Source organism: Arthrobacter sp. B2a2-09, assembly GCF_027587375.1.
Classification (GTDB): Bacteria; Actinomycetota; Actinomycetes; order Actinomycetales; family Micrococcaceae; genus Arthrobacter.
The window spans coordinates 60,909-143,189 of sequence record NZ_JAMXIC010000012.1; the positions used below are offsets into that span (position 1 = coordinate 60,909).

General features: G+C 64.4%; 81 protein-coding genes, 1 tRNA gene, 1 pseudogene and 2 riboswitches (1 of these 85 cut by a window edge). Of the genes and pseudogenes, 43 read left to right on the forward strand and 40 right to left on the reverse strand.

The window, feature by feature from the left end; translation table 11 throughout:
• On the reverse strand, positions 1-938 hold the 5' portion of the coding sequence (locus NFJ07_RS14110) for an NCS1 family nucleobase:cation symporter-1 (RefSeq protein WP_269995237.1). It extends 643 nt beyond the left edge of the window; the window shows 938 of its 1,581 coding nt (coding positions 1-938); the start codon lies at positions 936-938; its stop codon lies off the left edge, out of view.
• Between the two features lie 137 nt (positions 939-1,075).
• Between NFJ07_RS14110 and NFJ07_RS14115 the strand changes: the two genes are divergently transcribed.
• The 3 genes from NFJ07_RS14115 (at position 1,076) to NFJ07_RS14125 (ending at position 2,492) form a co-directional block, all read left to right on the forward strand.
• Positions 1,076-1,540, forward strand: a complete 465-nt coding sequence (locus NFJ07_RS14115) for a phage tail protein (RefSeq protein WP_269995238.1) — start codon at positions 1,076-1,078, stop codon at positions 1,538-1,540.
• Positions 1,541-1,766: 226 nt separating this feature from the next.
• On the forward strand, positions 1,767-2,117 hold the full coding sequence (locus NFJ07_RS14120; RefSeq protein ID WP_269995239.1) for a hypothetical protein: 351 nt from the start codon (positions 1,767-1,769) through the stop codon (positions 2,115-2,117).
• A 75-nt stretch (positions 2,118-2,192) separates the two neighbouring features.
• A complete protein-coding gene (locus NFJ07_RS14125; RefSeq protein ID WP_269995240.1) occupies positions 2,193-2,492 on the forward strand; it encodes a hypothetical protein in 300 nt (99 codons plus the stop codon).
• 33 nt (positions 2,493-2,525) lie between these two features.
• Here the strand turns inward: NFJ07_RS14125 and NFJ07_RS14130 are convergent, their stop codons facing one another.
• Together NFJ07_RS14130 and NFJ07_RS14135 are read right to left on the reverse strand one after the other, a co-directional pair.
• Positions 2,526-3,521: an alpha/beta hydrolase family protein gene (locus NFJ07_RS14130; protein ID WP_269995241.1), complete on the reverse strand. Its 996-nt coding sequence runs from the start codon at positions 3,519-3,521 to the stop codon at positions 2,526-2,528.
• A gap of 69 nt (positions 3,522-3,590) precedes the next feature.
• Positions 3,591-4,688: an FAD-dependent oxidoreductase gene (locus NFJ07_RS14135; RefSeq protein WP_269995242.1), complete on the reverse strand. Its 1,098-nt coding sequence runs from the start codon at positions 4,686-4,688 to the stop codon at positions 3,591-3,593.
• Positions 4,689-4,800: 112 nt separating this feature from the next.
• Here NFJ07_RS14135 and NFJ07_RS14140 point away from each other — a divergent pair, with 112 nt between their 5' ends.
• Complete coding sequence (locus tag NFJ07_RS14140) at positions 4,801-5,250, forward strand: MarR family winged helix-turn-helix transcriptional regulator (RefSeq protein WP_269995243.1); 450 nt, start codon at positions 4,801-4,803, stop codon at positions 5,248-5,250.
• 3 nt (positions 5,251-5,253) lie between these two features.
• On the opposite strand, the gene cls is transcribed toward NFJ07_RS14140, so the two are convergent.
• The gene (gene cls / locus NFJ07_RS14145) at positions 5,254-6,726 is read right to left on the reverse strand and encodes a cardiolipin synthase (protein ID WP_269995244.1); all 1,473 of its coding nucleotides are present in this window, start codon (positions 6,724-6,726) and stop codon (positions 5,254-5,256) included.
• Positions 6,727-6,835: 109 nt separating this feature from the next.
• Between cls and NFJ07_RS14150 the strand changes: the two genes are divergently transcribed.
• On the forward strand, positions 6,836-7,777 hold the full coding sequence (locus NFJ07_RS14150) for an aminodeoxychorismate lyase (RefSeq protein WP_269995245.1): 942 nt from the start codon (positions 6,836-6,838) through the stop codon (positions 7,775-7,777).
• Between the two features lie 86 nt (positions 7,778-7,863).
• Here the strand turns inward: NFJ07_RS14150 and NFJ07_RS14155 are convergent, their stop codons facing one another.
• Positions 7,864-8,373 (reverse strand): DinB family protein, encoded by a 510-nt coding sequence (locus tag NFJ07_RS14155; protein WP_269995246.1) that lies wholly within the window; start codon positions 8,371-8,373, stop codon positions 7,864-7,866.
• A 123-nt stretch (positions 8,374-8,496) separates the two neighbouring features.
• On the opposite strand from NFJ07_RS14155, the gene NFJ07_RS14160 reads away from it, so the two are divergent.
• Both NFJ07_RS14160 and NFJ07_RS14165 read left to right on the forward strand, forming a co-directional pair.
• On the forward strand, positions 8,497-9,693 hold the full coding sequence (locus tag NFJ07_RS14160; protein WP_269995247.1) for an SLC13 family permease: 1,197 nt from the start codon (positions 8,497-8,499) through the stop codon (positions 9,691-9,693).
• 111 nt (positions 9,694-9,804) lie between these two features.
• Positions 9,805-10,401: a hypothetical protein gene (locus NFJ07_RS14165; protein WP_269995249.1), complete on the forward strand. Its 597-nt coding sequence runs from the start codon at positions 9,805-9,807 to the stop codon at positions 10,399-10,401.
• Positions 10,402-10,425: 24 nt separating this feature from the next.
• Here the strand turns inward: NFJ07_RS14165 and NFJ07_RS14170 are convergent, their stop codons facing one another.
• Positions 10,426-10,986, reverse strand: coding sequence for a hypothetical protein (locus tag NFJ07_RS14170; RefSeq protein WP_269995250.1), 561 nt, complete (start codon positions 10,984-10,986; stop codon positions 10,426-10,428).
• Between the two features lie 177 nt (positions 10,987-11,163).
• Between NFJ07_RS14170 and NFJ07_RS14175 the strand changes: the two genes are divergently transcribed.
• The 3 genes from NFJ07_RS14175 to NFJ07_RS14185 are packed head-to-tail and all read left to right on the forward strand — an operon-like array spanning position 11,164 to position 13,849.
• A complete protein-coding gene (locus tag NFJ07_RS14175; protein WP_269995251.1) occupies positions 11,164-12,912 on the forward strand; it encodes a GMC oxidoreductase in 1,749 nt (582 codons plus the stop codon).
• Positions 12,909-13,310, forward strand: coding sequence for a PAS domain-containing protein (locus NFJ07_RS14180; RefSeq protein WP_269995253.1), 402 nt, complete (start codon positions 12,909-12,911; stop codon positions 13,308-13,310). Before NFJ07_RS14175 ends, NFJ07_RS14180 begins: the two co-directional genes overlap by 4 nt.
• Positions 13,307-13,849, forward strand: a complete 543-nt coding sequence (locus NFJ07_RS14185) for a cupin domain-containing protein (RefSeq protein WP_269995255.1) — start codon at positions 13,307-13,309, stop codon at positions 13,847-13,849. The genes NFJ07_RS14180 and NFJ07_RS14185 overlap by 4 nt, the downstream gene beginning before the upstream one ends.
• Before the next feature lie 143 nt (positions 13,850-13,992).
• Here the strand turns inward: NFJ07_RS14185 and NFJ07_RS14190 are convergent, their stop codons facing one another.
• Positions 13,993-15,024: an ornithine cyclodeaminase gene (locus NFJ07_RS14190; protein ID WP_269995257.1), complete on the reverse strand. Its 1,032-nt coding sequence runs from the start codon at positions 15,022-15,024 to the stop codon at positions 13,993-13,995.
• 159 nt (positions 15,025-15,183) lie between these two features.
• Positions 15,184-15,615, reverse strand: coding sequence for an Lrp/AsnC family transcriptional regulator (locus NFJ07_RS14195; RefSeq protein WP_059389854.1), 432 nt, complete (start codon positions 15,613-15,615; stop codon positions 15,184-15,186).
• 55 nt (positions 15,616-15,670) lie between these two features.
• On the opposite strand from NFJ07_RS14195, the gene NFJ07_RS14200 reads away from it, so the two are divergent.
• From NFJ07_RS14200 to NFJ07_RS14215, 4 genes are all read left to right on the forward strand, one after another.
• A complete protein-coding gene (locus NFJ07_RS14200; protein ID WP_269995260.1) occupies positions 15,671-16,030 on the forward strand; it encodes a hypothetical protein in 360 nt (119 codons plus the stop codon).
• A 92-nt stretch (positions 16,031-16,122) separates the two neighbouring features.
• Positions 16,123-16,235: riboswitch (SAM riboswitch) on the forward strand.
• 10 nt (positions 16,236-16,245) lie between these two features.
• Positions 16,246-16,503: a DUF1737 domain-containing protein gene (locus tag NFJ07_RS14205; protein WP_269995262.1), complete on the forward strand. Its 258-nt coding sequence runs from the start codon at positions 16,246-16,248 to the stop codon at positions 16,501-16,503.
• Entirely contained in the window at positions 16,500-16,910 is a 411-nt protein-coding gene (locus tag NFJ07_RS14210; RefSeq protein WP_269995263.1) for a rhodanese-like domain-containing protein, read from the forward strand. The genes NFJ07_RS14205 and NFJ07_RS14210 overlap by 4 nt, the downstream gene beginning before the upstream one ends.
• Positions 16,911-18,119 (forward strand): O-succinylhomoserine sulfhydrylase, encoded by a 1,209-nt coding sequence (locus NFJ07_RS14215; RefSeq protein WP_269995265.1) that lies wholly within the window; start codon positions 16,911-16,913, stop codon positions 18,117-18,119.
• 12 nt (positions 18,120-18,131) lie between these two features.
• Here the strand turns inward: NFJ07_RS14215 and NFJ07_RS14220 are convergent, their stop codons facing one another.
• Both NFJ07_RS14220 and NFJ07_RS14225 read right to left on the reverse strand, forming a co-directional pair.
• Positions 18,132-19,400: a glutamate--cysteine ligase 2 gene (locus NFJ07_RS14220; RefSeq protein WP_269995266.1), complete on the reverse strand. Its 1,269-nt coding sequence runs from the start codon at positions 19,398-19,400 to the stop codon at positions 18,132-18,134.
• A gap of 121 nt (positions 19,401-19,521) precedes the next feature.
• Positions 19,522-21,045, reverse strand: a complete 1,524-nt coding sequence (locus NFJ07_RS14225) for a UDP-N-acetylglucosamine 1-carboxyvinyltransferase (protein WP_234750984.1) — start codon at positions 21,043-21,045, stop codon at positions 19,522-19,524.
• A gap of 298 nt (positions 21,046-21,343) precedes the next feature.
• On the opposite strand from NFJ07_RS14225, the gene NFJ07_RS14230 reads away from it, so the two are divergent.
• Positions 21,344-21,844, forward strand: coding sequence for a GNAT family N-acetyltransferase (locus NFJ07_RS14230; protein ID WP_269995269.1), 501 nt, complete (start codon positions 21,344-21,346; stop codon positions 21,842-21,844).
• Positions 21,845-21,892: 48 nt separating this feature from the next.
• On the opposite strand, the gene NFJ07_RS14235 is transcribed toward NFJ07_RS14230, so the two are convergent.
• The 3 genes from NFJ07_RS14235 to NFJ07_RS14245 are packed head-to-tail and all read right to left on the reverse strand — an operon-like array spanning position 21,893 to position 24,950.
• Positions 21,893-22,699: an energy-coupling factor transporter transmembrane component T family protein gene (locus NFJ07_RS14235; RefSeq protein WP_269995270.1), complete on the reverse strand. Its 807-nt coding sequence runs from the start codon at positions 22,697-22,699 to the stop codon at positions 21,893-21,895.
• The gene (locus NFJ07_RS14240) at positions 22,696-24,321 is read right to left on the reverse strand and encodes an ABC transporter ATP-binding protein (RefSeq protein ID WP_269995271.1); all 1,626 of its coding nucleotides are present in this window, start codon (positions 24,319-24,321) and stop codon (positions 22,696-22,698) included. Before NFJ07_RS14240 ends, NFJ07_RS14235 begins: the two co-directional genes overlap by 4 nt.
• Positions 24,321-24,950 (reverse strand): ECF transporter S component, encoded by a 630-nt coding sequence (locus NFJ07_RS14245; RefSeq protein ID WP_269995272.1) that lies wholly within the window; start codon positions 24,948-24,950, stop codon positions 24,321-24,323. The genes NFJ07_RS14240 and NFJ07_RS14245 overlap by 1 nt, the downstream gene beginning before the upstream one ends.
• A 75-nt stretch (positions 24,951-25,025) precedes the next feature.
• Positions 25,026-25,162, reverse strand: a riboswitch (TPP riboswitch).
• A gap of 160 nt (positions 25,163-25,322) precedes the next feature.
• Between NFJ07_RS14245 and NFJ07_RS14250 the strand changes: the two genes are divergently transcribed.
• Both NFJ07_RS14250 and NFJ07_RS14255 read left to right on the forward strand, forming a co-directional pair.
• A complete protein-coding gene (locus tag NFJ07_RS14250; protein WP_269995273.1) occupies positions 25,323-26,120 on the forward strand; it encodes an NUDIX hydrolase in 798 nt (265 codons plus the stop codon).
• Positions 26,121-26,171: 51 nt separating this feature from the next.
• Entirely contained in the window at positions 26,172-26,432 is a 261-nt protein-coding gene (locus tag NFJ07_RS14255; protein ID WP_269995275.1) for a DUF4235 domain-containing protein, read from the forward strand.
• Here NFJ07_RS14255 and mnhG read toward each other — a convergent pair.
• Genes mnhG through NFJ07_RS14285 form a run of 6 tightly spaced genes read right to left on the reverse strand, consistent with a single transcriptional unit; the run spans position 26,429 to position 32,836 of the window.
• On the reverse strand, positions 26,429-26,902 hold the full coding sequence (gene mnhG / locus NFJ07_RS14260; protein WP_269995277.1) for a monovalent cation/H(+) antiporter subunit G: 474 nt from the start codon (positions 26,900-26,902) through the stop codon (positions 26,429-26,431). The genes NFJ07_RS14255 and mnhG overlap by 4 nt on opposite strands.
• The gene (locus NFJ07_RS14265; RefSeq protein ID WP_269995279.1) at positions 26,892-27,170 is read right to left on the reverse strand and encodes a monovalent cation/H+ antiporter complex subunit F; all 279 of its coding nucleotides are present in this window, start codon (positions 27,168-27,170) and stop codon (positions 26,892-26,894) included. Before NFJ07_RS14265 ends, mnhG begins: the two co-directional genes overlap by 11 nt.
• Positions 27,167-27,733, reverse strand: a complete 567-nt coding sequence (locus NFJ07_RS14270; RefSeq protein ID WP_269995281.1) for a Na+/H+ antiporter subunit E — start codon at positions 27,731-27,733, stop codon at positions 27,167-27,169. The genes NFJ07_RS14265 and NFJ07_RS14270 overlap by 4 nt, the downstream gene beginning before the upstream one ends.
• The gene (locus NFJ07_RS14275; protein ID WP_269995283.1) at positions 27,730-29,283 is read right to left on the reverse strand and encodes a Na+/H+ antiporter subunit D; all 1,554 of its coding nucleotides are present in this window, start codon (positions 29,281-29,283) and stop codon (positions 27,730-27,732) included. Before NFJ07_RS14275 ends, NFJ07_RS14270 begins: the two co-directional genes overlap by 4 nt.
• Positions 29,280-29,735 carry a Na(+)/H(+) antiporter subunit C gene (locus NFJ07_RS14280; protein ID WP_269995285.1) on the reverse strand — a complete coding sequence of 152 codons (456 nt, stop codon included), beginning with the start codon at positions 29,733-29,735 and terminating at the stop codon, positions 29,280-29,282. Before NFJ07_RS14280 ends, NFJ07_RS14275 begins: the two co-directional genes overlap by 4 nt.
• Complete coding sequence (locus tag NFJ07_RS14285; RefSeq protein WP_269995286.1) at positions 29,732-32,836, reverse strand: Na+/H+ antiporter subunit A; 3,105 nt, start codon at positions 32,834-32,836, stop codon at positions 29,732-29,734. The genes NFJ07_RS14280 and NFJ07_RS14285 overlap by 4 nt, the downstream gene beginning before the upstream one ends.
• Positions 32,837-33,027: 191 nt before the next feature.
• Here NFJ07_RS14285 and NFJ07_RS14290 point away from each other — a divergent pair, with 191 nt between their 5' ends.
• The 6 genes from NFJ07_RS14290 to NFJ07_RS14315 all read left to right on the forward strand — a co-directional run bounded on the left by NFJ07_RS14290 (position 33,028) and on the right by NFJ07_RS14315 (position 40,173).
• Entirely contained in the window at positions 33,028-34,431 is a 1,404-nt protein-coding gene (locus NFJ07_RS14290; RefSeq protein WP_269995287.1) for an MFS transporter, read from the forward strand.
• A gap of 483 nt (positions 34,432-34,914) precedes the next feature.
• Positions 34,915-35,979, forward strand: coding sequence for an ROK family transcriptional regulator (locus tag NFJ07_RS14295; RefSeq protein WP_269995288.1), 1,065 nt, complete (start codon positions 34,915-34,917; stop codon positions 35,977-35,979).
• A 64-nt stretch (positions 35,980-36,043) separates the two neighbouring features.
• Positions 36,044-37,570, forward strand: coding sequence for a glycoside hydrolase family 3 protein (locus NFJ07_RS14300; RefSeq protein WP_269995290.1), 1,527 nt, complete (start codon positions 36,044-36,046; stop codon positions 37,568-37,570).
• A 46-nt stretch (positions 37,571-37,616) separates the two neighbouring features.
• Complete coding sequence (locus NFJ07_RS14305; protein WP_269995292.1) at positions 37,617-38,402, forward strand: glucosamine-6-phosphate deaminase; 786 nt, start codon at positions 37,617-37,619, stop codon at positions 38,400-38,402.
• A 77-nt stretch (positions 38,403-38,479) separates the two neighbouring features.
• Positions 38,480-38,962 (forward strand): cation:proton antiporter regulatory subunit, encoded by a 483-nt coding sequence (locus tag NFJ07_RS14310; RefSeq protein ID WP_059389838.1) that lies wholly within the window; start codon positions 38,480-38,482, stop codon positions 38,960-38,962.
• Between the two features lie 5 nt (positions 38,963-38,967).
• Positions 38,968-40,173 (forward strand): cation:proton antiporter, encoded by a 1,206-nt coding sequence (locus NFJ07_RS14315; protein WP_269995295.1) that lies wholly within the window; start codon positions 38,968-38,970, stop codon positions 40,171-40,173.
• Positions 40,174-40,325: 152 nt separating this feature from the next.
• On the opposite strand, the gene dcd is transcribed toward NFJ07_RS14315, so the two are convergent.
• Positions 40,326-40,901 carry a dCTP deaminase gene (gene dcd, locus NFJ07_RS14320; protein WP_269995297.1) on the reverse strand — a complete coding sequence of 192 codons (576 nt, stop codon included), beginning with the start codon at positions 40,899-40,901 and terminating at the stop codon, positions 40,326-40,328.
• Positions 40,902-41,049: 148 nt separating this feature from the next.
• Between dcd and NFJ07_RS14325 the strand changes: the two genes are divergently transcribed.
• Entirely contained in the window at positions 41,050-42,831 is a 1,782-nt protein-coding gene (locus NFJ07_RS14325) for a CAP domain-containing protein (RefSeq protein WP_269995298.1), read from the forward strand.
• Positions 42,832-43,009: 178 nt separating this feature from the next.
• Here the strand turns inward: NFJ07_RS14325 and NFJ07_RS14330 are convergent, their stop codons facing one another.
• Positions 43,010-43,456, reverse strand: coding sequence for an SRPBCC family protein (locus NFJ07_RS14330; protein WP_269995299.1), 447 nt, complete (start codon positions 43,454-43,456; stop codon positions 43,010-43,012).
• Between the two features lie 237 nt (positions 43,457-43,693).
• Between NFJ07_RS14330 and NFJ07_RS14335 the strand changes: the two genes are divergently transcribed.
• From NFJ07_RS14335 to NFJ07_RS14345, 3 genes are all read left to right on the forward strand, one after another.
• Positions 43,694-43,767, forward strand: a tRNA-Gly gene (locus NFJ07_RS14335).
• A gap of 132 nt (positions 43,768-43,899) precedes the next feature.
• Positions 43,900-44,034: a hypothetical protein gene (locus tag NFJ07_RS14340; RefSeq protein WP_269995300.1), complete on the forward strand. Its 135-nt coding sequence runs from the start codon at positions 43,900-43,902 to the stop codon at positions 44,032-44,034.
• Between the two features lie 17 nt (positions 44,035-44,051).
• A complete protein-coding gene (locus NFJ07_RS14345) occupies positions 44,052-45,185 on the forward strand; it encodes a N(5)-(carboxyethyl)ornithine synthase (RefSeq protein WP_269995302.1) in 1,134 nt (377 codons plus the stop codon).
• A 70-nt stretch (positions 45,186-45,255) separates the two neighbouring features.
• Here the strand turns inward: NFJ07_RS14345 and NFJ07_RS14350 are convergent, their stop codons facing one another.
• Positions 45,256-46,653: an MFS transporter gene (locus NFJ07_RS14350; RefSeq protein ID WP_269995303.1), complete on the reverse strand. Its 1,398-nt coding sequence runs from the start codon at positions 46,651-46,653 to the stop codon at positions 45,256-45,258.
• Between the two features lie 151 nt (positions 46,654-46,804).
• Here NFJ07_RS14350 and NFJ07_RS14355 point away from each other — a divergent pair, with 151 nt between their 5' ends.
• Complete coding sequence (locus NFJ07_RS14355; protein WP_236813341.1) at positions 46,805-47,659, forward strand: LysR substrate-binding domain-containing protein; 855 nt, start codon at positions 46,805-46,807, stop codon at positions 47,657-47,659.
• Here NFJ07_RS14355 and NFJ07_RS14360 read toward each other — a convergent pair.
• A complete protein-coding gene (locus NFJ07_RS14360; RefSeq protein WP_269995305.1) occupies positions 47,643-48,236 on the reverse strand; it encodes a TetR/AcrR family transcriptional regulator in 594 nt (197 codons plus the stop codon). The genes NFJ07_RS14355 and NFJ07_RS14360 overlap by 17 nt on opposite strands.
• 99 nt (positions 48,237-48,335) lie before the next feature.
• Here NFJ07_RS14360 and NFJ07_RS14365 point away from each other — a divergent pair, with 99 nt between their 5' ends.
• The 3 genes from NFJ07_RS14365 to NFJ07_RS14375 all read left to right on the forward strand — a co-directional run bounded on the left by NFJ07_RS14365 (position 48,336) and on the right by NFJ07_RS14375 (position 50,223).
• Positions 48,336-48,668, forward strand: coding sequence for a hypothetical protein (locus tag NFJ07_RS14365; RefSeq protein ID WP_269995306.1), 333 nt, complete (start codon positions 48,336-48,338; stop codon positions 48,666-48,668).
• A 55-nt stretch (positions 48,669-48,723) separates the two neighbouring features.
• Complete coding sequence (panD, locus tag NFJ07_RS14370) at positions 48,724-49,152, forward strand: aspartate 1-decarboxylase (RefSeq protein ID WP_172465683.1); 429 nt, start codon at positions 48,724-48,726, stop codon at positions 49,150-49,152.
• A gap of 144 nt (positions 49,153-49,296) precedes the next feature.
• Positions 49,297-50,223, forward strand: a complete 927-nt coding sequence (locus NFJ07_RS14375; RefSeq protein ID WP_269995310.1) for an AEC family transporter — start codon at positions 49,297-49,299, stop codon at positions 50,221-50,223.
• A 73-nt stretch (positions 50,224-50,296) separates the two neighbouring features.
• Here the strand turns inward: NFJ07_RS14375 and NFJ07_RS14380 are convergent, their stop codons facing one another.
• The 3 genes from NFJ07_RS14380 to NFJ07_RS14390 all read right to left on the reverse strand — a co-directional run bounded on the left by NFJ07_RS14380 (position 50,297) and on the right by NFJ07_RS14390 (position 54,589).
• Positions 50,297-52,936: a trehalase-like domain-containing protein gene (locus NFJ07_RS14380; protein ID WP_269995312.1), complete on the reverse strand. Its 2,640-nt coding sequence runs from the start codon at positions 52,934-52,936 to the stop codon at positions 50,297-50,299.
• Positions 52,937-53,059: 123 nt separating this feature from the next.
• Positions 53,060-54,049, reverse strand: coding sequence for an LLM class flavin-dependent oxidoreductase (locus NFJ07_RS14385; RefSeq protein ID WP_269995314.1), 990 nt, complete (start codon positions 54,047-54,049; stop codon positions 53,060-53,062).
• 111 nt (positions 54,050-54,160) lie between these two features.
• Positions 54,161-54,589, reverse strand: a complete 429-nt coding sequence (locus NFJ07_RS14390; RefSeq protein WP_269995316.1) for a YybH family protein — start codon at positions 54,587-54,589, stop codon at positions 54,161-54,163.
• A gap of 189 nt (positions 54,590-54,778) precedes the next feature.
• On the opposite strand from NFJ07_RS14390, the gene NFJ07_RS14395 reads away from it, so the two are divergent.
• The 3 genes and pseudogenes from NFJ07_RS14395 to NFJ07_RS14405 all read left to right on the forward strand — a co-directional run bounded on the left by NFJ07_RS14395 (position 54,779) and on the right by NFJ07_RS14405 (position 57,350).
• Positions 54,779-55,759: an ABC transporter substrate-binding protein gene (locus NFJ07_RS14395; RefSeq protein ID WP_269995318.1), complete on the forward strand. Its 981-nt coding sequence runs from the start codon at positions 54,779-54,781 to the stop codon at positions 55,757-55,759.
• Between the two features lie 127 nt (positions 55,760-55,886).
• Positions 55,887-56,836: pseudogene (locus tag NFJ07_RS14400) on the forward strand (D-2-hydroxyacid dehydrogenase family protein).
• A gap of 61 nt (positions 56,837-56,897) precedes the next feature.
• Positions 56,898-57,350: a GNAT family N-acetyltransferase gene (locus tag NFJ07_RS14405; protein ID WP_269995320.1), complete on the forward strand. Its 453-nt coding sequence runs from the start codon at positions 56,898-56,900 to the stop codon at positions 57,348-57,350.
• Positions 57,351-57,359: 9 nt separating this feature from the next.
• Here the strand turns inward: NFJ07_RS14405 and NFJ07_RS14410 are convergent, their stop codons facing one another.
• Both NFJ07_RS14410 and NFJ07_RS14415 read right to left on the reverse strand, forming a co-directional pair.
• Positions 57,360-57,902, reverse strand: coding sequence for a GNAT family N-acetyltransferase (locus NFJ07_RS14410; protein WP_269995321.1), 543 nt, complete (start codon positions 57,900-57,902; stop codon positions 57,360-57,362).
• Positions 57,903-58,015: 113 nt separating this feature from the next.
• Positions 58,016-58,567, reverse strand: coding sequence for an NUDIX hydrolase (locus tag NFJ07_RS14415; RefSeq protein WP_269995322.1), 552 nt, complete (start codon positions 58,565-58,567; stop codon positions 58,016-58,018).
• Between the two features lie 169 nt (positions 58,568-58,736).
• Between NFJ07_RS14415 and NFJ07_RS14420 the strand changes: the two genes are divergently transcribed.
• The 4 genes from NFJ07_RS14420 (at position 58,737) to NFJ07_RS14435 (ending at position 62,302) form a co-directional block, all read left to right on the forward strand.
• The gene (locus NFJ07_RS14420; RefSeq protein ID WP_269995324.1) at positions 58,737-59,246 is read left to right on the forward strand and encodes a hypothetical protein; all 510 of its coding nucleotides are present in this window, start codon (positions 58,737-58,739) and stop codon (positions 59,244-59,246) included.
• A gap of 395 nt (positions 59,247-59,641) precedes the next feature.
• Positions 59,642-59,902 (forward strand): ribbon-helix-helix protein, CopG family, encoded by a 261-nt coding sequence (locus NFJ07_RS14425; RefSeq protein ID WP_269995326.1) that lies wholly within the window; start codon positions 59,642-59,644, stop codon positions 59,900-59,902.
• On the forward strand, positions 59,899-60,138 hold the full coding sequence (locus NFJ07_RS14430) for a hypothetical protein (RefSeq protein ID WP_269995328.1): 240 nt from the start codon (positions 59,899-59,901) through the stop codon (positions 60,136-60,138). Before NFJ07_RS14425 ends, NFJ07_RS14430 begins: the two co-directional genes overlap by 4 nt.
• 553 nt (positions 60,139-60,691) lie before the next feature.
• On the forward strand, positions 60,692-62,302 hold the full coding sequence (locus tag NFJ07_RS14435) for an ABC-F family ATP-binding cassette domain-containing protein (protein WP_269995330.1): 1,611 nt from the start codon (positions 60,692-60,694) through the stop codon (positions 62,300-62,302).
• A gap of 545 nt (positions 62,303-62,847) precedes the next feature.
• Here the strand turns inward: NFJ07_RS14435 and NFJ07_RS14440 are convergent.
• The 8 genes from NFJ07_RS14440 to NFJ07_RS14475 all read right to left on the reverse strand — a co-directional run bounded on the left by NFJ07_RS14440 (position 62,848) and on the right by NFJ07_RS14475 (position 71,012).
• Entirely contained in the window at positions 62,848-63,339 is a 492-nt protein-coding gene (locus tag NFJ07_RS14440) for a hypothetical protein (protein ID WP_269995332.1), read from the reverse strand.
• 156 nt (positions 63,340-63,495) lie between these two features.
• Entirely contained in the window at positions 63,496-64,893 is a 1,398-nt protein-coding gene (locus tag NFJ07_RS14445; protein WP_269995335.1) for an NtaA/DmoA family FMN-dependent monooxygenase, read from the reverse strand.
• 9 nt (positions 64,894-64,902) lie between these two features.
• The gene (locus NFJ07_RS14450; RefSeq protein ID WP_269995337.1) at positions 64,903-66,117 is read right to left on the reverse strand and encodes an LLM class flavin-dependent oxidoreductase; all 1,215 of its coding nucleotides are present in this window, start codon (positions 66,115-66,117) and stop codon (positions 64,903-64,905) included.
• Positions 66,114-66,959 (reverse strand): DUF1684 domain-containing protein, encoded by an 846-nt coding sequence (locus tag NFJ07_RS14455; protein WP_269995339.1) that lies wholly within the window; start codon positions 66,957-66,959, stop codon positions 66,114-66,116. The genes NFJ07_RS14450 and NFJ07_RS14455 overlap by 4 nt, the downstream gene beginning before the upstream one ends.
• Positions 66,943-68,103: an LLM class flavin-dependent oxidoreductase gene (locus tag NFJ07_RS14460; RefSeq protein ID WP_269995341.1), complete on the reverse strand. Its 1,161-nt coding sequence runs from the start codon at positions 68,101-68,103 to the stop codon at positions 66,943-66,945. The genes NFJ07_RS14455 and NFJ07_RS14460 overlap by 17 nt, the downstream gene beginning before the upstream one ends.
• Positions 68,100-69,083 (reverse strand): ABC transporter substrate-binding protein, encoded by a 984-nt coding sequence (locus tag NFJ07_RS14465; RefSeq protein ID WP_269995342.1) that lies wholly within the window; start codon positions 69,081-69,083, stop codon positions 68,100-68,102. Before NFJ07_RS14465 ends, NFJ07_RS14460 begins: the two co-directional genes overlap by 4 nt.
• Positions 69,084-69,096: 13 nt before the next feature.
• Positions 69,097-69,927 (reverse strand): amino acid ABC transporter ATP-binding protein, encoded by an 831-nt coding sequence (locus NFJ07_RS14470; protein WP_269995344.1) that lies wholly within the window; start codon positions 69,925-69,927, stop codon positions 69,097-69,099.
• Complete coding sequence (locus tag NFJ07_RS14475) at positions 69,924-71,012, reverse strand: amino acid ABC transporter permease (protein WP_269995346.1); 1,089 nt, start codon at positions 71,010-71,012, stop codon at positions 69,924-69,926. Before NFJ07_RS14475 ends, NFJ07_RS14470 begins: the two co-directional genes overlap by 4 nt.
• Positions 71,013-71,276: 264 nt before the next feature.
• Here NFJ07_RS14475 and NFJ07_RS14480 point away from each other — a divergent pair, with 264 nt between their 5' ends.
• Together NFJ07_RS14480 and NFJ07_RS14485 are read left to right on the forward strand one after the other, a co-directional pair.
• Positions 71,277-73,265 carry an FAD/NAD(P)-binding protein gene (locus NFJ07_RS14480; protein ID WP_269995347.1) on the forward strand — a complete coding sequence of 663 codons (1,989 nt, stop codon included), beginning with the start codon at positions 71,277-71,279 and terminating at the stop codon, positions 73,263-73,265.
• Positions 73,266-73,321: 56 nt separating this feature from the next.
• Entirely contained in the window at positions 73,322-73,852 is a 531-nt protein-coding gene (locus NFJ07_RS14485) for a GNAT family N-acetyltransferase (protein ID WP_269995348.1), read from the forward strand.
• Positions 73,853-73,905: 53 nt separating this feature from the next.
• On the opposite strand, the gene NFJ07_RS14490 is transcribed toward NFJ07_RS14485, so the two are convergent.
• Positions 73,906-74,496 carry a DinB family protein gene (locus tag NFJ07_RS14490; RefSeq protein WP_269995350.1) on the reverse strand — a complete coding sequence of 197 codons (591 nt, stop codon included), beginning with the start codon at positions 74,494-74,496 and terminating at the stop codon, positions 73,906-73,908.
• Positions 74,497-74,539: 43 nt separating this feature from the next.
• On the opposite strand from NFJ07_RS14490, the gene NFJ07_RS14495 reads away from it, so the two are divergent.
• The 3 genes from NFJ07_RS14495 to NFJ07_RS14505 all read left to right on the forward strand — a co-directional run bounded on the left by NFJ07_RS14495 (position 74,540) and on the right by NFJ07_RS14505 (position 76,848).
• The gene (locus NFJ07_RS14495) at positions 74,540-75,097 is read left to right on the forward strand and encodes a dihydrofolate reductase family protein (protein WP_269995352.1); all 558 of its coding nucleotides are present in this window, start codon (positions 74,540-74,542) and stop codon (positions 75,095-75,097) included.
• Between the two features lie 135 nt (positions 75,098-75,232).
• A complete protein-coding gene (locus tag NFJ07_RS14500; protein WP_269995363.1) occupies positions 75,233-76,225 on the forward strand; it encodes a hypothetical protein in 993 nt (330 codons plus the stop codon).
• 110 nt (positions 76,226-76,335) lie between these two features.
• Positions 76,336-76,848 carry a hypothetical protein gene (locus tag NFJ07_RS14505; protein WP_269995354.1) on the forward strand — a complete coding sequence of 171 codons (513 nt, stop codon included), beginning with the start codon at positions 76,336-76,338 and terminating at the stop codon, positions 76,846-76,848.
• Positions 76,849-76,886: 38 nt separating this feature from the next.
• Here NFJ07_RS14505 and NFJ07_RS14510 read toward each other — a convergent pair whose 3' ends face one another.
• The 3 genes from NFJ07_RS14510 to NFJ07_RS14520 form a co-directional block, all read right to left on the reverse strand.
• Entirely contained in the window at positions 76,887-78,860 is a 1,974-nt protein-coding gene (locus NFJ07_RS14510) for an NHL domain-containing thioredoxin family protein (RefSeq protein ID WP_269995356.1), read from the reverse strand.
• Positions 78,860-81,025, reverse strand: a complete 2,166-nt coding sequence (locus tag NFJ07_RS14515; RefSeq protein ID WP_269995358.1) for a cytochrome c oxidase assembly protein — start codon at positions 81,023-81,025, stop codon at positions 78,860-78,862. The genes NFJ07_RS14510 and NFJ07_RS14515 overlap by 1 nt, the downstream gene beginning before the upstream one ends.
• Before the next feature lie 105 nt (positions 81,026-81,130).
• The gene (locus NFJ07_RS14520) at positions 81,131-81,415 is read right to left on the reverse strand and encodes an HU family DNA-binding protein (protein WP_184739845.1); all 285 of its coding nucleotides are present in this window, start codon (positions 81,413-81,415) and stop codon (positions 81,131-81,133) included.
• Positions 81,416-82,281: the final 866 nt, after the last annotated feature.

Sequence of the window (82,281 nt, forward strand, 5' to 3'; positions counted from 1 at the left end):
TAGGACGCCGCGCCGGCCGTGACCACCACCGTGACCAGGGCGAAGGCGATGAAGTTCACCGGGAGGCCCCAGAAGTTGCCGCGCAGGATGGTCTTGCGGTCCGGTGCGAACCGGGAAAAATCGCAGAAGTTCAGGAGAAGCGCCGCAAAGTAGGTGACTGTCAGGGCGATGGCCGAGAAGAACTGGGTCACGGCTGCTGGGCCGTCCAACGGCGCGACGCCGGGGATCGAGAGGCTGAACTTGTTGCCCGCTTGCGTCAGGATGTAGACCGCGAGCGCGAACATGGCCACCCAAATGGCAGGGCCGGCCCAGTCCTGGAACTTCCGGACCGTCTCCATGCCCCGGCGGATGACCAGCAGCTGGACCGCCCAGAGGACCAGGAAAGCCGCCCAGCCGAGCGGCGTCAGGCCAAGGATACGTGGCACGTCCGGACCGTCAAGCGAAGTCAGCTGGGGCCACACGGAAAACAGCAGCACCAGCACGGCTTCGGAGGCGAGCCAGGTCTGGATGCCGTACCAAGCGATGGCAATGAGTGCCCGGATCAGGGCGGCCAAGTTGGCCCCAAAGAGGCCGAAGGACATCCGCGCCAGAACCGGATACGGTACGCCGGTTTTCTGCCCCGCCGTCCCGGCGAAGTTCATGAGGAAGTAGACCAGGGTAATGCCGAGGACCAGGGCCAGGAAGACTTGCCAGCCCACCAGACCGGTGATGAAGAGGCCGGCCGCGAAAGTGTAACCGGCGATGCTGTGGACGTCGCACATCCACAGGGCGAAGAGGCTGCGAACCTTCCAGTTGCGTTGCCGGGCCGGTGCGAGGTCCGCGTTCCACAGCCTGTCGCTGACCAATCGGCCCTCGGCCAGGATTCGAACTTTCTCAGGGTATTCGTCGCCCGGCTCGGGCGGTGCCTGCACAGCCGGGGACTCGTTTTTCCGCGCCATAATGCCTCCGAACAACGCTTCGAAACATGCTTGGAATTACAGAATCGCCCCATTGCTGCTGGAAGGAAAGCCCCTTCGGGAGTGCTGGCACGTTGTCGCGTTAGCATTGGTCCCACCACGTCTTATCAGGAGGATGCATGCCCTACACCGTTGACTTCCAGAACGTTTCTACTGTCGGCTTGGAATCCTCTCCGGTCGCCGACACCCTCGCCGGTTTGCGCGCCAACGAGGCCCGCTATTACCGGAATAAATACGACCACGCCTTCACCGTGAGCCCTGCGAGCGAGGTTCCGGAGGTGGTCGAGCGGGTAAGCCGCATCCTGAAGGACGAGCGTGACATCGTCATCGACTCAAGCCCGCTGGAAGCGACCGCCTTCGACGTCGACGGTTTGCGGATGGCCTACGTTTTCTACGAATCGGGACTGTCGATCAACGTCATGTACAGCCTCGAAGAGGGCGGGAAGCGAGCGGTCGGATTCAAGCTCGCCGACGGCATGGAAATTCCGGAGGAACTGGCGTCACGCTTCAAATTCGCTCGCCAGAAGTCGAAGCTTGCAGGCGTTATCCGTGGTTCTTTTTTCGTGATCAAGGGCGAGTACTGACCGCGCTCACCGCATCCGGACGACGCCGGGGTTACTCTGGTTGACCGCCAAGGGCGTCCAAGTAGACGACACTCTATTTAGGAAGCCTACTGATTATGTACCGTGGCAACCATCCTATTCATTACTGCTTGGGATCGGTGCGGGGAAAGACCGGCCGGGCGGTTGAGGCAAGGCTGTGCCGGTTACCCCCGGGAAGGTCGTGCCGCCACGAAAATTGGGGTTACAAATGAAAAAAGTGTTCGCACCGCTCGGGATTCTCTTTGCCGCCGTACTGGCGTTGACCGGCTGCGGAGGTCCGGCAAATCCGGGAAGCGCGGCCGCTTCTTCCTCGACGCCTACGCCTACGCCTACGCCAACACCGACGCCAACTCCGAAGACCTACACAAATGAAGAACTCGCTTCGATCATTGCGCAGTTGAAGGACGACCAGGGCAAGCCGTTGACCGTGGTACCCGCTGCGCAGATCGACCAGGGCATGATCGCCGCGAAGCAGATGCTCAAGTCCGCCGTCATCGCACCCCCGGAATGCGCAGCCCTGGCGAGCAATAACGCGCAGGTCCCGGACGGGGCGACCTAAGCGGCGGGGCAGAGCATCTCCGCGGCGGACAAGTCCATCACCGTAATCACCGCCCTGGCGGTGAAGGATCCCACCGTGCTGGCCGGCCAGACGAAGAAATCCACTGATGCGCTGGCTCAGTGTTCGACATTCACGATTGAGGTAGGAGGGCAGAAGGTCACTACCCAGGTCCAGCCGCTGCCGGAAAAGACCAGCGGGGATCAGTCAATGGGTCTGTTGATGACCCAGGTCATGCCCACGGGCCAGAAGGCGACCACACTGACCGTGACCGGCGTGAAAGGCAATCTCGGGGCCACGGCGATCAAGACGGGCGCCACCGTCAACGCTGACTCCGCGGCGGAACTGGTCAAACTCGTCGACGCGGTCCTCGGCTAAGTAGTCAGGCGGCGGAGGACTCATCAAGGCGCGTCAGGCGGGAGACACTGTCATAGTCAGTGTCTCCCTCAGCCAGGCGATGATCGTCTCCAGGCTTTCTTGGTCTAGATGTGTGCCCGGCTCGTTGTATCCGTTCCCAGGAGATGCGGCGACTTCGGCCGGGCTCCGCCGGTCCTCTTTGAACACGTGATTCGCGTTAGCCGGGAAGGCGAACGTCACGTTCGTCATCCCGGCGGCGGTTTCCTGGAGAGGGCTGCCGTCGGCGTGTACGTCGATCTGCACGTCCCTACCGCCGATCAACACCAACGCGGGAATCTGCGCCCTGCCCAGCGAGTCGCACGTGGACTCGGCCCACAGCTCGCGGGCGAAGGGGAGATTCGCCGGAGCCTCGAAGCTCGCAAGGACCATTTTCACACTGTCGGGCAGGCCGGGATCGGGATTCATCGGCTGTCCGGCCGCGTAACGCGCAGCGGCTTCCTCCACCTTCGGCATCCACTCGGCCCCACCAGGGACCTGGGCGGACTGAAGAGCCAACTGGGACAGCAGCACAGCCTGTATCGGACGGCCGGGTGGCGCAGCGAGCACAATCCCGGTGAACGGAAACTCTTGGGTGCTAGTGGCGTAGTGGAGGACGTGGAGGGCACCCTCGCTGTTGCCGAGTCCGGCAATTCTTGAGGAATCAACGAAGTCCAACCCGGCAAGCACCTGAACGGCCGCCACCAACTCGTCCAGATGGGACTGCATACTCCGCTTCCCGATGAGCTTCGTGATGTTCTCCATCACGTGTGGGCCAGACGCCCGTTTGTCATAGCGGAGAGATGCGATACCAGCACGGGCAAACGCCTCGGCGAAGAGCCGACCGCTACCGTTACTGCCGGGAAGCAGCGGCGAACACCAATCCCGGTCCGTCGGGCCGCTGCCGGCCACAAGGACCACAGCCGGAAACGTCCCCTCACCGTCGGGACGGACAACCGTGCCCTCCATCGTGATGTCATCCAGCTGCCAGGAAACCTCGATAGAACTCGCCATCCTCCACAGTCTCACGGCGAACTACGAACGCTACAAACTTGCACTGCAAGCCATGAAGCGCACCAGCCATCAAGCGCCGAGGTTCAACAATTCGACGTAGCGGTCGATCATCATGTGTTGGCCCTTGATCTGGGAGATCAGTTCCGGACTGGCGATCTCGCCGTCGGGCAGTTGTCCCGAACCGCCAGACGGTCCCAACGGAAGGATGATGACGGGCCTCGACGGCAGATAGGCGTCCAGCTCCGCGGAGCCCTCGATCTGGGCTTGGATGTTCTTGGCAACCACCGCGGCCTCGCGTCCCGCGACCCCTGCTTTATTCACGTCGATCGCCGAGATGTCGCCCAAGGCGTAGACGTTCTCGAAGCCCGCGACGCGGAGTTCGGGGGTGACGTCCAGATAGCCCTCGGCGGACCGCGCGGCAAGAAGGTCCCCCGCCACATAGTCCGTCTGCGGGGCTATTCCGTAGCAGCGGAACCAGATGTCCGCCTCGATGGCGGTACCGTCCTTCGTGTTGACCGTGAACGTGGCGAATTCACCCGCAGGAACCGGAGGCAACTGCGCCAACGGACTTCCCAAAATTCGCCGGACGCCGAGTTCATCCAGCTGCCGGTTGACCTCGGTCCGCAGCCGTGGATCGTACGGCCCGGGAAGGATGTCCGGCGCCAGATCCACCATCACAATGTCCTTGTCCGGCCATGCCGCCGCGATCTCGCCCGCAAATTCAAGGCCTACAGCCCCGGCGCCAAGCAGCATCACCCTGTCGGCGCGTTTGAGGTCGTCATGTGCGGCTTGGTAGCGGGCGATGGCGTCTGTGGTGACCATTTGATCGCTTTTGGCCGGGAAGGGGTAGCTGGAACCGCTTGCGAGGACGATGTAGTCCGGCGCCAGGCTGGCGCCCGTTGCCAACTCGACCGTCTGCCCGTCTACTCGGACAGCGCGGTCCCGGAGTACCGTGCCGTGCACCAGCAGGTGGTCATAGGGAAAGAACATCCGCGGCAGGAAATCGGGTTGGACCACAGATCGGAGGGCAGCGATGTTGTGTACGAAAGCGTCCTTGGGCTCCACCAAGGTAACCATCGCGTGTTCGTCTAGTGCCTTGGCCACGGAGATCCCACCGTACCCTCCGCCGATAACCACCACAGTGGGGTGCTGGGCCTGGTCATTCATGGCAACTCCCTATGTAGAACGCTCACGCTGCTCGGCTCGTGCCGCTCAGATCGTTTATGAAGAACAACGATTTCAAATGTTCAATAATTTCCTTAGTGATAAGATTCTCCTGATGAGTTCTTCGGCAGCCGGAAAGCAACTGGGGTTTCTCTTGGCGCGCCACGGGCGCATCATGAATACGCGCCTCCGCCAAGCGCTGGACTCCTCCGGGCTCAGCCCAAGGCATGCTGTGCTGCTGTGCCGGCTTGACGAGTCCGGGCCGCTCAGTCAGCAGGGTCTGATCGATGTCCTCTCGATCGACGCGAGCGGACTGGTGGCGGTCCTGAACGACCTTGAACGCGAAGGGCTGGCCGAACGACGCCGCGATCCCGCGGACCGTCGTCGTCATATCGTTGAAATCACTGCCGAAGGCAAGCGCGCGGTGGCATCGATTGAAGTTGCCGTGGCCGACGTCGAGCAGGAGGCCTTTGCCGGATTCTCCGCCGATGAGCTCCAGCAACTCCATGGGCTGTTGTCGAGGATCCACGGCGAACCCGCTGACGAGGCCTGCGCCGAGGACTGAGCCCTACTGCAGCGTCGCCGTCAGTCGCGCTACGTTGTCCACGTACTTTGCAAGCATCGGCCGGTGCAACCAGCCCTGCAGGGTCAGCTCCCGGCACATTTCCCGGTAGCTCGACTCCACGGAGCGCATGCTGTCCACGGCCTCGGCGCCCAGGAGCATCACGGACACCTCCATGTTGAGCGAGAAGGAGCGCATGTCCATGTTGCTGGAGCCGAGGACCGCCACTTCCTCGTCGATGGTGAAGTGCTTGGCGTGCAGCACGTACGGCGCGCGGTAGAGGTAAATCCGTACCCCGGCTTCCAGCAGCGCCTCATAGTAAGAGCGCTGGGCATGGTGGACCAGGAACTGGTCGCCCTTCTCGGAGACGAAAAGTTCCACGTCAACGCCACGCTGGGCCGCCGTCGTAATGGCGTACAGCAGCGAATCGTCAGGCACGAAGTACGGGCTGCAGATAGAGATGCGGTGCTGGGCCGAGTAAATCAGCGTGTTGAAAAGGCGCAGGTTGTTTTCCGTGACAAACCCCGGGCCGCTGGGAACCACCTGGGCCGTTATTCGGCCTGGTGTTGCTTGGACCGAGGCCTGCAGCTGGTGCTCGAGGGATTCATCGGTTTCGCTGAGCCAGTCGGTAGCGAAGACGACGTTGAGGGTGGCAACGATCGGCCCCTCCATCCGCGCCATGAGTTCCACCCATTTACGCCCGGCGCGTCGGTGTTTGGGGTTGTTGTAGGAGGGCTCGATCAGGTTCTGGGAACCCGTGAAGGCAATTTCGCCGTCGATTACCAGGATTTTCCGGTGGTTCCGCAAATCCGGGCGACGCCACTGGCCGTGGATGGGCAACAACGGCAACATGCGGCGCCACTGGATCTGGCCTCGCTTGAGCCTTCGGACCAGCTTTCGGTAGCCGGGGATCCGCAGCGTGCCGATGTGGTCGAACAGAAGGCGGACGCTGACGCCGCGCGCGGCTGCGTTTTCCAACTCGGTGAGGAGTTCGTCCGTGACGGAGTCACTGCTCATGATGTAGAACTCAGCATTGACGAACTTCTTGGCCTCCCGGACCGCTTCCGCCATGGCCTTGATGGACTCCCCGTATCCGGGGATCAGCTCTACGGAGTTGCCGTCCACCATCGGCAGCGAGCCAAGGCGCCGGTTCAGTTCACCAGCCGACGTCACCCATTCGGGTCCCGAGTATTTGCTGACGACGTCGGCGAGCGCCGAAGTGCCGGCACGCACCCGTTCGTTGACTTCCTCCTGCTGTTCACGACGACGGCGGGACAGCCGGAAATTGCCGAACAGCAGGAACAGGACGAACCCGACGGACGGAACGAGGAAGACGGCCAGGAGCCAGGCCATGGCCGTGGTGGGTCGGCGGTTACCGGGGATGACCCCGAGCAGCACGATGCGCAAGATGATCTCAACGATGGCCCACGCGCTGAGGAGCCAGGTCCACTCCAGCCCGAACTGAAAAGGAAACAGCACCCCACACCCCCACGGTCAAACAACTAGTCAAAGAACTAACAGTCAGCCCAGCCTATCTGGCGCACCGCTCCTAACTGCTCGTTCTGTGGGCCCGCACTAAGCTGGAAGCATGACTTTACCTGCCTCGACGGTCCTCGTTTTCCTGGATCCAGCGTTCGAAAACGGCCGCATCGCCGATTCCAGCCAACCGCAGCTCATGGCAACTGACCTGGGCGCCACCCGAGGTGATGGCGTCTTCGAGTCGCTGCTCGCCGTCGAGGGCCGTGCGCGGAAGGTCCAAGCGCACCTGAACAGGCTCGAGAGCTCAGCCCGCGCACTGGACCTCAACATTCCCGAGCGGGACGTCTGGCGCCGTGCCATCGACACCGCGATCACCGAATTCCGCGACGCCTTCCCCGCGCCAAGCCCAGCCGAGGACGAGGTAGTCGTCAAACTTCTGGTGACGCGCGGAGTGGAAGGCGCCTCGACTCCTACTTGCTGGATCCAGGCTTCGCCGTCCCCCGCGGGCAGTCGCCGGCAGCGCGAGACCGGCATCGACGTCGTACTTCTTGACCGTGGCTTCGACACAGAGGCGGGCGACCGCGCTCCCTGGCTGCTGCTCGGCGCGAAGACGCTGTCCTACGCCGTGAACATGGCTGCGCTGCGCTACGCGCACAAGCAAGGTGCGGACGACGCCATCTTCACCTCAACAGACGGCCGTGTCCTGGAGGGCCCGACGTCGACGGTGTTGCTTGCGCATGTTGAAGCGGTCGACGACGGCGCCGGCTCGGTACACACGGTCAAACGCCTCATCACTCCGCAACTGGACAGCGGCATCCTGCCGGGCACATCCCAGGACGCGCTTTTCACCAAGGCGAAGGCCGCGGGCTGGGAGCTCGGCTACGGCCCGCTGGTCCCGGAAGACCTGTTCGACGCGGACGCGGTGTGGTTGATCTCGAGCATCCGGCTCATCGCGCCCGTCAACCATGTGGACGGCAGGGAGATCGGCACCCCGGCAATGCGCAAACAGCTGACGGCCGAGCTCAACGAGCTGTTCGCGGGGATTGAGTAGGGGGGCTTCGAGCGAGCTGCTACTGGCTGCCCAACTAACTAGCAGTAGATGTCGTTTAGAGCGCTCTAAACGACAACTATTGCGAGTCACTTGGGTGCGGTGATCTGTTCGCGCAGGATGTCTGCGTGCCCGCAGTGTTGTGCAAGCTCCCGGAGCATGTGGAGGTAGACCCAGCGCAGCGGGAGCGGACCGCGTCGGTTGCCGTTGAGCATGTCGTCGAGCCCCAATGACGATGTCGCCTGGCGCGATGCTTCGCATGTCTCGCGGTGTGCTTGCTGGACTTCAGCGATGGTGTCGCCGTCGTCGAGGATAAACGATTCGTCCGGCGTCGCAGGGATGCCGATCTCGGCGCGGGAACGGCACGTGATGGCTTCGTCGAACCAGACCTTCTCGACGAAGGTCGCGTGTTTCACGAGGCCCAGCAAGGTGGTCCGGGACGGGACCAACGACCGCCGGGCCTGTTCCTCCGTCAACCCGTTCAAACAGTCATTGAGCGCACGCCGGTGCTCGTCGATGAATGCCTCGAATTGGATCCGAATTGGCTGGTTCAGGTTGTCCTCGGCAAGCGTCACGGTTGCACCTATGTTTTCCGTCAAGCAGGGATTCAGTCAGTATCGACGTGATCCGAGCTTAGCGGCTGTCCTGAATTCCGCCGGTGATTGACGTGGGATGCGCCGTCTTTGGCCTGACGATCGTGCGCCGGGGAATAGACTCCGTTCATGCGTCTGGCGATCATTGGAGCGGTTCTGCTTACGGCCGGTGCCGTGGCGATCGCCACGGGCGCCCTGCCTTTCACCGATCTGATGGCACTCGTGGATCGGGTGGCTCCGATTCTGCTGTTCGTCGTCGCGATGACGGTTGTGACTGAGCTGTGCAGTGAGGCCGGAGTCTTCCTTTGGACTGCCCGCCGGCTCCGTTATTGGGGCCGCGGATACAGCATTCTCTTGTGGCTGTTCCTGGCGGTCTTCGCGACCCTAAGTACCGTCTTCCTCTCTTTGGACACAACGGCAGTGCTCCTGACCCCGGTGGTTGTCAGCGTGACGCGGCAAGCCGGGCTTCCGGCCCTGCCGTTCGCGCTGACGACGGTGTGGCTGGCCAACACCGCAAGCCTGCTGCTGCCCATTTCCAACCTGACCAACCTTCTGGCCCAGCACAGCCTCGGCGGTATTACTCCGGGCGCATTTGCCGGCCTGATGTGGGCCCCCTCCCTTGTAGCTATTCTGGTGCCGCTGGCCTTTATCGCCATCGTCTTCCGGCGAGATCTGCGCAACCGTTATTCACGGATCCCGGTTCGGCGGATCAGGCCGGATCAATCAGCCGGAGCCGAATCCAGACCTGCGGCGGCGGACCGGGTTCTGCTCGGGTGCAGCGCCGTGGTGCTGGCGCTGCTGCTGCCTGCCTTGGTATCCGGGGTCCCCGTATGGATCCCGGCCCTTGCCGGGGCTGTAGTGCTGGGCGTGGTGTTCGCGTTCCGGCGCTCCCGGGTTCTTAAGGTGTCGCTGATTCCTTGGTCCCTGCTGCTGTTCGCTTCCGGCCTCTTTCTGGTGATGGAAGCAGCCCGGCATCTGGGGGCTCCCGTGTTGCTGGGTCAGCTCGCCGGGCAAGGCCAGGGCTTCCCGGATCTCATTCGGCTCGCTGCGACGGGCGCCGCCGGTTCCAATGTCCTCAACAATTTGCCTGCATACCTGCTAGCGGAACCGCTGGCGGGGACGCCCGTGCGGATGGCGGCGTTGCTGATCGGAGTCAACGCGGGTCCCCTCATCACCCCATGGGCATCCCTGGCCACATTGCTCTGGCACGACCGACTGGTGCGCATGAACGTCCTGATTTCGTGGAGGGGCTACGCACTCTTCGGACTGATTGTTGCGCCGCTGACGGTGTTTGCTGCGGTGGCGGTACTCGCAGCCACCGGGTAGTGAGTGCGTTCGGAAGGTGCCGGAGCCTATCGCCGGGAGCGAAGAATCGGGACAGAATATAGAACAGCTCGGCCGGTACCACCGGAGCCCCACACGTGAAGGATTTGCCTCATGCTCAGTCTGCAGGACATCGATAACATCGTCCTCAACGGAGGGATTGTCGTGGATGCCGCCGGGGAGAAAATCGGCTCTGTGGAGCAGATCTTCACCAGTGGTGATTCCGGGGACCCTGTCTTTGTCACCGTGCGGACTGGATTATTCGGCATGTCCGAGTCCTTCGCCCCGCTTTCCGGAGCCAGCCTTGAGGAATCAGTGATCAGGGTCGCCTTCGCCAAGGACAAGGTGAAGAACGGCCCGCGCATCGAGAGCGACCGCGGCGTGATCACGGAGACGCAGGAACAGGAACTCTACAGCTATTACGGGCTCGTGACCGAGGCATCCAATGATGCCGCCACGGGAACTAGTCCCGAAGATGCGGGGCTCGAGACTGTGGACACCGCCCCCGGGGAGAACGTACCGGAGGAGTCCCCGCAGATCCCCCCGCCGCACGGCGGCCCGCCACATCCGCATCCGCATCCCCCGCACGGCGGCCCGCCGCCCCCGCATCCGCCGCACCTACACAAACATGTACCCCTGCCCCCGCATCCCGGCCCACCCCCACCGCATCGGCCACCCGGGCCCTCGCCGGAACCGGGACACATTCAATAGCCGAGGCCTGCTTGCCGGAGGATTTCAGCCTCCGGCCGTCATTCTCACCGCGGCGACTCCCCCGCCGGTTGAGGCTGCGGCGGAAGCGCCTGAATAAGGCCGCATCACTAGGACCTGGACATTGACCGGCCCGGGTTGCAGCTGAACAACACGGGCATGGGGAGTAGAGCAATCGAACGTCTGGTCTTGCGGGGCAAGCCCGGTCCGTGGATCTTGGGCAATGACAAGGTGGACATCCGAGGCGCCAACACAGGCTGCCGTCACGGTATATGAGCCCGAGTCCTCCACTCTCGCGCTCTTTCCGACCCCACTGACGGCGCCGTCCACCGTGCCGGAATCCTCCAGGATCACCGCTCCGGAGGCTGCCCCGAGAAGTTGCTTGGCCACAACGAGGTTGTGGGCTTCGAGCGCCAGCGTTGCCTGATCCTTGGTGGGCAGAGGGGCCCTCGGCGGGGAACTCCGGGTGGGCCCGGCAGCTGGTTGCGGATCGCCGGCGTCGGTATATTCACAACCCGACATTCCCGCCGCGAGCAGCAGCCCTGTCAGTAATATCCCAACGGTTTTGGTTCCCCCATGGCCCACCATGAGTCCGAGTGTAGCGGGCCGGGTAATTTAGCTTGCCAAACTCTATTGTGCCGCCATGGCGGCAGTAGTTAACTAGTCCCGTGAACTCTGCTGGGGAAGAGTGATCTACCTCTAGGCCCAGCGGGCACCTGGTTTCACGGTGCCGTGGAATCAGCAAAGTTGATGGAGGGCATCATTATGAGTGCAGTTTCTTCGTCCCAGAATTTCAATCACGGTTTTCCCACGCCCGGACCCCAGGATCCCTCGCCCCAGAAGGTCATGGATCATGTTTTCTTCCTCTCCGAGGGGGAATGGAAGAAAGTCCGCGAAGAAGAACAATTCGACCACATCGTCATCGGCAGCGGGTTCTGCGCCTACGCCTTTGCTGAGCGGACACTAAGAGTCAACCCGCACGCACGGATCCTGATCATTGAACGGGGTCCGTTTTTCTTGCCACAGCACTTCCAAAACCTGCCGCTGCCCTACAAGGAGACACTGGGAGGCCTCTCTGAGACCTTCCCCTGGACCTTGGCAGCTGCCACGGCCACCCAGCCGCCGGGCAGGATTTCCTGGCAGCACGGCATGGTCCCTTTCTACGGCGGACGCAGCATCATGTGGAGCGCGTGGTGCCCCCGCCCCGAGGAAGATGAAATGCGAGGCTGGCCGCGGGCAGTGATGGACGCCGCCAAGGCGCACTTCACTTCGGCGGAAGACCTGCTGAACGTAGTTTCGGCGGACCGGATCGACGCCGGACGGTCGGCCGCCGTCGTCGACCTCATCAACGACACCCGGCCCGTCTACGGAATCATGCAGAAAGCCCTCCAGGAACGGCTTGAGGCGGGCCTGCACAAGATCGATTCCGCCACCCGCAGCATGCCGGCCCCACTCGCCGCCGCCACCGGCGCGACGTCGGGCGTGGACTTCGCGAAGTTCTCGACGCCGGCGGTCTTCCTTGAACTGACGGACAAGCAGGCGGCACTTGAGGCCCAAGGCAAGGGCGCCGCTCTCCGCATGGTCACGGACTGCACCGTGTTGAGCGTGCTCCAGCAGGACGGACGGGCCACTGCGTTGAACACCAACCGCGGCGTGGTGAACGTCGGCAACGCCAACCTGGTCCTGGCCATGGGCACGCTTCCGCCGGCAACCCTGGTCCTCAATTCCTTCCCGCAGGTCCAGGGCGCCGGCGGGCATTTCAGCGCCCACTTCATCACCTCGGTGGTGGCCCGGGTACCTCGGAAGGATTTTGATTTCAGCGAGCAACTCGGCGAGCTGGAGTTGGCGGCCATCTATTTGGCGGGTAAGAGCCCCGCCGGTATGCAGTACCACGTGCAGCTTTCGGTCCTCTCGGACCGTTGCCCGGACAAGAACGCCCAGAAGTCCGAAAGATACGCCCCCGACGTCGTCGCCACGGCCTCGCTGGCGCAACTGCGGTCATCGGAGGACTACTTGGTGTTCGTTTGTGCCGTCCTAGGCGAGCTGGACGAAAGCAACCCGGAGAACCACTTGCGGCTTTCAGGCGGGGCGGACCCTACCTGCAACGTCACCTTGCAGGTGTTGGCCAACGCCACCGACGACGACACCTGGGACACCATGGACGAGGGAACCTTCCAGATGCTGGAGCGGGTCTTGTCCCCCGCCGGCGCGGAGCGCGTCGAATACTGGCACGGAGATCCCGACGCCGGAGCCTGGGGTGCCGAGCGTCCCGCCATTCCGGAGCGCCGTGTACCGGGCTTGGTCCACGAAAGCTCGAGCCTGCCAATCGGCGAAGAGGAGGACGCCGTCGTCGGGACCGACTATCGCCTCAACGGCGTGCAGAACGTCTTCGTCACGGGGGGCAGCCTCTGGCCCACCGGCGGTTCCTGGAACCCGACCATGACAATGGTGGCCCTGGCGCAGGACCTCGCCGAAAGACTAGAGGCCGACGGCGGAGCGGCGGCGGCGCCGTGACCGTCGCCCCGGCGCTGGACCCGGCGCTCCTTCCCACGGTTCCGCCTATGGGCGTCGCCGATGTGCTGGATCGGCAGGACGGCGTGTATTGGGTGGTGAAGGACGCGAATTCGGTCTTTCTGTGGGTCAACCAGAACTTCGCGGACCTGGTGGGCATGAGCAAGTCGGAACTGATCGGACACCAGGACTCCCGCGCGGAACACGTTGCGCACGACAAGGAAGTGATGGCGAGCGGAAAACCCCTGCTCAACTTCCACGAAACCATCGCCGTCCCCAGCAAGGAGGGCGGCATGGTGAACGTGGACATCGTGACCCAAAAAGGGTTGTTGCGTGCCCTGGGCAGCAAGGACATCATCGGCATCACGGTCTGCTTCTCACTGAAGGATCCGGTCACATGACCGGATCCGCCGAGGACTGGATCAAACGGCTGGACATGTCCCCCGCTAGCGTGGGCGGCTGGTTCGCGCCCGCGCTCGTGAGCAACGAGGACATAGCCGGTTCGGCGTTGCCTCCCCGCTTCGGCGTCGACCATCCGCTCTACAGCTCCAACTGGTACCTGCTGCAGGCCGGGGAGGTTCTCCAGTTGCACGCCCTGAAGCAGGACGAATTGTGGTTCTTCCACGTGGGGACACCAATCAGTCTGCATGTCTTCTCGCAGGATCCGGACCCTTCGGACCCTGGCTATTCCGTGGCCGGCTATTCCGAAGCCGTGTTCGGGCCGGACCCGGAGGCAGGCGAAACCTTGCAGGGAGTTGCCCCGCACTCCACGTGGTTCGGGGCGGAGTTGGCCGGTCCAGGATTCGCCTTGGTCAGCTGCAGCCTCTCGCCGGGGTACGAGAGATCGGATTCCGAGAAGCCCACTAGGGAGGACATCGAGGCGCTCGTTTCGAGGTTCCCGGAGCATGCAGCGCTGATCCTGCGCCTGGCGGCGGGGTAGCCGGGGTTGGTCGGGTAGGCCGGCTTAAACGTCTGGTGCGCCGGTTCTGGGGCCGGCGCACCAGGCTTCTTGCCCAACTAACTAGCAGTTGTGGTCGTTTTGGGCCTTCAAAACGACACGTACTGCGAGTCAGTTGGGGCTTTTCAGGATCCGATCGGAGAAAGTGCCGCCACCAGGCCGAAGAGGTCCTTGGGGTCATCGGGGTTCGCGACGAGGTCGATCTCCTCGAAGAATTCTGAACCATCAACGGCATCGCGGAGATACCGCAAGGCGGAAAAGTCCTCGATCGCGAAGCCTACGGAATCAAATATCGTGATCTGCTCGTTGGAGGTCCGGCCCGGCGCGTGCCCGCCCAAGACCTGCCAGAATTCGGTGACGGAAAAATCGGCGGACATTTGCTGGATCTCGCCTTCAATCCGCGTCTGGGGATCGTATTCCACAAAGACGTCGCCGAGGCCCAGGATGGCAGCGTCGAGTTCGGTCTTCCCCGGGCAGTCCCCGCCGATCGCATTGATGTGAACACCGGGCGAAACCTGGTCTGCCGTCAGGATGGTGGCGTTGGCCTTGTCCGCAGTGCAGGTGGTGATGACGTCGGCGCCCTCCACCGCGTGGGCCGCCGAGTCCGCGACGGTGATGCCGAAGCCGAGGGGAGCCATGTTCCGGACGAACTTCTCCAACGCAGCCGGATCCGTGTCCCAGATCCTGACAGTGTTGATACCCAAGGCAGCTCGGAAAGCCAAAGCCTGAAACTCCGATTGGGTTCCGGTTCCGATCATCGCCATGATCTTGGCATCGGGGCGCGCGAGTTTCTTCGCGACCATCCCTGACGTGGCCGCCGTTCGCAGCGCTGTCAGCACCGTCATCTCTGCAAGGAACGTCGGGTAACCGTTATGGACGTCGGACAGGACGCCGAAAGCTGTCACAGTCTGGAAGCCACGCGCTGGATTCGAAGGGTGTCCATTTACATACTTGAAGCCGTATGTTTCGTGGTCGCTGGTGGGCATCAGCTCGATGACACCAAATGGCGTGTGACTCGCCACCCGCGGAGTCTTGTCAAAGGATTCCCACCGCTTGAAGTCGTCTTCCAAGTACTGAATCATCTCCGAGATGATGGTCTCCGGGCCTCGCCCGGCCGTCCAGCGAACCATATTGCGGACATCGACAAAGCGCGTCATGTGCGCTCCTTTCCCTCATAAGCATTGTTGCTACGAGGCTACGGAGCGGCGATATGCATCCACAATTGTCAAAGTACGTACTTTTCATTGAAGACCTGTACAAAATGACGATCCAACTTTTACATAATGCTCACAGACCCGCGAGCGTCATGCCAGCGACTACCGCAGGACGGAGCTGAGCAACAGGCTCGTCTCGCTATTGACGATCCCCTCGATGCCACGAATCCTGCCCAGCACCTGGTCAAAGTCGCTGAGGCTTTCCGTGCGCAGCTCGGCCACGAGGTCCCATCCGCCATTCGTGGTGTGTAGTGCCCAAATCTCGGGAAGTCCCCTGAGCTGGCGAATGACCTTGTCGGCCGACCTTCCCTCCACGGCGATGAGCGCAATAGCCCGAATCGCAAGTGGATCGACCTCGTCGCGCACCCTCGCGGTGAAACCAACGATGGTTCCGGAGGAGACAAGACGCTCGAGCCGGCTATTCACAGTGGCCCTGGCGACGCCCAGCTTGCGCGCAAGGCTGGCCACGGACGCCCTGCCGTCCTCCCTCAGGGCAGAGAGGAGCTGGCGGTCAAGGTCGGTGAGTGCTGCCATAAAGATAAACGTATCGCCCATTCCCCAAGCGGGCCTGAGTCCGTAGGGTATCGACATGAGCATCTACATCAGCCCCGACTCTGCTGCATGGTCGCTGACGGCCATGGCGACTGGTGCGTCAGCGGGATCAATCGATGATGCGAATGGCATGTCCAACCTGGTAAGGGAAATCTACGAGACAGAAGGTTTCGAAGCCCTGTCAGGTGTGGTTTTTGCCTTGGCTCATCACAACAGCCTCTCGCTGCATGCACTCGCCACGGCCACCGGGATATCCGTGCACGAGTTGCTGGAGATCCGGAAGCATCAAGGCTCCACTTTTCACCACTCCCCCACAGGAGTAGCGTCACGCCTTGACGCCCTTCCACCCAGGATCCAGGCAAGCCTGGAACCGCTGCCTAATGAAACCGAGGCCTAGGGCCCACCTCGTCAGTGCGGCTGCCGTCCGGTTACGGAACATGACGACGCCCGGTGATGCAGGCCGCCGTTGTGGATGTTATTTTCTTCTTGAGTAATGAGCACCAGCGCGAAGCCCTGACTTGCTGGTCGGCAACCCTCTCTCCGGCGGGGTGCCTCAGGTGACTACTCGGCGTATCGACACTTTCGAACTGCAAGCGTGACTGAGGAGCACCAATGCCTGAACCCACCGAAGAAAAACTCTCCTACCGTCTCGTCACGGGCCCTGACACCAAGGAATTCTGCGAGCGGATCTCCACCGCCCTCGCGGAGGGATACGTGTTGCACGGCAGCCCGGCCGCGACATTCAACGGCACGGACGTGATTGTGGCGCAGGCCGTCGTCCTTCCCGCGGCGATCGCGAGCGCGGATGCCGCAGTCGCCAATGCGGTAGACCAGCTTGATGAAGAGTTCGACGGCGAGGGCCACGCATGAGCTATGCAGGCGACCTCAGCCCGCACGACGCTTGGGCCAAGCTGGAACAAGGCGCCATCCTGGTGGACGTCCGCACCGAAGGCGAGTGGGCACACATCGGGATCCCGGACACCAAAGCCACCGAAAACGATCCCCTGTTCATCCAGTGGAACCTTGCCGGCGGTATCCCCAATGCCCGTTTCATGGAAGAGCTAACGCAACAGGCTCCGGAGGCGGATGGGACCGAGCTGGTCTTCCTCTGCCGCTCCGGCCAGCGTTCCATCGCCGCCGCGATCGCCGCAACCCAGGCCGGCTACACCGCCTTCAACGTCCTGGAGGGCTTCGAGGGCGAACCGGACCGCTACGGCGAGCGAACCGTGAACGGCTGGAAAAACCGTGGACTTCCGACGAACCTGGGGAACATCTAAGTGACTTTCAATCCTGACGCCGCCGGCTGGAGCCCTGACACCCAGGCAGTCCGCGGCGGTCTTGACCGCACCAACTTCCAAGAAACGTCCGAGGCCGTCTTCCTGAATTCCGGCTTCGTCTACGAGTCCGCCGCAGCCGCAGAGCGCGCATTTACCGGCGAAGACGAACGCTTCGTCTACTCCCGTTACGGCAACCCCTCCGTAGCCACCTTCCAGGAGCGCCTCCGCCTGCTCGAAGGCACCGAAGCGTGCTTCGCGACGGCGTCGGGCATGTCCGCTGTCTTCACCGCCCTCGGTGCGTTGCTGGCTGCCGGTGACCGCGTGGTTGCCGCCCGCTCGCTCTTCGGTTCCTGTTTCGTCATCCTGAACGAGATCCTGCCGCGCTGGGGTGTCGAGACCGTCTTCGTCGACGGGCCGGACCTGGACCAGTGGCGTGCCGCCCTGTCCGAGCCGACAACGGCAGTGTTCTTCGAGTCGCCGTCGAACCCCATGCAGGAAATCGTGGACATCGCCGCCGTGAGCGAGCTGGCCCACGCGGCGGGAGCCACCGTCGTCGTCGACAACGTCTTCGCCACTCCCCTGCTGCAGCGCTGCGGCGATCTCGGCGCAGACGTGATTGTCTACTCGGGCACCAAGCACATCGATGGCCAAGGCCGGGTCCTGGGCGGAGCGATCCTGGGCACCAAGGAGTTCATCGACGGTCCCGTCAAGCAGCTCATGCGGCACACCGGGCCGTCGCTTTCCGCGTTCAACGCCTGGGTCCTGACCAAAGGCCTGGAGACGATGGCGCTGCGCGTCAATCACTCCTCGGCGTCTGCGTTGCGGATCGCTGAATGGCTTGAGGAACAGCCGGCGATTAGCTGGGTCAAGTACCCGCTGCTGAAGTCGCACCCGCAGTACGAGCTCGCCGCGAAGCAAATGAAGGCCGGCGGAACCGTGCTCACCTTCGAGCTTCTCCCCTCTGCGGGGCGTTCGGCGAAAGAGGCCGCCTTCGCGCTGCTGGACGGGCTCGCCGTCATCGACATCTCGAACAACCTGGGCGACTCCAAGTCCCTCATCACCCATCCCGCCACCACCACGCACCGCGCCATGGGTCCGGAAGGCCGCGCGGCCATCGGCCTGAGCGACGGCGTCGTGCGGCTTTCGGTGGGGCTGGAGGATGTGGACGACCTCATCCGGGACCTGGAGCGGGCCCTCAAGCAGGTCTAGCTTTGCGTCGGGTTAGCCCGGCGCTTCGCGCCAGTCCTGGCGCACCCAGGTGAGGACGGGCTGCGGCTTGGTGTCGCTCTCGTCCCTCTCTGAGCGCATTGTGATCTGAACGGCGTGCTCGACGACGGCGGCCAGCCCGGCGGCGTCGGGCGCGCTTCCGTTGCTCTCGCTCCACCGCTCGGCAACACCACGCTGTTCGATAGCGCCGTTGCCACGGCTCAGGATGGCAGCCACGCCGGTTTGAACCAAGTCGAATTCACCCTGCTCGGCGAGCACAGGTTCCAGATACTCCACCAACGACCAGACGACGTCCGCGGCGGGCTCCGGGCGAAAGGTTCCAAAGTCCAGCAGTTCGGTGCGGAGTCCAAAGTTGCTTGCCTGCCAGGACGCCATCCGCAAAAGCGCCGTGGGCACGGCCGCCGGTTCTATTCCGGCATGGTATTCACGAACAGAGGTCTCAACCAAGGCCCTGACGAGCACAGCAATGAGCGCCGCATCTTCGGCCCGGAGGCAGACATCGGCTACCCGGACCTCCACCGTGGGAACGTGCCGGGACAGCCTGGCGTCGAAGTAAACCATCCCCTCGTCCAGCAACACTCCCGTTTCGATGAGCCTCCTAACAACCCGCCGGTACGAAGCCAAGGAACCGAAGATGGCTGACGGTCCCGACGAAGGCCAGCGGTTCCACGCCTGCGTCCGGTAGCTCTCAAAACCCGTAACCAGGCCCCGCCAATAGGGTGAATTGGCGCTGATTGCGGTGAAGACGGCGAGCTTGTCCCGGATGCGGTCGAGGACCATCACGCCTTCCTCAGGAGACTCAATCGAGGTGTGTACGTGGAATCCGCAAGTGAGCTGTTCGTGAGCGGTGATGCCGAAGCGTTCGAGCATGATGGCGTACCGGGGATCCGGAGTGGTGTGCAACGCGGCGTCCACGGGTGATGTGGCCAACGCTGCGATCCTTGCGCCGTGGCGCCGTGCGGCGTGGCTCGCGAGGCCCCGCCCCCTGCGGATCTGGTGCAAGAGCTCCGCGTAGCTTCGGCATGGCCGGGTCTGGGTTTCGATCTGCTCAAGCTTGAGCTCGTGGCTTAGGCCGGTATCGGGGCCGTCGATCTCCTCAAATGTAGCTCCGATTTCGGGGCCGTCCTGGGCATCGTGGACCGGGCCTTCGTGGGTGGGGCCATCGTGAGCCGGGCCCGAGAGGAGCGCGTCGGCAAGGGCGAGCGGCTCGCCGGTCACGGGATCGACGATCAGCAATTCCTCTTCCACACCAAAAGTGCGCACGGATCAATTGTGCGCCATGGCAGCCCTGCGGAGACAGGGCGGGTCCGGGGCCGGGCGGGATCTTGCATGCTCCCGACAGTGCTGGCGACCCCAGCGATGATCCAGCAGAATGTTGCGTTGGTCAGTCCTGGAAGTACTCGATCTTGGCGCCGATGGTGTTGAGTCGCTCCGCCAGGTCCTCGTATCCGCGCTCAATCACGTAGATGTTCCGCAACTCGGACGTGCCGCGGGCTGCAAGCATGGCCAACAGCAGGCAAGCTGCGGGACGGAGGGCCGGGGGGCATCCGACTTCCGCGCCACGCCATTTGGTGGGGCCATTGACGTAGATGCGGTGCGGATCGAGAAGTTGGACCTGGGCACCGAGCTTGTTGAGCTCGGTCAAGTAGATCGCCCGGTTCTCGTAGACCCAGTCGTGGATCATGGTTTGGCCCTCGGCATTGCCGGCGATGACCGCGAAGAACGGCAAGTTGTCGATGTTCAGCCCGGGGAACGGCATCGGGTGGATCTTGTCCTCCGGCGCGCGCAATCGTGATGGCTTGGTGGTGACATCCACCAGGCGTGTCCGTCCGTTGCGTGCAAAGTACTCCCCGGAGATGTCGAGCTGCTGGCCCATCTGCTCAAGCGTGGCCAGTTCAATCTCCATGAACTCGATGGGGACCCGGCAGATGGTGACTTCCGAGTTGGTCACGATGCCTGCGGTGATCAGGCTCATGGCCTCGATCGGGTCTTCGGATGGGAAGTACTCAATGTCGACGTCGATCGCCGGGCGGCCCGTGATCTTCAGGGTGGTTGTCCCGATGCCGTCGATCACCACGCCGAGCCCCTGCAGGTAGAAACAGAGGTCCTGCACCATGTAATTGGGGCTGGCATTGCGGATCACGGTGGTGCCGCTGCGGTGCGCGGCGGCCATGATGGCGTTCTCGGTTACGGTGTCGCCGCGCTCCGTGAGGACGAAGGTGCGGTGGTCGCCGTCGGCCGGTGGGGCCTGCACGGAATAGAAGCCGGACTTGGCCTCCACGGAGAGCCCGAACTGCCGCAGCGCCTGCATGTGCGGTTCCACCGTTCGAGTCCCGAGATCACAACCGCCGGCGTAGGGCAATTGATACGAGGCCGCCTCATCGAGGAGCGGACCCAGCAGCATGATGACGCTTCGGGTGCGGCGTGCGGCCTCCACGTCCATGGAGGCGAGGTCCAGGGTCTCCGGGCGGCGGATGCGCAGATCGTTGCCGTTCAGCCAGGTGCATTCGACACCGATGGAGGTCAAAACCTCGACGATCCGGTTGACTTCTTCGATCCGGGCAAGCCGGCGCAAGGTGGTGGTGCCGCGGTTGATGAGGCTCGCGCAAAGCAGTGCGACGCCGGCATTCTTGCTGCTGTTGACGTCCACCGAGCCGGAGAGCGTGCGTCCGCCCTCAACTCGCAGGTGGGTCATCTGCCGTTTGCCGACTTTGACGATGGTGCGCCCGAAGATCGACTCAAGCCGCTCGATCATGCGGAGGCTGAGGTTCTGCTTGCCCTGTTCCATCCGGGCAATGGCGCTTTGGCTGGTGCCCAGTTCCGAAGCGAGCTGTCCCTGCGTCCAACCCTTTTCGCCGCGGGCGTCGCGAAGGAGGAGACCTACATGTTCGGCAGTCGGTTGCGTCATGACCAATAAATATCACAGATGGTCTACGGACCGGAGGTTTTGTGACGCAACACGCCAATTCTGCCGAATAATAGTCGTCTGGTGCGATATGCGCGTTCCGAAGCCTTCGCAACTCTCGCGCGGCTACCGGAAGCCAGCCACTCGTGGGGTACAACGAACCGCGGGGTCAACAAAATTCCCGGCCCAGGTTTCAGGGCAACGGCCACGCCAGGGATTGACAGGCTCACACCCGCTGCGAGAGGCTCTCTCGAATGAGCGCCCCAGTGATGCGTCAGACCCCGCCTCGAGTTTCGTGAGCATGGGACTCAAGGCTGAAGTCCGCCCGGCCAAAGGCAGCGACATCGCCCACATCCTCGACGTCGAGGCCCAAGCGGGCCGTTTCCTTCCGGACCCCGCAAGGCTGGCGGCAGCCATCGACGACGACGCCCGCCTCGTGCTGGTCGCTTGCACCCGCGGAACATCCGACGTCGGGGGCTTTCTTGGCTGGGGGAAGACCCATTTCTGGGGCCATGACGACGGTGCCGCCCTAAAGGGGCACTACCTGGGCGGCGTCACCGTGCGGCTGGATTGTCGACGCAGCGGCATCGGGACTGCCCTCACCCAAGCCCGGCTGGATTGGATATGGCGCCGCGCGTCGGAAGCCTGGTACATCGTCAACGCGTCCAACCTCGCGTCAATCGAACTGCATCGTCGGTGGGGGTTCGTGGAAGTCGCCAGGGCGTCGAGATTCCACACCACAACGTTCGACGGCGGTGCAGGCATCCTGATGCGGGCGGCCCGCCCGACAACACCCAAGTGACTGACAGTTGTTGTCGTTATGAGGCCTCAAAACGACAACAACTGCGAGCTAGTTGGGCTGCTTCAGCCAGACAAAGTGCCACGTCCCGGCCCATTGGGCCGCGAGCACGGCCGCCGCTGCGATGACCAACCCGCCAACCAGGACCCAGACGTCCAAGCGACTGTAGGTGGATTCCCGCGCCCAGGTCCGCCGTCCACCGCCGAAGCCTCGCGCCTCCATGGTCACAGCCAAGCGGGACGCCCGACGGATCGCCTGGACCAGCAGCCCGAAGCTTTGCCCGAGCATGGCCTTGAACCGTTGCAGCGGGCTCCCATGAGATCCGACACCCCGCGCGCGCCGTGCCATGCCGATGGTCTGCCACTCCTCTGCCATGAGCCCCACTAGCCGCAGCGCTGCCAAGGTACCCAGGACAAAACGGTGCGGCAGTTTCGCCTTCTGGGCCAGGGCATCGGCAAGATCGGTGGGGTCGGTGCAACTCATCAGGAGGATGGCCGGCAACGCGATCGCCAAGCCGCGCAGCATGAAGCCGACTCCCAGCTGAAGCGAGCCTTCGCTGATAGACCAGATCCCGACGTCGAGCAGTATCCTGCCGCTGTCAGCCGACAGGATCGCGGTGCTCCAGCCGCCCAGCACCGCCGCGATGATCAGGGGCCAGCCGCGCTGCCAGAGCAAGCGCACGGTGAGCCCCGCGAGGGGGAACAACGCCAGTTCGCCGACGAGCGCCGTCGAGGCGGACACCAGGTCAATGGACAGCGCCAACACCAAGGTGATGAGGAAGACCGACACGAACTTGGCCAGCGGATTCGCTCGTGTCAGGAGGGCATTGTTGCCGCGCAGGGTCAGGGCTTCCCTCATGCCGCACCCGCTTCCTGCCGGGCCCCGCCTTGGAACGCAGGCTCGAGCCGCATCTCGGTGCCGCCCAGGACGGAGCTGAATTCCTGGTCGTGGGTCACGGACACCACGGAGGTGCCGGCGTCGAGCAGTTCGGACAGGAACGACGCAAGCTCGGCCCAAGTGTTCGCGTCCTGGCCAAAGGTGGGTTCGTCCAGCACCAGGACGCGGGGGTGCGCGGCAAGCACAGTGGCCACGGATAGCCGCCGCTTTTCGCCCCCGGAGAGCGTGTACGGATTAGCGTCCACGAGATGCCCCAGGCGCAGCCGCTCCAGCAATTCGTCCACTCGCTCCTCGCCATGGCCAAGGTGCTTAGGGCCGAACATGAGCTCGTCGAGCACGCGGCCGGTGACGAACTGGTGCTCGGGTTCCTGGAACACGGTCCCGATACGGGAGATCAGCTGCTGGGCCTTCCACTTGAACGGGTCCGTGCCGGCGCCGTCGCTGAGCCCGACGGCGGCAGTCACCGTGCCGGACACCGGCGCCAACAGGCCCGCAAGGGTCAAAGCGAAGGTCGATTTTCCGGCGCCGTTGGGGCCCGTGATGGTCAGCGCCTGCCCTGCGAGCACTTCGGCGTGGAGTCCGGCCTGCACAGGAAGGGGCGGGATGGTTTTGAACCCCCGGCGCCGTGACCGTTCACGGGACACCGCAAGCTCCTGGGTGGCGAGCAGCAGCTCGCCCCCATTCCGGGAGCTCCCCGCCCCGGAGCCGACTGCGGCCCCGGAGCCGGAGCCTGTTCCCGAACGCGGCCGGGTGGCCGGCACATACCCGGGCACCCAGACGCCTGCAGCAGTGAGCATGTCCCTTGCTTGCGCCAGAACGGTGTCCGGATCACCGTCCAGGAGCACAGCCGGCGTCGAGCCGCCCGCGGAGGAAGAGCTGCCCGGCTGGAGCACCACGATCCGGTCCACGAGGTCTTTCCAGACCGAGACCCTATGCTCCACCACCACCAAGGTGGCGCCGGTCTTGTCCAGGCAACGTCCGACAGCATCACGCACCTCGAGCACACCCGCGGGGTCCAGATTTGCGGTCGGCTCGTCCAGGAGGATCAAGCCCGGCCGCATCGCCAGGATGCCGGCCAACGCCAGACGCTGTTTCTGGCCGCCCGAGAGGGCCGACGTCGGGTGGTCGAGCGCAAAGTTGCCGCTGGCACTATTCCGCAGCCCGACGTCGTCGAGCGCTTCGTGAACCCGTTTCCAAATCTCTTCCCGTGGGACGCAAAGGTTCTCGGCGCCAAACGCGACATCGTCGCCCAGCCGGGAAAGCACTACTTGGGTTTCGGGGTCCTGCTGCATGAGTCCGGCACGGCCCCGCTGGGCCTTCGGCGAAACGCCGTCCACCAGCAACGAGCCCGTCTCGTCGGCGTCGTCGCCTTCCTCGCCCAGCACGCCCGCCAGGGCATGCAGGAGGGTCGACTTGCCTGCGCCCGAGGGGCCAAGCAGAAGCACACGCTCGCCTGAACGGATGTCCAGGTCCAAGGCGTGGACGGCCTGCGTGGTGCGGCCGGCGTGCCGCCAGCCCCAGCCTTGCGCGGAAATGGCGGCGGGTCGCACCACAGCAGGGGTGCCGGAATCAGGACTGGGCATCAGGAAAAGACGGGCTCCGAGGCGGCCTTGCGGGACGCGAACGCGCTCAGGACACCGGTCTTGGCCAAGCCGCGGGTCGCGATCCAGGCCAGCGCACCGGCAATGACGGCACCGGAGATCGTGCAGAACACGATGTACGCGAGCTTGTCGCCGGCCTCGTAGGCGATGTTCCAGCCCCACGGCAGGAAGGAATCGTTGAGCCCGCAGAACAGGCCCGCACCGGCACCGGCCAGCAGGGACACCGGCAGGTTGAACTTCTTGTACATGAAGGCCAGGAAGATGAGTTCCGCACCGAGGCCCTGGAGCAGGCCCGAGATCAGCACCGTGGTGCCGTACTGGGAACCCATGATGAGCTCACTGGTGGCGGCAACGGTTTCGCAGAAAATCGCCGCACCGGGCTTCCGGACAATGAGCATGCCCAACACAGCCGGAATCATCCACCCGCCGGCGATCAGGCCGCTCAGGGGCGGGTAGCCGGCGGTCACTGGGGTGGAAACCAGGGCCATCTGGTCCCATGCCCAGAAGATCACGCCACCGGCGATGGAGATCAGTGCCGCCACGACGATGTCCACGACGCGCCAGTTGTAACCAGGCTTGGTGATGCCCGGCCTTGCAGAAATACCAGTCATTTTGTCCTCCTGAGGAACAGGAGGGGAAAGTGTTTCCGGTTGCCTGCGAGCGGCCTCCGCCGCGCCGGTTCCGGACACTATGAGAACTCGACTCCCTTGCGCCGGTACTAGCCGGATCAGGTTCGAGGGTCTGCGGCTGTCCGCACTCTCAGCGCCCGTCCTCCGTGCCGCATTGCTGCGAGCCCGACGGCGGCGCTCCCCTGTCGTTATCAATCCACCCTTTTGGGCGTGGTTCAGTTTACACCTTGGCGGGGTTGCGGGCGCGGTGTTCACGCACCCGAAACGGTCACAAACGATGGATTCTGCTGGATCATCCGCCGGATGAGCGCAGGGCGGCCCGGAATGGCGCGGGTCGCCGCAGAAACTGGGAGAATGATCCAGCAGAATGTGACGCGCGCGGGCAAAGGAGCGGACTTGGCAGGCATTGGCGAAGCGAACAGCACCACGGTGGCCGAACCGAGGCTTGCCGCGAGCGTGATCCTGGTCCGCGACGCCCCGACTCCTTCGGGATCTGAAGATGCGGCAGCCTCTGAAGTTACTGCCGACGCTGGGACTGTCCTGGAAGTGTTCGTCCAGCACCGAGTGTCCACGATGGATTTTGCCGCGGGCATGGTCGTCTTCCCTGGCGGACGAGTGGACCAGGCGGACAGCTCCGGTTGGGACTTCGCGGACGACGTCGTCGAGCGGCACGCCGCCGCATGGAACCGGAGCAGCATCGCCGCTGAGCCCTCCTCCGCCCGGTTCAACGCCGGGCGGGTGCTGGCCGCCGCGCAGCGCGAGGTGTTCGAAGAAGCCGGGCTGAAGCTCGACGCCGCCACCCTCCGCCCGTGGGCCAACTGGGTCACCCCGGCAGACCAGCCCAAGCGCTTCGACACGTACTTCTACCTTGCCTGCCCGGTTTCCGGTGCCGAGCCAAAGCACCAAACCACGGAAGCGTCATCGTCCCTGTGGATGCCGGTCCGCGCAATCCTGGATGCCGAAGCCGCGGGAACCCTCAAGCTCATGCCGCCCACGCTGGTGCTGCTGGATGAGCTCCTCACCCTCGGCACGGTGGATGCGGTGCTGGCCGAGGACCGTGACATCGTGCCCGTGCGTCCAAAGCCGGGCGCCTTGCAGGAGTTCTTCCGGCTGAGGCGCCAACCGCCATCCGTTGCTCCGGAACTGCCCTGAAGTGGGGTTAGGCTGGGGTCGGTCCTGTTTCCTCCCGCAAGGAGTCCCGGAATGAACCTCCTCATCAAACTGCTCGGCACCGGCGTGAGCATCGGCGCAGGCTTTGTCGGCACCAAGCTCGTCAATGCCTTGTGGGAAAAAACCACGGGCAACAAGCCGCCCAAGGGCAATGACGACATGGAGGCGAGCCTCCGCTCAGCGTTGACCTTCGCCCTGATTTCGGCCACTGTCAGCGCCATCATCCAGGTTGTCGCCGGCCGCAGCACCCAGCGCGCCATCTCGCGCTTCTCGAAGACGCAGGACATCGTCTAGGCTGACGGCCCGCCGTCAGCGCCTGCGTTCCTCCCGTTGCGGCCGCCGTTCCCGTTCCGGGGCATTGCCGAGTCCGCTTCCTGAGCTTTCTCCGCCGCCCTTTCACCGGCAGCCCGCAGCACCACGGCCTCGAGCTCGTCGGCGCTGAGCAGTTCGGGGTGGCGGTGTTTAGTCCGGTAGCCCGCCCGGCCCACCATGTGTGCGGACACGGGCACCGTCAGCAGCTGGAAAATCCAGGCGACTGCCAGGATCGGCCACACCCACCATTCACGCATCTGCAGGCCCATAGCCGCCAAGACAAGGAACAGCCCCAGCACCTGCGGCTTGGTAGCTGCGTGCATGCGGCTCATGAGGTCCGGGAAGCGCAACAGGCCGATTGCCGCGCCCAATGACATGAGCGCACCAACAATCAGCAGTACTGCGGTGACGGCATCGATCACGGCGTCCGCTCCGGTGGCGTTAGGAGTCATTGACCTGTCCCCTCCGGTCGGCCACGAAGCGGGCCACCGTCACCGATCCGACGAACCCGATCAGCGTCAGCGCGACGAGCAGGACGAGGTTGTTGAGGTGCCTGTTGACCGCCATGTCGATGGCCAGCGCGGCGCCCAGTATGGCGAGCAGCACGTCGGAGGCGAGCACCCGGTCCAGCAGGGAAGGCCCGACGGCGATCCTGTAGATCGCGCCGGCCGCCGCGATGCTGAGAATCACCGCCGTAACGATCAGCACGATATCTTTCACGAGCCAGCTCCCCTCATTGCAGGCCAGCCTTCGGCCTGGAGTGCGTCCACTTCCGCACGGGTACCCATGATCCGGATCAGCGAGGCCTCCGTGTCCTGGACTTCCTTGCGCAGCTTGGCGATATCAGATTGGTCCCGGACATTGAGCCCGTGGATATAGAGCGTGGACGTGGAGCGATCCACCTCCACGATCAAGGAACCCGGAATCAGCGAAATCACGTGCCCTGTGGCGGTCACCATGAGGTCGGAATGGCTGCGCAGAGGAACGGCGACGACGGCGTTGGTTACCGAAGGTCCGCGGAAGATCGCCGGGTACATCACCTGGAAGCTCGCGGCGACGACTTTGCCGAGGAACACCACCGCGAAAGGAATGGCACGCAGCACGTTGAAGCGGCCGCTGAGCTCCACGGGAGGCAAGTAGAAGATCCTGGCTACCACCACCGCGATCAATGCACCGAACACCAGATTGCCTGGACTGAAGTCCCGCCAGAGCGCACCCCAGATGACCACCAGCCAGACCAGCAGGGGCAACTCAGCGCGGAATGAAATCCGCTTGCGGCTCACTTGCCACCTCCCGGAACCTGGGCATTCCCGCCGAGCACGGAGTGGATGTACGCCGTACGGTCCAACATCTGTTCCGCGGAGTTTCCGGCCAATTGGAACAGCGGACCGGCGAAGACTGTCAGCGCCACGCCAAAGACCACCAGCGCGGCGGTTGGCCCCACCATGGTCCGCGGAAGCAGGCCGACAGCCGTCGTGTCCTTGAGGATTGGGGCCGGGTAGTCCGCGTCCTCGGGTTTCCGCCAGAATGCGCGGTTCCAGACACGGGCAATTGCCAGCAAGGTCAAGAGACTGGTGACCACTCCCCCCACCACCAAGGTAATGGCCAGTGGTGTCCCCAGTGCGATGCCTGCCTGCAGGAGTCCGAGCTTCCCCAGGAACCCGGAGAAGGGCGGGATTCCTGCGAGATTCATGGCCGGAATGAAGAACAAGAGCGCAAGGAGGGGAGACAGCTTGGCAAGCCCACCCAGCCTGTCCATGGACGAGCTCCCACCGCGACGCTCGATCAAACCCGTCACCAGGAACAGGCTCGTTTGGACCGTGATGTGGTGGGCCACATAGAAGACGGCAGCCGCAAGCCCGGCCACCGAAGACATGGCCAGCCCAAACACCATGTAGCCGATATGGCTGACCAAGGTGAAGGAGAGTAATCGTTTGATGTCGCTCTGTGCTATTGCGCCGAGAATGCCCACCAGCATGGTGAGGAGCGCTACCACCATCAACGGGGTATTCAAGGTATCGCCCGGAAAGAGAAGGGTCTCCGTGCGGACCATGGCGTAGACGCCCACCTTGGTGAGCAAGCCGGCGAATACGGCGGTGACCGGTGCTGGTGCGGTCGGATACGAGTCAGGCAGCCAGAAGGACAGCGGGAACACGGCAGCCTTGATACCGAACGCCACGAGCAGCATGACGTGGAGCAGGTTCTGGGTGCCCGGATCCAATTCGGCCAGCTTGATGGCGAGGTCCGCCATGGTGATGGTCCCGGTGGCTCCGTAAATCATCGCAATGGCGATCAGGAACAACACCGAAGACACGACGGAAACCACCACGTAGGTGACCCCGGCGCGGATGCGCGGACCCGTCCCGCCCAGTGTCATGAGCACGTAGCTCGCCGTCAGCAAGATCTCGAAGCCGACGTACAGGTTGAAGAGGTCGCCCGTGAGGAAGGCGTTCGAGACACCGGCCACCAGGATCAGGTAGGTCGGGTGGAAGATCGACACCGGTGCCTCGCGGTCGCCGTCGGCCATCCCCTGGCCGGTGGCATAGATCAGCACCGCGAGGCTGATGACGGACGAGACCACCAACATGAGCGAGGAGAACTGGTCCACCACCATCACCACGCCAAACGGCGGCTGCCAACCACCTATGGTGACGGATGCGGTGCCTGTGGTCCATGCCGAGGCGAGAAGCCCGCATTCGAGGAGCAACGTCAGGGACAACAGAGCGATGCTGACCGCGCGCTGTGCCAGCGGGTTCCTGTTCAGGGCGAACGTCAGTGCGGCACCGAGGATGGGAAGTACGACGGCGAGCGGCGCGAGGCTGGCGATGTTCACTGGGGTCCTCCTTCCTTCGCTGCTTCCGTGACTGCCGTGACCGGGAACTCCGACGTTTCCTCAGGGACCACGGAATCGTCCTCGGCGTCAAAGCTCGGTGTCTTGGCGACGCGGCGGTCTTCGGCGTCATCCTGGATATCGTCCTGGCGTGCCAACGCCCAGGTCCGGTAGATGATGCCGAGCATGAATGCCGTCACGGCGAAGGAAATCACGATCGACGTCAGGATCAGCGCTTGTGGCAAGGGATCGTTGTAGTCGCGCGGATCCGTTGCTTTGGTGAACAGCGGGGCAAGTCCGGCGTACCCGCCCGTGGCGAGGATCAGCAGGTTGGTAGCGTTGGCCAGGAGCATGAGCCCGAGGAGAACGCGGGTCAGGCTGCGTTCCAGGATCAAATAGATTCCACAGGCATAGAGCACGCCCATGACGATCAGCAAGGTCAAGTTGACGCTCATGGGGTCCCCTTCCCGGTTGCAGTGGTTGCCGCGGTTGCAGTGGTTGCCGCGGTCGCAGTGGCCGTGGGGGCTTCGGATCGGGCTCCCCCTGAATCCCGCACGTCTCCGCTGGCGGTCTCCTCGAAGTGTTCGTCGATTTCGGCTCCCAAGCTCCGCAGCACGTCCAAGGCCAGGCCTACGACCACGAGGTACACGCCGATGTCGAAGATCGTGGAGGTCACGAACTTAATGTCACCGAACAGCGGCAGCCAGAACCCGATGATGGCGCTCTGGAACACCTGGCCGCCCAGAAGCAGCGGGACGAAGCCCGCCGCGGCCGCCGTCGCAAGACCGGTTCCCAGCAGCATGCCGGCGCTGATCGGTGCGGCTTCCCGCAACTCGAACCGTCCGCCGGCCAAGTAACGGATGGTCAAGGCGAGCCCGGCAGTGAGTCCGCCGGCGAAGCCGCCTCCCGGAAGATTGTGTCCCGCCAGCAGGAGGTACACCGAGAAGACGATCATCGAGTGGAAAATCAGCCGCGTGACCACCTCGAAGATGATGGAACGCCGTTCGGGTGCCAGGGTTCGGCCGGCCACCAGCCAGGGGTCCGTCAGGGAGCCGGCGAACTTGCGGGCGAGTGCCAGGGAGGCGTCGTCGCGCGAACTGCCCCCGACGGCGGTGCGCCTTCCCACGGTGCCTTCGGGAATCGTGGCGGCCTTATTGAGGCGCTCCCCCCGGCTGCGGACAAAGATCAAGCTCGCGACGCCGGTAGCGGCAACTGCCAGCACCGAGATCTCACCGAAGGTGTCCCAAGCCCGGATGTCCACGAGCGTCACGTTGACCACGTTGAGTCCGCCGCCGCCTTCATAGGCCAGCCGCGGGAAAGAGAGCGACACAGGCTCGGCGATACGGGCGCCCATGGCGTAGATCGCCACGAAGATCATGGTGACCGCGAACGCCACACCGATAATGACGCGAACCACCCGGTACTTACCTCCGGTACGGTCCCGGAGCTCCGGAGGGAGGCTGCGCATCGCCAGCACGAAGGCCACCAGGATGATGGTCTCCACCAGCATTTGCGTCAAGGCGAGGTCCGGGGCTCCTTGCAACGCGAACATGAGCGCGATGCCGTAGCCGGTGACCGACACCATCAGCACGGCGAGGAAGCGCTTGTTGGCCCGAACGGCGGCCAACGCGCCAACAACGATCCCCGCCGCGGCGATGAGCTGGAGCGGCGAGTTGGGGTCGATCAGAAAGAGGCCGCCAGGAAGCGGTTTGTTGGCCACGATGAGTGCCGTGAGCGGGACGGCGAAAGCCACCGTGAGAATGACTGCCAGATAGAAGTACAGGGAACCGCGTTGCGTGCGCCCCGTCACCCAGACGGCGACGTCGTCCAAGGCACCGATGGTGCGCTGGTAGGCGCGGTCCCCGTCCACCCAGTCCGGGACGCGGCTCTGCGCCCGGGACACGAAGTTGCGGGCGTAAACCATCCCGACGCCGGCCGCGAAAGTCACGGCGGTCAGTCCCAAGGCGGGCGTCAGGCCGTGCCACAGCGCGAGGTGGCTGACGGCGGCTGAGGCGGCACCGCCGTCGTGATTCCCGTTGAAAAGCGCTGCATACGGCTGGATCCAGCCGTCAACGGGATCCGGCCAGAGACCGTACACGATGGTGAGGAAGCTCAGGATGGCGGGCGCCGCCAGGAACGATGGCTGGATGGCTTTGAACGGCGTCCGGTCCACGCCCGGCTTGGTGGCGAACGCACCCCACATGAAGCGGGCGCTGTAAGCGAACGTGAGGATGGACCCCAGGACCAAGCCCACCAAGAGGATCAGCCCCCACGGTTGCGACGCAGCGCCAGCGCCGTAACTGCCAGCGCCGTAGTGGACGAACGCTTCGAACACGGATTCCTTGGCCACGAAACCTGCGAGCGGAGGTATGCCGGCCATGGATGCGGCGGCGATCCCCGCCACGATGGCGAGTGCCCTTGAGGACTTGTACACCCCAGAGAGTTTGCGGATATCGCGCGTGCCGGATTGGTGGTCGATGATGCCCACCACCAGGAACAGGGAAGCCTTGAAGAGGCCGTGCGCCAGGAGAAGCGCGAGTCCGGCCAGTGCGGCGTCCGGCCTGCCGAGGCCCACCACCATGGTGAGGAACCCGAGCTGGCTGACGGTGCCATAGGCGAGGATGAGTTTGATGTCGGTCTGGCGGAGTGCCCGGTAGCCGCCCACCAGCATCGTCGCCAGGCCCAGCCCGAGCACCAGCGGCAACCAGTACGGGCTCTCGCTGAACCCCGGGGCCATGCGGGCGACGATGTAGATGCCGGCCTTCACCATGGCCGCTGCGTGCAGGTAGGCGCTCACCGGGGTGGGTGCGGCCATGGCGCCCGGGAGCCAGAAGTGGAAGGGGACCAGCGCCGATTTGGTAATCGCACCCACCAGGATGAGTACGACGGCGGCAGCAACCGCACCTTGCGCGGGTCCCGTGACGAGGGTGGCCGCTTCCGTCATGATCGCCGAAATCCGGTATGTTCCCGCCGCCTGGCCCAAAATGATGAGGCCGACGAGCATGGCGAGGCCACCCGCGGTGGTGACCATGAGGGCCTGCAAGGCCGAACGCCGGGCGGCGAGGCGGGTGCGCGCGTAGCCGATCAGGAGATAGGACAGGACCGTGGTGAGTTCCCAGAAGATGAACATCATCAGGAGGTCGTCCGCCGTCACCAGGCCGAACATCGCCCCGGCGAAGGCAAGTAGTTGGGCCCCGAACCCGCCGAGGTCGGCATCCTTGTTCTTGAAGTATCGGGCGCAATAAACCAGGACCAGCGCGCCGACGCCCAGGACCAGCAAGGACATCACCCACGCCAGGACGTCCATGCGGAAGGCGAATTCAAGCTTGAGGTTTGGAATCCACGGGAGGTCTTCTTCGATGAAGCCGCCGGTGGGGCCCGCGCCGGGACCCGAAAGATTCTGGCCGGGATAGATCCGGTCATACTGCAGGAGCAGCCAGATGAAGGCGGCCGTGGGAACCGCTGCGAGGACATAGAAGGCATTCCGCTGAAGTTTCCGGAAGATCCAGGGCGCCACAGTTGCCGCTGCAAAGGTCACGGCAAGAACTGTGATCACTGGAATCTCCGCAAAGTCAGGAATGAGTTGTCAAAAGTTGGAGCAGGCGGTCAAACGTTGGGTTCGGTGCAGGTAGTTTATCAACCGCATGTGACAAACAATGTCGGCTTCCAAGGTGTATGGGAATGGGCTGCGATGCAGGCTGCCTGGATGTCCCAAAAGTGTCACTTCGGGCGGTTACCATTCAGACCATGAACATGGCAGCTGCGCCTGAGGCCCCGCACCCGGCATCCGAGCTTGCATCAGGGCCCGCCCTGTCGAACAAGGGCCAGATTCTGGCGTGGGCATCCTGGGACTGGGGTTCCGCGGCATTCAATGCTGTCATGACCACCTTCGTGTTCACCGTCTACCTGACATCCAAAGCCTTTGGCGGGGAAGACTCTGCGTCGGCGGCGTTGGGCGCCGCGTTGGCGATTGCCGGCGTCGCGATTGCGCTCCTGGCACCGGTCACGGGTCAACGCTCCGACGCCGGTGGCCGCCGGAAGCTGTGGCTAGGGGTCAACACCGCCCTTGTGGCCGTCCTGACTGGCTCGTGCTTCTTCGTTTTCCCCAAGCCCGAGTTCCTGCTTCTGGGCGTCTCGTTGATTGCGCTGGGCAATGTGTTTTTCGAGTTCGCCGGCGTCAATTACAACGCCATGCTGGCCCAGATCTCCACCCCCGCCAATATCGGCAAAGTGAGTGGCTTCGGTTGGGGGATGGGGTACCTGGGCGGAATTGTCGCGCTGCTCGCGGTGCTGCAGCTTTTCGTCCAGCCGTCTTTTGAGTGGTTCGGAGCATCCACCCAGGACAGCCTGAATATCAGGCTCGTGGCCGTCTTCTCCGCGCTCTGGTTCTTCATCTTCGCGCTACCGGTCCTCTTCGCGATACCGGAGCTCTCCGTCAAGAAACCGGAATCCCGGCTCGGGTTCCTGGCCTCCTATGGTTTGCTGGTCCGCCGGATCAGGGCCATCTATCGAACCAGCCCGCACACCATCTACTTCCTGCTCGCGAGCGCCATCTTCCGCGATGGCCTTGCGGCGGTCTTCACCTTTGGCGGGGTCATTGCGGCCGGGACCTTTGGATTCGAACTTAAAGAAGTCATTTTCTTCGCGATTTTCGGGAACGTGGTGGCTGCCGTTGGAGCCATGATCGGCGGATTCCTGGATGACAGGATCGGGCCCAAGTCCGTCATCGTCATTTCCCTCATGGGACTCCTGGTAGCCGGGACCATGATCCTGGTGCTTGGCAACGGCGACTACGTGTTCTTCGGAACCCATTGGGCAGGCAGCGCCACTTTCTGGGTGTTTGGCCTGTTCCTCTGCCTCTTCGTCGGACCAGCCCAGGCTTCCTCCCGCGCCTACCTCGCGAGGCTCGCACCGGACGGCGAGTCCGGCGAACTCTTCGGGCTTTACGCCACCACCGGCAGGGCCGTGAGCTTCCTGGCGCCCGCACTTTTCACCCTGTGCATCACTGTGGCGACGCCGCTGGTGGCCCCGGGTGGGGCCCAGCGCTGGGGAATTCTGGGCATCATGGTGGTGCTCTTGGCCGGCCTGCTGGTGATCCTGCCCGTGAAGGCACCCGACAAGACGGAAATCGCGGTCGTCCCGGTGCGCTAAGTGGTGGGGTGCTTCGCGGCCGTGCCGGCACCAGCGCCTGCCCTTCGCACCCGAAAAGGACGGGCGCACCCGGTCTACCGGGGGCCTGCGTCCTTAGCGGGTGCGGCGCGGTGCGTGCTGGCGTCCTTAGCGGCTGCGCTAAGAGGGCGGGCTGGCGGGGTGCGCTAAGTGGTGCGGGCCGGTGGGGTGCGGCGCGGCCGTGCCGGCACCAGCGCCTGCCCTTCGCACCCGAAAAGGACGGACGCACCCGGTCTACCGGGGGCCTGCGTCCTTAGCGGCTGCGTATGTCATCAATAGGCTCCTTGATTCCACACAATCCGCCGAAACCTCTTGATTCTTGATTGTTAGTAGAGTTTACTAACTCCTATGGAAGCCCTTCGTGACCGCCCCCGCACCCATCGAACAGGCACCCATCGAACAGGCGCAGATCGAACAGGCGCAGCGACCCTGCCTTCGGACGGGCGCGCCCACAACCTCTCCTTGGTGCGCCAGACACTCCACTCGGCAGGGGCGATGAGCCGCGCGGATCTGTCCCGGACCCTAGGCCTGACCCGCGTCACGGTATCGGACCTCGTCTCGGACCTTCTGGAACGCGGCCACGTGGTGGAGCTGGGCCAATCGGATGAAGTCCGCCCCGGCAAACCAGCCATCCTGGTAGACATCAACCGCCAAGGCCTCCAGGTAATCGGCATGGATTTGGCCGAAAATTCCGTGCTGCGCGCCGCCGTCCTGGACCTTGACGGCAACATTCTCGAACGGGTCGAGCGCACCCTCTCCGAGGAAACCGGACAGGACGTGGTCAACGAGGTCCTCGCGCTGGCATCCGAGGCAAAAGAACGAGCCACCGCCACGCTGCTCGGGATCGGCGTCGGGACCCCTGGCATCGTCAACGCGGACGGCGTGGTCACCACGGCGCCCAACTTCGAATGGAAGGACGTCGCGCTACGCGATCTTCTCCAGGAGCACACTGGCTTGCCGACCCTCGTTTCCAACGACGCCGACGCCGCAGTCCACGCGGACTACACGTTCGGCGGCGGCAGTGACGACATGGTCCTCGTGAAAATCGGCCGCGGTGTCGGTTCAGGACTCATTGTGGGCGGCAGGCGTGCCCGGGGCGCCCACTCCGCGGCGGGTGAAATCGGCCACGTCACGGTCGGCACCGACGGCGGCACCACGTGCAAGTGCGGTAAGACGGGCTGCCTCGAAACCTGGATGTCCGTCCCCAGCCTCGAACGGGCCCTGACCGAAGCGGCGGCGAGCTCCGAACCGGAGGCGGCGGCCGACGTCGTACTCCGGGAAGCAGGCGAGCGGCTCGCCATCGCCCTCGCGCCCGTGGTTGGCGCCCTCGATTTGGGCGAAGTGGTCCTCAGCGGACCCCGGGGGCTTTTGGAAGGCCCCCTTCTCAACGCCGTCCAGCAGACCCTGCTTGAGCGGCTATTGCACCAGGACCCTTCACCGGTGTCCGTCCGTCTCGCGGCAGACGCGCAGGACATTGTCCTGCGCGGAGCCGCCGTGATGGTCCTGTGGAACCAGCTTGGTGTGGCCTGAGTGCCGCGCCTGCGCCGTTTCCAGCCCTGACTACCCAGCTATGCACCCTCCGAAGGAGCCGGACATGGACACGATTCAGTCCCCCGTTACTCAGTCCTTTGCCACCGGGCCCGCCCGCACCCACCGCCGCCGCCTCGCGGCAGGCACCCTCATGCCCGGATTCACCGGCATCGCCGTCCCCGTCTGGATCCTGGACGCGTACGACGCCGGGCTGGCGGCTGTGTGCCTCTACGGCACCAATGTGGCGTCCCCCGTCCAGTTGCGCGAGCTCTGCGCCGGACTTCGGGCGCATTCCCCGAACACGCTCATCGCCGTCGATGAAGAGGGCGGCGACGTCACAAGGCTGCACTACCTCACGGGATCAACGCAGCCCGGCAACGCGGTACTCGGGCGATTGGACGACGTCGAACTGACGGCCGCCAGCGCCAGCGCCATCGGCCACGAACTCGCAGGCTTGGGCATCAACTTGAATCTGGCCCCCGATGCGGACGTCAATTCCGCTCCGGACAATCCCGTGATCGGCGTGCGCAGCTTCGGGGCCGAACCGGATTTGGTGGCCCGGCATACCGCCGCCTGGATCCGCGGCCTCGAAGACGCCGGTGTGGCATCCTGCGCCAAGCACTTCCCGGGCCACGGCGACACCACCACGGACTCCCACTTGGCGCTCCCCCGTGTCACGGCCGACGCCGCCACGCTGGATGCGCGCGAACTGGTCCCGTTCCGTGCGCTCGTCGCGGCCCGCGGAGCCACGGTCATGACGAGCCACATCCTGGTCGAGGCCTTGGACCCGGACCGCCCGGCAACGTTCTCCTCGCGCATCCTGCAGGACCTGCTGCGCCGTGACATGGGATTCGACGGCGTGATCATCACGGATGCCCTCGACATGGCCGGCGCGTCCGCCCAGACCGGCGTTCCGGAAGCAGCCGTCCGGGCACTCATGGCCGGGGCAGACCTGCTGTGCCTTGGTTCTGAAACTGGACCGGCCCTCTTCGAACAGACGCTCACCGCCATCGCCGATGCCGTTGAAGAGGGGCGCTTGCCCATGGAACGCCTCGCTGACGCTGTTTCCCGCACGGCGGCACTGTCCTCGCGTTTCCCCGCTGCGGGCGCCGCGGAAATCCAGGAGGCCGCCATCAGGGGCCAGCTGGGGTTGCAGCCAGGCCAGTCGCAGGCTGCCGGTGTTCCTGCCGACCCGAAGGCCCTCGACGGCGAGCGCATCGCCGAGGCCTTCGAGGTGTCCGAAGCTGCCGAAAGGTGGCTTGCACGGGAGGAACCCGTGGCGATCGTGCAAGTTGAAACCGGGTCAAATTTCGCCGTCGGCCGTGTGCCGTGGGGCCCCGCTGCCACGACTTCGGCGGTGGTCCGCGAAGGCGAGGTACCCGACGGCGCGCGGGTCGCCGTCGTCGGGCGCGGACTGGATGCCGACCACCCGCTGTGGACCGTGTTTGCCCGATTGAGGGCGGAGGGGCACGCGGTGATCGCCGTCGAGTGCGGCTGGCCGCGCGGCGGGGCGGACATCGTCACCTATGGTGCATCCCTCACCGTCTCCGAGGCCCTGACGGCGCTCCTGAACGGCCCCGGCAAGGGCTGAATCAGCCGTTTAGCTCCTGAACACCACCCATCGACAGAAAGTTGCCATGGAAGTCATTGTCACGCCCACCCCGGAATCGGCCGCTTCGGCCGCCGCCCACGCCGTTCTCTCAGGACTTCCTTCGGGCAGGGGACCAGTGCTGGGCTTGGCCACCGGTTCGTCGCCGCTGGGGCTGTACGCGGAGCTGGCGGCTGCAGCTGCGGCGGGCCGCGTGGATTTTTCGGCCGCCAAGGGATTCGCGTTGGACGAATACGTAGGCCTTCCGGCGGAGCACCCACAGTCATACCGCCAGGTCCTGATTCGTGAGGTCTGCGATGTCATCGGGCTTCCCTTGGCTGGGCTGAATGTCCCTGACGGTACCGGCGCCACCCAGGCCGAGCTCGAAGCGGGAGCGGCCGCCTACGACGCCGCCATCCTTGCCGCCGGCGGCGTCGACGTGCAGATCCTCGGCATCGGCGCCAACGGCCATGTGGGCTTCAACGAGCCCGGGTCCTCCCTGTCCTCCCGGACCCGGCTGAAGCGGCTGACGGCCCGCACGAGGCGGGACAACGCCCGGTTCTTCGACCACGACGGCGATGTCCCGACTCACTGCATCACCCAAGGATTGGGGACCGTGCTGGATGCGCGCCGGCTGGTGCTCATCGCCACCGGTGCCGCGAAGGCCGCCGCGATCGCTGCAGCCGTCGAGGGCCCACTGACGGCGTCGTGCCCGGGTTCGATCCTGCAATGGCATGCCGACGCTGTGGTGGTTCTCGACGAGGCGGCAGCGGCCGGATTGGCGAACCGCGAATACTACGACGACGCCGCGCGCGGCCTGGCTTTGACCCCCTAGAAAGGCCCGGGCCGCTTTGTGCGGCGGCTGCGAGTGGCATCATTCCGCCGTCCCTTCAAGAGGGCTAGGGTGGACTTATGAACGTGGATGAGACAGAACTTCCAGGCCTCGGGGTCCGCAAGGATTTCATCACGGCCTCGGGACGCCGGATCGGTGTTGTCGAGATGCGGGAAGGCGAGACCGAGCTTTTCGTCTCCACATGGGACGATCCCGATACCTGCCAGGCATCCATCCCGTTGACCGCAGACGAAGCCGCCGCCCTGGGCAACCTCCTGGGTGGGCAGCACATCGCCATGCGCCTGGCCGAAGCCCACAAGGAAATCCCCGGCATTGTCACGCGGCAGTTCTCCATCACCGCGGACTCCCCTTTCAACAACCAGCCCATGGGCAAAGCCCAGATCCGCACCCGCAGTGGTGTCTCGATCGTGGCGATCATGCGCGAAGGCGAAGTGGTTCCCTCACCGGCTCCCGACGTCGTCCTTCACACGGGTGATCTGCTGGTGGCTGTCGGTACGCAGGAAGGTCTTGACTCTGCGGCTGCCATTCTGCGCAACGGCTGACGTTCATGGACCCCCTGGCCCTGACCCTCATTGAGCTGGGGGCAGTCGTTTTCTGTCTCGGCCTCCTGGCTCGCTTGGCCGGCAGGATCGGCATGTCCCCCATTCCGCTCTATCTGGTGGGGGGACTGGCGTTCGGGGCGGGTGGACTGATCAAGCTCGATGGCATGCACGAGTTCGCCCATCTTTCCGGCGAAATCGGCGTCATCCTGCTCCTGTTGATGCTTGGCTTGGAATATACGGCCGCGGAACTCGTCACCGGACTGAGGCGCTCGTGGCAAGCCGGCGTGTTGGACCTGCTGTTGAACTTCCTTCCAGGTGCGGGCATCGCCGTGTGGCTCGGCTGGGGACTTGTGGGCGCGATCGTCATGGGCGGTGTCACGTATATTTCTTCCTCCGGCATCGCCGCGAAGGTGATCACGGACCTAGGCCGGATCGGTAACCGTGAAACGCCAGTGGTGCTGGCCATCTTGGTGTTCGAAGACCTCACCATGGCCATCTACCTTCCGATCCTTACGGCGATCCTCGCAGGCGTGGGCTTCCTGGGCGGGCTCCAGACGGTGGGTATTGCATTGGCCGTCGTCACCCTGGTGCTGGTGGTGGCCCTCAAACATGGCCATCGGGTATCCCAGGCCGTGCACAGCGAAAACTCTGAAGTCTTCCTGCTCAATCTCCTCGGAGCCGCACTTTTAGTGGCCGGCATCGCGTCCGCCCTCCAGGTCTCCGCGGCCGTGGGCGCGTTCATGCTGGGCATTGCCATTTCAGGGGCAACCGCCCACAACGCGACGCGGATCCTTGAACCGCTGCGGGATCTCTTCGCAGCTATCTTCTTCGTAGCCTTCGGCCTCAACACGGACCCGTCCAGCATCCCGCCAGTCCTGGGCTGGGCACTGCTCCTGGCTTTCGCGACCGCCGTTACCAAGGTGCTGACCGGATTCTGGGCGGCAAAGCGGGCAGGGATCGGTATTCCTGGCCGTTTCCGCGCGGGAGCCGCACTGATCGCCCGCGGTGAGTTCTCCATTGTCATTGCAGGCCTGGCCGTGACCTCGGGAGCCGTCCCGCGCGAGCTTGCCGCCCTCGCCACCGCGTATGTGCTGCTCATGGCCATCACAGGTCCGCTCGCAGCCCGCTTCGTGGAGCCGACGGTCAAGGCCTTCCGCAAGTCCTCGCGCAAACCGAAGGCATCCGAGCCCATTGCGTCCCTCGAGGCGTGAGATCCGTTGGCCCCGTCTCCGACGCTCGCTCACTTTTAGGGTGTTTCCTGCCGACGCTCGCTCACATGATCTGAGCGAGCGTTTGGGTTTTGGGGCTCACAAGTGAGCGAGCGTCTGGGGAGAGCTCACCTCTCGACGCAAGCCGGAAGGGGCTAGACCGACGTCCGGTGGAAGTTCAGGTGGCTGCGGCTCGCTGTGGGGCCGCGCTGGCCTTGGTAACGGCTGCCGTAACCGCCGGAACCATAGGGATGCTCAGCGGCAGAGGATAGCCGGAAGAAGCACAACTGGCCGATCTTCATCCCAGGCCACAGCTTGATGGGCAGCGTGGCAACATTGGACAGTTCCAACGTCACGTGGCCCGAGAACCCGGGATCAATGAAGCCGGCCGTGGAGTGCGTCAGCAAGCCGAGGCGCCCCAGCGAAGACTTTCCTTCAAGCCGTGCGGCGACGTCGTCAGGCAGGCTCACGGTCTCGTATGTTGAACCGAGCACGAACTCGCCCGGGTGCAGAATGAAGGGTTCGTCGCCCTCGACCTCAACCAGGCGGGTCAGCTCAGGCTGTTCTTCGGAGGGGTCGATGTGCGCGTATTTGTGGTTGTCGAACAGCCGGAAGAAGCGGTCAATCCTCACATCCACCGAGGACGGCTGAACCATCGCGGGGTCGTAGGGCTCCAAGACAATACGTCGGGAGTCGATTTCGGCACGTATGTCGCGGTCAGAGATCAGCACAGGATCAAAAGTACCGTATGCGCCGAGTACCCCGTGGTGCAGGAGTGGAGCATGGGACTATAGTGCACCACATAGACTGCCGTTACCGCTGTTTTGCTTGGGAACGGTGGTACAACGCGAATCCGGGGACACATTGAGACGAATTACGGTGCCCGTTGCCGTATTGGTGGCGTGCCTTCTGACGGTGATGGCCCCTGCCTCCGGACCGGTGACTGCCCCGGCCTCGCTCGCTGGAATTGCCGCCGCGGCCGCGCCTTCCAGCTCAAGCACCACCGCAGGTACTGAAAGTACGACGACGGCGTCCGCACCGCCGTCGGGATCCGGTCTTCCGCAGGCCGCACCTGCGCCGGGGTCACCAACGGCCGCCGCGCCCACCACCGCAGCACAAGCAGCGGCAGCCCCAGCCGCCCCTGCGGGCGCGGGAACCGCGTCAACCGTCGACGCGGCGACCTCGCCCGCGCAGGCAAGCCCCGCCGTCGCTCCCGGCAACGGCACGTCGCCCAAGGCAGTCGACGGCCCGCCCCCGCTCCCCTCGATCCCGCCGGCATCCGGCCCGGACCCGCTCCCCGGACGCCCGGCAGGGGATGTCCCGCAGTCGGATCCGGCTCCAGCCCAGGCGAAGTCCTCCCCCGCAGCCGTCCCGCTGGTTTCACCGCATGCATTGGTCAACGACGACAATTCCGCCCAGGTGCTCGCCGTTTTCAATGCCATCAACGTCTACAGGACTTCGCTCGGCTTGAATCCGGTGAAGTACAACCCCACGGTGTCCACTCTTTCGCAGGATTGGTCCAACAACATCGCCAGCCGCCAGGTGATTGAACACCGCAGCAACTTCTGGACCGATCCCAGGGCCTTGAACCCCAACAACGGTGCAGGCGAGATCATCGCGGTCCGCTGGGATCGGAATGCCGCCCAGCTTGTCGAATGGTGGAAAAGCTCGCCCGCCCACGATGCGCTGCTGCGGGACCCCCGTTTCAACGTAATAGGCGTCGGAATCACCTTCACGGACGGCAACTACCAGACCACCCCCAACAGCTACACGATGTGGGGCGTGGTCAATCTCTTCGGCTATACGACCCTCCCCGCGGGCACCGTCAACAGCCCTGGGGCCGGCACGGCTCCACCCCAGCTTCCTGCGCCGACCGTCTGTGACCCCATCGCCAAGCAACAGCCGCCCACGCTGGATCTCAGCGCGGCATCCATCCGCAGCACCGGTGACCTCGTCGCCGTCGACCCTTCGGGCAATCTGAGGGACTACCCGGCCCTCGGCAACGGTACGTTCGGTCCCGCCCGGACGGTTGGCTCCGGTTTTGCCGGGGCGAAAGAAGTGATGACCACGGATTGGGACCGCGACGGCGTGATCGACGTCCTGGTCCAAATGCTGGATGGCAGGCTCCTGCTCTACCCCGGCGTAGTGGGCGGAGGATTCAAAGCACCAGTGACGTTGGGCGGATCGGGCTGGCAGTCGATGACCATGGCCGTAGGCACCTGGTGTGGAAACAACAGGCTCCCGCAGATCCTCGCCACCGATTCCACCGGCGCGCTCTACCTGTACCGGAACCTGGGGCTCACCGCCTTGGTCGGTCGGACGCAAGTGGGCTCGGGCGTCAGTGCGATCCGCCTAAGCATGGTGGACTACGACGCCGACGGCTTCCAGGACCTGCTGGCCGTGGAAGCAAACGGGAACCTGCGCCTCTACCGCGGTTCGGGGCTCACCACGCCGAAGTCAGAAGCACGGCTGGTGGTGGGAACCGGATGGACGGACTACTCCGGATTGCGCTCGCTCAAGGGCGTCACGGGCCTCAACTCCACTGGAGTCGCAGGCCTGCTAAGCAACGGAACGATCGAATATTGGGACCTGACTGGCGGCCGCCTCACGACGCCGAGCACTCCGGTCACCGGTTTGGGCGGACTCAAGCTGGCGCAGTAGCTGGGCCCACGCCGCCAGGGTTCCCTGGGCGAGCGGAGCGAGGCGAGGGACGCGGTGCTGGGCCCACGCCGCCAGGGTTCCCTGGGCGAGCGGAGCGAGGCGAGGGACGCGGTGCTGGGCCCACGCCGCCAGGGTGGTTCCCTGGGCGAGCGGAGCGAGGCGAGGGAGGCGGTGGGGACTACGCGTCCGGCGTTTGCTCCTCGATGACCGATTTGAGCTGTTCCAGCTGGACCACTTCACCTTCCATGGTCTTCTGGATCATGCTGTTCATGAGTTTCTGCAAGCCCTTGGGGTGGTACTCCAGGGCGAACCGCAGGCGGGTATTGGGGCCCTCGGTGCTGAGGTAATAGCCCCCGGTAGGGCGCGCAGGACCGGCGACGACGGCGAAACGCACTTCAGCGCCGGGCCTGGCTTCAGTGATTTGGAAGTCAGCCGCGATCGGCCGCCCGCCCGGCCCTGCCAAAGTCTGCTGGTAGACCGCCCCTTTTTCGCCAGCGTGCCCGGAGCGGAGGGAAATGCTGCGGATTCCGCTGCGCCACAGGGGATTGTTCAGGCCGTCCACCAGGAATTGGTAAACGGTCATGGCGTCGCGACCAATGAGTACTTCATGCTCTGCAAATGCCACGGAATCCTCTTTCGGCGTACGGCTCATAGACATAGCCGGGTTCCCCATGACACAGCAGCTAACTGCTACAGAATAGTCAGGCGTGGCGCAGCGCAACACACCCACGTCGAGCCTTAACCGAATCTTTACGAGCTCCGCAGGGAAATTGATGAGACCGTGATACCGGCGGGTCTATGTCCGGGGCACAGCGCCATCTGCGCTAAGCTGGGATCTGCTCCGGCTGATTTGCGGAGTAATGCGGGCGTAGCTCAATGGTAGAGCGCTAGCTTCCCAAGCTCGATACGCGGGTTCGATTCCCGTCGCCCGCTCCATTTTCTTGCCGATTGGCCCACTTTCCCGGGACCGAACAGCCGCCGGCCGGTCGCCTGGATACAAGGCGCCCAACCCCCTAGGTGTATCGTCAGGAGCTAGGAGCCATTTCGGCTCTGCTCTAGGGAGCGATCATGGCTGACAAATCACCTCGCCAAGCTGCATCGAAAAAATCCGGCAAATCCATCAAAGAAAAGCGCGCGGATAAGAGGGCTTCAGAGTCCTCCGCAGCAACGGTGGCCAAGCCGGCAACCGGCAACAAAAAGTGAGCGGCCATATAGGCGCCATGACCCTCGGCATCCTGTCGTCATCACGGAAGCCGGACGAGCGTCGGCTGCCCGTCCATCCCCTCCACTTGGAGCGCATTGCTCCGGAACTCCGGCAACACATCCGGCTGGAGCGCGGCTACGGCGAGCGTTTCGGCTTCTCGGACAGCCAACTTGAGCCCCTCGTAGGTGGCATGGCAAGCCGTGAAGAACTGATCTCCGATTCGGATGTCATTCTCCTGCCCAAACCGCAGCCGGAAGACCTAGCGGATCTTCGCGACGGTCAGGTCCTCTGGGGTTGGCCGCACTGCGTCCAGGACAGGGCCATCACCCAGCTAGCCATCGACAAGAAGCTGACCCTGATCGCATTCGAGGCGATGAACCATTGGGCCAGCGACGGCGGCTTCGGGCTTCATGTTTTCCATAAGAACAACGAACTTGCGGGCTACTGCTCCGTCATCCATGCCCTTGCCCTGACGGGCTCGACGGGCGACTACGGGAGGCGGCTGAGCGCCGTCGTGATTGGTTTCGGGGCCACAGCGCGTGGCGCGGTCACGGCCCTGAACGCCCACGGCATCCACGACGTCCAGGTGCTGACCAACCGCGGTGTTGCGGCGGTCGGCTCCCCCATCCATTCGGTGCGCATAGTGCAGTTCGACCACGACCAGAATGCCCCTTTCCTGAGCGAGGTCATCACCGATCGTGGGCGCCTGCCACTGGCGCCGTTCCTTGCCGCGAGCGACATCGTGGTCAACTGCACGCTGCAGGACCCGAACTCGCCGCTGACATACCTGCGGACCGAGGATCTGGATGCGTTCCAGCCGGGCAGCTTGATTGTTGACGTCTCCTGCGACGAAGGCATGGGCTTCAGTTGGGCGCGGACCACGACGTTCGCCGAGCCCATGTTCACGGTGGGCGACCACATCAACTACTACGCCGTGGACCACAGCCCGTCCTACCTGTGGAATTCGTCCAGCTGGGAGATCAGCGAAGCGCTCCTGCCGTTCCTCGAGACGGTCATTTCGGGCCCGGAAGCCTGGGACGCCAACGAGACGATCTCCCGCGCCATCGAGATCCGGGACGGAATCATCCGCAACCCGGACGTGCTGCAGTTCCAAGGGCGCGCAGCGGACTATCCACACCTTGCGGCGTAGGTCGACTCGTAGCCTAGGAACGCGGCCAGCCGGGCGCCTTGTGGGCGCCCGGCTCAGCCCACCAGCGGCGCTACGCCGACTGCGGGACGATCCGCACCATCCGGCGTCGGTCCCTGACGTTCACTTTCAGTCGCAACTCAGACTTCCGGGCGAGCACGACGGCGACCGTCGCCGCTGCGAGCGCCGGCACCCCGCCTGACACCAAGAGCGCTGCGTGCGGGTTAAGGTGCTCGGCAAGCCAGCCCATCATGGGTCCACCGATGGCTTGGCCACCGATGAGCACCATGATGTAGAGGCTCATGACGCGGCCGCGGATGCTCATGTTGGCGCTGACCTGGACCAGCTGGTTGGCGGCGGTCAGGAACATGAGGCACCAGAACCCGGAGAGAACCATGGCGGCGGCGAGCCACACCATGGACGGCGCCAATGCTGCCAGGCACAGCATCAAGCCGTACATTCCGGCGCTCACCACCACTGAGCGCAGACGCAATTGGCGGCGGCGGGCCGAAGTGATTGCTCCGGCAAGCGCGCCAAGGGCAACCATGGCGTTGAGCAAGCCGTAGCCGCCGGCACCCGCATGGTAGATGTGGTCTGCGAAGGCGGCGAGGAGCACAGGCAGGCTCATCGCAAAGACCGCTATAAAGCCGGCCATGAGCCACGGCCAATAGATGGTGGGCTTGCTGAGGGCGTATCGCAGGCCTTCCTGCAGCATTCCCTTGCGTTTTGGCACGGGCGTGCTGACATAAAGTTCATTCTTGCGGAGCATCAAGAGCATGGTGACAGTGGAGCAGCAGGCCACCGCGTTCGCCGCGAAGGCCCAACCCGCGCCGACCGCGGTCAGCAGCACGCCAGCCAGGGCGGGACCAATCAGGCCGCCCAGCTGGAACGTGGTGGAGTTGACGCTGATGGCGTTGCGCAGGTATTTCGGTCCCACGAGTTCGTTGACGAAGACCTGCCGGGCGGGCTGGTCAAGGACCGTCACAAGGCCCAGGACAAACGCGATCACGTAAACGTGCCACACCTCGATGCGTTGGCTCAGCGCCAATACGGCAAGGATGGCCGCGAGGCAGGCCGCGACACTTTGGCACAGGATCAGGATGCGTCGCTTAGGGAAGCGGTCCGCCATCATGCCGCCCCAGGGGCCCAGGAACAGCGACGGCGTGAATTGCAATGCCACGGTTATTCCGACGGCGGTGACGGAGCCGGAGAGCTCGAGTACCAACCAGTCCTGGGCAATCCTCTGCATCCAGAGTGCGATGACGGCCACGAAGTGGCCCATGGCGAAGATCCTGAAGTTCGGTACTTTGAGGGAAATGAAGGTGTGCCGCCAGGGCAGCCGTTCGCTGACGACGGCGATTGGCTGAGTGACCGTGTCAGGGTCGGCATCATGCGAAATTCGGCTGATTGCGGCGAGTGAATCGATGGTTGGTTGGCTGACGTTTGCCGCTGAGGGCGGTGGGGGTGCCAAAAGTAGTCCTTGGATAGGCGTTTCGCTGGGATGTCTTTAACGCTAGGGTTGGCCGCGGTGATTATGGAAGTGAATTGGCCGTATAACTAGCATTGCGAAATGCAATACACTGCCGTGTGCAGTGGTGAACGTACCTATTCAAGGAGTCCCCGTGTTCGAACCCGTGCAGCTGCGGTCCTTCCTGGCCGTGGCCGAGACGTTGAGTTTCACAAAGGCAGCCGAGCGCCTCGGCCTGGCCCAGCCCACGGTCAGCCAGCACGTGAGAAAGCTGGAGACGGCGGCCAAACGGGCGCTCGTAGCGCGCGACACCCGGGATGTTCGGCTCACTGACAACGGGGACGCCATGGCAGGCTTTGCCCGCAACATCCTCTCCGCGCACGATTCCGCAGCCAGGTACTTTTCCGGCTCCGCCATGCGCGGCCGATTGCGATTCGGAACCGCAGACGACCTCGCCATTACGGGCTTGCCTCGGATCCTGCGCGAGTTCCGGCAGCTATATCCCCAGATCAACCTGGAACTCACCGTCAGCCAGAGTGACCAGCTCTACAAACGCGTCAACGCGGGCCAGCTGGATCTCGTGTTCGTGAAGTGGGTGGGTGAGGCGAAGGACGGCACCGTAGTCCGGCACGACAAGTTTGCCTGGGTAGGCGTCGAACAGACGGTGCTTGACCCGGCCAGCCCCGTGCCATTGATCTGCTATCCGGCCCCGAGCGTCAGCCGGAAACTGGCCATCGACGCGCTGGAAGCCATGGGCCGGACGTGGCGGGTCACCTGCTCGACCAAGCAGATCGCGGGCGTCCTGGCAGCGGTGCGCGCAGGCATCGGCGTCGCCGTGATGCCGTCGTCGCTGGTTCCCGAGGACCTCACGGTGATCACCAAACGCTTCGACCTCCCGCCCGTGGGTGACGTCGACTTCACCCTGATCCGCAATCCTTTGGCGAACGCCGAAGTAGTGGATGCACTGACGCAGGCGATCATCGGCAGAACGCTCAACAAGCAGGCGTAGCTAGCGCCTGTGCGGCTAGGAGGACGGTCCGGACGATCGCCTTCCGGCGCCGCTCCGCCCTGATTGACCCCTTGCTGCCGGCCATGAGGCCATCCAGCTCGGGCAGTACCGGCCAGGCGTCACACAGCGCAATGATGGTGAGCATCAGATCGGCCGCGTCTTCCCTTGACGTACCCGGAATGGCCCGGATGACACCGTCAACCTTGTTGCTGCAGTTCGCGGCCCGGTCCGGGCGGTTCACCACATATTCACCCCGCTCCAAACCCTCCCAAAACAGCAGCCTCGGCAGGGTGGCATCTTGGTGGTGATGGTCGAACAGGCGTCCGGCATAGTCGGCCAGAGCTTCGGGACCCGTGCCCTCGATGCGGACTTCGTCCACCACCTTGCTGAGCTGGGACGCGATCACGGCGTCGAAGAGAAGGTCCTTCTTGCCGAAGTACTGATAGATGCGTTCCTTGTTGACTCCGGCCGCTGAGGCGATGCGGTCCACCCTGGCGCCGGCGAGTCCGAATTGGCAAAACTCGGCGGTCGCCGCCTCTAGGAGGAGTCGCTTGGTCCGCTCGGTATCCCATGCCATGCGTCCATCTTAACAGATTCCAACCAAGTAGTTGCAGTTTTTGAAAGCGGGGTCTAGTCTGATCTCACGCCGAAAGCAACCAATTAGTTGGAGAACGTCATGAGCACCCAAATCCCCCTTGCGGCACCCGCGGACGACGCAGCGGTTGCGCCGGTTTCCGGACCCTCCGCTCACGCTGTGCACGCGCCTTCCGTGCACATGCCTTCCGTGCACATGCGTGCGGCGATCACCTGGCTGGCCATCTTCCCCCTCGTGGCGATCGGCATGACGATCCTCGCTCCGCTCACGGAGTCATGGCATCCCGCGCTGCGCGCCCTCGTCCTGACTCTCGTTGTGGTTCCTACCGCCGTCTACCTGGTTGTCCCCAAGCTGCTCGCTGGCTACGGCTCCCTGAAGAGGCGGCAAGCACGGAAGGCCACTGCCAAGGCCTAGCCTGTGTCAGGCATCACCCGGCGATCGGGTGGCCACGCGCTAAACTTGTCACGTTATGAACCGCACAATGTTTAAGTCCAAGATCCACCGCGCCACGGTGACCCATGCCGACCTGCACTATGTAGGTTCAGTGACGGTCGACCTTGATCTGCTGGATGCTGCGGATATCCTCCCCGGCGAGCTCGTCTCCATTGTTGACGTGACTAATGGCGCGCGCCTGGAGACTTACACCATTGCCGGCGAACGCGGCTCCGGCGTCATTGGCATCAACGGTGCCGCGGCGCACTTGGTGCACGTGGGCGACGTCGTCATCCTCATCACCTACGCGGAGATGACCACCGAAGAGGCCAAGGCCTACCAGCCCAAGGTTGTCCATGTGGACAGGGCCAACAAGATCGTCCAGCTCGGCAGCGATCCCGCCGAAGGCATCACTCCGGGCATCATGCGCCCGCCGCACGCCCTCAACAACGCCCAGCTGAACTAGGCTCCCCGTCCTCGCGGGGAACCTCCCTTACGCGGTCCACATGGCGGAACATGCCGCCGTCGAGCCTTACAGCCGAATAAAGCTGATTTAGGCTGAGACTGTGAACCCACGCCGCCCCGCGCCCATCCCCCTCCGGATGCCGTAGTGCTGGGCGTCCTTTCCGGGTTCTTCGTGGTGTGGGCCATCATTCTGGTGGGCATGTTCGTCGGTAAGCGCGGGATCCTGGGGGACAACGCGCGTTCGGTCCTCAGCGGCCTGACTTTCTTCGTCGCGAGCCCTGCGCTTCTCTTTGAAACCCTGGGCAAGGCCCATCTTCACGACATCTTCGCCGCTCCCCTGCTGGTCACGGCGGTAGGCGCCGTCGCCACGGGCAGCTTGTTCTTCATCATCGTGAAGTTCTGGCTCAAACGCTCCCTGCCCGAATCGCTCATGTCCTCCATGAGCGCTTCCTTGGCCAACTCAGCGAACCTCGGCATCCCTATCGCGGTGTTCGTCCTGGGCGACGCAAGCTACGTGGCTCCGCTGCTGATCTTCCAACTAGCGTTCTTCACGCCCATGTACCTGATGGCGCTCGACGCCAGCACCAGCAGCCACCGCACCACTCCCCTGCGGTTCGTCTTGATGATCGTCCGGAACCCGATGATCGTGGGATCGGCCCTCGGGTTGGTGGTGGCTGGAACGGGCTGGCAAGCGCCCTCGCTCATCATGGACCCGATCCATTTGATCGGCGGAGCGGCCATTCCTGCGATGCTGATGGCGTTCGGGATGAGCCTGAACGGCTCCCGGCCCCTGCAAAAGGACACGGGCCGCCGGACGGACGCGCTCCTGGCCAGCGGCTTCAAGCTCTTTGTCCATCCCACGATGGCGTACTTGTTCGCCCGCTTCGCGCTGGGCCTGGAGGCGCACGCGTTGTTCGCCGTGGTGGTCACGGCGGCCCTGCCCACTGCGCAGAACGTGTTCGTGGCCGCGAGCCGCTACAACACGGGAATCACCGTGGCCAAGGACACGGTCCTGATCACCACGGTGGTGGCCGTCCCGGCAATGATCGCCGTGGCCCTGCTGCTCACCTAGCCCAACTGACTAGCATTTGTTGTCGTTTTGGGCGCCGAAAACGACATTAAGTGCGAGTCAGTTGGGTCATCGCCTACTCTTCGTCCACCGACTCCAGGTAACTGTCCAGGAGTTGCGCGCAGCGGATGAAGCCCAAGTGCGAATACGCCTGCGGGTGGTTTCCCAAGTGGGTCTCCGTGCCCGGGTCGAATTCCTCGGGAAGGAGCCCGGTGGGACCGAATAGCGCCACGAGCTGGTTGAACAACTCCAGCGCGTCGTCCAGCCGGCCCACGGCCAGGTACGCCTCAATCAGCCAGGTGGTGCAGATGTGGAACCCGCCCTCCAAACCCGGGAGGCCGTCGTCGTACCTGTACCGGAACACGGTGGGACCCACCCGCAGTTCCCGCTCGACGGCGGTGACGGTGTCCAGGAAGCGCTGGTCGCGGACGTCCAGCAGGCCCGAGAGTCCGATATGCAGCACGGCCGCGTCCAGGTCCGGGCTGTCGTAGGCCACGGTGTAAGAGCGTGCGGAATCATCCCAGCCCTCGCGGAGGACTTCTGCGCGGATGATGTTGGCCGTTTCCTCCCACTCGGCCCCGATCGGGCGCCGGAACCGGACGGCCGTCTGCATGGCCCGGTCCAGGGTCACCCAGCACATCACCTTGGTGTAGATGTGGTGCCGTGGCGCCCGCCGGGCTTCCCAGATGCCATGGTCGGGTTCGTGCCAGCGGGCCAGCACAGCCGAGGCCATCTGCTCCATGAGTTTCCAGTGGGCGTCCGGCAATGTGCCGCGGCGCTTGCTGAGGGCCTGGATGAGCCCGGCGATCGGTCCGAAGACGTCCAGCTGCACTTGGTGGTCGGCGGCGTTCCCGATCCGCACGGGCCGCGAGCCGGCGTAACCAGGCAGGCTCTCGATAATGGCCTCCGTGGACAGCGGGGAGCCGGTCACGGAGTACAGGGGGTGCAGCCATTCCGGCCCGGGCGCGTTCTCCAGGATGCGGCCCAGCCAGCGGAGGAAGCCGTCTGCCTCCCCGGTGGAACCCAGATCCACGAGCGCATTGACCGTCATGGAACCGTCGCGGAGCCAGCAGTAGCGGTAGTCCCAGTTGCGGGTGCCGCCGATCCCTTCCGGCAGCGACGTGGTTGGCGCCGCGAGGACAGCCCCGGTCGGCTCGTGCACCAGCGCCTTCAGGACCAGTGCTGAGCGCCGCACCAACGACGGTTTCATGTCGGGCAGTTCCAGCCCACGGACCCACTGCCGGGATTGGTGCGCGACGGCGGCCCGCCGGGCGAGCTCTCCGGCGGGATCCGGCGTCGTCGGCTCAGTGTCTCCGCACCTCAGGTTCATGACTACGGGACCGTACCCGAGGCTGACTTCCGCGGTGGCGGTGCCGTGCTTGCCGTCGCTGGTGACCGTGAAGGACACGCCGGGAGCGAAGAGAATGATGGGATCGGAAGTGCCCACGACGTGCAACTCCTCGCCGCGGATTTCCATGTTGAACGGGGCGTTGGCATAGTCCGGCCGCGGTGCGAAAACAATCCGTGCGCTGCCGGTTCCGGACAGGACACGGACCAGGCTGGTGATGCCGTCCGGTGCGGGCTCAAGATAGTCAGTGACCGTGACGTCCGCCCAGCGCGTCTCCACGATCATGGTGTTGTCCACATAGCGCTGGCCCAGCACCTTCGACGTCTTGACGGGTTCCACGCTGAAGTGGCCGGCCGGGTCTCCACCAAGGATGTGGGCGAACAACGAGCCGGAATCCGGGAGGGGATGGCTCATCCAGCAGATCTTGGCTTCCGGGGTGAGCAACGCCGTCGAGGTTCCGTTACCGATCATCGAATGCCGCTCCAGCCCCACCGCGTCCTCGCCGAACAGCCACGCACGGCGCAGTTCGAACAGGATGGCGAGCACTTTGGCGAAGGATTCCGGATCCGGCAAGCGGTGGCGCGCCGTGGATTCTCCATCTCCAACGTGCAGGCCAAGATCCGGGCCCCGCAAGGTGGCGATCGCGAGCTCATCGCTGTCCGCGTCGCCGGCAAACAGGGCCGCGCTGGCCCCCAACTGTGTTCGCAGATGCTCCAGCGCGGCGTCTTTGGAGGGCTCCACGATGGACAGGTCCAGTACGGATCCGTCCACAATGAAAAACAAGCCCAATTCACGGGCGATCTGGTGCGCCTCGCGCGTCACGCGGGCAACGACGGCAGGCGTGGCCGGTCTGGTATGGATCGCTACTGCTACTGGCTTGCGCTCGATGCTTACGCCCTTCTCGAAACCGATGGATTCGTTGAGGGCGTTGGCTGCCTGCTGAAGGACGGCTTCTGTGGCCATCGAGATGCTGTACGCGTACGTCATGTCGAACTCGGCGCCGTGCGAACCTACCAGATGGACTTCCGCCGGCAGCCTTGACACCGCGGCAAGGTCCCGCAGCGACCTGCCGGAGATGACGGCCGTGTGCGTATTCGGCAGGGCTGCCAGTGCCCGGAGCGCGACGGCGGCACTCCCCAAGGGGAGAGTCTCAGTGGATACGCCTTCCGCAGTGCAGAGGGTTCCACCGTAGTTGCAGGCCACCAGGAGCCCCGGAGTGCGGGCCAGCATCCTCAGTTCTGCGAGCAGCTCCGGCGTGATTCCATCGTGGGCGGCCTCGGATTGGACGACAGTCCGCAGGAGCCCCAGCGGAAGCGATTTTGTCAGCAGTGCCGAATCGGCCACGGACAAATTGAGCGGAGTAGCCATGGGGACGATCCTTCCGGGGTGGATTCGTCCAGTTTCCGCCCGGGGAGTTTCGCCCCCGTGACCCGCGTATTGCCGGGGTGTAACGAGTTTGCTTGGTCACCTTTGGGCGGTGCAGTTTCCCTGCTACACCCGGGTCAGGCCCACGGCTTCCGCCACCAGCTCCACGGAACGCAGGCGCTGCTCCGTGCCCGTGCTTTGGTGGGCAACGATCAGTTCGTCGGCATCGGCGTGGCGGGCAAACTCGTCGAGGTAATCGCGGACCACTTCCGGCGTACCCACCGCCGAGTACTTCACCATTTGTGCAATGTGCTGGCCTTGGGCTGAGTCGAGGATGAGGTCCGCTTCGGCGTCGGTGAATTCGCGTCCGCCGCCCAGGAAACGGGAGACGCGGTCCCGCTTGACCTCGAGGAAGAGCTTCTGGGCTTCGGCCGCCGAATCCGCGGCCACCACGTTAACGCCCGCGATCACGTAAGGCTCCTGGAGCTGCTCGGAAGGTTTGAACTCGCGGCGGTAGACGGCGACCGCGTCCTGCAGCGCGTTGGGTGCGAAGTGTGAGGCGAAGGCGTAGGGCAGGCCGAGCTGAGCAGCCAGATGCGCCCCGAACAGGGAGGAACCGAGGATGTAGAGCGGCACGTCGGTACCCTTGCCCGGCGTCGCTTCGACCCCTTGGATCCGCGTGGGGCCGGTGAGGTAGCCCTGCAACTCCAGGACATCCTGCGGGAAAGTGTCCGCAGCCATGGGATCGCGGCGGAGTGCACGCATGGTGTTCTGGTCGCTGCCGGGCGCCCGCCCTAGGCCGAGGTCGATGCGGCCCGGGTGCAGTGTCTCAAGGGTGCCGAACTGCTCAGCGATGGTGAGCGGCGAGTGGTTGGGCAGCATGACCCCGCCGGCACCGAGCCGGATGGTGCTCGTGTTTGCCGCGATATGGGCAATCAGCACGCTCGTGGCCGAGGAAGCGATTGAGCCCATGTTGTGGTGCTCGGCGTACCAGATCCGGCGGTAGCCGAGCCGTTCGGCCAGTTGCGCCATGGCGACGCTCCCGGCGAAGCTCTCCGCCGCCGTCTGGCCTTTGCCAATGATTGCCAGGTCGAGGATGGAGAGGGCAACAGTCACGTTGGTGCCGGCCTTTCGAAGGTGGTTTCGTTCAGGGGCCGGTTTCCCGGCCACTCTTGCGACAACGACGGCGGCGCCCGGGTTATTTCTCCCGCTTGCGTGGGTTCCGTCTCAGCTCGTGAAGATGCCTTTGCCGGTCTCCAGGTCGATGGGCAGGGAAGAGTGCTCGTGGGAGATCTTCCAGGCGTCGTCCTTCTTCTCAAGGCAAATGGTGAAGCGGTTGGTCATCGCCCGCAGCCGTTCGCCATCGGCCGAGATCCCGGCAAAAGTCACGGCCGCATGCCCGAAAGCCACGTCCGCCCCCGCGACGGACTGCACATCGTTGAACTCGACCTGAACGCGCTCGTCGCCGAGCGAAGAGAACCATTCGCCCGCCATCGACCGCCACGCCTCGATTCCCGTGTATTGCCATTGCCCCCAGGAGTCGTAGATGTGGACATTGTCGTCGTAGAGCGCCGTGAATGCGTCGACGTCCTTCGCGTGGACAGCAGCTGCGTAGGAATCCAGCGCCTGCGTAACCGGGGTCTGCTCGTTGCTCACGAAAAATCTCCTCAAGTGTCGGCGGTTGTGTGGGAAGCCTACACCGCGGCTGTTATGTGACCCTTCGGGACCTCGAATGAACCCCCGTTAACCCTTGTATCCCAGCGTTTCAGAGCGCTTTGACCGGTTCCGGGCGCTGCCGGATAGTTGCAGCAACGCACTCAATCCATCACTTTCGAAGGGGATTCCATGGCTATTTCACGCCTCAAGACGGGCACCGCACTGGCACTCGCCGTGACCGCAACTCTCGGTCTCGCCGCGTGCTCGGACCCGGGCGCCTCGGCCGCGTCAGCGCCGTCGTCGTCCGCTGGCTCTTCGGCCGCCAAGACCTTCAACCTGTCGCCGGAACAGAACCGCTTCCCCGTGACGGTTTCACCGGAGGCAGCCGCGCTGGTACCGGCGTCCGTCAAGGCGGACGGCAAGCTGACCGTCGCCGTGAGCCCGTACTCCGCACCGCTGGCCGTCTACGCCACGGACAACAAAACGCCGGTGGGCAACGAGGTGGACATCGCCGTCGCGCTGGCAGAATCGCTGGGACTCAAGGCGGATATTGTCCCGACGGCGTGGGCCGACTGGCCGTTGGGCGTGGAATCAGGCAAGTACGAGGCCGTCATCTCGAACGTCACCGTGACGGAAGAGCGCAAGCTCAAGTTCGATTTCGCCAGCTATCGCGAGGACAAACTGGGCTTCTATGCCAAGAGCGACAGCCCCATCACCAAGGTGGACTCCGCTCCGGATGTGGCGGGGAAGCGGATCATTGTGGGCTCGGGCACCAACCAGGAAGCCATCCTGTTGCGCTGGGACGCCGAGAACAAGAAGAACGGCTTGAAGCCGGTTGAGTTCCAGTATTACGACGACGACTCGGCCTCTACGCTCGCGCTGCAGTCCGGCCGTGCGGACCTGACGTTCGGGCCGAACGCGACCGCGTCCTACAAGTCGCAGACCGATGGTAAGACCAAGAACGTGGGCCTGGTTGACGGCGGGTGGCCGCTCAAGGCGAGCATCGCGGTGACCACCAAGAAGGGCAACGGTCTCGCTGCGGCAGCCCAGGCGGGGCTGAACGCGCTCATCAAGGACGGCACGTACGGCAAGATCCTGGACCGCTGGGGACTCACCGCGGAAGGCATCCAGAAGTCGGAACTGAACCCGCCGGGCTTGCCGAAGAGCTAGCGCCAGCCTAGCGTCGATTGCTCCGTAACTGTCGTTTAGAGCCTTCAAAACGACAGTTACGGAGCAATCGATGTTTAAGGGGTTAGCTTACAAGTAGCCGCGATCCGGACAAGCGAAAGGGAATTCCATGGGCCAGCGCCTAGCCATCCTCGACGACTACCAAGCGGTCGCCTACGACTATGCGCCGTGGGCCGAGCTCGCTGACGACGGCGTCGATGTCACCGTTTTCACGGAGCCGTTGGCGGACGCGGCGGCCGCGCTCCGCGGCTTCGACATCATCATGGCCATGCGGGAACGGACCGCTTTCGACGCCGAACTCCTCCGGCAACTGCCGAGGCTGAAGCTCCTGGTCACCACCGGGATGGCCAACGCAGCCATCGACCTGCGCGCGGCCGAGGAGCAGGGCATCACGATTTGCGGACGGGCGGCTCACCCGCCGCAGCGCCCGAGCTGACGTGGGCCCTGCTTCTGGCCTTCGCACGCAAAGTGCCGTTCGAGGACCGCCGGCTACGCGCCGGTGGCTGGCAGAGCACCGTCGGTTTCGAACTGTCAGGAAAGACCCTCGGGGTGCTGGGACTCGGCAACATCGGGAGCAAGATCGCTGGCTACGGCAAGGCGTTCGGCATGGACGTGATTGCATGGAGTCCTAACCTCACCGAAGAGACTGCCGCCGCGGCGGGCGCCCGAAAGGTGAGTAAGGAAGCCCTGTTCCGGGAGGCCGACGTCGTCTCCGTGCACCTGCGGTTATCGGAACGGTCCCGGGGGCTCGTCGGGGAGGAAGAACTAAGGCTTCTTGGTCCCGAAAGCGTCCTGGTGAACACAGCCCGCGGTCCGATCGTGGACGAAGAGGCGCTCCTCCGCGGCCTGAACGAGGGGTGGCTCGGCGGAGCGGCCCTGGACGTGTTCGACGTCGAGCCCCTCCCCGCGGACCACCCTCTGCTCACGGCTCCGCGAACCGTGCTGACGCCGCATCTGGGTTACGTCACGTCGCAAAGCTACGCCCGCTTCTATGGCGAGGCCTTCGAGGACGTCCGTGCGTGGGTGCGGGGGAATCCGGTGCGGGTGCTCACTCCTTGATGCATCGATTGCTCCACAACGGTTGTTTTCGACGTTCAAAACGGCAGTTATGGAGCACTCGATGGGGTTGAATGGTCGGGTGCCCGCCGAATTCTCGCTCCGTCCCGCCCAGCCTACTGATGCCGCCTGGATCGCGGAACTGCGCGCCGTCGTCATGCAACCCGATCTGGAGCGGCTTGGCCGTTGGGATCCGATTCGCGTCAGGGAGCGGTTCTTGAATGCGTTCCAACCTGAACACACCTTCGTCATTGCCGTGGAAGGGCACGCTGCCGGTGTCATCGCTGTTCGCCCAGAGCCGGATGCACAGTGGATCGAACACTTCTACCTCGCTCCGGAGTTCCAGGGGCAAGGACTTGGAGCCGGTGTGCTTCGTCGGATCTTGGGCGAGTCCAAGGACCACCGACCGTTCCGGCTCAACGTACTCCAGGGCAGCCCGGCCCGACGCCTCTACGAACGCCACGGCTTTGTTATGGAAACCGAGGATCCGGTGGACGTGTTCATGGTCGCGGGCTGACTGAACCTGTCAGTCGTGCAGGACCACCTGATAGAGGTTGTGGTCTTGCCATTTTCCGGCAATCTGCAGGTATCGCGGTGCCATACCAAAGTGCTGGAACCCGGCCTTTAGCAGCACCCGCTGCGAGGCAGCGTTGTGGAGAAGTGTGCTTGCCTCGATGCGGTGCAGTCCGAGTTCGTCACGGGCCATTTCGACTATTGCTTGGACCGCGGCGGACGCCAGGCCGCGGCCCGCATAATCGCAATCCACCCAGTAACCGAGCCCCGCGCTCTGGAAAGGCCCGCGGACGACTCCTGCCACGTTGAATCGGCCGACGAGTCTATCGCCGTCGAACAGGCCGAGCGGATGCCCTTCCCCGGCTTCATGCGCGACGAGGCGGTTGGCAATGTCAGCGGCCTGCCAATCTTCAGTGAAGTACTCCTCGGGCCGTACCGGCTCCCAGGGTGAAAGGTGGGCGCGGTTGCGTACATATGCGGCCGCAAGCGCCGCCGCATCACTGACGCGCAGGACGCGCATGCTGACGCTCTCACTAAGTTGGCGCGGTTCAATCATCGGTCAACACTAGACCAGTCGCCCATGCGCCCTCGCGCGGTGCCTCGCCCGGTTCCACTCGTCCGCCAGGAGGTACGAGATGGCCGCCTCAACGCAGAGCCTGTCGTGCACTGTTAACCGATCCGCGTCCCACTCAGTGACATCGCGGCGCTCCGGGCGCGTTCCAAGCGCGCGCAGAAGCCGGCTGGCACTTGAACTGGCAATTCGTTGATCGGGAACCAACGGACGTCCTCGCTTTCATCACTCACGGAGATCTCCGCATCCGGGTCTGCGGCCGCGGCGAACCCCACATCCCAATGGGCGGTACATGAGAATCCCGCGTGCAGATCGTGTCGGTCAAGATCCACGATCGCGGGGGAACACAGGACAAGGTCGCTAATTCCGGACTCCTCGCGGGCCTCCCTCTGTGCAGCTTCCGCCACCGACGCGTCCTTCGACTCGACGTGACCGCCGAACTGCACCCAGAACTGCCCCTTGCGATGGAAACACAGGAGAACATGATCGAATTCAGGCGAAAACACGAAGCAGGACCCGGTGACATGCTCCAGTCCGCCATCTCGACGCAATGCGGCGTCCCCCGCTACGTCCAGGAACTGCAGATACGCGTCCCGCGATTCCGATTCAGGAAGTTCCCTGAAGCTGGTGAGCAGATTTGCAAAGGGCATCCTGCCATCTTGCCGCACGGGGCGAAGAACAACTCAATGCCACGACGAGTGGTGTGATTCGTCGGATAAATGTCACCCTTGGTGCCCGTTAGCGGCCCTTCAGCGGGCACAGACCCGGCTCTCCGCGGTATCGTATGATCGCTATCATCGTCCTCAACTGGAGGTCACTGTGGCGGAAGATTACGTGGCGGGACAGAACCTCGATGTGGAACCTCGCGCGGGGGCACGCCGCCGAGATCTCGTGCACCGAACAGAATTCAGGCTCGTCATCGCTCTTCTGGCCCAGTACCTCTTGGGCATGGTCGTCAACCTCTTCGTCAAGATCCCTGATTCGCATCCTGGCGCCAAGCCGCCGGAATACTTCAGCGGGGTCGTCCAGAGCCTGGGTTGGGCCGTCACGGATGGTGGAGGCCTGTGGCTCACTCTGCACGCCGGGCTGGGCCTGCTTCTCGTCCTCGGCGCGCTGGCTGCCCTCCTCCTATCGATTGGCAGCCACGACCGTGCGGCCGTAACGACGACGGTGGTGGGATTCGTCTGCGTACTCGGATCCGGTTTCAATGGTGGCAGCTTCCTCAATTACGGTGAGGACTTCAGCTCGATGATCATGGCCTCGCTCTTCGCCATTGCCCTGGGCAGCTACGCCTTCGGCGTCTACCTGCTGGGTTGCCGCGAGCGGTAGCCCCTGGTCATCGCCGGTGACCAGACAACCGCCACGCCGAGTTTCGACGAAGAGATGTCCCGAGTGGGGAACCTCTTGTGGGACGTTTTGCGCGCGAGCGGGCGCTCAAAGTGGTTTACCACGAACGCTCAAAACGGTGGAGTAATCGTGCTCAAAATGGTAGCTTGGAAACGCTCACAATGTTTCGCCCTCAAACGCATCAGATCCAAAATGACCCCCCAGCTCCGGCGCCGTCCCCTGGAGATCCCCCGGCTACAACGCCACAGTAATGAGGAAGCGGATCTAGCCGATCCGTTACCGAAGAGCCCGTGACGGTGCGCCCGGTGAAGGATCCCCTTACGGACAAGGGTCAATTCCTCTGGTCACCGGGAGACATTCGTAATACGATTATCTGCATGGAACGCAAGATGCACGGACGGGAAGTCTCGGAGAGCGAGATCGATGGGTGGGTCGAGGAAGCCGAGGCCGGTTACGACCTTGAGGAGCTGAAGGCGCGGATGGGGCGCCCTGCCCGGGGCGCGGAGGCATCTCAGGTCATTCCGGTACGGCTGACTGTCGACGAGCTTGCAGCGGTGATGGCACGGGCCGAGCGCGAGCACCTCAACCGGTCCGAGGCGATCCGCGCCGCCCTGGCCGCTTGGTCACATGCGGCGTGAACGTCCGCCGCTCCGCACATAAGCACGGGATCAGCTCCGCTGACGGGATCGAGGCGGCGACCTGGCCGCTGGTATCAGTCCCCTTGGACGACGACGATCCGCGCAGGTTCCTCCGCCTCGGATTCGACACCCACGGCCGACTACTGGAACTCGTGGTGCTGGTCTGGGACGACGGTAGCGAAGAACTCATCCATGCGATGAAATGCCGTCCCCGATATCTCGGAATGCTCGGCTAGCGCGACGCTCTCGCCAGGGCATCGACACCGACTTCGAATGTGCACTCACCGATCGTCAACTGGCGCTATTGGGGGCTTTGGGGGATGCGGCTTCTAGGGAAATGCAAGATGAGCCAATCGGGCGCGGAGCAGGGCGCCGGGCAGCGCCGAACATTCGAGGAAGAACAAAGGCTTATCGGCCACGACGCCGTCTGGCGAACACCACCGCCGTCTTCATCGTTTAAGCCTCCGTGTGAAGCACAGTGATGGATGCCGGGTCCATCCCCAGTTGGCCGCGTTACACCTTTGCGGTTATGGTTTTGGCTATGGAGATTGAGGTCGACAGAGCCTAGCCACCTGACGTTCGGTGGCCGCCCGGTTGTTCGCGCTCATGCGCACCCGGTGAGAAATCCGGCTTTCAGTTGTACGCAGGCGCTATTCCCTGCGTCCGAGCTGATCGCTCCGTACGTCAGGTGCAGTGCCCTCCGAAGTTGCGCGCGTTTTCGTGCCCCGGAGAGAGCGCGTTGACCCATGACTGCGCCCACGATGGGCAAGAACCAAAGGACTGTGTCTCATGTCAGCACAATCAGCCATCACCTTGCACGACCTGTCATTCGAGTGGCCCGACGGCGCCCCCGCACTTCAGCGGCTCAATGGAACCATGACTACCGGCCGGACTGGGCTAGTCGGCCGGAATGGTGCAGGAAAATCGACCCTGCTCCGTTTGATCGCCGGCAAGTTGAAGCCAACCCTGGGTCACGTCGAAACCGTCGGTGACGTCGGCTACCTCCCCCAAACCCTGACCCTCGGGCACGACACAACGGTCGCCGCGCTGCTCGGCATCGACGGGATACTCGCCGCGCTTCATGCCATTGAGCGCGGCGACGTTGATGAGCGCCATTTCGACACCGTCGGCGACGACTGGGACATAGAGTCCCGGGCAGACGAGGCGCTGGACGAAATCGGTTTCTCCGCGGACGATCTCGACCGACAGGTCGGGGAGCTCTCAGGTGGCGAAGCGATGCTCATCGCACTGACCGGACTGCGCATCCGCCGCACCCCGGTGACGCTCCTCGACGAGCCAACCAACAACCTCGATCGGACGACCAGGGCCAAACTTGCCGACTTCGTCGACAGTTGGCCGGGCACGCTTGTGGTGGTCAGCCACGACCTCGAGTTGCTTGAGCACATGGACGCCACGGCTGAACTTCATGCCGGCAAGCTTGACGTATTTGGCGGCCCCTACAGTCTCTTCACCGAACATCTCGAACAGGAGCAAGCCGCCGCCATCCAGGCAGCCCGCAGCGCCCAGCAAACGCTGAAAGTCGAGAAGAAACAACGCGTCGAAGCCGAAACCAAGCTTGCCCGCCGCGAACGGACAGCGAAGAAGACGCAGGCCAGCGGTGGCATCCCGAAGATCCTGGCCGGCAACCGGGCGAGCAAGGCGCAGGCATCTGCCGGCTCGATGCGCTCCACCCTCGAGGACAAAGTGCTGTCGGCCCAGGCCGCCGTCGACGCCGCTGACGCGAGGGTCAGGGAAGTTGAGCACATCCACCTCACTCTTCCCGATCCCGACGTGTCGAGTAGCCGCCGGATCGCCGAGCTGAGCGACGGCTCCCGGACGATTGTCATCCAGGGCCCCGAGCGCGTGGCCCTGGTGGGACCCAACGGCTCAGGCAAGTCGACGCTCCTCAAGCACCTCGTCGAGCGCCGCCCCACGGAATCGTCTGGCCCGATCACCGGAAGACTGCTGACCGACCGGGTGGGATACCTCCCGCAACGGCTCGACGGTCTGGACGATTCCCGCTCGGCGCTGGACAACGTGCGGGAGGCGGCACCTGCGTCGACTCCCGGGGACATCCGCAACCAAATCGCGCGACTCCCCCTCCGGGGATCCACCGTTGATCGCCCGGTCTCCAGCCTGTCGGGAGGAGAACGGTTCCGGGTCAGCCTCGCGAAGCTGCTCCTAGCGTTGCCGCCCGCCCAGCTGCTGGTTCTCGACGAGCCGACGAACAACCTCGACATTGCCAGTATCGAACAGCTCGCCGAAGCCCTAGACGCCTACCGTGGCGCACTGCTTATCGTGAGCCACGACCTCGGCTTTCTCAGGCGCATCAACATCGACACAGTGGCCGAGCTCGACGGCCAAGGGGGCCTGCGCCAGCGCACCGAGCCACTCGCCTAGGGCTGCTTTTCCCGCACGGCGCGGGCCCAGAGTGGCGCGAAGACGGTCAGGATCATGACGTGACGGTCGCTAGCAGCTTCGGCTCTCGGCTCTCGGCTCTCGGCTCTCGGCTCTCGGCTCTCGGCTCTGTAACGGTCGCTGAAAGCAGCGTCCCTCACCCGGGTGGAGGCGGCCGTCGGCTTGCCTTGCTTCGTCATAGTAGGTCCCTGTGGCAGCGGACGAGTTTGTGAGGATCCGGGAGATGACGCGGGCAGCGCGCTCGGAGGTTGTGAAGTGCGGGAAGACCGTGAGGATCGGCGTGAGCGCCTTCGCTATGAGACGAACGATGGCCGGGACTTCGCCGAGGTTGGAGCTGGGGGTGACCCCCGGTTCTATGCCCAGAACCGCAGGCGCGGGTATTCCCGGGCGAGGCTGAACACAGCGGCGAGGTTGCCCTGCTTCGAGGTGGCGTAGGCGTCCATTCCCTGGCGGCTCGAGCCTCCCTGACGGGTGGTTTGGTCACGCCCCTTAGGACACCGGTGACACCTCAGCCCCCGCCGGTCGGATCATTCCGGCGGCCAAGGTCCGTCGAGGAGCCCCTTGGCTTCCTCGACGATTAGCCGCCGGTAGTGATCGCGCTCCATGCCCCAGGACGGGGTCCAGTCTTCCCACTCGCTGACCCAGCCGACAATCGGCCGGAGCGAATCGGGATAGCCGAGCTCATTCCATCCTTGAAACCAGATCAGGTGCCCGGCGGCTTCCGGCTCCGCGCTGCCGTCCGCGATTGCCTCGCATTGCCAACGGACCAGCTGCCAGCGCGCACTTTGGGTGTCGATAGCCGCGGTCGGTGCGAGGTCCAACTCGACGGCGACCGCATGGAACAAGTCATGCGCGTCGCCCTCTTCCCGGCGCGACAGACTGGCGAGGAGCGGGAGCGACGGCGACTCTACACCGTCCAGCAGAGCGCGCAACCCAGTTTCAATCAATACGTCCGAGCCGACAAACTCGCCGAGCGCCTCACGGATAGCGAGCACCCGAAGATCCTTCAGTGCGTCCATGGGACTAGTCAACCAGAACAACCTCAGCGGCCATCTAAACCCATTGCTCCCACACGGTTAGTTGGAGCCGCACCAGTCCGTCATTGTTGTATCCACTGCTGAGTAAGTGCCGTTTTGGACTCGTAAAACGGCACTTACTCAGCAATCGATGGAAGTTCAAAGCCGCACCGGTTCAAACGACTCCGAACGCACCGGCGTCGCGAGGCCCAGGTTCTCGCGGAGGGTTGAACCGACGTACTCCGTGGGGTACACGCCGCGTTCCTGCAGCTCGGGCACCAAGTGGTTCACGATGTCATCCAGGCCCGTGGGGATGAGCCATGGCGAGATGTTGAAGCCGTCCACGGCACCCACGCGGGCGTATTCGGCCAGGGTGTCGGCCACGGCTGTGTAGGATCCTGTGAACGTCGCGTCCACCCTGGAAGTCTTGGAGCTCACGAACTGCCGGATGGACAGTCCCTTCTCCTTGGCCTCGGCGCGCCATTGTTCGGTGAGTTGCCGGGCCTTGGCACCGTGGAAGCCGCTCCCACGCGTCTCGGAGGTCTCCTCCACCACAGGATCGATCTCCGGAAGCGGACCATCAGGATCGTAGGCAGACAGCTCACGGCCCCAGAACTGCTCCAGATACGCGACCGCCTGCTGCGGGCCGATCTGTAGGCTGCGGACCCATTCCTTCTTCTCGCGTGCTTCCTCGTCGGTCGCCGCGAGGATGAACTCGCTGGCCGGCATGATTTGGACGTCGTTGGCACCCCGTCCGGCAGCCAGGGAGCGCGAGACGATATCAGCGCGGAACTCCACGGCGTCGTCGAACTTCGGGTGCGCCGAGAAAATGACATCCGCTTGGCGGGCGGCGAAGTCGCGGCCTTCCGGGGAATCGCCGGCTTGGAACAGCACTGGCCTGTACTGGGCGCTGCGCGGCAGCCGGGGCGTGACGTCCACGGAATAGTGCTGGCCGGAGTGGTGCACTCGCCGCGCATGGCCGGGAACCGCCCATGAATCCGCGGCAACGGACGAGGAGACCGCTTCGTCCTCCCACGAATCCCAGATCTTCTTGGCCGTCTCCACGAAGGCCTCGGCATGGACGTAGCGATCGGCGTGGTCCAGGTAGCCGCCCCGCCGGAAGTTGGCACCGGTCCAGGCATTGTCCGTGGTCACGACGTTCCAGGCTGCGCGGCCGCCGGAGAGCAAGTCGAGCGAGGCGAGCCTGTGGGCGAGGTCAGCAGGATCGTTGTACGTGGTGTTCTGCGTAGCCACGAGCCCGATGTTGGACGTCACCGACGCGAGCGCCGCGAGCATGGTCTGCGCGTCGGGCCTGCCCGCGACGTCCAGGGCGTGCGGTCGTCCGAGGTGTTCCCGCAAGCGCAGGCCCTCCCCCAGGAAGAAGGCCGCGAACAGCCCGCGTTCGGCAGTCTGGGCGATCCTCCGGAACGACTCAAAATCGGTCTGCGAGCCGGACTCGGGCGCCTTCCAGATGGTGCCGGAATTGACGCCCTGGAAGAAGATTCCGAACTGGATCTTCCCGCTCGGCTGGAATTTAGCACGGTTGTGCTGTGTCATGTTCTCTCCTCAGTTTTCCGAGCCAACGACGGCGGCACCCGAGCCAACGACGGCGGCGCCCGCCGCCGCGCCCATGCCCGCTTGCCCGTAACGGCTCACAGGCCGTCCCAGTCGCAGCAACTCCCTGAACGTGCCGCCCTGGACAACAGGCTGAAGCGCCCCGCGGCGACGAAGCTCAGGCAGCACCAGCTGCGCCAGCTCCTCGAGCTCTACGTCCAGGACAGCCGGATGCAGCCGCACGCCGTCGGCCACCGCCAGCAACTCGGCGAGGAAATCCACCAGTTCCGCGGCCGTACCGACGAAGCGCGCACGGGAACTGGACCAGGGAGTAAACGCGTCCAATTCGGCGAGCCGCGCGGAGGCGCTTTGCCCGCGCGAGTCAAGGACGACGTCGAGCTCTGCCACTACCGCCGGGCCGTCCGCAAGAGCGGCGTCGCCCCCAATAACGGCGCCCCCATCAACAGTTCGACGCACATCCGCCACCTCTGCGGCAAGAAGTGAAGGCGTCGGAGCGGACACTAGCACCACGTCCGAAGGAAGCAAGCCAGCCTGCGCAACCACGGGCAACTGCCCCTGCAGCGGGCGCGGAATGATGGAGGGTCCCTTCACGGAATACCCGGCCCGGGCGAAATCGGCCGGTGTCTCGAAGTCGACGTAGTGCAGTTTGTCGAGGTCAAGGTACCGCCCGGTGGGGACGTCGCGGATCACGGCGTCGTCCTCCCAGGAATCCCAGAGCCGCCGGCTCACTTCTACCGATGCCGCGGCCTCCTGCGCCAGCGCGGCACCTTCAACAAAAGAGCGCCCGACGGCGGCAGCCTCCTCCGCGGAGCCGCTCACCGCAACGAGCCAACCGGCCCGTCCGCCGGAGACATAGTCCAGGCTCGCCAGCTGCGTGGAGATGTGGAAGGGCTCGGTGTAGACGGTATCCACTTCCGGGACCAGCACGATGGAACTCGTGACCGGCCCTGCGAAGGCGGCGCGCTGCAGGGCGTTCAGGCGGCCGGCAACATCGGATTCAGCAACACCACTCACAGGCCCATCGGCGAACGTCGCGACGTGGAAGCCGGCCGATTCCGCCGCCAGCACCGTGCTCCGGATCCGCGAACCGTTCAGCAACTCATCCGGGGCATGCCGGGCTTTGCGCCAGGCAGCGGGGTGGGCGCCATCGCCGTCGAGCTCCAAGGCCAAGAATCCGGGCTGGCCCAGACGAGGGATGCCGCTCATTGCTGTTCCTGCCTTTCGTAAGGAATCCGTTCGCCGGCTTCAATCGACACGTTCAGCCGGTTCTCGGCAGGCGGGAGCGGGCACGTTGCAAGGTCCGTGTATGCGCAGGGCAGGTTGACGGCACGGTTGAAGTCGAGCACCACGGAGCCGTCCGCTTCCGGGGTCACGGTGAGCGAGCGATTGGCCGAGTAGGTGGTCTTGCCCGAGGTCGCATCCGTGAACAGCACCGAGAGTGTGCCGGGCGCATGTCCGTTGAAGGCGGTCAGCACCAAGTCCTGGCCGGCGAGCGTGAAATGGAGCTCGCCCGGTGCTTCGTAGACGTGCTGGATGCCTTCGACGGCGGCACCCACCGTGGTAGGACGCGGAGTTTCGAACGGCACGAACGTACCGATCACAGCGAACGATGCATCCGGTGCGTACGCCGCTGTGCCGCGGTATTCGTTGAGCAGCGGGTTTCCGGGGTGCCGCGGCCGGACGATGTACTCGCCGCCGCGCTTGGCGAGTTCGACGACGGCGTCCCCCGCCTTGAGGTTGATGCCGTCGCGTTCGGCGATGGGGCCGAACGTGACGGTGGTCCCGGCGTCGTCAGGGTTGAGTTCGTGGCCGTCTCGAAGCAGGCTCTCGCCTGGCCCCAAAACCACGGTGACCACGTCTTTCTCCACACTCCAGATGCCGGGCACCCCGTCCAGCGGGCTGGCTGAGGCGTCAAGCCAGTGCAGGTGCGTGACGGCCAGGAATCCGTGCGGATCGGCCCGGTGGCGTTCGTGCGCGGAGTGCCATTCCTGCCACGCGGCGGCAAAGGCCGCGGTGGTGGACGTAGCCGTTTCAGTGGGCGTAGGCATTGCTTCTCCTATGGTCGGCGTGGTCTGCGGTGACGGTTTCGGCTGCGTCCGGTGACGTGGCGCCCGCGAATTCCGGACGACCGCCGTAAGGGTCTGCGGGCTCCCACAGCGTGGTGGGCGCGGCGGCACGGACGGCCGGGATGACCTCGAGCGCGAACCGCTCCAGGATCTCTAACTGCTGCTCGAAAGGCAGCGTGGTGGGCAAGGAAATGGATTGAAGGTCGTGCCGGTAGAGCGAGTGGTAGCTCAGGATCTTGTCGATGACCTGCTCCGGGCTGCCCACGAGCGCGGGCCCTTCAGCTACAGCGTGGTCGATGTCCCGGAACGGCGAATTGTTGCCCGGGACGTTTCGTCCAATCGTCAGGGCCTCGTAGACGGGCCCGAACTGGCGCTTGGCTTCCTGCGTGGTGTCCGCGATGAACACCCCGCCGGCGCCGGAACCCGAACCGAGGTACTGGTGGCGAGGATCGTGGCCGTGGCGTTCGTATTCCTCGCGGTAGTGGTCGATCAGGATCTTGTAGTTCTCGCGGGGCTGAATGGCATTCGCGGTGAACAGCGGGTCGCCCCATTGTGCGGCGAGCGCGGCGGAAGTCAGGGTTGTAGCCGAGCCGTGCCAAATCCGCGGCGAACCTGCGAAAGGACGCGGCGTCGTCGTGGTCGGGTCAGTCAACGCTGGCCGGAAGCGGCCCGCCCAGGTGACGCCCTCTTCACGCCACAGCCGCCGCAGCAAGCCATACTTCTCGGCGAGCAGCTCCCACTGGTCGTCGAGCGAGAGCCCGAACAGAGGGTACTGCAGCACTTCGTTGCCCTTGCCGATCACGAGTTCCAGGCGGCCCCGGCTCAGCTGATCGATCGTGGCGTAGTCTTCGGCCACCCGCACGGGATCCAGCACGGACAAAACGGTGACGCCGGTCTGCAATCGAATTCGGTTGGTGACGGCCGCGATTGCGGCGAGGACCGTCGTCGGGGACGAAGAGATGAACTCTCCGGCATGCCGCTCGCCCACTGCGAAACTGTCAAAACCCAATTCCTCGGCCCGGCGGGCAGTCTGCACCACTTGGTTGAGCCGCTCCGCCGTCGAGACGATTTCCCCCGTCACCGGGTTCTTCAGGTGCGGGATGATGTCGAGTACCTGGAACTTCATTTCGCTACCCCGAAGTTTGCTTCAGTGACGGTCTTGGATTCCGGCAAGGCTTCCTCGGTCAGGCCCCAGCGATCCAGGACCTTGCCGTAGGAACCGTCCTTGATGGCCGAATTCAGGGCATCCGTGATGGCCGGGGCCAGGCCGTTGCCTTTGAGGGTGGTAGCCGCGACGAGTGTCTCGGAGGGCCAACCTGCGTTGACCTTGCCCACCACTTTGAGGTCGTTCCGGGTGTTTTCCCGGTAGGACACCGACGGGTAGGGTGCGATGTTCAAGTCCGTCCGGCCGGAGGAGAGCGCCAGGATGGTGTCGGCGTCGGAAGAGTAGTACTGCAGGGTTGCCGGCGCCTTGCCGCGGGACTCGAGGTCCTTGTTCCAGGCCAGGAGGATCTTCTCCTGGTTGGTGCCCGAGCCCACCGAGACCTTCAGCCCCGAGATGTCGTCCGCGCCCTTGATGTTGTACGTGGACGACTTCTTGGCTTCGAAGCCCATGTATGCGGCGCGGTAGGTGGAGAAGTCGAAGAGTTTCACCCGGTCCTTGTTGATCCCCACGTTCGAGAACACCGCTTCGAAATCCCCGGACTGCGTCTTGAGCGGCCAGTTCTCCCAGGAGGTGACCTGCACGTCCAGCGCGAGGCCCAGCTTGTCGGCCACGAGCTGCGCGATGTCCACTTCCACTCCGATGGGGGTCTTGTTGTCCGTCGCGTAGAAGGACAGCGGGATGGATCCGGCCGTGGTGGCAACGGTCAGTTTGCCGTCCTTGCCGATCGCCGCGGGAACCGCGGCCGCCGCGGCGGGGTCCTTCTGCGCCCGGATGCGATTCTGCTCGGGCGAGGTGTTGTAGACGACGCCGTTGCGGGCAGCACTCGCGGACGGGCTGGCTCCAGCAGCGGACGCGCCGGGGTCGGAGCACCCGGCGAGCGCCGGAAGTACGACGGCGGGCAGCACCGCGAGCGCCAGAAGCCTGGTTTTAATGCTTGGCATTTTCAAAGATTCCTCAGATGTTGAAAGCTGGTTCGATGACTTTGGAGAAGAAGCTCCGCGTCCGGGGTTCACGGGGATTCGCAAAGATCTCCTGGGGACTGCCTTGCTCCACGATTTGGCCCTCATCCATGAAAACCACGGTGTCCGCGACGTCGCGGGCGAAGCCCATTTCGTGCGTAACGATGATCAACGTGGTGCCCGATGTGGCGAGTTCCCTGATGACATCCAGGACCTCGTTGACCAGCTCCGGATCCAGGGCCGAAGTGGGTTCGTCGAAGAGCAGGATCTTGGGGTCAAGGGCCAGCGCCCGGGCGATGGCAATCCGCTGTTGCTGGCCGCCGGACAATTGCCGCGGATAGGCAGCGGCCCGGTCCTTGAGTCCCACTCGGTCCAGGAGTTCCAGCGCACGCTTTCGCGCTTCGGCTTTGTTCCGGTGGAGCGCGACGACGGGTGCTTCAGTCACGTTTTCCAGTGCGGTGAGATGCGGGAACAGGTTGAAGTTCTGGAACACCATGCCGATGTCCGTGCGCTGCTTGAGGATGTCCTTCTCGCGCAGTTCGTGCAGTTTGTTCCCGCGGACCTGGTACCCCACCAATTGGCCGTCGATGGTGATGTACCCGCCGTCCACCTTTTCCAAGTGGTTGATGGTCCGCAGCAAGGTTGATTTCCCCGAGCCGGAGGGCCCTACGATCACTGCGACTCCGCCGGGCGGCACAGTGAGGGACACACCCTTGAGGACTTCAGTGCTTCCAAAAGACTTGCGGACGTTGGTGATGTCCACATGGCCGCGGGTTGCAGCGGCGGCTGGCGCCGCCGTCGTCGGGCCTTCAATGACAGCGCTCATCGGCCTTCCTTCGCTCGGTCAAGGTTCACGGGTGCGTGGGTGGCAAAGAACTTCCTTGCCTTCTGCAGCGGAGTGAGCGGCAGGTTGCGGACCGCGCCCTTCGAGTAGTGCCGCTCGATGTAGTACTGGAAGACGCTCAGGACCGAGGTAATTGCCACATACCAGAGGGTGGCCACGAGGAGCAGAGGAAGGACCTGCTGGGTGCGGTTGTAGATGACCTGCACGGTGTAGAAGAGCTCGGAATAGGCCAGGACGTAGACGATTGATGTTCCCTTGACCAGGCCGATGATCTCGTTGAAAGCGGTGGGCAGAATGGCCCGCATGGCCTGCGGCAACACGATCCTGGTGGAGCGTCGCCATGCCGGAATGCCCAGGGCCGCGGCTGCCTCAAGCTGGCCCTGATCCACCGAGAGGATGCCGCCGCGGATGATCTCCGCCGAGTACGCAGCCTGGTTGAGGGTCAGGCCAAGGACGGCCGCTGCGAATTGGCTGATGAGCGTGGTGGTCTGGACCTCGAAGAAACGGATATCCGTGAACGGGATGCCCAAGCTGATCTTCTCGTAGAGGTAGCCCAGGTTGTACCAAAGCAGCATCTGGACCAACAACGGCGTAGAACGGAAGATCCAGGAGAACGTCCAGGACACTGAGACCAGGAGCGGCGATGCCGAGAGCCTCATGAGCGCCAGAATGAAGCCGAGGACAAAGCCTAGCGCGCCGGAGATGGCCGTCAGCTTGAGTGTCTCTACGAGGCCGTTCACCACGGATTGCGCGGTGAACCATTGCGCCACCACACCCCATTCCCAGCGCGGATTCGTCGCGAGGGACCAAGCCACGGCGACGACGCCGAGCGCCACCATCACGGTGCCTACCCACCGCCATGGGTGCCGGGCCGGGACTAGTTTGTAGCCGGAGTAATCGGCTGCGGGCCAGTCGACGGCACCCGGGGCCGCCGGGGCTGCGGCACCCGGGGCCGCGGCACTCTGGGCGGCGGCCGCCGTCGGGCTTTCCGCGACGGCGCTGGCGGGCGCCGGTTCCGGTGCAGATTGCTGTGCGGACTGCGCCACTGTGGTTACTGCTGAACTCATGCGCCACCTCGCTTCGTATCGCTTGTTTTATCGGATGGCTGCCAATCTAGGGGCGCCTTCGAAACGGCTGCAAGGCGGATTTTTGCACTTCTTCACGGGACTTCATGGCGCTTCGCGGCGCTTCATATAGAGCCATATGAGTCGGTTCTTTGCGCTTGTTGACGCACCGTGACGCGTAGTGAACGGCCGTTACCCGGGCCTCGACCGAGGGCCCACCGCGTCCCTAGGCTCGGGTACCACCAGCCACCGCCAACAGGAGTTGCCATGCCGTCCTTTGCCCCCACCATCGTGTTCATTGGCGGTGGTCCGCGCTCAGCCGGCATCCTCGAACGGCTCGCGGCCAACAAGCCCGGCCTCTTCGACGGCTCCCTCTCCATCCACGTCGTCGAGCCGTACGAAGCCGGTTCCGGGAGGATCTGGCGCTATGACCAGAGCCCGGGACTCCTGCTCAACTCCACGGCAGCGGACGTCACGATGTTCACCGACAGTTCCGTGGCCTGCGACGGTCCCTCCGTGGACGGTCCGGGGCTCGCCGCATGGGCGGCCGGCGTGCTGGACGGTTCAATCCGCGACGTCCCGGAGTTGGAAGCCCACCTCCTTGATCAGCTCCGGGCACTGACACCCGCTTCGTTTCCCAGCCGCCAGCTCCAGAGCAAGTACCTCGAGTGGTTCTTCCGCCGGGCCGTCGCGGCCCTCGGCCCGGACGTCGCGGTGACTGTACACCGGGACACGGCCACCGCCGTCGAACCCTGCTCTCCGGAAGGTCCGGAGCTGCGCGACGGCGGTGCGAAGTACCGCGTGCGGCTCGCCTCGGGCGGGGTGCTCGAGGCGGATCTCGTGGTGTACTCGCTGGGCCACACGGACTCCCGGGCCGAGCCGGAATCAGCGCGGCTGGCCGACTTCGCCGCCCGCCACGGCGGGTTCCACGCGGCGCCGTCGTACACTACCGACGTCGACTATTCGGCGATCGCACCCGGCCAGGATGTCCTGGTTTCGGGCATGGGACTGGCGTTCGTGGACCTTCTGGTGCTCTTGTTCGAGGGCCGCGGCGGTCGCTTCGAAGACAGGCCCGACGGCGGCCTGGACTACGTGCCGTCCGGCGCCGAACCGCGGCTCTGGGCAGGCTCCCGGCGCGGAGTGCCCTACCACTCCAAGATCTCCGCCACCCTACGCGGCGAACCCGTCGGCGCACCCCGGTACTTCACCTCCGGCGCCGTGGAATCGCTGCTCGCCGCGCACGAGGAGCTGGACTTCCGCGCCCAGCTGTGGCCGCTCATCGCCAAGGACGCCGGCTACGCCTATTACCGCGAGCTCTTCACTGGCTATCCGGAACGCGTCCACGGCGGCTGGGACGATTTTTCGGCGCACTTCGATGCCCTGGATTGGTACAGCCGCGAACGCGAAGACCTCGTGGCCGCGGCCATCCCGGACCCGGCCCTACGGCTCGACCTCGAGGCCCTGGACCAACCATTCAGCGGCTGCGCCTTCGCGGACCACGCCGCGGTGCAGAGATCGGTGGCGAACTACATCGAACGCGACCTCAAGCTCCGCACGAGCCCGGACCATTCGGAAACCCTGGCGTTGTTCACGGCCCTGCTCCGCGTCTACATGGAACTCGGCCGGCTGGTCCCGCAGGAGCGGCTCAATTCGCGCTCCCAACAAGCGGTGCACGGATGGTGGCACGGCTTCTTCAGCTTCGTGGATTCCGGCCCGCCGCCCCACCGGCTGCGGGAAATCCTCGCCCTGCAGCGGGCTGGGTTGCTCCAATTCCTGGGCCCGGGCATGTGGGTACGTCCGGACGAGGCCAGCGGCCGGTTCGTGGCCGGTTCCTTCCAATCGCCTGTGGTGGTGGATGCGGCGGCGTACATCGAGGCACGCTTGCCGTCGCCGTCGGTGGCGCGATCGGCGAACCCCGCGCTGGCGGACCTGCACGACGCCGGTTGGGGAACCGAACAGTCGCTCCTCACCTCGGACGGCCCGCACTCCACGGGTAAGCTGTTGGTCTCGAGTTCGCACGAAGTCCTGGCTCCCGACGGCGGACGGCAGGCGGGGCTTTTCGCCGTCGGACCCTGGACCTCGGGTTGGGGCGCCGGTGCGTTCGCGCGGCCCGGCACCAACGCTGCACCGTTCCGCGAGAATGACGCCCTGGCCCGCCGCCTCCTGGCCGAACTCTCCGCACCTCACCCAAGCTCCGCCCACGCCACCAGCCCCAGCTCCGCCCACCCAACTGACTCGCAGTTGTTGTCGTTTTGACGCCTCATAACGACAACAACTGCGAGTCAGTCGGGTAAATTCACGAAAGGTATGTCATGACAACAACGCCAACCCTGCCGTCGTCGGGCCTTTCCGTCCTGACACTGCCCATGCGCGATCCACGCGTCAAGCCCCTCCTGGACGAACTCGCCGTCGAATACACCACGCGCTACGGCGACCTCTTTGGCAGCGGAGGCGCGGCCGAGGAACTCAACAGGTACCCGGCCGGCGAGTTTGCCGCACCCCACGGCGCCCTGCTCATCCTGCAAGAGAACGGCGAAACCGTGGCGGGCGGGGCATTCCGCCGCTACGACTCCCGCACGGCAGAGCTCAAGCGGATCTGGACGCATTCGGCCCACCGCCGTCGTGGGCTGGCCCGGGTGGTTCTCGCGGAATTGGAGTCCGAAGCCGCCCGGCGTGGCTACCGCCGGATCTATCTCACCACCGGTCCGCGGCAGCCCGAAGCCAAGAACCTGTACCTGGCCACGGGCTACACCCCGCTATTCGACGTCGACGCGGACCCGGAAGAGATCAAACACTTGGCGTTCACGAAGGACTTACCGCTCGGCACGCGCGGCGAGGGGTGAGATCTCGGCCCTTTCGCGCACAGGCCCTTTCGCGCGCTCAAAGTGCCGAGATCTCACGTTTGGTTGCTACCCACAGCCTGGCGTGCCGCAGCTTCAATCCGGGCCCGGTGGGCGGCCCATTCCTCGGTGCTTCGCTGTGACAAGTTCAGGTCCCCGGGGCCTTTCCCGGCCGAGCCGTCAATGAGCTCACGAAGTATGTCGGCATGCCCCAAGTGCTGGGCTGTCTCGACGCACATGTGCACCAGGATCTGATGGAGCGTCACGTGGCGGCGTTCTTCCGACCACCACGGCACTTCCCCGGGAGCGTCGAGCGGGATCGACTCGATGGTTGCATCGCTGTGCTCGGCCGAAAAGCGGTGCAGTTCGATGATCTCTTCCCTGCTTTCTTCCGGCGGAACCCACAGGTCCGCGTCGGCTTCGGCATCGTCCGCGAGCCACGGCAAGTCCCGGCCGCTGGGCCGGCCAAAGACCTCCCCGAAGTACCCAAGCTCCACACTGGCCACATGTTTGACCAGCCCGAGGAGGTTGGTGCCGGTGAGGGTCATGGGCCGGCGGACGTCGTACTCGTCTAGTCCGTCGAGCTTGGCGAGGAGCTCGCCTCGGCGGGCGCGCAGATATTTGAGCAGAATCGCTTTGTCATCCATCCGGGCACTATACCGGTGCTCATCTACTGAGTAGCGTCGGTGCATGGCAAAACTGATCTACGCAGGAATCATGTCCCTGGACGGCTACACCGCCGATGCCAACGGAAAGTTCGATTGGAGCATGCCCGACGAAGAAGTGCACAGCTTCGTCAATGACCTGGAGCGGCCGGTCGGCACCTATCTCTACGGGAGGCGGATGTACGAGGTCATGTCCGCATGGGAGGACATGTCCCTTTCCGACGAGCCACCGGTCATGCGGGACTACGCCGAGATTTGGCGGGCTGCGGACAAGATTGTGTATTCCACGAGCTTGGAAAGTCCGTCCACCGCCAGGACGCGTATCGAACGGGAGTTCGACGCCGGAGCCGTCCGGGCGCTGAAAGAGGCCTCACAGAGGGATATCTCCATCGGTGGCACCTTGCTCGCAGCCCAGGCCATCAAGGCCGGTCTGGTGGACGAGTTCCGTCTCTTCCTCACGCCGGTGGTCGTCGGAGGCGGCAAACAGTTCCTGCCCGACGGCGTAGGCCTGACCCTTGAGCTGCTGGATGAACACCGCTTTGGCAACGGCGTCGTCTACCTCCGGTACGCCAAGCGAGCATGACCTCATTGGGTCGGCGCCGCTAAAGCGGAGCCGCCACGCGCCGTCGGGCCCTTCCCCGAAGCACGTTCAGACGTCACGTGAGGGGACGGATGCCGGGGTATTGCTGAACTGCCGGGTAACGTAAAGGGCGTGCAGTTGAGTCAAGCGTTGGTCAAGACCGCGGCCGGGTGGCTGCTCGGCCTGATGCTTGCTGTGGCCGCTGCGATCGTTTCCGTCAACCTGGTGAGCAACTCCATAGCCAGCCCGCAGCAGCAAGTGCGCGATTACCTCTCGGCCCTCCAGAAGGGGAACGGCGGGGAAGCCCTCGGGCTCCTGCACGCGTCCGTGCCCAACGCCAACGCCGCCATGCTGGACGGTACCGCCCTGCAGACGGCGGCGTCGAAGATCACCGATATCAAGCTCGGCAACGCCGAATCACGTGGCGGAAACCGGGTGACGGTCCCCATGGACTACCAGATTGACGGCAAGGCGCTGCACTCGGATTTCCTGCTTGAACGGACGGGCACCGAGTGGCTCTTCTTCGGCAAGTGGTCCTTCGTGCCGTCGTCCTTGCCGACGATCGAGGTCACCGTTGTAAACGCCAACGAGGCGACCTTGAACGGCGTCCCGGTCAACCTGCCCAATGGCCGCAACAGCTTCGCGGTGTTTTTCCCCGGCCAGTACGAAGCCAGCCTCACGGGCAAGTACTTCTCGGCGGCGGCTACCAGCACGTCGGTGACCACCGGTGCCCTGCCTCAGGCACCCCTCAACCTTCTGACAAAGCCCACGGACGCCATGATCAAGGTGGTGAGCGACAAGGTCAAGGAATTCCTGGACACCTGCGCCGCTGACGCCACCAAGCAGCAAAAACTCCAGCCCGACTGCCCGTTTTACCACGTCACCAACAGCCGGGTGGTGGACGGCACCATCAAATGGCAAATCACGGAGTATCCCAAGGTCAGCATCGACCCCTTCAACGGGCAGTGGGTAGTGGCGCCCCTCAACGGCAAAGCCAAGGTAACAGCCCGCGAAATCGACCTCTTCAGCGGGCTGGTCGGCGACCTCAGCGTCGTTCACGACTTCAGCTTCACCACACGTCTGGACATTGGCGCAGACACCATCACGGTCACCCCGCTGGTGAGCTTCTAGAAGTTGCCATGCTCGACGTCGTGGGAAGGCGAGGACCGAGGGCATGACAGGGACGGGTCCTGGGGCCATAATGGAAACCCCGCGGTGACCCCCGCAAGAGTAAGGCAGTCATGGACCAGGACTTAAGCACTCTGACGGTACCTTTGTGCGGCCGTTCGTCTGAAGGAGCGCGGCATCCAGCCACCCCCAACGGCAGCCGGCACCGGCGCTCCATATTGACCGGGGTCGCCCTTGCCGGTTCTCTTTCCCTGCTGACGATTGCGGCACCGGCACACGCCGACGGCGGCGATGGGCTGCGGACCGGGAGCGGCAAACTGCTTGGGCACGGCACCGAGGTGCAGGTACCCGTCAGCTACCGGTGCGAGGAAGGCCAGAACGCCGGCGTCGGTATCATCCTGACACAGGCCACCCGCCATGGACCGGCAGTTTTCGGAGGCGCCGGATCCGGGCAACGGGCATGCACCGGTGAGGACGAAATCGTGACGTTGACCATCCCAGCCGGGAACGGCCACTTCAAGCCAGGCGCCGCTTCCATAACTGTGTCCCTGTTTACCAGCAATCCCGGGACTCCGGGCAAGGCCGTGCAGGTCACGAAGAACATCCACCTGGAACACGAAAAATAGGGGTTTCCCGCAACCGCCCGGCCCGTCTAACCCAGCGCTTAGTCCATCCCGCGCAGGTCAAGCACCAGCTCGGAGTCGCCGTCGGCCTGCAGGACCACCGGGATTCCCCAGTCTTGCTGGTACAAGTGGCACGCGGCGTGATCCGGGATTTCGCCGTCCTCGGTCTCCGGGCCATCACACGCAGCCGCGCGGGCCGTAATGTGGAGGATCCCCTCAGGAACGTCCGCGGACAGCTCGAGGGTCCGCAACAGTCCCACGGACGTGCCGCCGCCGGAAAGCAGCAGCTCGGGCGGGGTCGACGAGATCTTCAGCTGCGTGGGGTCGCCCCAGCGGTCGTCGAGCTTCTGGCCGGTCGGGGCCGTAAAGCGCACGGTGAGCTCCAGGTTCCCGGGCGCCACGGGACTCTTGGGCCGCTGCGTCTGCGATGCTCCCTCGTCCACCTGCTGGGCTTCCTTGGGGATGGGAACCAGGACGAGCTGGTGCTTGTTGGACTCGACCACTACCAGCAGCGGTTCGCCGCCTTCCGGGTAGACCACGACGACGTCGCTCGGCTCAGCGAGTCCCCTCGCCAGAGTGGAAACCGCCTTCGTGGCGGGATCGTAGCGCCGCACGGCACCGTTGTAGGTGTCTGCGACGGCCACGGAACCATCGGGGAGCACTGTGACGCCAAGGGGGTGCTGCAGGCGGGCTTCGGTGGCCCCGCCGTCCCGGAAACCGAAATCGAACAGGCCCTTGCCCACGGCCGACTCAACGGTTACACCAGTTTCGCCGAGGACCAGGCGGCGCAATGCCGAGGTCTCCGAGTCGGCCACCCAGATGTTGTCGTCCGCATCTACGGCCAGGCCGGAAGGCTGGGCGAACCAAGCTTCCTCGGCAGCTCCGTCCAGCAAACCTTCAAGGCCCGAGCCGGCCAGGATGGAAACCTCGCCGCTGAGGGGCTCGAAGGCAAAGATCTGGTGCGTGCCGGCCATCGCGATGACAACGCGCTGCAGCTTCTCGCTCCACACCACGTCCCACGGCGAGGACAGGGACACCCCGGTCCCAACTCCCAGTACCCCGACGTCGATCGCATCGGCCGCGAAGTCAGCCGGACCGGCGTCGTGGTGTTCAGCCCAAACGCCGGCACCGCTTTCCGTCACGCGGGCAGGGCCGGCGTCGAGCAGTCGCTGCACGCCGTTGCCGGCGACTGTCTGCACATAACCCGAACTGAGCGTGACGCCGCGGAGACGGTGGTTCACGGTGTCCGCGACCACTGCTTCGTACCCAAGCTGCCAAGCGAGCGACGACGGGAGCACCGCCACGCCCTGCGGCTCGTTGAACTGGGCAATTTCCGCCACACCATCCTGGAACCCCTTGGTTCCAGAACCGATGACGCGCTCCACGGTCTCAAGGTCAGGACGAAGTTCCACCAAACGATGGTGGCCGGAATCGACCACCAGGTAGTTGCCGTTGTCCAACTGGGTCGCCTTGCCGGGGAAGCGCAGGGTGCCCGACGTCGGGACGGGAGCCACGTAGGGACCGTCACCGCGGTGGAGGGTCCCCTTGGCCTCGTGCTCGGCCACCAGCTCCTCAAGGAGCACGGCAAGGCCGTCTGCGTGGCCCTCACCGGAAAGGTGCGCCACGATGTAGCCCTCAGGGTCCACAACCACCAGAGTCGGCCAAGCACGGGCCGTGTAGGCCTTCCACGTGGCGAGCTCGGGGTCGTCCAGTACGGGGTGGTGGATTTCGTAGCGCTCCACGGCGGATGCGAGGGCCACGGGATCGGCTTCGTGCTCGAACTTGGGAGAGTGCACGCCGACCGTCACCAGGACGTCGGAGTACTTTTCCTCAAGCGGGCGCAGCTCATCCAGGACATGCAGGCAGTTGATGCAGCAGAACGTCCAGAAGTCCAGCAGCACGATCTTGCCGCGCAGCGCTTCCAGGTCCAGGGTCTTCCCACCGGTGTTGAGCCAGCCACGGCCCACCAGTTCAGAGGCGCGGACACGCAGTTGGGTGCGTACGGTTTCGCTCATCAGCGTCCTTCCATGTTGGTCTTGCTTTCGGGCTGCTTGGAGTCCCGATCAGTCAGTTTGGCATCGCGGTTTGCAAGCCGCGCAAACATATCGTTGTAAGCATTCAGGTCGGCGTCGTTATTCCTGTCGGCCGCGCGGTCAGTGCGTTTCGTCTCTCGCGCGTCCGAACGCGACCACATGACCGCGACGCCGATCGCCACCAGCAAGGTGGGGACTTCGCCGATTCCCCAGGCCACGGCGCCGCCTGTCTGCTGGTCGAGCAGGGCCGACGGCCCCCAGGTCCGGCCGAGGTTTCCGAAATAGTCGGCAGCGAGCAGCCCGGTGCCTCCCATGATGGACACGCCGAAGAATGCGTGGAAGCCCATCGTGGCGAGCAGGAGAAGCAACCGCATGGGGTAAGGCGCCCGTCGGGGCAGCGGGTCCGTGCCGATCATGGTAAGGACAAAGATGTACCCGGTCAGCAAGAAGTGCAGGTTCATGAGCTCATGGCCCACGTGCTCACGCATCGCCCAGCCGAACGCGTCCGAGAAGTAGAACAGGACGATCGAACCGGCGAAGTTCGCAGCGGCAAAGAGCGGGTGGGTCACCACCTGGGAGAACTTCGAGTGCACAAACACCAGGAGCCACTCACGAAGACCACGCGAGCCGTCCCCGCGCGATCCCTCGCCGCGGGACGGGAGTGCACGCAATGCCAAGGTCACCGGCGAACCGAGCACAAGGAACAGCGGCGCCACCATGGTGAGCGCCATGTGGTCAACCATGTGGGCAGAGAACAGTACACGGCCATAAACCGACGGCGGTCCGGACGTGATGTATGTCAGGACAGCCAAGCCGATCATCCAGTTCACGGCACGGAACCATGACCAGGAGTCACCGCGGCGGCGGACCTTGACCACGCCAAGGATGTAGCTCGCCGCCCCGAAGAGGGCCACAGCCACCCAAAGCCAGTCGAAGCGCCACTCGGTCAGCCAGCGCGCGGGCGTCAGTTCAGGCGGCAGCTCATAGCCGGACAGGATAAAGGCCGGCGAGGCGTCGGGTGCGTACGTCGCGAGTTGCGGCGGTGCCGAGCTGGCCAGCGCGACGGCGAGTCCCGACGTCGCGCCCATCACGAGAAGCTCCACCAGCACAAGCTGCCAGAGCACGCGGCGCGTGGTCATCGACTTGCGTTCCAACTGCGGGATGACCCACTGCCTGTGCATGAAGCCGATGCCACCGAGGACAATCGTTGCGAATGCCTTGGCGAGGATGATCTGGCCATAGGGTGTGCCGACCAAGGCCGAGAAGCTCGTGACACGGATGCTCGCATTAATCACGCCCGAAGCAAAAACCAGCACGAACGCATAGCCGGCCAGCGAGGAGAAACGGCGAAGGGTCTGACCTGTGATGTCCTTGGTGCCAGCTGCCTTCGAACCCCGCAGGAGGCCCGACAGGACCGCGAGCATGATGATGCCGCCCACCCAGGCGGTTACACCCACCAGGTGAAGGCCAAGGGAGTTGATGGCGCCCTCATGGTCGCTGGAACTCGCGGAGTGGCCGATCAGTGCGCTTGGCACCAGTCCGCCCAGGGCCAAGACAAGCGTCAGCGCGAGGCCAACCAGCGAACGGACGCCGAACAGCGCCGTCGTGACGATTGCCGCAATGATGGTCACGGCGAGCCAGGCCTGGCCCGTCTGAAGGTCGGTCATGAAGTAGACCAAAGAGGCGGTGAACTGCGCGTCACCGGAGAGGCTTTGGCCGGCAACGTCCGCGTACGTCAACACAAGGACCGCGACGGCGGAGAGCGTCCAGGCGGCGCCTGCTGCTGCAGCTACGGCCAAAGCACGGGTGAACGCCGGGTGTTCAGGGGCGTCGTCGCCCTTGGATCGGGACGCGTGCTTGGGAAGGATAACGACGGCGAAGATCAGCCCGCCGATCACAGTCGCCAAGGACACGTTGTGAATGGCTTTGGCCACGGGCAGCCCCCAGCGGACCAAGGCACCCGGATCAGAGACCTGCCGCGCGGCCGAGGCGCCGGAAAAGATCAGTGCCGCCACTAGCGCCAGAAAGAGCGCAGCAAACCCCGCAAGCTGCCACGGCAAGGAGATGCCCTCCACGGCAACGCCTGCCTTGGTTCCCGGCTTGGAAGCGGGCGAAGGGGCAGTTGCGGGAGTTTTGGCTGATGGCACCTATCCATTGTCCGCTAACGTCGGCGGCGCGGCGAATCGAGCGGATTAAAGCAGAAAGGCGGCAACCCGCAGGTTGCCGCCTTTCAGGGCGTTCGCCGAAGTGTCTTACTTCTTGGCGACAGCTGCCTTCAGCTTGGAGCCAGCGGTCAGCTTGACGCTGTGGCCAGCGGCGATCTGGATGGTCTCGCCGGTCTGCGGGTTGCGGCCCGTGCGGGCTGCGCGGTCGGTGCGCTCGATTGCGAGCCAGCCCGGAATGGTGATCTTCTCGCCAGCGGCGACGGAAGTCTCGAAAACTTCGAACAGGGCATCGAGCACGGAGTTGACTGCAGCCTGGCTGGTGCCAGCCTTGCCAGCTACCTCGGAAACCAGTTCGCTACGGTTCTTAGCCATTTGTGTCCTCCTGGACTTTACGATTTTGGAGCTCACACGCGGCATGCGTGCGAGCCACTGTTCGAAAACTTACCAGCTTGGAAGGACACGGCCAGCAAATTCCGCGTGTTTCCGCGCTTTTTTGACCAAATTCACCCTATTTCGGGCGCTTTTGGGGGTCAATTCCGCCGCTGGCGAACTCCGCGACCCCCGACGCTCGCTCACTTATGCCGGGTTCCTGGGTGACGCCCGCTCACTTATGGCGGGTTTCGGCCGGACGCTCGCTCACTTATGGCGGGTTCCGGCCGGACGCTCGCTCACTTATGCCGGGTTCCCCGGTGACGCCCGCTCACCTAAGCCGGGTCCTGGCGGGTTTGGTCCGGGTCGGCACATAGGTGAGCGGGGGTTCGGGATTTCCGGCACATAGGTGAGCGGGCGTTGGTGGAAACGGCCACATATGTGAGCGGGCGTCCGCCGACAACCGTTCATAGGTGAGCGGGGGTCTGCCCACAACCGTTCATAGGTGAGCGAGCGTCCGCCGACAACCGTGGATAGGTGAGCGAGGGTTCGGGATTTCGGGCGCATGTGTGAGCGAGCGTCTGCCCACGGCCACATATGTGAGCGGGCGTTGGTGGAAACGGCCACATATGTGAGCGGGGGTCGGCCCATGACCGTGGATATGTGAGCGGGCGTCCGCCGACAACCGTGGATAGGTGAGCGAGGGTTTGGTGGAAACCGGCGCATTGGTGGGCGGGGGGTGGTGGGTTTTAAATGGGTCAGGCCCCGACATGTGGTGTCGGGGCCTGGCCCTGAATGGTTGTCCGGCGGTGTCCTACTCTCCCACACCCTCCCGGGTGCAGTACCATCGGCGCTGTGGGTCTTAGCTT

What these genes read in the sequence shown, in the direction of transcription:
- NFJ07_RS14115 (WP_269995238.1), top strand. Translation starts at nt 1,076, where the DNA reads ATGCCCTACACCGTTGACTTCCAGAACGTTTCTACTGTCGGCTTGGAA.
- NFJ07_RS14120 (WP_269995239.1), top strand. Translation starts at nt 1,767, where the DNA reads ATGAAAAAAGTGTTCGCACCGCTCGGGATTCTCTTTGCCGCCGTACTG.
- NFJ07_RS14130 (WP_269995241.1), bottom strand. Translation starts at nt 3,521, where the DNA reads ATGGCGAGTTCTATCGAGGTTTCCTGGCAGCTGGATGACATCACGATG.
- NFJ07_RS14135 (WP_269995242.1), bottom strand. Translation starts at nt 4,688, where the DNA reads ATGAATGACCAGGCCCAGCACCCCACTGTGGTGGTTATCGGCGGAGGG.
- NFJ07_RS14140 (WP_269995243.1), top strand. Translation starts at nt 4,801, where the DNA reads ATGAGTTCTTCGGCAGCCGGAAAGCAACTGGGGTTTCTCTTGGCGCGC.
- NFJ07_RS14150 (WP_269995245.1), top strand. Translation starts at nt 6,836, where the DNA reads ATGACTTTACCTGCCTCGACGGTCCTCGTTTTCCTGGATCCAGCGTTC.
- NFJ07_RS14160 (WP_269995247.1), top strand. Translation starts at nt 8,497, where the DNA reads ATGCGTCTGGCGATCATTGGAGCGGTTCTGCTTACGGCCGGTGCCGTG.
- NFJ07_RS14165 (WP_269995249.1), top strand. Translation starts at nt 9,805, where the DNA reads ATGCTCAGTCTGCAGGACATCGATAACATCGTCCTCAACGGAGGGATT.
- NFJ07_RS14170 (WP_269995250.1), bottom strand. Translation starts at nt 10,986, where the DNA reads ATGGTGGGCCATGGGGGAACCAAAACCGTTGGGATATTACTGACAGGG.
- NFJ07_RS14175 (WP_269995251.1), top strand. Translation starts at nt 11,164, where the DNA reads ATGAGTGCAGTTTCTTCGTCCCAGAATTTCAATCACGGTTTTCCCACG.
- NFJ07_RS14185 (WP_269995255.1), top strand. Translation starts at nt 13,307, where the DNA reads ATGACCGGATCCGCCGAGGACTGGATCAAACGGCTGGACATGTCCCCC.
- NFJ07_RS14190 (WP_269995257.1), bottom strand. Translation starts at nt 15,024, where the DNA reads ATGACGCGCTTTGTCGATGTCCGCAATATGGTTCGCTGGACGGCCGGG.
- NFJ07_RS14195 (WP_059389854.1), bottom strand. Translation starts at nt 15,615, where the DNA reads ATGGCAGCACTCACCGACCTTGACCGCCAGCTCCTCTCTGCCCTGAGG.
- NFJ07_RS14200 (WP_269995260.1), top strand. Translation starts at nt 15,671, where the DNA reads ATGAGCATCTACATCAGCCCCGACTCTGCTGCATGGTCGCTGACGGCC.
- NFJ07_RS14205 (WP_269995262.1), top strand. Translation starts at nt 16,246, where the DNA reads ATGCCTGAACCCACCGAAGAAAAACTCTCCTACCGTCTCGTCACGGGC.
- NFJ07_RS14210 (WP_269995263.1), top strand. Translation starts at nt 16,500, where the DNA reads ATGAGCTATGCAGGCGACCTCAGCCCGCACGACGCTTGGGCCAAGCTG.
- NFJ07_RS14225 (WP_234750984.1), bottom strand. Translation starts at nt 21,045, where the DNA reads ATGACGCAACCGACTGCCGAACATGTAGGTCTCCTCCTTCGCGACGCC.
- NFJ07_RS14230 (WP_269995269.1), top strand. Translation starts at nt 21,344, where the DNA reads ATGGGACTCAAGGCTGAAGTCCGCCCGGCCAAAGGCAGCGACATCGCC.
- NFJ07_RS14235 (WP_269995270.1), bottom strand. Translation starts at nt 22,699, where the DNA reads ATGAGGGAAGCCCTGACCCTGCGCGGCAACAATGCCCTCCTGACACGA.
- NFJ07_RS14240 (WP_269995271.1), bottom strand. Translation starts at nt 24,321, where the DNA reads ATGCCCAGTCCTGATTCCGGCACCCCTGCTGTGGTGCGACCCGCCGCC.
- NFJ07_RS14245 (WP_269995272.1), bottom strand. Translation starts at nt 24,950, where the DNA reads ATGACTGGTATTTCTGCAAGGCCGGGCATCACCAAGCCTGGTTACAAC.
- NFJ07_RS14250 (WP_269995273.1), top strand. Translation starts at nt 25,323, where the DNA reads ATGATCCAGCAGAATGTGACGCGCGCGGGCAAAGGAGCGGACTTGGCA.
- NFJ07_RS14255 (WP_269995275.1), top strand. Translation starts at nt 26,172, where the DNA reads ATGAACCTCCTCATCAAACTGCTCGGCACCGGCGTGAGCATCGGCGCA.
- mnhG (WP_269995277.1), bottom strand. Translation starts at nt 26,902, where the DNA reads ATGACTCCTAACGCCACCGGAGCGGACGCCGTGATCGATGCCGTCACC.
- NFJ07_RS14280 (WP_269995285.1), bottom strand. Translation starts at nt 29,735, where the DNA reads ATGAGCGTCAACTTGACCTTGCTGATCGTCATGGGCGTGCTCTATGCC.
- NFJ07_RS14290 (WP_269995287.1), top strand. Translation starts at nt 33,028, where the DNA reads ATGAACATGGCAGCTGCGCCTGAGGCCCCGCACCCGGCATCCGAGCTT.
- NFJ07_RS14300 (WP_269995290.1), top strand. Translation starts at nt 36,044, where the DNA reads ATGGACACGATTCAGTCCCCCGTTACTCAGTCCTTTGCCACCGGGCCC.
- NFJ07_RS14305 (WP_269995292.1), top strand. Translation starts at nt 37,617, where the DNA reads ATGGAAGTCATTGTCACGCCCACCCCGGAATCGGCCGCTTCGGCCGCC.
- NFJ07_RS14310 (WP_059389838.1), top strand. Translation starts at nt 38,480, where the DNA reads ATGAACGTGGATGAGACAGAACTTCCAGGCCTCGGGGTCCGCAAGGAT.
- NFJ07_RS14315 (WP_269995295.1), top strand. Translation starts at nt 38,968, where the DNA reads ATGGACCCCCTGGCCCTGACCCTCATTGAGCTGGGGGCAGTCGTTTTC.
- NFJ07_RS14340 (WP_269995300.1), top strand. Translation starts at nt 43,900, where the DNA reads ATGGCTGACAAATCACCTCGCCAAGCTGCATCGAAAAAATCCGGCAAA.
- NFJ07_RS14345 (WP_269995302.1), top strand. Translation starts at nt 44,052, where the DNA reads ATGACCCTCGGCATCCTGTCGTCATCACGGAAGCCGGACGAGCGTCGG.
- NFJ07_RS14360 (WP_269995305.1), bottom strand. Translation starts at nt 48,236, where the DNA reads ATGGCATGGGATACCGAGCGGACCAAGCGACTCCTCCTAGAGGCGGCG.
- NFJ07_RS14365 (WP_269995306.1), top strand. Translation starts at nt 48,336, where the DNA reads ATGAGCACCCAAATCCCCCTTGCGGCACCCGCGGACGACGCAGCGGTT.
- panD (WP_172465683.1), top strand. Translation starts at nt 48,724, where the DNA reads ATGAACCGCACAATGTTTAAGTCCAAGATCCACCGCGCCACGGTGACC.
- NFJ07_RS14380 (WP_269995312.1), bottom strand. Translation starts at nt 52,936, where the DNA reads ATGGCTACTCCGCTCAATTTGTCCGTGGCCGATTCGGCACTGCTGACA.
- NFJ07_RS14395 (WP_269995318.1), top strand. Translation starts at nt 54,779, where the DNA reads ATGGCTATTTCACGCCTCAAGACGGGCACCGCACTGGCACTCGCCGTG.
- NFJ07_RS14405 (WP_269995320.1), top strand. Translation starts at nt 56,898, where the DNA reads ATGGGGTTGAATGGTCGGGTGCCCGCCGAATTCTCGCTCCGTCCCGCC.
- NFJ07_RS14410 (WP_269995321.1), bottom strand. Translation starts at nt 57,902, where the DNA reads ATGATTGAACCGCGCCAACTTAGTGAGAGCGTCAGCATGCGCGTCCTG.
- NFJ07_RS14415 (WP_269995322.1), bottom strand. Translation starts at nt 58,567, where the DNA reads ATGCCCTTTGCAAATCTGCTCACCAGCTTCAGGGAACTTCCTGAATCG.
- NFJ07_RS14425 (WP_269995326.1), top strand. Translation starts at nt 59,642, where the DNA reads ATGGAACGCAAGATGCACGGACGGGAAGTCTCGGAGAGCGAGATCGAT.
- NFJ07_RS14435 (WP_269995330.1), top strand. Translation starts at nt 60,692, where the DNA reads ATGTCAGCACAATCAGCCATCACCTTGCACGACCTGTCATTCGAGTGG.
- NFJ07_RS14440 (WP_269995332.1), bottom strand. Translation starts at nt 63,339, where the DNA reads ATGGACGCACTGAAGGATCTTCGGGTGCTCGCTATCCGTGAGGCGCTC.
- NFJ07_RS14445 (WP_269995335.1), bottom strand. Translation starts at nt 64,893, where the DNA reads ATGACACAGCACAACCGTGCTAAATTCCAGCCGAGCGGGAAGATCCAG.
- NFJ07_RS14450 (WP_269995337.1), bottom strand. Translation starts at nt 66,117, where the DNA reads ATGAGCGGCATCCCTCGTCTGGGCCAGCCCGGATTCTTGGCCTTGGAG.
- NFJ07_RS14455 (WP_269995339.1), bottom strand. Translation starts at nt 66,959, where the DNA reads ATGCCTACGCCCACTGAAACGGCTACGTCCACCACCGCGGCCTTTGCC.
- NFJ07_RS14460 (WP_269995341.1), bottom strand. Translation starts at nt 68,103, where the DNA reads ATGAAGTTCCAGGTACTCGACATCATCCCGCACCTGAAGAACCCGGTG.
- NFJ07_RS14465 (WP_269995342.1), bottom strand. Translation starts at nt 69,083, where the DNA reads ATGCCAAGCATTAAAACCAGGCTTCTGGCGCTCGCGGTGCTGCCCGCC.
- NFJ07_RS14470 (WP_269995344.1), bottom strand. Translation starts at nt 69,927, where the DNA reads ATGAGCGCTGTCATTGAAGGCCCGACGACGGCGGCGCCAGCCGCCGCT.
- NFJ07_RS14475 (WP_269995346.1), bottom strand. Translation starts at nt 71,012, where the DNA reads ATGAGTTCAGCAGTAACCACAGTGGCGCAGTCCGCACAGCAATCTGCA.
- NFJ07_RS14480 (WP_269995347.1), top strand. Translation starts at nt 71,277, where the DNA reads ATGCCGTCCTTTGCCCCCACCATCGTGTTCATTGGCGGTGGTCCGCGC.
- NFJ07_RS14485 (WP_269995348.1), top strand. Translation starts at nt 73,322, where the DNA reads ATGACAACAACGCCAACCCTGCCGTCGTCGGGCCTTTCCGTCCTGACA.
- NFJ07_RS14490 (WP_269995350.1), bottom strand. Translation starts at nt 74,496, where the DNA reads ATGGATGACAAAGCGATTCTGCTCAAATATCTGCGCGCCCGCCGAGGC.
- NFJ07_RS14495 (WP_269995352.1), top strand. Translation starts at nt 74,540, where the DNA reads ATGGCAAAACTGATCTACGCAGGAATCATGTCCCTGGACGGCTACACC.
- NFJ07_RS14505 (WP_269995354.1), top strand. Translation starts at nt 76,336, where the DNA reads ATGGACCAGGACTTAAGCACTCTGACGGTACCTTTGTGCGGCCGTTCG.
- NFJ07_RS14510 (WP_269995356.1), bottom strand. Translation starts at nt 78,860, where the DNA reads ATGAGCGAAACCGTACGCACCCAACTGCGTGTCCGCGCCTCTGAACTG.
- NFJ07_RS14520 (WP_184739845.1), bottom strand. Translation starts at nt 81,415, where the DNA reads ATGGCTAAGAACCGTAGCGAACTGGTTTCCGAGGTAGCTGGCAAGGCT.